105 protein-coding genes, 1 tRNA gene and 3 pseudogenes (1 of these 109 running past the window's edge) are annotated in these 115,343 nt (G+C 53.4%); 46 read left to right on the top strand and 63 right to left on the bottom strand.

The genetic code is table 11. The features are described 5' to 3' along the window. Window positions 1–880, bottom strand: partial view of an aldehyde dehydrogenase family protein gene (locus tag VF709_RS11270; RefSeq protein ID WP_062676737.1) — the 5' portion only. 536 nt of this gene lie to the left of the window's left edge; the window shows 880 of its 1,416 coding nt (coding positions 1–880); its start codon is at window positions 878–880; its stop codon lies off the left edge, out of view. 100 nt (window positions 881–980) lie between these two features. Between VF709_RS11270 and VF709_RS11275 the strand changes: the two genes are divergently transcribed. Continuing rightward, window positions 981–1,883 (top strand): LysR family transcriptional regulator, encoded by a 903-nt coding sequence (locus VF709_RS11275; RefSeq protein WP_023620661.1) that lies wholly within the window; start codon window positions 981–983, stop codon window positions 1,881–1,883. Here the strand turns inward: VF709_RS11275 and VF709_RS11280 are convergent. After that, on the bottom strand, window positions 1,870–2,349 hold the full coding sequence (locus tag VF709_RS11280) for a carboxymuconolactone decarboxylase family protein (RefSeq protein ID WP_013095424.1): 480 nt from the start codon (window positions 2,347–2,349) through the stop codon (window positions 1,870–1,872). The two genes, VF709_RS11275 and VF709_RS11280, sit on opposite strands and share 14 nt — an antisense overlap. A 102-nt stretch (window positions 2,350–2,451) precedes the next feature. Between VF709_RS11280 and pdxR the strand changes: the two genes are divergently transcribed. Next, window positions 2,452–3,840 (top strand): MocR-like pyridoxine biosynthesis transcription factor PdxR, encoded by a 1,389-nt coding sequence (gene pdxR, locus VF709_RS11285; RefSeq protein ID WP_187170854.1) that lies wholly within the window; start codon window positions 2,452–2,454, stop codon window positions 3,838–3,840. A gap of 86 nt (window positions 3,841–3,926) precedes the next feature. On the opposite strand, the gene VF709_RS11290 is transcribed toward pdxR, so the two are convergent. After that, window positions 3,927–4,088 (bottom strand): DUF1127 domain-containing protein, encoded by a 162-nt coding sequence (locus VF709_RS11290; protein ID WP_013095422.1) that lies wholly within the window; start codon window positions 4,086–4,088, stop codon window positions 3,927–3,929. Window positions 4,089–4,264: 176 nt separating this feature from the next. Here VF709_RS11290 and VF709_RS11295 point away from each other — a divergent pair, with 176 nt between their 5' ends. Continuing rightward, window positions 4,265–5,683 carry an aminotransferase-like domain-containing protein gene (locus tag VF709_RS11295; protein ID WP_187170855.1) on the top strand — a complete coding sequence of 473 codons (1,419 nt, stop codon included), beginning with the start codon at window positions 4,265–4,267 and terminating at the stop codon, window positions 5,681–5,683. A 100-nt stretch (window positions 5,684–5,783) separates the two neighbouring features. Here the strand turns inward: VF709_RS11295 and VF709_RS11300 are convergent, their stop codons facing one another. The 3 genes from VF709_RS11300 to VF709_RS11310 form a co-directional block, all read right to left on the bottom strand. Further along, complete coding sequence (locus tag VF709_RS11300; RefSeq protein ID WP_013095420.1) at window positions 5,784–6,905, bottom strand: ribosomal protein uL16 3-hydroxylase; 1,122 nt, start codon at window positions 6,903–6,905, stop codon at window positions 5,784–5,786. Window positions 6,906–7,041: 136 nt separating this feature from the next. Further along, window positions 7,042–7,638 (bottom strand): ATP-dependent Clp protease proteolytic subunit, encoded by a 597-nt coding sequence (locus tag VF709_RS11305; protein WP_013095419.1) that lies wholly within the window; start codon window positions 7,636–7,638, stop codon window positions 7,042–7,044. 63 nt (window positions 7,639–7,701) lie between these two features. Next, entirely contained in the window at window positions 7,702–8,472 is a 771-nt protein-coding gene (locus VF709_RS11310) for a DeoR/GlpR family DNA-binding transcription regulator (protein WP_013095418.1), read from the bottom strand. Window positions 8,473–8,553: 81 nt separating this feature from the next. Here VF709_RS11310 and VF709_RS11315 point away from each other — a divergent pair, with 81 nt between their 5' ends. Next, complete coding sequence (locus VF709_RS11315; RefSeq protein ID WP_029882203.1) at window positions 8,554–8,940, top strand: VOC family protein; 387 nt, start codon at window positions 8,554–8,556, stop codon at window positions 8,938–8,940. 179 nt (window positions 8,941–9,119) lie between these two features. Further along, on the top strand, window positions 9,120–9,737 hold the full coding sequence (locus VF709_RS11320; protein WP_023620669.1) for a response regulator transcription factor: 618 nt from the start codon (window positions 9,120–9,122) through the stop codon (window positions 9,735–9,737). A gap of 3 nt (window positions 9,738–9,740) precedes the next feature. Here VF709_RS11320 and VF709_RS11325 read toward each other — a convergent pair whose 3' ends face one another. The 5 genes from VF709_RS11325 to VF709_RS11345 are packed head-to-tail and all read right to left on the bottom strand — an operon-like array spanning window position 9,741 to window position 16,952. Continuing rightward, on the bottom strand, window positions 9,741–15,323 hold the full coding sequence (locus tag VF709_RS11325; protein WP_440231589.1) for a trifunctional serine/threonine-protein kinase/ATP-binding protein/sensor histidine kinase: 5,583 nt from the start codon (window positions 15,321–15,323) through the stop codon (window positions 9,741–9,743). Between the two features lie 9 nt (window positions 15,324–15,332). Beyond that, entirely contained in the window at window positions 15,333–15,713 is a 381-nt protein-coding gene (locus VF709_RS11330; protein WP_013095414.1) for a response regulator transcription factor, read from the bottom strand. A gap of 22 nt (window positions 15,714–15,735) precedes the next feature. Beyond that, entirely contained in the window at window positions 15,736–15,996 is a 261-nt protein-coding gene (locus VF709_RS11335) for a XapX domain-containing protein (protein WP_013095413.1), read from the bottom strand. Next, on the bottom strand, window positions 15,993–16,205 hold the full coding sequence (locus tag VF709_RS11340) for a DUF1427 family protein (RefSeq protein ID WP_013095412.1): 213 nt from the start codon (window positions 16,203–16,205) through the stop codon (window positions 15,993–15,995). The genes VF709_RS11335 and VF709_RS11340 overlap by 4 nt, the downstream gene beginning before the upstream one ends. 60 nt (window positions 16,206–16,265) lie before the next feature. After that, a complete protein-coding gene (locus VF709_RS11345; RefSeq protein ID WP_013095411.1) occupies window positions 16,266–16,952 on the bottom strand; it encodes a hydrolase in 687 nt (228 codons plus the stop codon). 217 nt (window positions 16,953–17,169) lie between these two features. Here VF709_RS11345 and VF709_RS11350 point away from each other — a divergent pair, with 217 nt between their 5' ends. The 6 genes and pseudogenes from VF709_RS11350 to VF709_RS11375 form a co-directional block, all read left to right on the top strand. Next, entirely contained in the window at window positions 17,170–19,041 is a 1,872-nt protein-coding gene (locus VF709_RS11350; protein WP_440231593.1) for an amidohydrolase, read from the top strand. Beyond that, window positions 19,041–19,448, top strand: coding sequence for a DoxX family protein (locus VF709_RS11355; protein ID WP_020687449.1), 408 nt, complete (start codon window positions 19,041–19,043; stop codon window positions 19,446–19,448). The genes VF709_RS11350 and VF709_RS11355 overlap by 1 nt, the downstream gene beginning before the upstream one ends. Then, window positions 19,445–21,064, top strand: a complete 1,620-nt coding sequence (locus VF709_RS11360) for an MFS transporter (RefSeq protein ID WP_114519178.1) — start codon at window positions 19,445–19,447, stop codon at window positions 21,062–21,064. Before VF709_RS11355 ends, VF709_RS11360 begins: the two co-directional genes overlap by 4 nt. Window positions 21,065–21,094: 30 nt before the next feature. Beyond that, entirely contained in the window at window positions 21,095–21,916 is an 822-nt protein-coding gene (locus VF709_RS11365; protein ID WP_023293378.1) for an alpha/beta fold hydrolase, read from the top strand. 125 nt (window positions 21,917–22,041) lie between these two features. Further along, on the top strand, window positions 22,042–23,283 hold the full coding sequence (locus tag VF709_RS11370) for a hypothetical protein (RefSeq protein ID WP_038418605.1): 1,242 nt from the start codon (window positions 22,042–22,044) through the stop codon (window positions 23,281–23,283). 75 nt (window positions 23,284–23,358) lie between these two features. After that, window positions 23,359–23,571: pseudogene (locus tag VF709_RS11375) on the top strand (alpha/beta fold hydrolase); the annotation flags it as partial. A gap of 39 nt (window positions 23,572–23,610) precedes the next feature. On the opposite strand, the gene VF709_RS11380 reads toward VF709_RS11375, so the two are convergent. After that, window positions 23,611–25,005 (bottom strand): MFS transporter, encoded by a 1,395-nt coding sequence (locus tag VF709_RS11380; RefSeq protein ID WP_038418603.1) that lies wholly within the window; start codon window positions 25,003–25,005, stop codon window positions 23,611–23,613. Between the two features lie 50 nt (window positions 25,006–25,055). Then, a complete protein-coding gene (locus VF709_RS11385; protein ID WP_440231595.1) occupies window positions 25,056–26,144 on the bottom strand; it encodes a cellulase family glycosylhydrolase in 1,089 nt (362 codons plus the stop codon). A 185-nt stretch (window positions 26,145–26,329) separates the two neighbouring features. On the opposite strand from VF709_RS11385, the gene VF709_RS11390 reads away from it, so the two are divergent. Then, window positions 26,330–27,337 carry a LacI family DNA-binding transcriptional regulator gene (locus tag VF709_RS11390; protein ID WP_149896522.1) on the top strand — a complete coding sequence of 336 codons (1,008 nt, stop codon included), beginning with the start codon at window positions 26,330–26,332 and terminating at the stop codon, window positions 27,335–27,337. Here VF709_RS11390 and fosA read toward each other — a convergent pair. Continuing rightward, entirely contained in the window at window positions 27,323–27,748 is a 426-nt protein-coding gene (gene fosA, locus VF709_RS11395; RefSeq protein WP_149896558.1) for a FosA/FosA2 family fosfomycin resistance glutathione transferase, read from the bottom strand. The two genes, VF709_RS11390 and fosA, sit on opposite strands and share 15 nt — an antisense overlap. A gap of 199 nt (window positions 27,749–27,947) precedes the next feature. Here fosA and trpS point away from each other — a divergent pair, with 199 nt between their 5' ends. Continuing rightward, window positions 27,948–28,949 carry a tryptophan--tRNA ligase gene (gene trpS, locus VF709_RS11400; protein WP_149896521.1) on the top strand — a complete coding sequence of 334 codons (1,002 nt, stop codon included), beginning with the start codon at window positions 27,948–27,950 and terminating at the stop codon, window positions 28,947–28,949. 43 nt (window positions 28,950–28,992) lie between these two features. Here trpS and VF709_RS11405 read toward each other — a convergent pair whose 3' ends face one another. Then, entirely contained in the window at window positions 28,993–29,448 is a 456-nt protein-coding gene (locus VF709_RS11405) for a SymE family type I addiction module toxin (protein ID WP_080292697.1), read from the bottom strand. Between the two features lie 300 nt (window positions 29,449–29,748). Between VF709_RS11405 and VF709_RS11410 the strand changes: the two are divergent. The 4 genes and pseudogenes from VF709_RS11410 to VF709_RS11425 all read left to right on the top strand — a co-directional run bounded on the left by VF709_RS11410 (window position 29,749) and on the right by VF709_RS11425 (window position 34,809). Continuing rightward, window positions 29,749–30,618: pseudogene (locus tag VF709_RS11410) on the top strand (phosphorothioated DNA-binding restriction endonuclease). Window positions 30,619–31,096: 478 nt separating this feature from the next. Further along, entirely contained in the window at window positions 31,097–33,109 is a 2,013-nt protein-coding gene (locus VF709_RS11415; protein WP_440231598.1) for a hypothetical protein, read from the top strand. Further along, entirely contained in the window at window positions 33,099–33,689 is a 591-nt protein-coding gene (locus VF709_RS11420) for a hypothetical protein (RefSeq protein ID WP_032734095.1), read from the top strand. The genes VF709_RS11415 and VF709_RS11420 overlap by 11 nt, the downstream gene beginning before the upstream one ends. A gap of 70 nt (window positions 33,690–33,759) precedes the next feature. Beyond that, window positions 33,760–34,809 (top strand): hypothetical protein, encoded by a 1,050-nt coding sequence (locus VF709_RS11425; protein ID WP_440231601.1) that lies wholly within the window; start codon window positions 33,760–33,762, stop codon window positions 34,807–34,809. Here VF709_RS11425 and VF709_RS11430 read toward each other — a convergent pair. Then, the gene (locus VF709_RS11430; protein WP_032734093.1) at window positions 34,806–36,098 is read right to left on the bottom strand and encodes a methyltransferase; all 1,293 of its coding nucleotides are present in this window, start codon (window positions 36,096–36,098) and stop codon (window positions 34,806–34,808) included. The genes VF709_RS11425 and VF709_RS11430 overlap by 4 nt on opposite strands. 191 nt (window positions 36,099–36,289) lie before the next feature. Beyond that, window positions 36,290–36,748 carry a hypothetical protein gene (locus VF709_RS11435; RefSeq protein ID WP_440231602.1) on the bottom strand — a complete coding sequence of 153 codons (459 nt, stop codon included), beginning with the start codon at window positions 36,746–36,748 and terminating at the stop codon, window positions 36,290–36,292. Between the two features lie 287 nt (window positions 36,749–37,035). Between VF709_RS11435 and VF709_RS11440 the strand changes: the two genes are divergently transcribed. After that, a complete protein-coding gene (locus VF709_RS11440; protein WP_440231603.1) occupies window positions 37,036–37,593 on the top strand; it encodes a hypothetical protein in 558 nt (185 codons plus the stop codon). A gap of 143 nt (window positions 37,594–37,736) precedes the next feature. On the opposite strand, the gene VF709_RS11445 is transcribed toward VF709_RS11440, so the two are convergent. From VF709_RS11445 to VF709_RS11455, 3 genes are read right to left on the bottom strand one after another with little or no spacing between them, the layout of a single operon-like run. Next, window positions 37,737–38,531, bottom strand: coding sequence for a hypothetical protein (locus VF709_RS11445; RefSeq protein WP_440231605.1), 795 nt, complete (start codon window positions 38,529–38,531; stop codon window positions 37,737–37,739). Next, window positions 38,528–39,784 carry an AAA family ATPase gene (locus tag VF709_RS11450; protein ID WP_440231607.1) on the bottom strand — a complete coding sequence of 419 codons (1,257 nt, stop codon included), beginning with the start codon at window positions 39,782–39,784 and terminating at the stop codon, window positions 38,528–38,530. The genes VF709_RS11445 and VF709_RS11450 overlap by 4 nt, the downstream gene beginning before the upstream one ends. Window position 39,785: 1 nt before the next feature. Further along, the gene (locus tag VF709_RS11455; protein ID WP_440231608.1) at window positions 39,786–40,880 is read right to left on the bottom strand and encodes a DUF262 domain-containing protein; all 1,095 of its coding nucleotides are present in this window, start codon (window positions 40,878–40,880) and stop codon (window positions 39,786–39,788) included. Window positions 40,881–41,148: 268 nt separating this feature from the next. On the opposite strand from VF709_RS11455, the gene VF709_RS11460 reads away from it, so the two are divergent. From VF709_RS11460 to VF709_RS11480, 5 genes are all read left to right on the top strand, one after another. Next, entirely contained in the window at window positions 41,149–41,562 is a 414-nt protein-coding gene (locus VF709_RS11460) for a hypothetical protein (RefSeq protein WP_440231610.1), read from the top strand. Then, window positions 41,531–42,715 (top strand): relaxase/mobilization nuclease domain-containing protein, encoded by a 1,185-nt coding sequence (locus VF709_RS11465; protein WP_440231612.1) that lies wholly within the window; start codon window positions 41,531–41,533, stop codon window positions 42,713–42,715. The genes VF709_RS11460 and VF709_RS11465 overlap by 32 nt, the downstream gene beginning before the upstream one ends. 224 nt (window positions 42,716–42,939) lie before the next feature. Next, window positions 42,940–43,212, top strand: coding sequence for a hypothetical protein (locus VF709_RS11470; RefSeq protein ID WP_039102438.1), 273 nt, complete (start codon window positions 42,940–42,942; stop codon window positions 43,210–43,212). A gap of 41 nt (window positions 43,213–43,253) precedes the next feature. Beyond that, window positions 43,254–43,640, top strand: a complete 387-nt coding sequence (locus VF709_RS11475) for a hypothetical protein (protein WP_039102439.1) — start codon at window positions 43,254–43,256, stop codon at window positions 43,638–43,640. 19 nt (window positions 43,641–43,659) lie between these two features. Next, window positions 43,660–43,974 (top strand): hypothetical protein, encoded by a 315-nt coding sequence (locus VF709_RS11480; RefSeq protein ID WP_000708681.1) that lies wholly within the window; start codon window positions 43,660–43,662, stop codon window positions 43,972–43,974. A 50-nt stretch (window positions 43,975–44,024) separates the two neighbouring features. Here the strand turns inward: VF709_RS11480 and VF709_RS11485 are convergent, their stop codons facing one another. From VF709_RS11485 to rraB, 13 genes are all read right to left on the bottom strand, one after another. Next, the gene (locus tag VF709_RS11485) at window positions 44,025–44,450 is read right to left on the bottom strand and encodes a hypothetical protein (RefSeq protein ID WP_440231615.1); all 426 of its coding nucleotides are present in this window, start codon (window positions 44,448–44,450) and stop codon (window positions 44,025–44,027) included. Window positions 44,451–44,546: 96 nt separating this feature from the next. Further along, on the bottom strand, window positions 44,547–44,933 hold the full coding sequence (locus VF709_RS11490; RefSeq protein WP_001062149.1) for a hypothetical protein: 387 nt from the start codon (window positions 44,931–44,933) through the stop codon (window positions 44,547–44,549). 14 nt (window positions 44,934–44,947) lie between these two features. Continuing rightward, complete coding sequence (locus tag VF709_RS11495) at window positions 44,948–46,822, bottom strand: DNA-binding protein (protein ID WP_440231618.1); 1,875 nt, start codon at window positions 46,820–46,822, stop codon at window positions 44,948–44,950. Then, window positions 46,819–48,129, bottom strand: a complete 1,311-nt coding sequence (locus VF709_RS11500) for a tyrosine-type recombinase/integrase (RefSeq protein ID WP_440231620.1) — start codon at window positions 48,127–48,129, stop codon at window positions 46,819–46,821. The genes VF709_RS11495 and VF709_RS11500 overlap by 4 nt, the downstream gene beginning before the upstream one ends. Beyond that, on the bottom strand, window positions 48,122–49,324 hold the full coding sequence (locus VF709_RS11505) for a tyrosine-type recombinase/integrase (RefSeq protein ID WP_440231621.1): 1,203 nt from the start codon (window positions 49,322–49,324) through the stop codon (window positions 48,122–48,124). Before VF709_RS11505 ends, VF709_RS11500 begins: the two co-directional genes overlap by 8 nt. A 282-nt stretch (window positions 49,325–49,606) precedes the next feature. After that, window positions 49,607–49,921 (bottom strand): hypothetical protein, encoded by a 315-nt coding sequence (locus tag VF709_RS11510; protein WP_181216111.1) that lies wholly within the window; start codon window positions 49,919–49,921, stop codon window positions 49,607–49,609. 20 nt (window positions 49,922–49,941) lie between these two features. Continuing rightward, window positions 49,942–50,148 carry a helix-turn-helix transcriptional regulator gene (locus VF709_RS11515; RefSeq protein ID WP_440231624.1) on the bottom strand — a complete coding sequence of 69 codons (207 nt, stop codon included), beginning with the start codon at window positions 50,146–50,148 and terminating at the stop codon, window positions 49,942–49,944. A 166-nt stretch (window positions 50,149–50,314) separates the two neighbouring features. Further along, window positions 50,315–51,124 carry a DUF6387 family protein gene (locus VF709_RS11520; RefSeq protein ID WP_440231626.1) on the bottom strand — a complete coding sequence of 270 codons (810 nt, stop codon included), beginning with the start codon at window positions 51,122–51,124 and terminating at the stop codon, window positions 50,315–50,317. Between the two features lie 111 nt (window positions 51,125–51,235). Further along, entirely contained in the window at window positions 51,236–52,486 is a 1,251-nt protein-coding gene (locus tag VF709_RS11525) for a tyrosine-type recombinase/integrase (RefSeq protein ID WP_440231628.1), read from the bottom strand. A 189-nt stretch (window positions 52,487–52,675) separates the two neighbouring features. Further along, window positions 52,676–52,760, bottom strand: a tRNA-Leu gene (locus VF709_RS11530). Window positions 52,761–52,866: 106 nt separating this feature from the next. Further along, the gene (locus VF709_RS11535) at window positions 52,867–53,589 is read right to left on the bottom strand and encodes a hypothetical protein (RefSeq protein ID WP_062934826.1); all 723 of its coding nucleotides are present in this window, start codon (window positions 53,587–53,589) and stop codon (window positions 52,867–52,869) included. A gap of 30 nt (window positions 53,590–53,619) precedes the next feature. Next, a complete protein-coding gene (gene miaE, locus VF709_RS11540) occupies window positions 53,620–54,378 on the bottom strand; it encodes a tRNA isopentenyl-2-thiomethyl-A-37 hydroxylase MiaE (protein WP_149896516.1) in 759 nt (252 codons plus the stop codon). Window positions 54,379–54,424: 46 nt separating this feature from the next. Beyond that, entirely contained in the window at window positions 54,425–54,841 is a 417-nt protein-coding gene (rraB, locus tag VF709_RS11545) for a ribonuclease E inhibitor RraB (protein WP_149896515.1), read from the bottom strand. A gap of 99 nt (window positions 54,842–54,940) precedes the next feature. On the opposite strand from rraB, the gene argL reads away from it, so the two are divergent. From argL to xynR, 3 genes are all read left to right on the top strand, one after another. After that, the gene (gene argL / locus VF709_RS11550) at window positions 54,941–55,036 is read left to right on the top strand and encodes a putative translational regulatory protein ArgL (protein WP_213014347.1); all 96 of its coding nucleotides are present in this window, start codon (window positions 54,941–54,943) and stop codon (window positions 55,034–55,036) included. Then, entirely contained in the window at window positions 55,006–56,010 is a 1,005-nt protein-coding gene (gene argF, locus VF709_RS11555; protein ID WP_014830469.1) for an ornithine carbamoyltransferase, read from the top strand. Before argL ends, argF (VF709_RS11555) begins: the two co-directional genes overlap by 31 nt. Window positions 56,011–56,180: 170 nt before the next feature. Next, the gene (xynR, locus tag VF709_RS11560; protein ID WP_040020432.1) at window positions 56,181–56,939 is read left to right on the top strand and encodes a DNA-binding transcriptional repressor XynR; all 759 of its coding nucleotides are present in this window, start codon (window positions 56,181–56,183) and stop codon (window positions 56,937–56,939) included. 4 nt (window positions 56,940–56,943) lie between these two features. Here the strand turns inward: xynR and VF709_RS11565 are convergent, their stop codons facing one another. The 5 genes from VF709_RS11565 to VF709_RS11585 all read right to left on the bottom strand — a co-directional run bounded on the left by VF709_RS11565 (window position 56,944) and on the right by VF709_RS11585 (window position 63,744). Continuing rightward, on the bottom strand, window positions 56,944–58,554 hold the full coding sequence (locus VF709_RS11565) for a glycoside hydrolase family 43 protein (protein ID WP_149896514.1): 1,611 nt from the start codon (window positions 58,552–58,554) through the stop codon (window positions 56,944–56,946). Between the two features lie 11 nt (window positions 58,555–58,565). Beyond that, complete coding sequence (locus VF709_RS11570) at window positions 58,566–59,948, bottom strand: MFS transporter (protein WP_149896557.1); 1,383 nt, start codon at window positions 59,946–59,948, stop codon at window positions 58,566–58,568. A 224-nt stretch (window positions 59,949–60,172) separates the two neighbouring features. Then, window positions 60,173–62,140 carry a xylonate dehydratase YagF gene (yagF, locus tag VF709_RS11575; protein WP_149896513.1) on the bottom strand — a complete coding sequence of 656 codons (1,968 nt, stop codon included), beginning with the start codon at window positions 62,138–62,140 and terminating at the stop codon, window positions 60,173–60,175. A gap of 14 nt (window positions 62,141–62,154) precedes the next feature. Continuing rightward, entirely contained in the window at window positions 62,155–63,063 is a 909-nt protein-coding gene (gene yagE / locus VF709_RS11580; RefSeq protein ID WP_038418567.1) for a 2-keto-3-deoxygluconate aldolase, read from the bottom strand. 228 nt (window positions 63,064–63,291) lie between these two features. Further along, entirely contained in the window at window positions 63,292–63,744 is a 453-nt protein-coding gene (locus tag VF709_RS11585) for a YhcH/YjgK/YiaL family protein (RefSeq protein WP_038420865.1), read from the bottom strand. Window positions 63,745–64,416: 672 nt separating this feature from the next. On the opposite strand from VF709_RS11585, the gene arcA reads away from it, so the two are divergent. The 10 genes from arcA (at window position 64,417) to gbpA (ending at window position 73,354) form a co-directional block, all read left to right on the top strand. Beyond that, window positions 64,417–65,637, top strand: a complete 1,221-nt coding sequence (gene arcA, locus VF709_RS11590) for an arginine deiminase (protein ID WP_013095371.1) — start codon at window positions 64,417–64,419, stop codon at window positions 65,635–65,637. 9 nt (window positions 65,638–65,646) lie between these two features. Further along, on the top strand, window positions 65,647–66,558 hold the full coding sequence (gene arcC / locus VF709_RS11595; RefSeq protein ID WP_440231634.1) for a carbamate kinase: 912 nt from the start codon (window positions 65,647–65,649) through the stop codon (window positions 66,556–66,558). A gap of 92 nt (window positions 66,559–66,650) precedes the next feature. Beyond that, entirely contained in the window at window positions 66,651–67,655 is a 1,005-nt protein-coding gene (gene argF / locus VF709_RS11600; protein WP_013095369.1) for an ornithine carbamoyltransferase, read from the top strand. A gap of 47 nt (window positions 67,656–67,702) precedes the next feature. After that, window positions 67,703–69,106 carry a YfcC family protein gene (locus VF709_RS11605; RefSeq protein ID WP_029883481.1) on the top strand — a complete coding sequence of 468 codons (1,404 nt, stop codon included), beginning with the start codon at window positions 67,703–67,705 and terminating at the stop codon, window positions 69,104–69,106. Window positions 69,107–69,181: 75 nt separating this feature from the next. Then, a complete protein-coding gene (locus tag VF709_RS11610) occupies window positions 69,182–69,661 on the top strand; it encodes an arginine repressor (protein WP_013095367.1) in 480 nt (159 codons plus the stop codon). Window positions 69,662–69,761: 100 nt separating this feature from the next. After that, window positions 69,762–69,866: a pyrBI operon leader peptide gene (locus tag VF709_RS11615; RefSeq protein WP_022646880.1), complete on the top strand. Its 105-nt coding sequence runs from the start codon at window positions 69,762–69,764 to the stop codon at window positions 69,864–69,866. Window positions 69,867–69,900: 34 nt separating this feature from the next. Then, a complete protein-coding gene (gene pyrB / locus VF709_RS11620; protein ID WP_014830458.1) occupies window positions 69,901–70,833 on the top strand; it encodes an aspartate carbamoyltransferase in 933 nt (310 codons plus the stop codon). A gap of 12 nt (window positions 70,834–70,845) precedes the next feature. Then, entirely contained in the window at window positions 70,846–71,307 is a 462-nt protein-coding gene (gene pyrI, locus VF709_RS11625) for an aspartate carbamoyltransferase regulatory subunit (RefSeq protein ID WP_013095364.1), read from the top strand. A 74-nt stretch (window positions 71,308–71,381) separates the two neighbouring features. Continuing rightward, window positions 71,382–71,768, top strand: coding sequence for a 2-iminobutanoate/2-iminopropanoate deaminase (ridA, locus tag VF709_RS11630; RefSeq protein ID WP_006810315.1), 387 nt, complete (start codon window positions 71,382–71,384; stop codon window positions 71,766–71,768). 131 nt (window positions 71,769–71,899) lie between these two features. Next, on the top strand, window positions 71,900–73,354 hold the full coding sequence (gbpA, locus tag VF709_RS11635; protein ID WP_149896511.1) for an N-acetylglucosamine-binding protein GbpA: 1,455 nt from the start codon (window positions 71,900–71,902) through the stop codon (window positions 73,352–73,354). A gap of 94 nt (window positions 73,355–73,448) precedes the next feature. Here gbpA and VF709_RS11640 read toward each other — a convergent pair whose 3' ends face one another. Further along, window positions 73,449–75,833 (bottom strand): beta-N-acetylhexosaminidase, encoded by a 2,385-nt coding sequence (locus VF709_RS11640; protein ID WP_440231637.1) that lies wholly within the window; start codon window positions 75,831–75,833, stop codon window positions 73,449–73,451. A 335-nt stretch (window positions 75,834–76,168) separates the two neighbouring features. Further along, window positions 76,169–78,877: a magnesium-translocating P-type ATPase gene (gene mgtA, locus VF709_RS11645; RefSeq protein ID WP_048971415.1), complete on the bottom strand. Its 2,709-nt coding sequence runs from the start codon at window positions 78,875–78,877 to the stop codon at window positions 76,169–76,171. 391 nt (window positions 78,878–79,268) lie between these two features. Between mgtA and treR the strand changes: the two genes are divergently transcribed. The 5 genes from treR to nrdG all read left to right on the top strand — a co-directional run bounded on the left by treR (window position 79,269) and on the right by nrdG (window position 86,556). Then, window positions 79,269–80,216, top strand: a complete 948-nt coding sequence (gene treR / locus VF709_RS11650; RefSeq protein WP_149896509.1) for a trehalose operon repressor TreR — start codon at window positions 79,269–79,271, stop codon at window positions 80,214–80,216. Window positions 80,217–80,343: 127 nt separating this feature from the next. Then, on the top strand, window positions 80,344–81,762 hold the full coding sequence (gene treB / locus VF709_RS11655; protein WP_038420863.1) for a PTS trehalose transporter subunit IIBC: 1,419 nt from the start codon (window positions 80,344–80,346) through the stop codon (window positions 81,760–81,762). A 51-nt stretch (window positions 81,763–81,813) separates the two neighbouring features. Next, window positions 81,814–83,457: an alpha,alpha-phosphotrehalase gene (gene treC, locus VF709_RS11660; protein WP_149896508.1), complete on the top strand. Its 1,644-nt coding sequence runs from the start codon at window positions 81,814–81,816 to the stop codon at window positions 83,455–83,457. 373 nt (window positions 83,458–83,830) lie between these two features. Next, complete coding sequence (nrdD, locus tag VF709_RS11665; RefSeq protein WP_013095357.1) at window positions 83,831–85,969, top strand: anaerobic ribonucleoside-triphosphate reductase; 2,139 nt, start codon at window positions 83,831–83,833, stop codon at window positions 85,967–85,969. A gap of 122 nt (window positions 85,970–86,091) precedes the next feature. After that, entirely contained in the window at window positions 86,092–86,556 is a 465-nt protein-coding gene (gene nrdG / locus VF709_RS11670) for an anaerobic ribonucleoside-triphosphate reductase-activating protein (protein WP_057071444.1), read from the top strand. A 3-nt stretch (window positions 86,557–86,559) separates the two neighbouring features. Here nrdG and VF709_RS11675 read toward each other — a convergent pair. From VF709_RS11675 to VF709_RS11730, 12 genes and pseudogenes are all read right to left on the bottom strand, one after another. Further along, window positions 86,560–86,845, bottom strand: a pseudogene (locus VF709_RS11675) (type II toxin-antitoxin system RelE family toxin). Beyond that, the gene (locus tag VF709_RS11680) at window positions 86,835–87,077 is read right to left on the bottom strand and encodes a type II toxin-antitoxin system RelB/DinJ family antitoxin (protein WP_008501400.1); all 243 of its coding nucleotides are present in this window, start codon (window positions 87,075–87,077) and stop codon (window positions 86,835–86,837) included. Before VF709_RS11680 ends, VF709_RS11675 begins: the two are co-directional and overlap by 11 nt. 77 nt (window positions 87,078–87,154) lie before the next feature. Next, window positions 87,155–89,065, bottom strand: coding sequence for a BglG family transcription antiterminator (locus VF709_RS11685; protein ID WP_149896506.1), 1,911 nt, complete (start codon window positions 89,063–89,065; stop codon window positions 87,155–87,157). Between the two features lie 19 nt (window positions 89,066–89,084). Then, window positions 89,085–90,221 carry a lactonase family protein gene (locus tag VF709_RS11690; RefSeq protein ID WP_149896505.1) on the bottom strand — a complete coding sequence of 379 codons (1,137 nt, stop codon included), beginning with the start codon at window positions 90,219–90,221 and terminating at the stop codon, window positions 89,085–89,087. 126 nt (window positions 90,222–90,347) lie between these two features. Further along, the gene (dagF, locus tag VF709_RS11695) at window positions 90,348–91,088 is read right to left on the bottom strand and encodes a 2-dehydro-3-deoxy-phosphogluconate aldolase (protein ID WP_047023171.1); all 741 of its coding nucleotides are present in this window, start codon (window positions 91,086–91,088) and stop codon (window positions 90,348–90,350) included. Next, on the bottom strand, window positions 91,085–92,203 hold the full coding sequence (locus VF709_RS11700; protein ID WP_013095352.1) for a DgaE family pyridoxal phosphate-dependent ammonia lyase: 1,119 nt from the start codon (window positions 92,201–92,203) through the stop codon (window positions 91,085–91,087). Before VF709_RS11700 ends, dagF begins: the two co-directional genes overlap by 4 nt. Continuing rightward, complete coding sequence (locus tag VF709_RS11705; RefSeq protein ID WP_149896503.1) at window positions 92,187–93,320, bottom strand: amidohydrolase/deacetylase family metallohydrolase; 1,134 nt, start codon at window positions 93,318–93,320, stop codon at window positions 92,187–92,189. The genes VF709_RS11700 and VF709_RS11705 overlap by 17 nt, the downstream gene beginning before the upstream one ends. A gap of 42 nt (window positions 93,321–93,362) precedes the next feature. Then, a complete protein-coding gene (locus tag VF709_RS11710) occupies window positions 93,363–94,004 on the bottom strand; it encodes a DUF4310 family protein (protein ID WP_013095350.1) in 642 nt (213 codons plus the stop codon). Between the two features lie 13 nt (window positions 94,005–94,017). After that, on the bottom strand, window positions 94,018–94,794 hold the full coding sequence (locus tag VF709_RS11715) for a DUF4311 domain-containing protein (RefSeq protein WP_006810337.1): 777 nt from the start codon (window positions 94,792–94,794) through the stop codon (window positions 94,018–94,020). Between the two features lie 22 nt (window positions 94,795–94,816). Continuing rightward, entirely contained in the window at window positions 94,817–95,116 is a 300-nt protein-coding gene (locus tag VF709_RS11720) for a DUF4312 family protein (RefSeq protein WP_006810338.1), read from the bottom strand. Between the two features lie 2 nt (window positions 95,117–95,118). Then, window positions 95,119–95,481, bottom strand: coding sequence for an SFCGS family glycine-rich protein (locus VF709_RS11725; protein ID WP_006179053.1), 363 nt, complete (start codon window positions 95,479–95,481; stop codon window positions 95,119–95,121). 10 nt (window positions 95,482–95,491) lie between these two features. After that, window positions 95,492–95,830 carry a glycine dehydrogenase gene (locus tag VF709_RS11730; RefSeq protein WP_028027887.1) on the bottom strand — a complete coding sequence of 113 codons (339 nt, stop codon included), beginning with the start codon at window positions 95,828–95,830 and terminating at the stop codon, window positions 95,492–95,494. Between the two features lie 450 nt (window positions 95,831–96,280). On the opposite strand from VF709_RS11730, the gene VF709_RS11735 reads away from it, so the two are divergent. Further along, the gene (locus VF709_RS11735; protein ID WP_440231654.1) at window positions 96,281–96,367 is read left to right on the top strand and encodes a Hok/Gef family protein; all 87 of its coding nucleotides are present in this window, start codon (window positions 96,281–96,283) and stop codon (window positions 96,365–96,367) included. 101 nt (window positions 96,368–96,468) lie between these two features. On the opposite strand, the gene cybC is transcribed toward VF709_RS11735, so the two are convergent. Both cybC and pmbA read right to left on the bottom strand, forming a co-directional pair. Further along, entirely contained in the window at window positions 96,469–96,855 is a 387-nt protein-coding gene (cybC, locus tag VF709_RS11740) for a cytochrome b562 (protein WP_013095348.1), read from the bottom strand. 40 nt (window positions 96,856–96,895) lie between these two features. Further along, entirely contained in the window at window positions 96,896–98,248 is a 1,353-nt protein-coding gene (gene pmbA, locus VF709_RS11745) for a metalloprotease PmbA (protein WP_032618803.1), read from the bottom strand. Window positions 98,249–98,343: 95 nt separating this feature from the next. On the opposite strand from pmbA, the gene yjgA reads away from it, so the two are divergent. Next, a complete protein-coding gene (yjgA, locus tag VF709_RS11750) occupies window positions 98,344–98,895 on the top strand; it encodes a ribosome biogenesis factor YjgA (protein WP_008501414.1) in 552 nt (183 codons plus the stop codon). A 102-nt stretch (window positions 98,896–98,997) separates the two neighbouring features. Here yjgA and mpl read toward each other — a convergent pair whose 3' ends face one another. Beyond that, complete coding sequence (mpl, locus tag VF709_RS11755; RefSeq protein WP_013095346.1) at window positions 98,998–100,371, bottom strand: UDP-N-acetylmuramate:L-alanyl-gamma-D-glutamyl-meso-diaminopimelate ligase; 1,374 nt, start codon at window positions 100,369–100,371, stop codon at window positions 98,998–99,000. A 197-nt stretch (window positions 100,372–100,568) separates the two neighbouring features. Here mpl and fbp point away from each other — a divergent pair, with 197 nt between their 5' ends. Together fbp and VF709_RS11765 are read left to right on the top strand one after the other, a co-directional pair. Continuing rightward, on the top strand, window positions 100,569–101,567 hold the full coding sequence (gene fbp, locus VF709_RS11760) for a class 1 fructose-bisphosphatase (protein ID WP_013095345.1): 999 nt from the start codon (window positions 100,569–100,571) through the stop codon (window positions 101,565–101,567). A gap of 145 nt (window positions 101,568–101,712) precedes the next feature. Next, entirely contained in the window at window positions 101,713–102,072 is a 360-nt protein-coding gene (locus VF709_RS11765) for a helix-turn-helix domain-containing protein (RefSeq protein ID WP_038418557.1), read from the top strand. Here VF709_RS11765 and VF709_RS11770 read toward each other — a convergent pair. From VF709_RS11770 to ytfQ, 5 genes are all read right to left on the bottom strand, one after another. Then, complete coding sequence (locus VF709_RS11770; protein ID WP_013095343.1) at window positions 102,044–103,615, bottom strand: methyl-accepting chemotaxis protein; 1,572 nt, start codon at window positions 103,613–103,615, stop codon at window positions 102,044–102,046. The two genes, VF709_RS11765 and VF709_RS11770, sit on opposite strands and share 29 nt — an antisense overlap. A 93-nt stretch (window positions 103,616–103,708) precedes the next feature. Then, a complete protein-coding gene (yjfF, locus tag VF709_RS11775) occupies window positions 103,709–104,710 on the bottom strand; it encodes a galactofuranose ABC transporter, permease protein YjfF (protein ID WP_014830436.1) in 1,002 nt (333 codons plus the stop codon). Continuing rightward, window positions 104,697–105,722, bottom strand: a complete 1,026-nt coding sequence (gene ytfT / locus VF709_RS11780) for a galactofuranose ABC transporter, ATP-binding protein YtfT (RefSeq protein WP_161799150.1) — start codon at window positions 105,720–105,722, stop codon at window positions 104,697–104,699. Before ytfT ends, yjfF begins: the two co-directional genes overlap by 14 nt. A 10-nt stretch (window positions 105,723–105,732) precedes the next feature. Beyond that, window positions 105,733–107,235 (bottom strand): galactofuranose ABC transporter, ATP-binding protein YtfR, encoded by a 1,503-nt coding sequence (ytfR, locus tag VF709_RS11785; protein ID WP_149896501.1) that lies wholly within the window; start codon window positions 107,233–107,235, stop codon window positions 105,733–105,735. Between the two features lie 131 nt (window positions 107,236–107,366). Continuing rightward, window positions 107,367–108,323, bottom strand: a complete 957-nt coding sequence (gene ytfQ / locus VF709_RS11790) for a galactofuranose ABC transporter substrate-binding protein YtfQ (protein ID WP_014882271.1) — start codon at window positions 108,321–108,323, stop codon at window positions 107,367–107,369. Window positions 108,324–108,632: 309 nt separating this feature from the next. Here ytfQ and ppa point away from each other — a divergent pair, with 309 nt between their 5' ends. Beyond that, entirely contained in the window at window positions 108,633–109,163 is a 531-nt protein-coding gene (ppa, locus tag VF709_RS11795; protein ID WP_008501423.1) for an inorganic diphosphatase, read from the top strand. A gap of 128 nt (window positions 109,164–109,291) precedes the next feature. On the opposite strand, the gene VF709_RS11800 is transcribed toward ppa, so the two are convergent. The 3 genes from VF709_RS11800 to tamA are packed head-to-tail and all read right to left on the bottom strand — an operon-like array spanning window position 109,292 to window position 115,145. Beyond that, window positions 109,292–109,636 carry a gamma-glutamylcyclotransferase family protein gene (locus VF709_RS11800; RefSeq protein ID WP_028027890.1) on the bottom strand — a complete coding sequence of 115 codons (345 nt, stop codon included), beginning with the start codon at window positions 109,634–109,636 and terminating at the stop codon, window positions 109,292–109,294. Window positions 109,637–109,638: 2 nt separating this feature from the next. Further along, window positions 109,639–113,415 (bottom strand): autotransporter assembly complex protein TamB, encoded by a 3,777-nt coding sequence (tamB, locus tag VF709_RS11805; RefSeq protein WP_038984261.1) that lies wholly within the window; start codon window positions 113,413–113,415, stop codon window positions 109,639–109,641. Next, window positions 113,412–115,145 carry an autotransporter assembly complex protein TamA gene (gene tamA / locus VF709_RS11810; RefSeq protein ID WP_013095333.1) on the bottom strand — a complete coding sequence of 578 codons (1,734 nt, stop codon included), beginning with the start codon at window positions 115,143–115,145 and terminating at the stop codon, window positions 113,412–113,414. The genes tamB and tamA overlap by 4 nt, the downstream gene beginning before the upstream one ends. Window positions 115,146–115,343 lie beyond the last annotated feature (198 nt).

Here is a 115,343-nt window from a genome sequence, read left to right on the forward strand (position 1 = left end):
TCTCGGCCTTGCGCGACTGCGGCACCAGAATACGCGTGCCGGCCACGCACGCCTGCCCGCTGTTCATAAACCCGGCCTGAATCACCAGCGGGATCGCCCGTGCAAGATCGACATCATCCAGCAAAATCGTCGGCGATTTACCGCCTAACTCCAGCGTGACGCGCTTAAAACCCTCCGCCGCGTTACGCAGGATCGCTTTGCCGGTATTCGTCGACCCCGTAAACGAGATTTTCGCCACGTCCGGGTGGCGGCTAATGGTCTCCCCCACCGTCTCGCCGCGCCCGGTGATGATATTAAACACGCCCGCTGGCAATGCGGCATCACGCAGCGCCTCGGTAATAATCTGCGTTTGCAGGGCGCTCATTTCGCTGGGTTTGATCACCGCCGTGCAACCCGCCGCGAGCGCCGCCGCCAGTTTGCCGCAGATAAACCCCGCATCGCTGTTCCACGGCGTGATCAGGCCCGCTACGCCTAGCGGCGTCATCTGCACCGATGCCGCCCCCGCTGAAAATGAAAATTCAAACGCCTCCAGGGCCTCCATCGCCTGGGCAATGACATCGGCCGGATAACTGGCCATCCACGCCGAGCGCGCAGCCGGTGCGCCGTACTCTTCGATTATCGCCTCGAGCAGCTGATCATGACGGGCGGCAACAGCGGCATGCATACGTGTTAACGCAGCAATCCGTTCCTGTTTTGCGGTTTGCGACCACGCCGGAAACGCCGCTTTGGCGGCCGCAATGGCGCGTTCAGCGTCTACCTCATCTGCCAGACGCACCTGCCCTATGACCTGTGCCGTCGCCGGGTTGTATAAATCAAAACGCTCGGTGCCGTGCGGGGTAACAAATTCGCCGTTGATAAAAATCTGTTCGATGTGGTGCATGTAAACCTCCTCAGGCTGTGTGGACACAGTCTGGCACGACTACTCCGTTGCGATAATCCACGCTATGCTGCAAGGGTTGTTTCGATTTTCAGGATAATCTATGCATCGTTCAGGTTTGACAGAGCTGGAAGTGGTGATGGCGGTGGTACGACGCGGCAGCTTTCGCGGTGCCGCCCAGGAGCTGGGCATGTCTGCCACGGCGGTGAGTAACGCCATCGCCGGGCTGGAGAGCCGCCTCGAGACGCGTCTTTTTAACCGCACTACCCGCAGCGTGGCGCTCACCGACGCCGGGCAGCGTTATGTGGCGCGCATCGGTCCGGCGCTGCAGGAAATTCGTCAGGCCGGGGAAGAGATCCACAGCGATACCGGTGAACCCGCAGGCACCCTGCGCCTGAACGTGCCGAACAATATTGGCTCCCTGTTTCTGGACCAGCTGCTGATCGACTTTATGATCCGCTACCCGAAAATGCGTGTTGAAACGGTGAGCGAGGCGCGGATGATCGATATCGTCGCCGAAGGCTACGACGCCGGGATCCGCCTTGAAGAGGCGGTGCCGCAGGATATGATCGCCGTACCGCTGACCGGAGAGATCCGCCAGCTCGTGACCGCCACACCGGACTATTTTGCCCGCCACGGTATACCGCAAACGCCGGAGGATCTGCTGTTGCATCAGGGGATCGGGATGCGCATGGCCCACGGTGGGATCTACCGCTGGGAGCTGGCCCGTCGGGGAGTCCAGTATGCGCTGGCCGTGCCGCCGCGTTTTGCGACATCCGATCTTTTTGCCTCGATCCGCGCGGTCAAAGCAGGGCTGGGGATTGGCTTTTTGCCGGAACTCTATATCCGTGACGAGCTGAAAAGCGGGGAACTGGTGAGCGTGTTAAACGACTGGACGCAGCCGTTTGCCGGGCTGCGTCTTTACTATCCAGGCCATCGCCACGTCCCGCCGGGGTTGCGGGCGCTGGTGGCGATGATCCGCGAGCGCGGGATTATTCCAGGTTAGCCTTGTTCAGTCCGTAAGCTGCGTCCAGCGAGCCGGGGGCCATGCGCGAGGTAATGCCTAAACGGTTCCAGGCGTTGATCGCCACGATGGCGAAGTTCAGCTCTGAAATTTCCACGTCAGAAAAGTGTTCCGCCACGCTGCGGTACAGCGCGTCGCTCACCCCGTGAACGCCAATCTGGGTCAACGCTTCGGCGAAGGCCAGCGCCGCTTTCTCGCGAGCGCTGAACAGCGGAGATTCGCGCCAGGCCGCCAGGTGGTAAAGGCGCAGTTCGCGCTCCCCGGCAATTTTGGCCTCTTTGGAGTGCATATCCAGACAGAAGGTACAGCCGTTCAGCTGGGAAACGCGAATGTCGATCAGGTGCTTCAGCGCCGGGTCGATGGAGGTTTTCGCCACTTCCATGCTCAGGGCGGACAGCGCGTTGGCAAGGGCTGGAGTGACTTTATGGTGGTTTACGCGAGTGCTCATTGTCTTTCCTCTTATTTACACGGTATGTGTCATGCGATGAGGACAATCTACGCGGGTCATGACATAGTAAAAAGATACAAAAACCATAAAATGAGGTAGGACATGAAGCCGGGCTATCACGACATTTACACCCGCTATCGCGACAACATTACGCGCGGCGTGCTGAAGCCTGGCGATAAGGTGCCCGCCATTCGCGTACTGGCCGAAGAGCTCAAGGTAGCGCGCAAAACCGTCGAAACGGCGTATGCCATTTTAATCGGCGAAGGGTACCTGGTGAGCCAGGGCGCGCGCGGCACGCGGGTCAATCCCGATCTCTTGCTACCCGCGACGCCGGCTCCAGCGGATCACACCACCGGTACGCTCCCGGCATCGCTTATCAACCAGCGTGAACGAGCGGGTTTTCTGCGCCCCGGCATTCCCTCCCTCGACAGCTTCCCCTATAAAAAATGGTTACTGCTGGCAGGCCAGGCGACGCGCTCCATGCGCCCGGAAGAGATGCTCAACCCGCCGGTGCTGGGCTGGTATCCCCTGCGCCAGGCCATCGCCCGCTATCTGAATATCTCCCGCGGGCTCTCGTGTACCGCCGAACAGGTGTTGATCACCAGCGGCTACAGCGGCAGCCTGCGCCTGATCCTCGATACGCTCGCCAGCCGCAGCGACAAAGTGGTGTTTGAAGATCCGGGCTATTTCATGGGCCAGCAGTTGCTTAAGCGGATTGTGCCACGTCTGCACACCGTGCCGGTCGATCGCTGCGGCATCGACACGGAGTATCTGTTGCATCATCACCGCGACGCCCGTTTTGCTATCGTGACGCCCTCTCACCAGAGCCCACTGGCGGTAACGCTCTCTCTGCCGCGTAAACAGCAGCTTCTCGACTGGGCGAGCCAGAACGGGGCGTGGATTATTGAAGATGATTACGACGGAGAATTTCACTATACCCGCAAGGTGCTGCCGTCGCTGAAAAGCCTCGATCGCCATGATCGGGTGATCTTTATGGGCACTTTCAGTAAAACCATTATGCCCTCCTTACGCATGGGCTACATCGTGATGCCCGCCAGCACGGTTGAGGCATTTACCGACTGTGCGGACATCGTCGCCAGCGGCCAGCCGGTGTTGACGCAAAAAATCCTCACCACCTTTCTCAACGAGGGCCATTTTTTCCGTCATCTTAAGAAGATGCGCGCGCTGTACCAGACCCGCCGGGAGTGGATGATTGCCGCCCTGCGTGAGGTATATGGCGATCTGTTTTTCACCGAGCAAAACGACGGCGGAATGCATATCGTGGCGTTTCTGGCGAAAGGCAGCAACGATCGGGAGGTGGCGTGCTGCTGGCAAGCGCAGCAGCTGCAGGTGAATGCCCTTTCAGAGTGGTATCGCGGGTCGGGCAAACGTTACGGGCTGGTGATGGGCTATAACAACGTGCGGTCATATCAGGAGGCGGTGGATTTGCTGGAAAGACCGAAGCGGCAGACACTTACGCTGTTGAGCTAAACATCGCCCGGTGGCGCTACGCTTACCGGGCCTACGGGATCGAGTAGGCCGGGTAAGGCGCAGCCGCCACCCGGCGGCGACGTGTCTCACACATCATACCGCGACAATCCAACGTCCTTGAGCTGCTCATCGCTCATCTGGCTCAGAATGCGGCGGGTACGGTTGATGCGATACCAGTTGCAGATCGTTTTGCCGATCCAGACGAAGACAATAAACGGACGTTTTGAACGATTCTCATAGAATTCCATGATGCTCTCCTCACCGTGTCAGTGGGGCTATGATCGTGGAAAACGGCTTTAGCAATACAGACTCAAAAACAACTTTTGTTTAACATACAGATCCGCTAAAACGGTATCTGCATGCCGTTTTTTGCGGCAATCTGTACTGGTTTTGTAATCTGTATGGTGACAACAAAGGATACAGCATGACGCGCTACCAACATCTGGCCAATCTACTGGCAGAACGCATTGAACAAGGGCTGTATCGCAGCGGTGAACGTCTGCCGTCGGTACGCGCGCTGAGCCAGGAGCATGGCGTGAGCATCAGCACCATACAGCAGGCCTATCAGATCCTCGAAAACCTGCAGCTCATCACTCCCCAGCCGCGTTCCGGCTATTTTGTGTCTAAGCGCAAGGCCCAGCCGCCGATGCCGGCCATGACGCGCCCGGTGCAGCGCCCGGTGGACGTCACCCAGTGGGATGAGGTGATGATGCTGCTGGATGCCCGCGCCGACAAAGAGATGATCTCCTTTGGCGGCGGTTCGCCAGACGTTAACCAGCCGAGCCTGAAGCCCCTGTGGCGTGAGATGAGCCGCATCGCACAGCACAACCCCGCCGAAATGCTGAGCTATGACGTACTCGACGGGCGCCTTGAGCTGCGCGAGCAGATCGCCCGGCTGATGCTCGACGGGGGCTCCACCGTGGCGGCGAACGAGATTGTGATCACCAACGGCTGCCACGGCGCGCTCTCCATCGCCCTGCTGTCGGTCTGTAAACCAGGAGACATTGTGGCGGTGGAGTCGCCGTCGTTCCACGGCACCATGCAGATGTTGCGCGGGTTTGACATCAAGGCGATAGAAATTCCGACCGATTCGCAAACCGGGATCAGCATTGAGGCATTAGAGCTGGCGCTGGAGCAGTGGCCCATCAAAGCAGTCATCCTGGTGCCTAACTGCAATAATCCGCTTGGGTTTATCATGCCGGAGTCGCATAAGAAGCAGGTGCTGGCCCTGGCCCAGCGGCACGATATCGTGATCGTCGAGGATGATATCTACGGCGAGCTGGCGGCGGAATACCCGCGCCCGCGGACCATTCACTCCATGGATATTGATGGCCGCGTGATCCTCTGCAGCTCGTTTACCAAAACCGTGGCGCCAGGGTTACGCGTCGGCTGGATTGTGCCGGGACGCTACTACGACCGGGTGATGCACATGAAATACGCCGCGGGCGGGTTTAACGTGCCGGGCACGCAGATGGCGGTGGCGGCGTTTATCCGCGACGGCCATTATCATCGCCACGTGCGCCGTATGCGCCAGTTTTATCAGCAGAATATGGAAACCTATACCTGCTGGGTACGGCAATATTTTCCGGCAGACATATGCGTGACGCGCCCGCAGGGCAGTTTTTTGCTGTGGGTGGAGCTACCGGAGAGGGTCGATATGGTGTGCGTCAGCAAGCAGCTGTGCCGCCTGAAGATCCAGGCCGCGGCCGGGTCGCTGTTTTCCGCCTCCGGAAAGTACCGCAACTGCCTGCGGATTAACGTGGCATTACCGCCGACGGATAAGCATCGCGAGGCATTGAAGAAGATGGGTGAAGCGATTGTGATTGCGATGGAGGAGGGCTAGTGCGGCCTGATGCCCTCACCCCGGCCCTCTCCCACAGGGAGAGGGAGAAAACCGCCGTTGTAGGCCCGGTAAGCGCAGCGCCACCGGGCAACAGGCCGCACTACTCGTCGAAGTACCAGTACCCCTGGTTAATCAGCCCGGTGAGCTCCTCGACAAACGCCGGGTTGTTCAGCGCATCGCCCAGCTCGGCCTGGCCCAGCTCAGTGTAGCGGCACAGCGCGTCCGCCGCCTTCGCGTCGACTGTCTCGAGCTGTTCGCTGTTGATGAAGAAACTGCCGTTGATATTCAGCACGCGCAGGCCGCTCAGGCGAGACAATCTCTCTCCGCCCTGCAACGCGTCCAGCACCTCCTCGGGCGCATACGGCGGCTCGGCGGCGGCGATATCCAGCTCGTGACGTGGCGTGGAGACAAAGCTGCCGAACCATTTTGTGAAATCATCCGGCTTACCGATCATGTCGATCATCATCTGGCGAATGCGATCGAGCTCGTACTGCTCAATGCGCCCAGGGTGTTCGCGACAGGTCAGATCCGGATCGCTGTAATGCTCCCCGCCCAGATCGTTTTCCAGCGCGTAATCGGCAAAGCTGCTGATCAGATCGCGGCCGTTTGGCCCCCGGAAACCCACAGAGTAGTTCAGCGCGGTTTCATGGGTGAAGCCGTCGTGCGGGAATCCTGGTGGAATGTAGAGAATATCGCCCGGCGCCAGATCTTCGTCGATGATCGGTTCAAACGGATCCACGTGCAGCAGCGCCGGATGTGGGCAGAACTGACGCATCGGCAGCTTGTCACCCACGCGCCAGCGACGGCTGCCCATCCCCTGAATGATGAACACATCGTACTGATCGATATGCGGGCCCACGCCGCCGCCCGGCACGGAGAAGGAGATCATGAGATCATCCAGACGCCAGTCCGGCAGCACGCGGAACGGGCGCACCAGCTCCGCCGCCGGCATGTGCCAGTGGTTCACCGCCTGCGCCAGCAGCGACCAGCCGGTTTCACCCAGGCCGTCAAAGTGCTCAAACGGACCATTGCTGGCCTGCCATTTGCCGTTGAAATGGCTCACCAGACGGCTATCGACCTCCGGCTCCATCGCCAGGCCTGCCAGTTCGTCCGGGGTAATCGGGTCGACAAAATTCGGGAAGGCATTTTTCAGCACAACGGGTTTTTTTTGCCAGTATTTCTCAAGAAATTCCGGCCAGTTCAGGTTCAGTTGATACGCCATGGATAGCACCAGTGAGAGGGGAAACAGGCGCGATTATAGGCAAGAAGGCAGAGGGGGAACTTGTCATGGGTCAAACCAGCACGCGTAGGTCGGGTAAGGCGTAGCCGCCACCCGACACGTACACGGCGTTAAAAACTTAATCCAGCTTCAGATCGTCATAATGGGTAATCAGTTTACCCACAATGCCGTAATCCAGCGCTTCGGCCGGAGACATCCAGAAGTTGCGGTCGGTGTCTTTTTTCACTTTTTCCAGCGGCTGGCCGGTGGCATCAGCGATCAGCTTGTTCACGCGGTCCAGCATGCGGATGATCTCGCGCGCTTCAATCTCAATATCCGTCGCCTGACCGCGCACGCCGCCCAGCGGCTGGTGGATCATAAAGCGGGTGTTTGGCAGCGAGTAGCGATGCTCTTTTTTCGCCGCCAGGAAGATGGTGATCCCGGCGCTCGCCACCCAGCCGGTACCGATCACGTGCACGTCCGGGCGGATGAACTTGATGAAGTCGTGAATGGTATCACCGGCTTCCACGTGACCGCCCTGGCTGTTGATGTACAGTTTGATCGGATCGTTGCTCACGCTTTGCAGCAGGATCAGCTGGGTGATGACTTTCTCTGCCAGCGCCTGGTTGATTTCACCGGAGATAACAATCGAGCGGGATTCCAGCAGCTTCTGCTGCAGTGCGCTCTGTGTCCCTTCCGCTTTATCCTTATCGCCGTCTTTCAGTGTGTAGTGCATTGTTATGTCCTCAGCATTTAGCGCTTAAAACCAGAGTGTAGCCTGTTTTACCCGTGAAAGTCCTCAGGCGCACACAATGCGAATGTCCTGGGCCGCAAACGCGTCGACAACGCCCTGTTCCAGCGCCTCTTCTACCACCAGCACATCAATGTCCTGACACGTCGCCACCACAAAGCGCGCCACGCCGGGAAGTTTGTCTGCCGTCAGAGCCACGATGGTCTGGTTGCTCTGGGCGATAACCGCCTTTTTGAATTCGCAGTCGGCAAAATCAAAGCCGGTGAGCCCCATCTGCGGATCCATCGCGCAGCCGCCAATAAAGGCCTGATCGAAGATAATGCCCTGGATCTGACCCGCGGCCGTGGCGCCCACCGACCCGCCGGATGCCCGCTGGATCTGCCCGCCGGTGATGATCACCTCGCACAGGGGATGGCGCAGCAGTTCCGTGGCGATGGCCGGGGAGTTGGTCACCACCGTGACGTTGAGATCCGCCGGGAGGGCTTTCGCCAGCGCCAGGTTTGTTGTCCCCGCGTCAATAAAAATGCACCCGCCCGCCTGAACCAGCGTTGCTGCTTTCTGCGCGATTGTGTGCTTTTCTGCACTTATTTTCTGCTCGCGGCTTAAAAAATTACCCGCATCCGGAAGCTGAAGCACCGCGCCGCCGTAGACCTTTTTGCAATAGCCCTCTTTGCTAAGTTCATGTAAATCACGGCGAATCGTGTGCTCGGATACGTTCATCTGGCTCGCCAGCTCGGTACAGACCACCCTTCCGCTCTTCTGAAGGATCTGGCGGATCCGCGCTTGTCGCTGTTCAGGAAAAGCTGCATAATCGAGCATTGAAAGTCCTTTAATAATTCTAATCGAGTATCAATGCGCATAATGTTGCATAACCGCGCAACACAAACAACGAGGGTTACAATGAATATTGCACATGTCGCACTCTGGACCCGCAGCCTTAACGCCCAGGTTCAGTTCTGGGAAACGGTGTTTAATGGCCGCAGCAACGCACGCTACGTCAGTAAAAATCGTCCGGGTTTTGAATCCCATTTTATTACCCTTGATGAGGGGCCGACGATTGAGCTGATGACCATTCCGGACCTGCCCGACGCGCCTGCCCACCCTGAATTTATCGGTTGGGCGCATATCGCCATCAACGTCGGCGGAAAAGCACAGGTGGACAGCATGGCGGCACAGGCCAGGGCAAACGGCACGCTGCTTAGCGCCCCGCGTATGACCGGGGACGGCTTCTATGAAGCGGTAATCGCGGACCCGGACGGTAATCGCATTGAGCTTGTCGGTGCATAAAAACAGCGTTTCGTTCCTTCACCGCCCCTGTTCCGGCTCGCTATACTTCATATGGTTATCATATTGTTAAATGATAATGATATTTAATGTGTTAAGATGAAAGTCAGCATAAACAGTCTCTTACGTAACCGAAGGGACGGTTTGCATCCTCGACATTTAAATCAGCACCGGGGCGGTGAATGGAACACATTGTGTATGTGGTTGATGACGATGACGCCGTCAGGCAGTCCGTGACCGGGCTACTGGAATCGGCAGACCTGAACGCTATCGGCTTTTCATCGGCAGAAGCATTTCTTCAGCACCGCTTCGAGGATCTGCCTTCGTGCGTGATCCTCGATATGCAAATGCCCACCATCTCCGGTTTTGAGGTGGCTGATGCCCTCAGGGACAGCGGGCGTGAGATCCCGATTATTTTCCTCACCGGCCACGGCACCATCCCGATGTCGGTTCGCGCCATCAAAGGCGGGGCCTATGAGTTTCTGACCAAACCGGTTGAATCCGCCGCGCTTATCGACGCCATTGAATCCGCGCTCCGGCTGGCGGAAAACAACGCCGTGCGTAATAAAGAGCACTACGCCCTGAAGCAGCGCCATATGTCTCTTACCCCGCGCGAACATGAAGTGCTCCAGCTGGCGATAAGCGGCCTGCTGAACAAGCAGATCGCCGCCGAGCTTGGGGTGAGCGAAATCACGGTGAAAGTCCATCGCCGCCGCGTGATGGAGAAGATGCAGGTGCGCTCCGTGGCAGAGCTGGTCAGGGTCGTGGAACGCCTGAGCAAAAGTCTGCCAACGGAATAGCCGTTACCCTTCCTGTGCCGCAAGCGGCAGCGCAAAAGCAAAGACGGTGCCGTGCGGCTCCCGGCGGCGCGCGCTCAGTTTCCCGCAGTGCCGCTCAATGATGCTGGCGCTGATGGTCAGCCCCATCCCCATGCCCTGCGCTTTGGTGGAATAGAACGAGTCAAAAATCTTCTCCAGCCGCTCAGGCTCTATGCCGCTGCCGGTATCGGCTATCTCCACCAGCACTCTCCCTTCTGCATTGCTGGTGCTGATGGTGATGGTGCAAGAGCGATCTTTCACCTCGGCCATCGCCTCTACCGCGTTCATCACCAGGTTGAGCAGCACCTGCTGGATCTGCACGCTGTCGCCGGTGATAAAGCTGTCCTGCGCCTGCAAAAGGTAATCGACGCTAATGTGTCGCTGCTCAAGCTCGCTGCGCGACAGCGCGATGATATGGTGGACCAGGTAGTGCAGATCGATGCGTGAGAAGGTCGGATCCTGCTTGCGCGTCAGGGACTGAATGCTGCGGATGATCTCCCCCGCCCGCGCCCCTTCAGCGGCGATCTCCTCCAGCCCTTCACGCACTTTATCCAGCCGGGCTGGCTCCCGGTTGAGCCAGCGCAGGCTCGCCCCGGCGTTGGAGACGATCGACATCAGCGGCTGGTTGATCTCATGAGCGATGGAAGAGGTCAATTGCCCGACGGTGGTCGCCCGGGAAACGCGCGCCAGATCCGCCTGCGCCACCCGCATCGCATCTTCCGCCGCCCGCTGGCTGGTAATGTCGGTGATGATGCCGTAATACTCGTTCACCTCGCTGCCCACGCCCACCGGATCGCCAATCCCGAGAATATAGCGGGTTGAGCCATCGGTACGGTTAATGCGGAACTCCGCCCGCATGGAGAGCCCTTCGCGTACGCTTTGGGTGACGATGGTACTGATCCGGGCGTAATCATCCTTATGCACAAAGGTCAAAAACTCCGCCATGGAGATCTTCTTTTGCTGTTCAGGCAGGCCGAGGATGCGGGCGTACTCCTCGGAGATAAACATCAGATCCTGCTCCAGCTCCCAGCGCCAGCTGCCGGTGTGGCTGATCTGCTCGCCCAGCATCAGCGAGGTCTGGCTGGATCGCAGCTCTTTCTCCACGCGGCGACGCTGGATGTTTTCCGCCAGCAGCTCGGCATACAGGCGCGCCGTCTCCAGCGAGACCGCCGCCTGCGCCCCCAGCAGGCTCACCACGCGGGAGTGCTCGGCGGTAAAGACCTCCGGCATCAGGCGATTTTCCAGGTAGAGCACGCCCACCAGCCGCGCCTGTTTGAACATCGGGACGCACATCACGGCCGCCCCCGAGGTCACGAGATAAGGATCCTGGCTAAAGGGGTGGAACTCTTCCGGCTTGCCGGTGCGGATCTCCTGTCCGGTGCGGATCACCGCCGCCAGCACCGACAGCGGCATATCGGTCGCCATCGGGACCTCTTTCAGGATCCGCACCCGCACGCCGTCAGTACTGGTCCACGCGCTGGCCTCGATCTCCGGGATATGGTTGTCGCTCACGCGCAGCAGCAGACCGCGCTGCGCCCCGGCCCGTTCAAGCAGCAGCGTCATCAGGTTTTCGATTAACCGCTCAAGGTTAATTTCTTCAGACAGCGCGCGTGACGCCTTGATCACGCTTTGCAGATCGCGAATCACTTCATTCTGCGCGAAAGCCACCGTGTCGTACGCGCTGGCCTGGGCGGAGCTCAGAAGATGCGGAAAATCCTGCTCAAGCTGGCGCACTTTTGCCTGTGCACCGGCGCGGCCCCAGGCGGCGATCGCCCCGCGGAAGTGGGCGTCCGAGGCGGTCGGATAGCCGCAGGCAAGGGCAAAGCGCCCTGCCAGCTCGTGGGCCAGCGCGTTCAGCGGATTAAAACCACCCTCCCGCGAGAGGCGCACCGCTTTCTCATACTGCTCAAGCGCAATGCTGTTCATCCCGTCCAGACGCACGATTTCGGCGTAAATCAGCGCCTCTTTGTCGGCAAACGTGCCCGGATTAATCCGTGCCCAGAGGGCGATTTTGTCGTAGTGGGCGTGAATGCTGCGACGGTGATTTGCCGAGAAGGTCTCCGGCGTCAGCTGTCTGGAAAGCGACAGGGCGCTGTAGAGATGGTAATCCAGCAGGTGAATGTGGCCGGGCGCAGACCATGCGAACCAGCCCGCCTGCTCCAGCTCCGCCTGCGCGGCGGCATACTCCCCGCAGGTAAAGTGCGCCATCCCACGGTACAGCCAGTACCAGAACAACATGGTCGAGGTCTGCTCCGGGGCCTGCTCAGGCGCCGCTGGCAGCATCGCTTCAGGGAGTACCTGCGCGGCGCTCCAGGTGCCGATGACCGGCGTACGCAGAAACTCAACGTAGCCGCGCTGGAGCATCAAAATCGTTTCGATGTCCTGGAAGTGGGTTTTACGGACAAAGGCCAGACCGCGATCGATGCTGGTCAGCACCCCGTCCAGATGATCGCCCCGCGAGAGGAAGTTGATCACCTGATGGCAGGCCGCAAAGCAGGCCACCGTCATATCACCGTGAGTGACGGCGGCGGTAAAGCAGGCTTTGGCGCACTCGATGGTGAATGACAGCGGCTGGGTCCAGACGCTGAGCTGATCGAGCGGCAGCAGGGTTTTGGCTTCAAAGGCATCGTAGCCGTGACGGTTTACCAGCTCGCGGGCCAGCGTGCCGTACTGGAAACCAAGGCGATACTCGGCGTAGCGTTGGCCAATCAATACGCCAAACCAGGCCATCGCCGTGGTGGAGGCGCCGGTGATACCGTGGTCGAGGGTCAGATGCATCATGCGACAAAGCAGCAAAAAGTGCAGGCGCGGACAGATAAAACTGGCGCAAATGCTGGCGCTATACAGCAGGTTCATCACCGCTTCGGTTTGCGGGTTGTCCATTTGCGAGAGCTGGACAAAATGCTGTTGCGGCGCGTCTCCCACGCGGTTGCAGAAGTGTTTCCAGGCTTCGTCGCACTCGACGTCTTCCGGGTAGTGGCTGATCTGGATACCAAAAATCCCCAGCCAGCACAGCGCCGCCTCCAGCGCCAGACGGCTGTCGGACTGGCGAATGTAGACTTCCACCAGCAGGTTAGCCGCCAGCGCTTTTTCAGTCAGCCCGCCGGGGCAGCCGAGGATCGCGTCACACAGCTCGCGGGTTCGCTCCAGGTGGCCGAGCGCAAATTCACAGCCCGCCTCTTCGATGTCGAGCATAAAGTCAGACACCGCCCCGGCATTGCCCAGCGCTCTGGCGGTCTGAATGTAGCTCAGGGCCGAATGATAATCGCCGGTGCGCTTCGCCCGCCGTGCGGCCAGCAGGCTGAGCTCGCGGAACATCTGGCGCTGCGGCGCAGGCTGAATGCTGTCCAGCGCGGCCGTCACGTGGTGCACGGCGCGGAACAGCAGTTCGTTCCCCGCCGCCTGACGCGCGGCCTCGGCCAGCAGGCTGGCGGTGGTCAGGTGCAGGTGGCTCCTCTCACGCTGATCCAGCAGTGCGAAAGCAGCCTCCTGCACCCTGTCGTGGGTAAAGGCATACGCTTTTTCCGTCAGCACAATCAGCTGCGCCATCACCGCCGGGTGCAGCGCATAACGGATTTCCGCCACCGACATCCCGACCACGCGGCACAGCATCTCCAGCTCGCCCGTGCCGCCAAGACAGGCAATGCTGCCCAGCAGACGACGCGTCTCGTCGGGCATCTCTTCGAGCTTTTCCAGCACCAGGGTGACGACGTTTTCAGTGTAATGCCGGGCGCGGATCGCCTGCAGATCGTACTGCCATTTGTCCTGATACTTGTTATGCACCACCAGCCCGTCATCAACAATGCGGCGGAAAAACTCATGCACGAACAGCGGGTTGCCGCCGGTTTTCTCGTGGATAAGCGTGGCGAGGTCGGTTGTTGTGGCGCTGCGCACGCGAAACAGCGTGCCCAGCCAGCGTGCTACCGCCTTCACCGTCAGCGGCTGCGGGATAATCTCGATGGCGTGCTGCGCCGACGCCGGCAGGCTCGCGAGCTGCTGCTGTAACGCGGGATCGGACAACGAGGCGATGTCCCGGTGCGCCACCACCAGCAATAGCGGAATGGCACCGCAGGTCGCCAGCAGGTGCTTCAACGTTTGCAGGCTGGCGGCGTCGCTCCACTGCAGATCGTCAAGCAGCAAGACCAGCGGACAGCCCTGCGAGGCAAAGGTTTTAACCAGCGCCAGCACCATATGGCTGAAGCGGGCCCGGGCATCAATGGAAAATGTATCTGCCGAGAAGCGAGGTTTACTCTCCAGCAGCAACCCCAGCTCGGGCACCAGGCTGACGGCCAGCTCTTCATATCCTTCCAGGGCGCGCGCGAGGCGGATTTTCCACTTCGCCACCTCTTCCGCAGGCAGCCCGAGCAGGTGCAGCGTCAGGGTGCGAAACGCCGAGCTTAATACGCCGTAGGGTAACGTCGGCGAAAACTGATCGACCTTGCCCACCGCCAGCAGCACCCTGCGCTGTTGCAACGTTTTTAACGCCGTGGCGATAATCGAGGATTTACCGATCCCCGACGGCCCGCCGATCGTCACCAGCTCCGGCACAATGTTTTGCCCCACCCGCTCAAACGCGGCGATGACGTCGTTTGCCTGCGGATGCGTCGCAAACAGGGAGTCCGCCAGATGGATCGCCGGCGTCCGGTCCTGCTGGCCGGGCGTGAAGGCGACGATCTCGCCTTCGGAGGTTAACGTCGCCTGGCAGCGTCGAAGATCGGCAATCAGCCCGTCGACGGTCTGGTAGCGGTTATCGGGTTGCTTCTCCAGCAGCTTGAGGATGATGGTCGACAGCATGTCGGGCACATCCGGGCGCAACACGGCGGGAGAAAGCGGCTCAGAGGCAATGTGGTAATGCGCCCAGTTGGTCTGCTCGTTCTCGCCCAGCTCAAACGGCAGGCGTCCGGTCAGGAGCTCATAAAGCACAATGCCGAGGCTGTAGAGATCGCTGCGGCAATCGACGGCCCGCTGTGTGCGGGTGGTGTGCTCCGGGGACATATAGGCGGGCGTACCGCCAGAGACGGCTAACCGGGTCTGGGAAAAGGCCCCCGAGATACTGCATGACAGGCCAAAGCTGCCCAGACGGCAGGTTGAATCGTGATGAACAAAGATATTGCCGGGCTTGATATCGCCGTGGATCAGGTTCTGCAGATGCATCTGGCGCAGCGGCGTGCAGATCTGGATCGCCAGCTCGATAAACCCGGCGATCCCCGAGATCGCCCTGCCCGCGCGTCGCGCCAGCAGCTCAAACGAAAACGGCGCATACACCAGTGCAAAACGCCCCCGGTACTGAGTGGAGGCCACGGCGCGAATGGCCCAGCTGCCCTGCAGGTGATCGCGCAACGCAAACTCATTTTTGAGCAGCCGGGTGGCCCGCTCTTCCTCTTCGTCGCTGACCGCGGTGGCAATGATAAAGGAGCCGCCAGAATGGGGATGTCGGGCGTTCATCCAGGAGATCCCGCCCTCCTGCGCCAGCACGGTAAAAATGACATCCTCTTTAAGGACAAAAACCCGCCCATCATGGAGATTTCCCTGGGCGGGCCAGAATGCAGGCAGCTCGTTTTCGTTCATCCGCGATCCTTATTGTCGGCGGGCCAGCTCCCGCTGAATATGATCCAGCAGAATATCGATGTTAATAGGCTTACGCAAAAATGCAGCGGCGCCCAAATCAAGAGCGTACCGCTGCATATTTTCATCAGCATGACCGGAGATAAAGAGTACGGGGGGAGGCGGGGCGGCCAGCAGCCGCAGCTTTTCAAACAGCTCCAGGCCGTTCATGCCCCGCAGCTTGATATCGGTGATCACCAGCGCCGCGCCGGACAGGGCGAACGGGTGGCTCAGAAACACCTCTGCCGAATCAAACGTGTCGGTCGCATACCCTTCCGACTCCAGGAGGTTACTCAGCCCGCTGCGGACAGAACGTTCGTCATCAATGATGGCAATGCGCCACGGCAGCGTCATGCTGTTATTCCTCAAAAAATCATTAAACGTCGCGGTTTTCCTTCACGGGCGCGGGAGGCGCCGTGCCGCTGATTTTCGGCACACACTCGTGACGAAACCAGGCCAGAGTCAGCGGTTCGCGATTCAGTATGCGACGTCCCACCGGGATCAGCTGTTCGCCCACCAGCATACCAAACAGGCCAAGCAGGGCGACAACCGGCGGTGCCGGAGAGTGGACGTTGAGCAGAGCGTAAATTACCCCAGCCAGCACGCCGCACACCAGCGAAATTATCCAGGCCTTCATGATGACTCTCCTGCCGGATGGTGAACCACTGCCGGAACGCTCACCACGCTGTCGCGGGCTAACAGATGGCGCGTCGCCTGCTCCCCGGCCAGCATCCCCAGCAGGCCAATCAGCGCCAGCGCGGGCGGCGCGGGGGAGCGTACCTTCAGCGCGGCATACATCAGGCCGATCAACACGCCTGCCGCAAGGGATATCAACCCTGTACTCATAGAGAACTCCAGAAAGCAGTCAGTGGCAGGCCGGATGAGGGACCAGCCTGCCGCCTGGACTTAGCGGGCCGGGACCGGCGCTAAGGTACGGTGCTCGCTCTTCTGGCGAGACGGCGCTTTGTGCACCATGGTGTAAGCGTAATCCACACCCATGCCGTACGCGCCGGAGTGCTCGCGCACGATATCCATCACCGCGGTGTAGGTCTCTTTACGCGCCCAGTCGCGCTGCCACTCCAGCATCACCTGCTGCCAGGTCACCGGGATCACGCCCGCCTGGATCATGCGCTGCATGGCAAAGTCGTGGGCTTCTTTGGTGGTACCGCCAGACGCGTCCGCCACCATATAAATTTCGTAGTCGCCTTCCAGCATTGCGCACAGGGCAAAGCTGTTGTTGCACACTTCGGTCCACAGACCGGCAACCACCACCTTCTTCTTGCCGTTGGCTTTCAGCGCGTCGCGCACCTTCTGGTCGTCCCAGGAGTTCATGGAGGTACGCTCCAGAATGTCCTGGCCCGGGAACACGTCCAGCAGCTCCGGGTAGGTGTTACCGGAGAAGCTTTCAGTCTCTACGGTGGTGATGATGGTCGGGATGTTGAACACTTTGGCCGCTTTCGCCAGCGCCACGGTGTTGTTTTTCAGCACCTGGCGGTCAATAGACTGCACGCCAAACGCCATCTGTGGCTGGTGGTCGATGAAAATAATCTGACAGTTCGCAGGGGTTAATACTTCGAGCTTTGAAGAGGTCATAGCATTTTCCAGTGGTTAAGGGTGAAATCGCCGTGAGTGCCACGCCGATAAAGTCGCCCCCATCCTGCGGCCTTCTGCGCCTGTGCGTAATTATCTCTTCGTATAGTTAACCTTAGGTATAGTTATACTTTGGTATACCTATCCTATTGTATAACTGGATCTTTGCCGAAACCGGTTCCCATAATCCTGACCATTCCCCTCTCAGTCAGGAGCAGTTATGGTTACCCTTGGAAAAGCCGATCTCATTCTGGTTAACGGCCAGTTTCACACCGTCGATCGCGAGAATCCTGTGGCGGAAGCCGTCGCCGTGCGCGACGGAAAATTTCTGGAAGTGGGTACCGTCGCCGAGGTGATGCAACACCACTGCGACGGCACTAAAGTGGTGGATTTAAAAGGCCACACCGCCATCCCCGGCCTGAACGACTCCCACCTGCACCTCATTCGTGGCGGGCTGAACTACAACCTCGAGCTGCGCTGGGAAGGCGTGCCGTCTCTGGCCGATGCCCTGCGGATGCTGAAAGAACAAGCCCTGCGCACGCCATCGCCCCAGTGGGTGCGCGTGGTGGGCGGCTGGAGCGAGTTCCAGTTTGCCGAACGCCGCATGCCAACCCTGGACGAAATTAACGACGCCGCGCCGGATACCCCGGTCTTTATCCTGCACCTCTACGACCGCGCCCTGCTCAACCGCGCCGCGCTGAAGGTGGTTGGCTACACCAAAGACACGCCAAACCCGCCGGGCGGCGAGATCCAGCGCGACGCCAACGGCAACCCGACCGGGATGCTGATCGCCCGTCCGAACGCCATGATCCTCTACGCCACGCTGGCCAAAGGGCCGAAGCTGCCGCTGGAGCAGCAGGTTAACTCCACCCGCCAGTTTATGCGCGAGCTGAACCGTCTGGGACTGACCAGCGCCATCGACGCGGGCGGCGGCTTCCAGAACTACCCGGAAGATTACGAGGTGATTGCCGAGTTGCACGAGAAGAAGCAGATGACCGTCCGCATCGCCTACAACCTCTTTACCCAGCGTCCGGGCCACGAGCTGGAAGACTTTGAGAAATGGACCGACATGCTCACGCCGGGCCAGGGCAGCGACTTCTTCCGCCATAACGGCGCGGGCGAGATGCTGGTCTTCTCCGCCGCCGATTTTGAAGATTTCCTCGAACCACGCCCTGACCTCGCGCCGGGCATGGAGGATGAGCTGGAGCGCGTGGTGCGCCATCTGGTAGAGCACCGCTGGCCGTTCCGCCTGCACGCCACCTACAACGAGTCCATCAGCCGCATGCTGGACGTGTTCGAAAAAGTTAACCGCGATATTCCGTTCAACGGCCTGCACTGGTTCTTCGACCATGCGGAGACTGTCACCCAGGCCAACATCGACCGCATCAAAGTGCTCGGCGGCGGCATTGCCGTGCAGCACCGCATGGCCTTCCAGGGCGAATACTTTGCCGAGCGTTACGGCATTGAAGCCACCCGCCATACGCCACCGGTGGCAAAAATGCTGGAGACCGGCGTACCGGTGGGCTTAGGCACCGATGCCACCCGCGTGGCGAGCTACAACCCGTGGACCGCCCTCTACTGGCTGGTCTCTGGCCGTACCGTCGGCGGGATGCAGATGTACGATCACAGCGCCCGTCTGGATCGCGACACCGCCCTGATGCTCTGGACCCAGGGCAGCGCATGGTTCTCCAGCGAACAAAACCAGAAGGGGCAGATTAAGGTCGGCCAGCTCGCCGACCTGGCGGTGCTGAGCAAAGACTACTTCCGCGTGCCGGAAGAGGAGATCAAGGGCATCGAATCCGTCCTGACGGTGGTCAACGGCGATATCGTCTACGCCGCAGGCAGCTTTGGCCCGCTGGCCCCGCCTGCCATTCCGGTTCTTCCCGAGTGGTCCCCGGTGGTGAAGGTGCCGGGCCACTACCGCAGCGCGCCGCCGCAGGCCACACGCGTGGGTATGAATGCCGTCCACCACTGCAGCGGCCCGTGCGGGGTGCACAGCCACCAGCATGATTTTGCGCGCACGTCAGAGATACCGGTGTCGGACGATAACGCATTCTGGGGGGCGCTGGGCTGCAGCTGCTTTGCATTCTGATGAAAAACACCTTTGCTCCGCCCCGGGTCGACCTGGGGCTGTTTTTCCTGCGTCTCACCGGCAGCCTGCTGTTGCTGTACGTACACGGCCTGCCGAAGGTGCTGCACTTCAGCGAAGAGCTGACACGCATTGAAGATCCGTTCGGCTTCGGGCCCTGGGCGAGCCTGATCCCGGCGATTGTCGCCGAGGTGATCTGCCCGCTGTTTATCATTGCGGGCGTCTACACCCGCCTGGCGTGCCTGCCGATTATTGCCGTGCTGCTGGTGGCGATGCTGGCGGTACACCCGAACTGGTCGATTGCCGAAGGGCAGTTTGGCTGGCTGCTGCTGATTATCTTCACCACCCTTGCCCTGACCGGGCCGGGCCAGTGGCGGCTGCAGCGTAAGGTAACGGAGAAATTTGCATGACCCAGGTTAACGACGTTCGTGACGCCCACGTCGAGACGACGCCCGCACCGACGGTTTCGCCCTGGCAGCCGCTGAGCCAGCCGGTATTCCGCATGCTGTGGATCGCCACGGTGGTCTCTAACGTCGGCTCATGGATGAGCGACGTCGGTATTAACTGGAGCATGCTGAGCCTGAGCGCCGATCCGCTGGATATCGCGCTGGTACAGGCGGCCAGCAGCCTGCCAATGTTCCTCTTCGCCCTGCCGTCCGGGGTGATGGCGGACATCGTCGACCGACGTAAATACCTGCTCTTCTCCCAGCTGTGGGTGTTCATCGCCGCCGCCGGGCTGGCGGTGCTCTCCTTCACCGGCCACGTCACGCCTGCGGTTCTGCTGGTGACGACGTTTCTGCTGAGCGTGGGCGCGGCGATGAGCTCGCCGCCGTTCCAGGCGGTGGTGCCCGACCTGGTGAGCAAGCCGGAGCTGGGTGCCGCCGTGGCGCTGAACTCGCTCGGGGTGAACATCAGCCGGGCGATTGGCCCTGCGCTGGGCGGTTTTCTGCTGTCGCTGGCCGGGCCGTGGATGGTGTTTGCCCTGAACGCGCTCTCCGTGGTCGGCGTGGCGTGGGTGCTGTGGCGCTGGCGTCCCGCATCGACAGTGCAGCGTCTGCCGCCGGAGCACTTCTTCTCGGCGGTGCGCTCTGGCATCCGTTACGTGCACGCCGCGCCGGTGCTGCGCAACGTGCTGGTGCGCACGGTGGCCTTCTTCGTTTTCGGCAGCGCGGGCTGGGCCCTGCTGCCGCTGGTGGCGCGCCGCGAGCTGGGCTTAGGCCCGGCGGGCTACGGCGTGATGCTGGCGTGCATTGGCCTGGGGGCGATCGCCGGGGCGATCCTGCTGCCGCGACTGCGCCAGCGGCTGAACGCCGACCGCCTGATGGTGGCCGCCAGCCTGACATTTGCCCTCACCATGCTGGCGCTGGCGTTCGTACGCCACTTCTGGCTGCTGAACCTGTTTGAGTTTTTCACCGGCTTCGCGTGGATTGCGGTGCTTTCCACCCTCAATCTCGGCGCGCAGCGCAGCGCGGCACGCTGGGTGAAAGCCCGTGCGCTGGCGGTTTATCTGACGGTGTTCTTCGGCTCGATGACCGCCGGCAGCGCCCTCTGGGGACAGATCGCTTCGCAGTTTGGCACCCCGACTTCGCTGGTGGTCGCCACGCTGGGAATGGTGCTGGCGAGCGCGACGGTGTTCCGCTGGAAGCTGGAGAAAGATCCTGATTTAAATCTCGACCTCAGCGGCCAGCCGCTGGACGGCATCGAGATCGACCTGCCGAACGAGCGCGGCCCGGTGCTGGTGTCGCACGAGTACATCATCGACCCGCACAACGCGAAAGCGTTTTTGCAGGCAGTGCACGAGCTGCGCCGGGTGCGCCGCCGCGCCGGAGCGATGAGCTGGGCGGTGTACGAGGATATCGAACGCCCCGGACTGTTTATCGAGACCTTCCTGATGGGCTCCTGGATTGAGCATCTGCGCCAGCAGGAGCGCCACACCATGAATGACCTCCTGCTGCAGAGCCGCGTTCTGGCTTTTCATCAGGGCACAACATCACCGGCTATTCGCTACCTGGTCGCGCCGGTATAACCATAACCATCACCTGTACAGGAACACACTATGGCAACGTTTAAGGCAAAAGACGGCACGCAGATTTACTACAAAGATTGCGGCGCGGGTAAACCGGTTCTCTTCAGCCACGGCTGGCCGCTGGACGGCGACATGTGGGACAGCCAGCTGAACTATCTGGCCGAACGCGGCTTCCGCGCCATCGCCTTTGACCGTCGCGGTTTTGGCCGCTCGGATCAGCCGTGGAACGGCTACGACTACGATACCTTTGCGTCCGATATCAACGACCTGATTACCACCCTGGACCTTCAGGACGTGACGCTGGTGGGCTTCTCCATGGGCGGCGGCGATGTGACCCGCTACATCAATAACTACGGCAGCGCACGCGTGGCCGGTCTGGCGCTGCTGGGCGCGGTCACGCCGATCTTCGGCAAATCGGACTCCTTCCCGCAGGGTGTGGATCAGAGCGTGTTCGACGGTATTCGCGACGGCCTGCGTAAAGATCGCGCCCAGTTCATCAGCGACTTCGCCACCCCGTTCTACGGCATCAATGCCGGGCAGACCGTCTCTGCCGGTGCCCTGACCCAGACGCTTAACATCGCCCTGCTGGCGTCACTGAAGGGCACCATCGACTGCGTGACCGCGTTCGGCGAAACCGACTTCCGCCCGGATATGGCGAAAATCGATGTGCCGACGCTGGTGATCCACGGCAGTAACGACCAGATCGTGCCGTTTGAAAGCACCGGCAAGCTGGCGGCAGAGATGATCAAAAACGCCACGCTGAAGGTGTACGACAACGCGCCGCACGGCTTCGCGCTGACCCACCAGGACCAGCTCAACGAAGATCTGCTGGCGTTTGTGAAGTCGCTGTAAGTTCCCGGGGCTGACGCCAGAAGGCGTCAGCCTGAAGATGCACTTCCGGACATACCAAATTTGAGCGTAGAACTCCCTCTCCCTTGTGACTAGTATTCCTTCATTTCGAAGGGAGACTACATAAGATGAATATCCAGTTTCATAAGCGGCTAACTCGAAAGTTTATCATCGCTATTTTAACATCCTCTTCATTTGTCACAGCCTGTATATTTAGCGTTATATGGTTCTATCTTGCGAATATTGACCGGCTTGATATTTTATATGATGCGTTGAGCGTGAGTAGCGCAGTAGGAATAATATTTGGGTTTACCCTTGTCTCGCTACTTGGCTTCAGCCTTGTCATTTTTATCTCATCTTTCCTTGCTTACTTAATTTACACTGCACATGAGAAAGAGTTTGTTAAATACGAAGGTTTGACACATAGCTTTACCTCAGTCTGTTTTGGTAATAGCGTTGTGATGTGCGTTGTGCTTATCGGAGCGTTCTGCTTACAATTTTTTCTGCATGTAAATGGTTTTATCGTTCTTGCCTTAGCGATAGCAATAATACTGGCCGCATCGTATGGCTTATGCTACAAGCTTATGTTCAACGTTCAGTCATATAAGGATGTTGATGATACGCTTGATGTAAAATATTTGCAGAAAAACGTCGTCAGGAACTGGCTGCCTCTGTTATTGATTGCCCCTGCTTTTACACAAATCTTCCCACTCATTTTTATCGCGGGTCAGCTAGATTTTAACGAAGAAAGTAATACCTTCTTACAGGTTATCATTTTCCTTGCACTCTCGGTCGCGATGATTATTGTGGGTATCTTCCCAGGAATGATCCTGATAAACGAAAAGAAAAATAAAAATTTATTGCAAATAATCATTTATACATTAATCATTATTCCTGTCAGCATGCTTGTCCTGACAATGATTTTCCGCCCCACCCCCAATATGATCATTAACATGACCATGAACCTTTCCGGCATTAGCGACTGGCGCACACATCAATATTACATAGATACTCAAACTCACCCGCCAGCGATGTTTGATGGTTTAACATGGAACACACGTTACTATAAAGATATCCCTTCGAGATTCTTTATCACCGGCGTAAACATTTTCTCGCTTGGAAACATTCAGCTTATTTGCCCTACGCAAATCAATCATGCCAGATCGCTGAGCCTGAAAACTACGCCAGACAACTTTGACGAATATGACCTTCGCATAAAACGGTTAAAAAACACCGCTATGAAATGTATCCCGTTTAAGAAGGATGAGATACACCAATGGGATTCGCCTATAGCTGAACCTGTTTATTTTCAGAAAATTAAATCAACCGGTGATAGCCTTTTATTAAAGTTGCTTCATGATATCAAGTAGCTTTTTAAGAAACGCCCGCAGCGCGGGCGCTACTTAATCAATTCACCGTAAGCGGAGGATCATGCTTCTGCCCGGGCTCACCGCGTTATGGCCAAATTCGACGTGCCGACGCTGGTGCTCCACGGCAGCAACGACCAGATCGTGCCGTTTGAAAGCACCGGCAAGCTGGCGGCAGAGATGATCAAAAACGCCACGCTGAAGGTGTACGACAACGCGCCGCACGGCTTCGCACTGACCCACCAGGACCAGCTCAACGAAGATCTGCTGGTGTTTGTGAAGTCGCTGTAAGTCATTACGCGAAGCCTGATGGCGCTTCGCTTATCAGGCCTACAAGGGCTGGTCCTGTAGGCCGGGTAAGGCGCAGCCGCCACCCGGCGCTTTCGCAGACGCGTTCCGCTCCGCCAGCAGCCGACAAATCTCCGCATGCTTCTCCTCGGTAAAGGTAAAGCGCGACATAAAGCCCATGCGGATCAACGAGCCAATCGCCGGTAACAAACAAATCCCGAAGAACAGCCCCGACAGCACGCCTTGGCTCTGAAGTTGCGCCTGCGGCACGTAACCGATCATCGTCAGAAACACGCCGATGAGCCCACCGCCCACCGCCACCGACATCTTGCCGGTAAAGGTCTGCCCGGAGAAGGTGATCGCCGCGCAGCGCTTGTGGGTGTGGTACTCCGCGTACTCGATGGTGTCGGCAATCATCGACGAGGTGAGGATGTTGGTCATCATCACGAACAGCGTGCTCAGGCCGAGCAGAATGAACAGCATCGTCACCTGCTGATAGCCGATGAACCACATCACCACGCGCACCGCCACATCCAGCCCGCAGAGGATCATAAACAGCTTCCGCTTCTGCATCCGGCGCGTCAGCATCGGGGCGACCAGGCACAGCACCGCCGCCACAATACCCATCACGCCAATCGCCATCTGCAGGCTGCCGTCGCCCAGATTATTGATAAAGAAGTAGATATACAGCCCGCCCGCCACGTTGTGGAACACGCAGAAAAAGAACGACAGCAGGACAATAAACAGCGGCTTGTTCTGGCGCAGGTTGTGGAAGGTGTCGCGGATGGTCACCTTTTCCGGGCTCGGCGGCACGCGCTCCTTGATCTGCATAAAGCCGTTAAGCATCAGCGGCAGGCCCACCAGCATCATCACCAGCGCCGCCATAAAGTAGCCTTTATCGTTGCTGTACTGGGCGAAAAACGCCGCCAGCTTCGGGAAGAAGATGTTGGCGCAGGCGATCCCCGCGTTCACCCCGAGCATCGCCGCCGTTACCGCGCGGGTGCGCTGGGCGGAGTCGTTGGTCATCACCGACGACATCGACCAGAACGGGATATCGGAGATGGCATACAGCGTCCCCCACAGGATATACGTCACCCCGGCGTAGAGGATTTTGGTGGTCATGTCTGCTTCGATTTTATAGAACGACAGCAGCGTGACGCCGGTGATCAGCAAAGGCGCAATCAGCAAAAAGTGGCGAAACTTGCCGAACCGGCTGTTAATGGTATCCATAATGCTGGCAAACAGCGGATCGTGAACTGCGTCCCACGCGCGGGCAATCAGGAAAATGGTACTGGCCGCCAGTGCCGAGATCCCCAGCACGTCGGTGTAAAAATAGTTAATAAACGAACCCACTAAACCAAAGCTAAAACACTGACCTAAACCATAGCCAAAATAAGACCACAACTCGCGAGACGGTATTTTCATTGTCATTGCCATTGTTATATGCCTGCCTGGTTGCCCGGCGGTCGGCCGCCGGGTCGATATTATTAGCCCTGGACTTTCGGGGCGATCTTGCGCAATTGCTGCATTAATGCGATTTCACGGCGTGAGAACGGAATGCCGTTCTCCTCGAACACGTCGTGGAACCAGAGGCGGCAGTAGTCCGTGGACTCCTTCATCACCACCGGCCACGGCAGCCACGTCTGGGTTTTGCCGCGCACCAGCCCCCACTGGTACGGCGCGACCTTCGCCGCGTACATCAGCGGAAGCTGCTCCTCAATGGTGCTGCCCACGTGGCGCGCCAGCCATTCGGTGCAGAACAGCGGCCGACCAAGCTGTTGCAGTTGCTGAATAATCGCCGTCATACGGCCAGTGTGGGTGTAGGCGTGGAAGCTCACCACGTCCGAGAGTGCCAGTGCGGTCTGGTCCAGCGGATGCTGGAAGAACGTCTCGCCCTCCTCTTCCGGCGGCAGACGCCACGCGCAGACGGTGAGCGGCTGGGTCGGGTCTTCTTCACGCACCCACTGGAACGCCAGCTTCATCAACTCGTGCGCGCAGGTCTCCAGCTTCGCGTCGTACTGCACCTCCTGCGTGCCCGTCGCGAAAATGCCGCGGTTGCCCGGCTCGTTATAGAGATCCCACAGCAGCACGCGCTTATCGTCGCGGAACTGGCGGACAACGTCGCGGATATAACGTTCAATGTTTGCCCAGCAGTCCGGATCGCACACCTTGTCGCGCCCCGGGCTCGCCGCCGCCTGGCTGTTGTGCTTGCCCGGTACCGGCGGCTTTTGCGGGCCGAGGTACGGCTCGTCGCCGGAGAAACCGCAGTCGTCCATCAGGGTCAGCATGGTGCTGAAGCCGCGACCGTCGGCAATCGTCAAAAAGCGGTCGATGCGCGCCATCAGCCCGTCGCGGTCGTGCTCCCAGACGATAAACGGCAGATTAATGCGCAGGGTGTTATAACCCGCCTCCGCCGCCCAGCCCAGCTCGCGCTCGATGGTGGCGGCATCGAAGGTCTCTTCCTGCCAGATATCGGTCCAGTTCACCGCCGTCGACGGCAGGTAGTTAAACCCGCACAGCCAGCCTTTTTGCTGATACCACGCCTGTGCCTGCTCCCTGCACCACTGCTCTTTCATTACGCATCCTCTTACTGATAATATTTAGCTAATAAATATTAGCTGCGGGATAAATGCGCAAATCACGGCGTTTAGAAAAGCGACGGCCCTCACAAAGTTCACGCTTCGATGAATGAGAAACGTGATCGACGGCGCTAAAGCGTGCGGTTAGGGTATGATGCGAAATCGCGAAAGGGAGAGGACGGATGAAGCGAAAAACGAAAGTGACGATGAACGATATTGCGCGGGCGGCAGGGGTATCGCAGGCGACGGTATCGCTGGTGCTTAACCAGTCCCGCAACATCAAGCTCAGCGACGACACCCGCCATCGGGTGATTAATGTGGCCACCGAGCTCGGCTACGACCGCCTCCCCGCCGTTCACGCCCCGCGCAACCAGGAAGAGATCGCCCTGCTGGTGAGCTCCATGCAGAGCTTCGACCCGTTTATCGACGCCATCAGTCAGGCACGGGAAGCGGCGTGGCGCAACGAGACGTTGCTCACCGTCTACGACTACGGCGACGACATCGAGCTGGCGCTGAACATCATCCGCCAGCTGGAGAAACGCAACTGCATCGGGATTATCCTCGCCTCCCCGGTCACCACGCTGGTGGACATGACGGCATTCCAGGACTGCACCCGCATCCCGCTGGTGCTGCTTAACCAGCGCGACCCCGGCTCGCCGCTGCTGCCGTCGTTTATCCCGGACGACTACGCCAACGCCTTCCAGGTGACGAAACATCTCATCGCCTGCGGGGCCACGCGCATCGCCCACATCACCGGCGAGAGCTGGATGGAGGCCTCCCGCCAGCGTCTGGCAGGCTACCAGGCGGCGCTGCAGCAGGCCGGACTCGCGTGCGACGACAGCCTGGTGCGCCAGACCAACTGGCAGTTCAGCGAATCCTTTACCGCGACAGCTTCCCTGCTGGAACTGGCCGAGCGCCCGGACGCCATCTTCTGCGCCAGCGACTGGCTGGCGATTGGCTGCTATCAGGCTCTGGCGGTGAACGGCGTGCGCATCCCGCAGGACATGCTGCTGGCGGGCTACGACGACCAGAAGATCTCCGAGCAGCTCACACCGCCGCTGACCAGTATCCAGCTGCCCTACAGCGAGCTGGGACGGCTGGCGGTGGAGTACCTGTGCAATCAGGAAGATGCCGCCACGCACGTGACGCTGGCGGGCAGGCTGAAGGCGCGCGCCTCAAGCCTCGTCTGAGGTAAACACCATGCCCGCATAGGGCTTCTCGCGACACGCCGCCAGCCGCGCGGCGAGGCTGCCCACATGCAGCTCCAGCTTGTGCCCGTCCGGGTCGAGAAAATAGAACGACGCCCCCTCGCTTTTGTTCTGCTTCCAGACGGTGACGCCCGCCTGCTCGAGCCTGTGCGAGAACGGTTCAAAATCTTCTTCCGCGACGGTAAACGCGTAGTGGGTGTAGTCGCTCTCCTGCGGCGGCACGTTCCTGCGCGCCTCGTCGTACGACAGGCAGACCCACAGGTCGCCGCAGGTGAGGTAGGCCCCGGTATTCCAGCGGGCATGCAGCTCAAGCCCCAGCAGCTCGTGCCAGAAGGTGACGCTTTTTTGCAGGTCGCTGACCGCGAGGGTCAGGTGGTTGAGTGATTGCAGCATGACGTGCCCTTTTGTTTTTTGCGCCGGACGTGATACGGTAAAAGCATGAACATAAACCACGCCGTGCTCACCGTAAACCGCTGGTGGCTGCCTTCGTAAAGGCGGCACGGAGTAGTTTTCCCCATTTTCAGATAGCCGCCGAAAGGCGGCTTTCTCACATCTAAGACCCCTTTCGGCAATTGCACATTAAGGAGTCTTTATGAACGCACCAACCATCCTCACCGGAGACCGTCCAACCGGCCCGCTGCACCTTGGCCACTTCGTCGGATCGCTGCGCCAGCGCGTGGCGCTGCAGCAGACACACAACCAGTTTGTGCTGATTGCCGACCTGCAGGGGCTGACCGACAACGGCAGCAACCCGCAGAAGATCCGCGACAACATCCCCGAAGTGCTGGCCGACTACCTCGCCGCCGGCATCGACCCGAACCTGACCACCATCTGCCTGCAGTCCGCCCTGCCCGCCCTCGCCGAGCTGACGATGCTGTATATGAACATCGTCACCGTCGCCCGCGTGGAGCGTAACCCGACGGTGAAAAACGAGATTGCGCAGAAGGGCTTCGCCCGCTCGCTGCCGGTCGGGTTTATGGCCTACCCCATCAGCCAGGCGGCAGACATCACCGCGTTCAAGGCCGAGTGCGTGCCCGTCGGCGACGACCAGCTGCCGATGATTGAGCAGACCAACGAGATTGTACACAAGATGAACAGCCTGCTGCCCGTTCCGGTGCTGCGCCACTGTAAGGCGATGCTGAGCGACACCAGCCGCCTGCCCGGCATCGACGGCAGCGCCAAGATGTCGAAGTCGCTGGGCAACACGCTGCACCTTTCTGCCAGCGAAGAGACCATCCATCGCGCGGTAAGCGCCATGTACACCGACCCGAACCACCTGAAGGTGAGCGACCCGGGGCAGATTGAGGGGAACGTGGTGTTTACGTACCTCGACGCGTTTCATCCGGACAAGGAGAAAGTGGCGGCGATGAAGGCGCATTACCAGGCGGGCGGGCTGGGTGACCGGGTGTGCAAGAACGAGCTGGAGGCTTGTTTGCAGGAGTTGATTGCGCCGATGCGGGAGCGCAGGGCGATGTATATGCAGGACAAGGGAGAGTTGATGGCGATGCTGAAGCGCGGGACCGAGCGGGCGCAGGGGGTGACGCTGGCTACGTTGAGGGAGGTGAAGGTTGGGTTGGGGGTGCCGGTGTTTTGAAAGCGGCTTAAATAATAATCCCGGCGCAGGGCCGGGATATTTATCAGGCGTTGCGCTTAATTACCGGAATATCGCCCGTGTCATTTAAAGCGCCCGGAAACGTTTTTAACCACTGCGCGACTTTCTGCTTATTTATATTCACTACGCTCATCCCTTCCAGGCATCCCCATAATTCTCTTGTATGCTGTGGCGTAATCACAATGCAGTCTTTCATGGCGCGGATTTTTACCGGCATACCGTTGATAAAGCCTGCACGGGCTAACCAGTCACCACCCAGCAGAAGATATTTCATGTCTATGCGAGCATACAGCTCGCAGCAGGCGGCACTGTCCTGCGGCGTTTCCGCGCGGGGATGGACGGGCGCCGCGTTGGGCGGGTTGCCGTGAAGACGGCGGACGCTGTTTTTGCGTACCAGCTCGCGGTTTTCAATCATGCCTGTGAAAGCGTCTGATTCTGTTTTGCAAACAGTAAACTCTGGCTTAAAATTCGTCGCAGCCATTTTCAACTCCATCTTAGTTGTTTGTGGTTAGCGGTATGGGGGTGTTGCAGCACCTTCATATCGCGAATTCCTCGTTAAATATTCCCTGATACTTCCTTTGCCGTTCGGCGTTATTTATGGTGCTCATTATACAGGGCTGAATATAAATACAGCGGTTTTGGGTGGGGTAAATTTGGAATTTGCGAGGGGGATTCAGGAAATAGGGTTCTGTGGGGTAAGCTCATGTTTTTGTTGATTGTGGGTTGATTGGTCTGGGTTTTGCGAGCATCATCGCAATTATTTACCCTCTTCCGTAACGCGATGGCTTCCAGCAAAACTCTCGAACAGGCAATTGCCGACATCACTATCTGGCGCAAAGGCGAACAGCGTGCGCCGCATAAGCCTTTATTGCTTCTGTACGTGCTGGCGAACTATCAGCAGGGGCATGCGCGACTGTTTGATTACGGAACCGAGCTCCACGAAAAGCTGCTTAGTCTGGTAGAACGCTTAGGTCCACAGATAAAGGCTCATTACCCGAATATGCCTTTCTGGCGGCTCAAAGGGGATAGATTTTGGGATCTGAAGAATACTGAGTTCTGTTCGACCAATGGCAGTAAGCAACCGCCCGTTAAAGAACTTGTGGAACATAACGTCGCAGGCGGGTTTGATGAAGAACACTTTGCGCTACTGGGTAAGAACAAAAACCTGATCGGCTCGCTGGCGCAGCAGATCCTTGAAGCGCACTTTCCTGAAAGCATTCAGGAAGAGCTCGCGGATGAGATGGGTTTTGATATCCAGCAGATCCGTAAGGTTCGCGATCCGCTGTTCCGCCAGCAGGTGCTGCGAGCTTATAACTATGAGTGTGCAATCTGCGGGTTTAACATGCGACATGATAACGCCTCTGTTGGACTTGAAGCCGCGCATATCAAGTGGAAGCAGTTTGGCGGACCATGTGAGATCCCGAACGGACTGGCGTTGTGTGCAATTCATCATAAGGCGTTTGATAAGGGATCAATGTGACTGGATGAGAGTATGCGGGTGCTCGTGTCTGAGGCGGTGAATGGGAATGGGATTGTTGGGCGGTTGTTCTGGGATTTTGCAGGAAAGCAAATTGCGCTGCCGGTGGTGAAAGGGAACTACCCAAAGGAGGGATATGTGGAGTGGCATCGTAGGGAGGTGTTTAGAGGATGAATGCGAAGGCCGGACTCGAACATCGCAACTATCCTTATGATCTTAAGAGATTAAAATTTACCACATTAGACATGATACCATCATCCATACCATCAGTCCCTATTGGTAATAATCGAACATGGTACGGAGAACAAATTACCAATGCAGCAATATGTGTGTGTTAGCAAATTTTCTCCTCGTACTGATACTTATCATGCTTGTAATTTTGCTAAGTGTGAATATGCCTACCCAAAAAAATGTAAAGAAATAGTTCAAAAGTAACTGATTAATTTTTAATGCTTTTATAATTTTTTTTGTTATAATTCTTGACAAAACACTTTTGGCTGAACGGGATCAGATGTATTGAAACCGAGCGGTAGCCTTGCTGAAATGTTGACAAAAAACAAAATAACCCATAAAAATCAAATAGTTACAAAGATAAACGAACGCATTTTTTTAATGTGGGCCTATAAATAAACATTTTTATCGAGTTGGAAATATGAGAAAAATATATCTTCCTGAACTAATAAATCTTAAAATTAACAACTTCACTTTGTATCCTAATGGGATGAATTTTAGTTATGACTTTATAAAAGGAGTGAACCTCGTTCTTGGTGGCAACGGAATGGGAAAAACAACTTTTGTTAATATTATTAAATATTCTATTATAGGCCACTATAAAAAGCAATTTAATCATACCCGAACTTACAAAGATAGAAGTATCGAAAAGCGAATATTATATCCAATGGATTATTTCCTCAACCGAATGGATGATACGGTTTTAACTGATGGAGATCCTACGGTAGAAATTACATTCGCTCTGAACGGTACCATATTTACAGTAACCCGTAGATTGGATGTTATACAAATTATCAATATAACAGTTGATAAAAAAACAATAAATGGATTAATTATACCTCAAAATAAATTTGAAGAACTCCAAGAAGAAAGCAAGACTGAATATTTGCAATTCAAGTACGAACAACTCATAGAAAAATATTCTGGATTAAATTTTGATGATCTAATATTTTTTGTGAATGAAGTTTTATTTTTTGGAGAGAATCATAATACCATTCTTTGGAATGATGGCGAAAAACCTGACAATGTACAAAATGAATTGTTCAATAAATATTTTAACAGCCCTGAATTAGATAGAGAGCGACAAGAGTCTCAAAGGCAAGCAAAATATTATGATAGTATATCCAGGCATCGTTCTGAAGATATAAGAGCGATAAAAAAAGTTTTAGATCGGGTAGAAAAAAACAAAATCACACCAAACAGCAAAGAAGATCCTTTCAAACAAATAATAGTTTGTAAAGACGAATTAGAAAAGACAGAGTTTAAAATCAAAAGCCTTAAAGAAATAACATTAAATAATTCGTCTAAAGCATCCATAAGTCAGAACAGAATAAATACATTAAGTATAAAAGTCAGTGACTTAGAGCAAGAAATAAATAAAGCTGAAGCAAAATTAAAAAGTAAAATATGGGAAAAACTACACCCAGATTATGACTTATTCATTGAAAACATAAGAAATAACCATCTCTGTCCCATGTGTAACACGGAGGATGAAAAATTATACGAGCGGGTTATTAATGATTCCGTACACTGTTTTTCCTGTGGTTCACAGTTTGATAAAAATGAGGATGAGTCACTAAACTCTAATCATAAAAATTTAGTTGATGACTATAAATCCATTTCAAACCAAATACAAGAACAACAAAAAAGTCTAAAATTAATTGATATTGAAAACGATAGTCATGATAAAGAAATCAGAACGTTAGAGTCGAAAAAACGAAACTTAATTCAGAAAATAAGAACACTAGAATTACAAATTTCTAATAAGAATGAAAACAATAACAATAAGGATTTACAAGCATTCTATGAAGAAATAAAGGGTTTAGAATCCGACAAACTGAAGTATCAAGAGTTAAGCCGATTAGCTCTTAATAAAGCAGAGTCAATTTCCAGAGAAATTGAACAACAGATAATATCAAATACTAGTAAGTTTTCAGCATTATTTTCAGAATATGCAGAAAATTTTTTAGGGGTGAAATGCTCATTAACTTTTGATAAACTAACAAGCGGAAACAGAAGATTTTATCCTGTTATTGATGGTAAGACTCGAATTTACGAAGAAGAGCTATCAGAGTCTCAGCGTTTTTTTATCGACCATTCATTTCGAATGAGTATATTGTCCTTCTTTTATAGTACCCCAACATTCTATATTGTCGAAACTCCTGATAGTAGTTTAGACATTTCTTATGAAGAAAATGCGGCTAATGTTTTTATTCGATTCCTTCAAAGCCCAAACTCATTGATCATAACGTCAAATCTTAATAATAGTTCCTTCGTCAATCATATAATTGACAATAATAAAGATGTTTCAGTATCATTAGTAAGACTACTTGATATAGCAAAAAAATCGACCATCCAGAATACAAACACGACTCTTATTGAGATGTATAATTCAATTAAGCATAAAGTTAGTGAAAAAAAAGATGAACAATAAATTTCTATATGATGCCAACGGCGATATCCTATTTATAGCCCATAATGTAAAACATATAGGTTGGGTTACTATCAAAGAACAATCTATTCAAAGGATAATATATCTGTCAAAAGTATTATATTCATTCACCCATAATGATGAAAACATTTTTGACTATTATCATTTTTCTAAAACCCTCCATGGTCCTTATGCTGTAATAATTCGTGACAGTATTAGCTTCCTAAAAAGTAATAAATTTTTAAATCTTACAGAGGGCAGTATTGAGGCTGTAAAAGATAGCCCAATCTCACTTGATCCAACAAAAAGTAATTGGTTACAAGCAATTATCTTAATTTTAGGCAAATATGGTGAAAACAGAATATTTGGATTTACCATTAATGACCCCCTTTATAAAGAAGCTGTTGATACAAACTCTCAAAAGGAATTGGATACATCGTCACCTGAAAACACAACGATTCAGGTACTTAACGATTTCAAAACAGCATTCGAAGAGACACTAAATACAACTGCACAAATAAGCAAAGAAGAGTATTTAGATCTTTATTTTGAATATGTGTTCAGCCAAATTATTAGTAATTAAAACTATGGACTTCAATTTCAAAAGAAACTCAGCTTTTAAAGACCTAATAAAAGCAAAAGAAAATGAAATTATGAAAAGAACTTTTAATAGTTTCCAAGAAACTAATGAGTTCAAAGTATTTCATAACGCACTTCTTACATATTTAAACAGTAGAGAACGGCAAGATATTAAAGCATTATTAATTACTAAAGAACACGTAAAAAATATAATACCCGATTTTTACCCAAAACTACAATCTGCATTAGACTCTGATATTGGAATTCAGTATAACTCATTAATATTAGATTCAAATATGGACATAGTTGAACATGAAATGATTTCCCAAAAAAGTGACTCTAATGAAGCCCGAAAATTATATGCAGAATTATCTAAAGATTACCTAGTCTTTCTATTGCTTCCCAAAAAAGTAATAAAATACTTTATTGATGGTGATGATTTCGGTGATAGCATCTTTTTCACCATTGATGATTATATTTCTTATGATGAGAAAATGCCAATACAAAGAATAAATGAACTATTCATTGAATATAGGCAACACTTGACTATGAGAAATACATATTGCAAGTTTTTTATTTCTAAATCTCATCTTAAATCTCTACGTGCTGATATGAAAGATAACCTTGATGAGAAAAAGTTTATCGAAAAATATAAGCACTTACTTCAAAATAAACCTGAAGATATATTTAGAGAGGATCTTCGATTATTTTTGAGTGGGAAACTAAAGGCTAATTTTCTAGCAAAAGAATTAATTCTTGAAAATTTTAAGCGATTAGATATCGTTATGCTGGATGAGTCTGGAAATGACTTTTATCTTATTGAAGTGAAATGGGTGGGAACAAGCATACATGGTGATGGAAAAAAAATAGGAACTTCATACGATGAATTGGATATTACCCCCGCAGCTATTAAACAATCAGTCTCATATATAAATCAACTTTCTGCTGAACGTAAAAACATAAAAATAGCTTATTTAGCTGTTTTCGATGCAAGGGAAGATCAAAGCCAACGAGACACGGGATTTGATATAAATGAAGATATATTGGACGCGAAAGACAGGAAGTTTTTCAATCAATTTCGTAAAATTGATGATTTTAAAGTGAAAAACTCCCATCCTAATTAAGACTTAAGTACAATAACACTTTCTCTTAAGCTTTTTATTTGCTTCGACTGTTGAGAGCTCGTTTTTAAGTCACGAGCTTTCCTTATTTCAATAGTAGAAAAACCGTGTTTTTCTGCAATTTCACAAATAATTTCATCAACCAAGATTTCGACACCGTAGTATGCAGAGTTTGCAACATTTACATAAGCCATTTTTCCGCTTTTCATTATTCTTTTGAATTGAGAGAAAAGGTAATCCATATCAATAAAATAACCTTTAATCATATTGATTAAACCGTTATTCCACAACTCCCCTGCATTTTCTTCTATTTTTTGCACAACTTCTTCTAACTTCTTTATTTCTAATAATTCTAAATTAGCGTATTTAACTTGTACATGTGAGCGAATTGTTTGCTTTCTTAAAGCTCTAAGTTCATCATAGCTGTTCATCAAGCCAAGCATTTTCAACTCAAGCATATATATATCAGTATAATCACGAGAATTCAGATATGGCGGTGATGTAATGATCAAATCAATTGATTCATCACTTACTTTCGTTATATTTTCCCGTACATCACCTTTATAGCAGAGTTCATAATTATTGATATTTGCTTTAACTTCGGTTAAATTTTTAATATCTTCGTTAAAAATTGTTTTTAATTTATCTATAAATAATTTATGAACATCCTTTCGTTTAAACTTTACCTTGTTTAACCAATCTTTTTTATAGGACAGACACTTACCATTTCTAAAAACGTTACTTACATCTAAAAGAATAGATGCCAATGCTATATTGAACAGTTGTTGATATTTTTTGTCATCAACTCTAGAAATAGCATTCTTAATATCCAGTAAGGCATTCATAACTGGATCGTTGAAGTTCCATTTCTTCACTTTATCATTTTTTACAACAGTATCACCAAATGGTAGAGGTTCAATTTTTCGAATATTACGCTTGGGCTCATTCAGGCTTGACTCAATTTCATAAACAAAATTTAAAAAATCATTATCATTATAATCCCTTCTCAATTTAACAGTTGAGAGAAGATGCATGAATGGGCTTACTTCGAAAGAAATACATTTAATTCCTTTATCTTGCATTTCAACCGGCGTAGTGCCACTACCCGAAAAAGGCTCCAGGACACATTCAGGAGTGTAGTCTAATTCATCAAGGATACCTTGTATAAACTCTTTTGAATACCCTTCTACAAAAGGATACCATCGATGGATTGGGATATTTTTATTTTTGTTAAATTGCATAATTGATTTATAACGTTCCGTGTAATCAATTATTTTGAAAGTTTGTTTCATAAAAACCCAATTCAAATTGTAATTTCAGCATCCTTTATTGTATCACATTTCGTATGCTTTTTCACTAACTTTATCCACATCAACTTTATAAACTATCTATTATGGTCCTTTGGACTTCTGCACTTGTGATAAAAAATAAATCTTAATTAGTATAATACTTAATCTAATACTGCTTGAGACATATAGCACTGTTAATTAATTTTTGATTCAATCTCAATCTCAGTTAAAGAGAAAAGATATCTCACAGCATTGCTGATGTATCGAAAGTTATTCAAGTTACTGAAACCAATTTCCTTATCTAATTTAAGAATATATTTATATAAAACATTGTCTATCTCACATAAACTAAGCATCCGATTATATCTAATGTATTGTAAAAAATATAATGCTGTTTTAGGTTCATACAATGATAAAAAATCAACTAATCTAGTATGTTCAAATCTCGCGGACTTTACTATTTTGGATATACTTTTATTTGCGAATGAATTTATTTCAGATAGGTTAAAGTAGTCTTCATTAATTTGACAAGATTGAGGGACATCAAAAAAAACAACAAAATCGTTTTTAATCTCAAAATAAACATCATCAATGCCATTGGACTTCATTAGTTTTATTACTGAAAGAATAAAACCAGCATCACCAACACTCATAAAACAGTTATGACGCTTTATAACATCAATAGACCTGCCAATTAACTTCATGTTATTTAAATATATTTTGCGCCTTTCGCAGATATAAATCTTATTATAATTATGATCGAATGATATATTCTTTACTAAACGATTTAATTCCTCTCGCATTTTTATTCCCGCCTTATGTCTTAATTTATTTTAGTTATATAGCTTCCTATTACATTGTCAATCACCAACAAAAACATTTTGATTGTTATTTAAAAAAGATTTAGACTAACTATTACGATATAAAAAGGAGTATACCCATGGTTTCAAAAAGATTTTATGTCATCAGAGTATGTGTTCCTGATTTTTATTTTCCTTTTTTACCAAGTATTAGAAAGCAATTTATTCTAGAAAGTTTATGCGAAAAAGGTTTTGTTTCAGTGTATGTTGTTTCTGATAAATGCAGAAAAGTAAAACCCATCTTATACTATAATTACAAATCTGCACTGGAAAAATGTAAATATAATAATTTAAATAAAAAAACTATAGATATTCCAGATAAATATAAAACTCCCCAGAGAATTAGTATTTCTATAATCTCAAATGAGAAAGTGACCGGTGAATCATCTGAAGAAACACAAATCAACTATTCAGAACTCAATAATCTATACCTTGAAGACTTTTCAATAAATACAGAGAGTTATAATCCGAACGATACGGACCCAGTAGATTTGAATTTAGAAAAAAACTTACTTAATGATATATTACAAAGTACTTTCGAACACAGAAAAAGCATTATTGCTGACATTGAATCACTAATAATTACAAGTTTTCTTACAAAGAAGGAAAATTTAAAATCGAAATCTAATCCAAGCTAATGCATTTATTGCATAAAGCAAGGGCTAACTAAGGGAAGCGATGCTTCCCTTAGTCCCTTGCTTTTTCTTCTATGCTATCGAAAAAGATTACAGAAAAACTTTATTGTAGAATATAAAATTCTAATAGCTTCAAAACTAGATATTCAAACATAGCCATAAAATATTTGACCACGGGGTTCATAATTTACTCGACTAAGTATTTCATCAACTAAACTATGAACAGCATCATTTTGTTTTAAATTTATTTTATAGCCGTGAAAAACAGATTCCTCATGATAAGGGAAACAATACCATGTGTCTTTATACTTACTGATTACTTTCTTACTAACAAAAACGCCATTTGTAAGTGCATTTTGAGCTTCGTTAATATCTAAATCCATTTCACTAACAACGAATTTTCCTAAATCTAGAGGTAGCTTTTTATGTTTTGGGTTAGGTTCATAAATCCAATTGACATTTAATGAATCGGAATATCTCGTCAAGTTAATAATTTTTCTTCTTCCGGAGATGCTGCTTTGAACTTCAATATCATAATCATTATATTTATCTGAGTTTTGAGCAGATACAACGATTGCACCACATTTTGAAATTGAAGCTGAATCAAAACATGTACCACTCAGATCATTGCCATCAAGATCTCGTATGGTCTCACCATCAACATGTTTATTTTTACTATAATGTGGACTTCTACAAAAAACCTCTAATATAGCCCTTTTTTTATCTTTCTCATAATTTTTCATGTCATGCAAAATCTCTAATATGGTAATTTCATCCCATATTTTTGCATTTTTCACTTCTGGATGGATTGAGCTTTTCTTAGCACAGCAAAAGGTTTTGCAGTGATAAAATATTTTTACTACCTCCATCAGAATATCTACAGCTTCTTCCCTGCTTTTCGCTTGACCATTAAAAGAGCAATCATTCACATATAATTTCATTCAAATAACCTCATCAAATCCTTTTCTGCCTGATCAAAGAATCCATCATCGTAATCAGAAAGGCTACCATTTTTAGAAACTCTAATTGCAGTAACGATTTTTTTATCGTGCTCAGATCTAATGTTATTTATTACTACTTGGTCCTCGTTCAAATTACAATCTTTTGCAAATAAACGAATTCCATTGATTATATGATCACTATGGGTTTCAATAATAACTTGTACACCTGTTTGTGAAGTATGGGCTAGAAAATTAGCCAACTGCGATTGAGCGGCTGGATGGAGATGGACCTCAGGGTTCTCTACAATCAATATCCCCCCAGGTGGAGTACACAATGCAGCAACTACAATAGGTAAAACATAGCTTATACCAAAACCAGTATTCACTGGTCTAACTGCTCTTTTTGCTTCTATGGAACCGTAACTATGTGAAACTTTATCTAAGGAATTATGGGGCTCTAATTTAATATCAAAACCTTTAGAAATCCTCTTCATTGTTTCTTTTACAGCGACTTCTAAGCCATATACTTTTTGATCGGAAGAATTACTTTCAGATTTAATTATATTCTCGTTATTTTTTTTACCATTGATGAATGAATCTATTGATGTTTCGTCAATGATTTCATCGAAATTCAAAAAATCATTATTTTTATCAGAGTCTTCAAAAGACTCTTTAGCTACTTCACTTATATTTGTCCCCAATAGTTTTTGTGTAAGTAAGACTGTTTTTCTGGCTAAATCTTGATTTAATGCTGGTTCCAATCTTAAACGTTCTAGTTCGGCAACGGCATATTGACCATATATTCCAAAATCTATTTTGTCTGAATCAAAGTTGACATCATAACTATTCTGTGGCGAAAGCCTATAAGCATTCAAATAGTGGAAAGCGTTATTAAGAAAAGGATGGATACCGATGTTTTCTGATTTCAATGGTAAAAGATAAGAATTTTGATCAATATTCTTTAACAATTGTGATTCATATACGGAATCATCAACCTTGATGCTAATCGTATCACTGATAGCTTGTTGAGCAACTAAATCCTGAACATGTCCAACAGAGAATAAGGGACCTGATAAGTTTAATTTTTTTTCTTCAAAGCTATGTATATCAAAACTTTGCTTTAATAGCAGCAAGCATTGAATAGCAGTTGACTTTCCTGCAGAGTTGGCCCCGCAAAATACGGTTAAGGGAGCAAACTCAAATGTAACATCCTGAAAACACTTAATATTTTTTAAGTTAATTTTTTTTATCATGTCAAATCTCTTCGAATGTATCAATAAATGATGCTTTCACATCTAAATAGTTTGGTGTTTTAGAACTATTTTTCAGCCTAATTAGTGTTCGTTTGCTAATATCTTCATTTAATAAATAGTTATAGAAAATATGTATAAATGAATTTGCATTTAAAATATAATCAGAGTCGTCTAATAGAGTATGTTTATAATTTTTGTTTAACGATGAATACGATGATAAAGATGAAGAGTCCATATCCAAAGCTATATTTTTATATTCGATGAGTTGGAACATATCTCGTATTTTACGATACACATACCCTTCCACTCCTCTTGCTTGCCTATTATTTTCATAATAATTTGCAGAAATATCTAAAACTTCACTGATAGTTAAATCTTGGTCATGGATATTTATTAACTTAAACTGCAAAAATGCAAGCATAAATAAAAACAAGAAAAGTTGATCTATTTCTGCCCTCTGCTTGATTCGTAAATTATTACGTCTAATCCCTTTATGTTCATCATAAAATGAAATAATATCATAAGTTCTTTCCCTCAAAGATCGTATAGCAGACTTCATTTCAGGATATGCATAGTTTCGCGCATTTTGTATTGGGAAGTTATTATTATTTGAGTTGACACGCTTGCAAAACTCATATTTAAGCAAATTATCACTATCATAGTTGATTATAATCATATTTATTAAATATCTATCCATTAGTAAATTATAATCGCGATAATCTAAATCAAATATCTTTTTCCCGTTTAGCTCTTTTCGAATGCTTAACCCTTTAAGTGCAAACTGTCCTCGATGGAATCTATATAAAGAGTTTATAATTTGAGTTCCATCTAAAAGTAATAGATTGCCGTACTGATTTTCTTCACAGTAGATATTCTGAAGAGGAAAGCCGACTAGAACGGATTCGATTAACTTACTCGATTTAAGAACGGTCCAATCATTTGTATGTTTAATTGCTAATTGTAAGTCCAATCGGTCATGGTTAATCTGCTCAATAATTCCAGAAACAGACATAGAAATATTTTTCGTTTGAAAACCTCTCTCAGAGGAAACCATCCCAAAATAATCATTATTATTGCTATTGTAAAGATTGTTCATAGAACCCTCCGTCTTCTAACCACATTATAACACCTACACTCGAACTTTGTATATACCTTTCTTTTGTAGAGTTAATTATAATAGTTCTATAATTTAAATTTAATCATAGCTTGTGTTCCTTAAAAACCATATGATTCGTAATAAATTCACTTGTTATATTGTTGAGAGATGTAATATATAAATGAATTATTGATGACTAAAATTTGACGCTATATCTAAACCATGCAATATATATATGTGTGTAATTTTTTAGCCTAAGGAAGGGGAAATGAAACAACATTATAAACACGAGGCCGTATCTTGCTACAACATACTAAAGCCTGAAAATTTATCTAAAAGAATATATTGCATCAGTGTTAGGTTAAATAATAAGGAATTAGAGATTCTCAATGTGAATCGAGGAAGTTACAAAAAAGGCGAATGGCTCCGCATGGCTTTCCTACATAAAGTGCCCTCCATTATTCCTGAGATCAACATCGAAGCATGGAGAGCTTTATCTGACATATTACAAAAGTTGAATCGTATTGCCGCTCATATAGATGGTAAAAGCAAAGACAGTCAGCTTACTCAGACTGAATTGTTTGCAGTGAAGCGACAACTGGAAGAGCTTCGCCAGCACCTGCTAAATGCTGACATATGGAGCAAATCCTATGAAGGGTATGCAGAAGATCAAAAGGGGTAAGAGCTTCACAGGTGTTGTTCAATATGCATTGAAGCCGGGAGCACATCATAAAAGTGATCCAATCGTAATCGGGGGCAATATGCTGGGTGACACGGTCCATGAACTGATTGCTGAATTTGATGGCACCAAGCAGCTTCGGCCAGATGTCCAGAAACCAGTATGGCACAACTCGCTTCGCTTACCTGATGGTGAATCATTATCGAATGACCAATGGGCAAAGATAGCTGACGACTATATGAAGAAGATGGGGTTCAATGAGACCCATCTCCGCTGCTATGTTCTACATGACGATTCTGCCGGCCAGCACATACATATCATTGCAAGCAGGATAGACCTCTATGCTGATAAGCTATACCTTGGCAGAAACGAAAACCTCATCAGTACCCGGATCATTAGTGAACTCGAAATCGCTCACGGTCTGACAGTGACTAAGACAGCACCTTCCATTACACCAAAGCAACAGAAGCGAAAAAGAATCTCTCGTAACGAACAAATGCTATCGGAACGAACTGGGGTGCTTTCACCAAGAGAAGCTCTGCAGCAGATACTTGATAAAAGTTTATCTGATAAGCCGGACCTTCTAACTTTTATCAAGAGGCTGGAAGAAGCTGAAGTATCCTGGAAGGCCAATATTGCCTCTACCGGTAAAATGAACGGCTTCTCTTTCGAATACACAGGCATAGCTTTCAAAGCTTCGCAATTGGGCAAGAGCTACTCCTGGGCAAATCTCAGTAATCGGCTTAACTACAACCTCGACCACTTAGAAGCTCTGCGAAGCGACATATCGATAAAAGACCAACCTGCTGCTCCTGCTCCTGCTCCTGCTCCTGCTCCTGCTCCTGCTCCTGCTCCTGCTCCTGCAAAAGATGTTTCAACAACGGATATTTCAAAGGAAAGCATAAGTGAAAAAATTGCTGAACTCGAACTACGACTCAAAGAAGACAGAAGAAACGAAATCGTAGAAAAGATTCTTCAAAAAAACTCAGTACAACAGCAAAAGCATCTCAGGCTTATCGGCTGGATTCCTTTTCTCAGAAGGCTCGCAGAGCTTCTCAGAAGCTATGGGAAGTCCATTCTTCACAAAACCCACACACACTTCTCAAAAATTCATGTAATCCAACCTTTAAACAAGGCGAGAAAAATTCGTTTATAGACAGCTAGTTGTAAACATCTATCGTAACCACACTCTATTCTCTAGTAATAGATTTGTGTTTAGTCAAGAAAATATTGATCGTTATTACAGATCGATAATCTAGTTATGATAGACAATAACTATCAAGTAACAATCATCGATCGGTACAAGCAATTTTACTAAAGCGAGTCGGTCATCGAGAATCTCTGTAAACGCACCATTTAATCTGCAACCCTGGGGTTGATATGAAAGACGAAACAATAAAGTGCCCGTTCTGCTTTACACAAAGTCCTCATGGCGTGCGGATTTGTAAAGGCTGTCATGCAAAGGTCGCTTACGGTGAAAGCCCGCTCAGTGTGGCATTCCTGTTTCAATTCGTGGCATTTGGTCTCGCGTGGTTAGTATTCTCGTGGACCGGCAGCACTCTTGTATCAGTCATTACGTTTTTCGTAAGCATCATTATTCTTATCTATAAAATTAAAAAGATGTATGCAGACAGAGTTGTTTTTATACGGTGAAATTAATTTCACACCACCGCTAACATAAAATGAGAAAGCAAATGAACCGATTTATAACGGCCTCTTTTTTTATTATTGTCTTCCTGCTTTCTGGCTGTTCAACATCAGGGAACCAGAACCTTAAAAACGAAACACCACAAAGCCTCCAGTCAAAGATCATTAAAAACAAAACAACTAAGACGGAATTACTCACTAAGTTAGGTGAGCCTGATACAAGAACCACACTCGATGACGGAAATGAGCAGTGGAAATATTTCATGTCTAACAATCAGTTCAATGCAACGACTTTCATTCCAGTTGTGGGGCTGTTTACTGGCGGTTCCCAAACTCAGTCTAAAACTCTTGAAATCGACTTCAAGGGAGAGACTGTAAGTAAATGGACTTTTTCCTCTGACAATAACAACACCAAAACTGGCATTCTTAATTAATTGTTTTTTGGATAAGAAAATGAAAATATACTCAATTATCACAGTTATCATTACCACCTTCCTTCTAACCGCATGTAACAATGAACCATCGCAAGACGATATATACAATGTTTTCAAAAGTGTTGTAGATAGAACAAATACAAGTATGAAAGCTCTTGATTCAAGAGTTACAGAAAAAGATCTTTTAAGAATCGATTACGTGAAGAAAGTTAGTTGCACAGAAGAAGCAAACAATGTTTATAACTGCATTGTCGATGCCTCTATTAGTAATATGAAACAAACAAAACCAGTAAAACTAATCAAATCTGATGGTGTCTGGAAAGAAGTTCAGTAGTAGCCTATATCAAGAAGTCTTTTAGCCCCTGCATAGGGGCTTTTTATTGCCTATAACCTGGCGGTTCTTACGCGAACTTCATAGGTTAACTCTTTCTCAATTACTTTCATTTCATATTGTGCTTTGACAGTAGCAGAGATTTCTTCTGCTTTTTCTTGATTATTATCGATGTAATTAACAAGCGAGTTTAGCTCCCTGATAACAGCTTCCTTATTGTTTAATCTTTGTAGTAGATTGCTTGTAAGACTTTTGTATACCGAGCTAAACATAGTCATTATGTTATCAATATTACGATTGGATTTGGAATAAATCCTTTCAGGGTAGAAATACTTCAAATGGTATCCCACAAAAATTAAGTAAAGCTGGTATGAGAAACTTTTATCACCTGGCTGGTATCGTTTTGAAATATATTTATCAACGATAATGATAAGTTGCTCTTCCAGAGTAAACTCTGGATAGATAATGTTTTTGTCCATAAAATGCATCCTTGCATTAGTTAAATAGTCTTCCTGACCATATATTTATATTTATCGCATTTATTAAACTTGTCAATAGGTGTAACCTATCAAATATTATTTTTTATTAAATGGCCTATTCAACTGTTCCATAGTAAGACCGTGTCTATAAGCATTATACTGCCAATAGCTAAATTGCTCTTTGTATCTATTGTTCTGTTTTTTCAACATTTCGTTTTCGGCTTTAAGGTTTATTATTTGTTGTGCCGCAATAGTTAAGTTAGCTGGTTTCTTTAGACCAGATTTTTTCAAATTGGACAAACTTTTCTTTATTCTATATGCTTCAACAACTTCATCATGAGCACTTAAAGATTGCCTTGTGATAGTTCTGTTTAGATTCTTATACACTGATTCACATAAATCACTCCATGTGATTTTACCGTCCCAAGTCAGTATAATGTGTTTAATTGCTTTTATTTCACTCCTGTTCAAATGTTTTGCCATAAGTATCTCCTATTTTAATTATTCAAAAGCTTATTAATTCTTTCCAGATTTTTTTCATGGTGTTGCAGCCATTTGTCTGCACCATAATCACCATTTTCATAAGCGGTCTGCGTTATACTCTTCAGTTTTGTTACTTTTTCTCGGATAGATTCAAGTCTAATTCTATCTATTGATTTCATTTCCAGGGTTTCATTATTATATTCTATAAATTCATTGATTTTAGTACAAGGACGAACTAAATAGTTATGCACACAGTAGCCAAATTCGGTTAAGTGAATTGCTCCTTGATTCAGGTTATCAAAATCAACTGTCAATTCATTTGTGGGTATGGACTTCCTTTGACAATAATTTTTCATGCTCAATTTAATAGTTTTGATTTTATCTAACATATCTTCTTCTGACACGTGATTATAAACTCTGTTCTGATTCACATTGACACGACCAGACCATTTAGCTATATCCAGTTCAGACATTTCACCATAATGGGCTATTGTGTTTAAAAGATGTCTTGGTTGGTGTGAGCGAATAAGTAGTGGTTTTCCTTCAATATAATAATATCCGTATCGGGCGAAAATATTTTTAAATCCAGACTCATTACTTGTTTTATCTTGTATGTCTTTAAAAAAGAATCCTTTAGTAGGTTTATAAAATGAATAGATATCGCTCATTTGGGATAAGGAAAATTGGCGAGGATTCAATAAACATAATGCATTACTAAATCTTATAGATTTTTCTTCATCATACCAAGGAAAGTCTTTACTAAAACCAGAGATAATCATTTCCCATAAATCATTCAATGAATAGTTATAATCATTGGGGTTTAAGAAACTTTTCCTACCATCCAGACTTGTCTTTTTGATTTTTAGAACGCAAGATTTGTGATCATGTAAAGGGTAGCCAAGTGCATGACAAACCTGTATAACTGTCAACTTTGATTTTTCATCAACTTTTGGGCAAAGTTCATGTTGGTAAAATTTATCAGGATATTTTTCGCACCATTGAGCAAACGCCCTTGCATTTTGTGATAAGGAAAGCAATCTTCTAATCGCTTTCTTCGCAACTGGTATCATAACCTGTGGAATCCACTTGATATTAGGGCCATACCCCTTAACCGAATAGAATCTCAGACCATATCTTTCGACACCCTTCTCATCTTTTTGTGTAATCTCACAATCAGCAGGTAAGGCTAAAATCTCAGAAATTCTGCTCGGACAACAAAGCAGAAGTGCAAATACTGAACTGGTGAATTTATCCCTTGGACTCAGTAGCTCATCATTTTTAGAAAAAATATCAGCAATAGCAAGTAATGCTGATTCATCTGGTAACTTATCGTTTCTGTGATAGTCCTCGATCTCAGGAAGATAGTTGTTTTTGACCTTCTGCTTCACATGGTTTTTCCAGGATATGTATCCTGATTTCACCAGGTTATGTTCAGATAGAAATTTTGATAATTTTTCAAGTTGTATCCCACATTGAGCGAGAACATTACCTTCAAAATATTTACTTCCGATTTGCATTGCCTCATCAAAAACAACGGCTGTAACATTATAAATGAGACCACTGTTCAGAACCTGCAAAAGAGCCTGTTCGAGACATCTCAAAGCCATCATTGTAGCCCCATAGTTTTTCAAGGGTTTCAATGAGTGTTGATATCTGATATATGCTTTTGCAAAATCGAGAAAATCTTCATGCATTGCATCTTTGGAGTTAAATGCTTTATGTCCAACCCCTATCTTTCTAAAAGTTATATACCCTTTCCAGACATATTGTTCCCAATCATGAGTTTGGGTGAGTCCTGATAGTTGATAGCGGCAAAAACTTATGAAGTCATTATAATTGTTTTCAGCCGTAATTTCTTTTTTAGATTTAAACAAAATAATATTGTTCATCGTGGATTTACCTCGTCAATATCAACTGGCATAAAGAAAGCACATTCATTACAAGAAAAATTTACATTTAAATTCTGAATTTGGCATTTTCTAGAAGAGCAAAACTTGAAATTCGTTATCTCTTTTGACCTTATTCCATTCATAAAAATTTCAGCGACAAATGACAATTGTTCTGAAACAGCGGAATCAATCCTTTCAACACTCTCAGCAAGATTTTTAATATAAATTCCAGTGCTTGAAGTAGAAGAATGATCCAACAATTCAGCTATAGTATTGGCATTATGACCATCCTTAGCCAGCATAGTTGCTATTGTATAACGAAGCCTGCGAGGAGTAACATTGAGTAGAGAACCTGTACGATTTGAAATTAAGTTCCCAGTATTAACAATATTCTTTAATGCTCGATTAGCAATTGTTGGTTTTGCATATATTTTATTAGATTCCAGGAAGTTAAAATCTATTACGGCTAAATCAAGCAGTTTTTCCTCGTTCAAGAAAACTGGAACCTTGCCTTTAGCATGATCATCAAGGGTTTTGCCAAGGTTTTGCTCAACAAGCCTCACGGAATGATTAGCTTGAAGTTGAACAATTGATGCAACCTCTGAGATTATTGGTAGTTCTCGATATTGTAGTTGTTTACCCCTTTGTTTAACCCGTGGTACTGAAATTAAATATTCTACTTTACCATTATCTAAGTTCTTTTGAAGAAGGTCTTTATATTTCAACATAACTAACTGCTGAGGTCTTCTGCCGGTAAGACTTATTAATAGCGATATCGCATAATCTGACAGTGACAGTTCACCTATGCTATATGCGTGACTCATAGCCTTGATCAAGGAAGTGTGTTCCTCTTTAGTCAGTGGACCCACAGTTGGATCATCTTGTAATATAGGTTGACCAGTTTTTTTTATTTTTAGGTCAAAATGCTTTGCTATTTCAACAGCACTTTCATCTATTCCGGGGTATCCTAATTCAAACCATTTAGTAAAAAATGGCCGTAAACCTCGCAAATATGATGGTTTATTTGCTGATTGCATATTTTGATATTGGATTATTACTTTATCATCAATGTAATTAGGAGAAACATTGTTAATAAACTTCTTCATATTTTTAACTATTGTTTTTACATACAAATGGCTTTTACTACAAAAATAATACTGTAATGTATTCACAAATCCACAAACCAAACTTTTGTTCATAACACATATCAAGTCTCTAATATTGATTCCATGGCTCTCAATCAAAGTGACGATTTTTTGTTCATGAATTGACATTTTATCAGAGCTTTGTTTAATTAAATTATTCATCAAATCCTCCTTTGAATAGCTGCTCTTGCTGCTCAAGTGCAGTTTTTTTCGATAGCTCAAAAATATGCCTGCGATTATAGATTATTGATGTGTCTGAACCTGGTATCCATCCCATTAGATAAGAACGGATTTGTTTCTCTTTTTCGTCGGATATGTCCTTGGCCTTATCTATTGTTTTCGAGAACTCATAATTCCATGTGTGTCGTAATTTATGGCCTGTTAATCCACTTAGAAGCGAGGATGATTGACGAACAACACTCACTATCTTATGGTATGAAGAAAATGACAGCGGTTGCCCTTGAGTCTTCCCTTCCTTATAGGTAATAAATAGAAAGTCATGCTTATTAGCATTTTGGACTTTCCTACGATCATTCAAGATATAATCTGAAATTTCATATATAAGGTTCGCATCAGCAATTAACTTCCTCTCACAAGTCTTCACTAATGGCTGATAAACTCGTGGATCTGTTTTATCATTTGCTCTCCTCCTTATTGCTATTGTTGATTCTGCAAAATCTATGTCACCAATTCGCAGATTCAAAAGTTCACCGGCTCTCATGCCAAAGCAATGTAATAACAGGAATATTAGGTTATTTCTTTTTTGTACTATTTCCGTAAACGGGTTCAAGTTACTTCCTGGCGAAAGAATGCTAAACAAAGTATCCAGTTGAGCTTTATCTAAGCTCTTTTCGATATCCATAACATATTTGTCATTGTTTCTTGGTTTTTTTCTTTTTATGTTGTCAATGAAAACAAGTATCTCTTTGATTGTATCTTTCTGACCTGTATGAGAAAGAAGTATTTTACATAACCATTCCAGATAGTTAGCTATTGTTGTAATCCGAAAATACTTAGTTGGTTTTTTGACATTTGAAACGCAAAAATCATTATCTACACCACCTTTAAAATTGAATGAAGTAAACTCAATCAAATCATCAATTTCATGAGGAGCCAGAAATATCCTTTTCTGAATTCTTTCATCAATATTGATATCTTTCCTCGTAAAGAATCGATATAACAATGAAATGCTACCAGCAATAACTTTCATTGTTGATATAGACTCTGACCGATTTCTGACTTGTGTTGTTATATACAAATTTGGATAATACAATGGCTCACCAGTTTTTTTATTTACTACATGACAATACCTCTCACCATTTTCCAACATAAACGAATCTACACAAATACTGCACATATTTTCCTCCTAAACCTTACAAAAAGTATAATTCCAATATATTAATAATAAGCATTTCGTAGATTTACAAATTTATTTGAATCGTTAGAATCATTTATTTAAATTAAAACAGTGAGATAGACGATTATTCCTGTCAAATTATCATCTGGTAGATCTAGATAGCATTATGTACACCTAATACTTCGAAAACTATCTCACTGCCTTGCTAATAAACGGCAACCAAAATAATGTAAATTATTTTGTAAGGTTTTAAGCAAAAATATGGTGCCAAACTTTACATTTTTACAAAAGAGTTTTCAGCCCAATCTGGTATTGAATTATTCGCTTTGAAAGATTTCTCATTTCAACGGGACATTTAATTAGCGAGAACCATGTCTCGTAAACATAAAACTGCTCGAAAATATTAAGCTCAGAGATCGAGTCTAAGGGCTCTCTCAAGTTTCCTACAAGGTACTGACTGAGCCAGTAAATGATTTCTTTATTAAATTCGTTATTGGGTAAATCATAAATTGCTCCGGGTTCGAAGATCTTGTAAAAAAGATCATCGCCTAAATTGCACATATGGTTATCTTCACTCACAAATTCTTCGATATTCATAACATATCTCCCCAAATTAACTAAGCAACATTATTTCGACTTGTTTCGATAACTGATTGAATCCACTCGTCAACTTCACTCTCGACAAAAGCAACGGCACGAACACCGATCTTCACTGGTGCCGGAAACCGACCTTCACTGATCAGACGATAGATCCAGGCTTTGCCGAAACCAGTTCGTTTCAATACTTCTGGTAAACGAATTAAGCTTTGACTGATTGTATTCATTTGGCTGTCTCCTCCGTTTCCGTTACGGAGATATTAGCCACACAGATTTGTATCTATGAAGGGAATGCTGATAACTGAAAAGTTAGATGAGGGAAGAATGGAAGGAAATTCTGGGGAAGAAAAATATTTACGCCCTCCCCTTGACAATTAACATGATGATTTACAACTAGAAAGAGCCGAGTTCAGAAATCGGTATGTTGAGGAGATGGCTGTTTTTGCTGATAAAGTATTCGAGACTACGGGTTGTTTCTCCATTCAATGTCTTCTCTGCAACAGGCCTGTCTGTATCTTTAATGTGATCTTCTCCTCTGATCTCACTTGTAAAGTCGGGATACAAGACACGAGACAAGACCATATTTGAGATTTTTACTTTTTTAAATTTTGCCCAAATCAATAGATCCATCATTGGGATAATATTGTAATCGACGAGTTTTCTTATTTTTGCCAGTCCAATTTTTTCTGTTTTTACTGGCTCAATTTCATATTCCTTCCTAAGAATGGGTAGCATCGTTTGTAAGGCTGTTATAATTTCTTCATCGCTGGACATTCCTAAATCAAATGAAACATACATCTTGCTGCTATTTTGGTTAAGAAAAAAGTCTCTCATAGTTTTTGTTATTGGTTTCTTTTTCAACTCTTTTTTGAAATCGCCATTTTCTTCAAAAAAATCCATGCTAAACATTATTAACTTATTCTCTAATTTTTTTATATCACCAAAGCTGACCTGTGCAACATGTCTTTGGCCCTTGCCAAAATGACCATGATTATTATCTTGTCTGCTTAAAATAGGATTACCTTCAAGGATAGACCTTAAATTTTGATTATCATCTTCCCATCCAAAATTTACACTGTCGAAAATCGCTTCTCTAAAGGCAAGCTCAGTATGCAGTTCTTTGATTGTAAGTAATTTTAACTGCTCATAGTTTTCAAGACTAAACCAGCTTTTTAATTCTTCATAAGGGCTTACTACTTTCATTAATCCCTCCACAGTATTCAAAGCTTGAATGAGTTAGCACTGCTTATTTGAATTAATTCTCCCTTAACAAGGTTGATAAGGGAGAACGATTAATTAACTAATTATTCATAGTTAAATATTTTTAAAATCAAATGGTGAAACTTGTCGTATTCTAAGGAGGTCAAGGTAATCGGCCCACCACTGCAACATAAGCTTTCTCTCATCAAGGTGCTCTGCTTTATGTATGTAGGCAGCACGAACTGAGTTCCGCTCCTGATGGCTCATTTGCCGTTCAACAGCATCTTTCGACCACAAACCAGATTCAATTAAAGCACTACAAGCCATAGCCCTGAATCCATGTCCACAGACCTCCACGGTTGTGTCATAGCCCATAGACCTCAAAGCCTTGTTTACCGTATTTTCACTCATAGGCTTTCTGAAATCATGGTCGCCAATGAACACAAGTTCATGATCACCGCTGATCTCTTTAATTTCCGTCAGCACAGCCAATGCCTGACAGCTTAAAGGAACAAGGTGTGGAGTTCGCATTTTCGAACCACGGTGCGAATGTTTCACTCCGGGTAATGGTTCTCGTTCAGCGGGAATAGTCCACATAGCATTCTCGAAATCGATTTCCGACCATCTTGCGAATCTGAGTTCACTGGAACGAATGAAAATGAGCAATGTCAGCTTTACGGCTAACTTCGTGAGTTTCCTACCTTTGAAGTTATCAATTCGCTCTAAGAGTTCTGAAAATCGTTCGAATGGCAAAGCTGGCCTGTGGGTTCTTTTAGCTACCGCAATAGCTCCTGCCATCTCCTGAGCAGGGTTGTAATCTATCAGCCCGTTCTGGACAGCATATCGCATTATTGCTGTGGTTCGTTGTTGCAAACGAGCAGCTACTTCTAGTCGTCCAGAAGTCTCAACAATTTTGACTGGAACGAGAAGATCCTTGGTTTTAAGCTCGGCTATTTTTCTCTTTCCTATGGAAGAGAAAAGGTTATCTTCAAGGCTCTTTAAAACCCTTTCACTATGAGATTCTGACCATTTCCTTTTACAGGCAGTATGCCAATCCCTTGCAACAGCTTCGAATGTCAGGGCTTCGCTCTGCTCGATTTTGTCTGCTTTTTTCTTCTCGGAAGGATCGATACCATCAGATACCAACTTTTTGGCTTTATCTCGCTTCCTGCGAGCTTCACCAAGAGAGACCATTGGATAAACACCCAATGCTAAAACTTTCTGTTTGCCATCGAAACGGTATTGGAGTCGCCAGTATTTTGAACCATTGGGATTGATTAGCAGGTGCATACCCTGCCCATCGGTGAGTTTGAAGGGTTTGTCGGAGGGCTTGGTAGTCCTAACTTTGATATCGGTGAGAGCCATCAGTTGATACCTCCAGTGTTGGTACCAAAATCAATCGAACCGGGAATACCATCAGTTATACCATCATCAGTTGGTATATGTTCAAGGAATTGAGTAGACGTGGACAGACTAAGAAAAGCCAGAAACCTGCTTAACTTACTGTTTTTATGGACTAAAATAGACGTTGATAGACTTGAAAAAAGCTTTGTATGGTGCCGAAGGCCGGACTCGAACCGGCACGTATTTCTACGGTTGATTTTGAATCAACTGCGTCTACCGATTTCGCCACTTCGGCACTGAAGGGGATGCGGAAACGTTGTGGATTATACCTGTCGCGCGCCGCCATGCAAGCGACGACGCGCTAAACCTGCGCTAAGTGCCCAAAAAACCAGCGCCCTTCGTCAGTCCAGCTCAGACACCGCCAGCCGAATCACCCTCGCCGCCTTCTGCTCCGGCAGCGCCAGCACCTTCGCCCACATCTCCTGCACCATATCGCAGGAGAGCTTCTCTTTGCCCACCGCCTTCTCCGGCGTCTGCAGCAGCTGGATGTCCTCGCCGTATTTGTCGGCAAGTTGCTTCATAATCGGTCTCACATCCTCGACGGCCGCCTCACGTTCGGAGGGGGTCACGGTGTGGCGGTTTTTGCCGTAGGCTGCGCGCATCATGTCGGCGTCGGCCTGCATGCGACGCGCCATCAGGTCTTTACCCAGCATGCGCATCGGGTTGATGCCGCCCTTCACCATCGGGTAGAGGAAGCGGAAGCAGGCGTCGTCGCTCACCTTCTGGATGGCGGCGGTCTGCTCCATATTGATGGTCATGTAGTTCACCACGTTGGCGTCCGGGGCGTTTTGCAGGCGCGTCATCTGCAAATGCAGGATCTGCGGCTGGATGGTGTCGATAATCTGCTGCTCCGGCTCACCCGCTTTTTGCAGGGCGGCCATCTGGTCGAGGATGCGCTGATGCAGCGCGGGCTCCTGCTCCTTAATCACCTGCCAGGCGGGCATCGCGTTGAGGGCGTTATCCATCTGCCGTTCCGGGGCGCGCTGCCTGTCGAAAAACACCCAGAACGCCACGGCGGCAGCCGCAATGACGACAATCACAATACGGGTCCACGTTTTATTCATCTCGCATCCTTATCCTTGAGTTATGCCGGTTTACACCGGCACGCCGCTGTGGAAGCGAAACTCGTTGTCCGGTGTCGAGATAAGTGTGGCTTCAATTTCGCCAAAAAGCTTTATGCGCGGTGAGATATCGTCGTCGCTCACCTGCCGGGCCAGCGTCAGGTAGTCCTGATAATGGCGCGCTTCCGAGCGCAGCAGCGAGAGATAGAACTTCTGCAGGTCGTCGTCGAGGAACGGGGCCAGCGCGGCGAAGCGTTCGCAGGAGCGGGCTTCGATGTAGGCGCCGCAGATGAGCTTGTCGATCAGCGTCAGCGGCTCGTGGGTGCGCACGTCCTTCAGCATCCCTTTGGCGTAGCGGCTGGCGGTGATTTTGACGTACGGAATGTCGCGGGCCAGCATCGCCTCGCGCACCTGCCAGAAGTGGTGCAGCTCCTCTTTAATCAACAGTACCATGCTGTCGATGAGCGCCTGGCCCCACGGGTCGTCGGTTTTGGGCATCACGCTTTTGCCAATCTGCCTGTGCAGGGCGATGAAGTCCGGCTCCGGGCCGTCGCGGAAGGTGAACATTTCGTAGGGTTTGAGCCAGTCGAGCAGCGCGTCAGCACCGCTTTCGTCGGCGACGTATTTACGCACGAGTAATAGCGCGGTCTGGGCGGCCTTGAGCTCGCACACCATGTGGTCGGTGAGCAGCAGCGGCAGGTTCGCCGGGTCGCGGGCTTTATCAATCCATGCTTGCGGGGTCGGGCACTGGAGGAAGTTAAGTACAGGGGCGAGTATCTGCGGGTAATCCATGGTTCTGCCTTGAAAAAGCGGTGGCGCGTGCCACCGCCTGAAACGCTTAGTGACGCACGCCGTCGTCGTCTTCATCGACGTAATCTTCGTCTTCGCCGTCTTCACCGTTCGGATCTTCGAAGTAGGTTCCCCAGCCGTCGTACTCCACGCCAAACTTCTCGGCCAGGTTCATCAGCTGTTCTACCTGCGCGTCGATCAGCTCCGCCTTCAGCGCGCCTTCGCTCAGGATGTCGCAGCAGATGACGGTATCGCCCTCTTCCACTTCCAGCTCTTCCGGCTCGGTCACTTCGTAACCCAGTTTAAAAGCTTCCACCGCCATTTTTTCCAGCGCGTCGAAATCATCCGCAGAGAAATGGTGCTCGATGGTGTACAGCGCGTCCGGATCGCTACCGTCTTCCAGCAGCTCTTCAATAATCAGACGCGTCTCTTCGCGTTGTTCTTCCAGGTGTTCCGGGTTTGCCATGGGTCATTCCTCTTTAAAGTGCGGCAGATACTTCTATTTTCACACACGGACGTGTTTGCCTCCACCTTTGTGAGAAAGATTTGTTAAACGGGGTTGCAAATGAATAATTACACATATAAAGTGAATTTTAATTCAATAAGTGGCGTTCGCCATGTGAGGATAAAATGTCTGATCTGTACAAGAAACACTTTCTGAAATTGCTCGACTTTACCCCTGCACAGTTCACTTCTCTGCTGACTCTTGCCGCACAGCTCAAAGCCGATAAAAAAAATGGCAAGGAAGTACAAAAGCTTACTGGCAAAAACATCGCGCTCATCTTCGAAAAAGACTCAACCCGTACACGATGCTCTTTCGAAGTTGCCGCATTTGACCAAGGCGCGCGCGTCACGTATTTAGGGCCGAGCGGCAGCCAGATTGGGCATAAAGAGTCAATTAAGGACACCGCGCGCGTGCTCGGGCGGATGTACGACGGCATTCAGTATCGCGGTCACGGCCAGGAAGTGGTCGAGACGCTGGCACAGTACGCGGGCGTGCCGGTGTGGAACGGGCTGACCAACGAGTTCCACCCAACGCAGCTGCTGGCAGACCTGCTGACCATGCAGGAGCATCTGCCGGGTAAGGCGTTTAACGAGATGACGCTGGTCTACGCGGGCGACGCGCGCAACAACATGGGCAACTCAATGCTGGAAGCGGCAGCGCTGACCGGACTGGATCTGCGTCTGGTAGCCCCGAAGGCCTGCTGGCCGGAAGAGAGCCTGGTGGCGGAGTGCAGCGCGCTGGCAGAGAAGCACGGCGGCAAAATCACCCTGACGGAAGACGTGGCGGCGGGCGTGAAGGGTGCGGACTTTATCTATACCGATGTGTGGGTGTCGATGGGCGAAGCCAAAGAGAAGTGGGCGGAGCGGATTGCGCTGCTGCGCGGGTATCAGGTGAACGCGCAGATGATGGCGCTGACCGGCAACCCGAACGTGAAGTTCCTGCACTGTCTGCCGGCGTTCCATGATGACCAGACCACGCTCGGCAAGCAGATGGCGAAGGAGTTCGATCTGCACGGCGGGATGGAAGTGACGGACGAGGTGTTTGAGTCGGCGGCCAGCATCGTGTTTGACCAGGCGGAAAACCGGATGCATACGATTAAGGCGGTGATGGTGGCGACGCTTGGGGGTTGATTCCTCTGTGGTCTGGTGCCCTCACCCCGGCCCTCTCCCACAGGGAGAGGGGGAAAACACTAAAAAACGACAACAGGGTTGTCGTTTTTGCTTTTACCTCCCCTTCATTGATTTTTCACCCCGAAAAAGGTACGTTTTCGCCTTAATTCCAGCGTGGACATACCAGCATTATGCCGATTATTCAGTCTGTTGAACGTGCGTTGCAGATCCTCGACCTGTTCAACGAGCAGGCCACCGAGCTTAAGATCACCGACATCAGCAAACTGATGGGGCTGAGCAAGAGTACCCTCCACTCGCTGCTGAAAACCCTGCAGCTTCATGGCTATATCGATCAGAACCCGGAGAACGGTAAATATCGCCTCGGCATGAAGCTGGTCGAGCGCGGTCATTTCGTCGTGGGCTCCATCGATATTCGGCAGAAGGCGAAAGGCTGGCTGACGGAGCTGTCCCAACGGACCGGGCAGACCACCCATCTGGGGATCCTGGACGGGCGTGAAGGGGTTTATATCGAGAAGATTGAAGGCAAGCTGGCCGCAATCGCCTATTCGCGCATTGGCCGCCGCCTGCCGGTTCACGCCACCGCCATCGGCAAGGTGTTGATTGCCTGGCTGGGCGAGACCGAGCTGAACGCCCTGCTTGAGGGTTATCAGTACACCACCTATACCCCTTCCACCCTCGCCTCTCGCGAAGCATTGATGGCCGCTCTGGCGCAGACCCGCGAGCAGGGCTATGCCCTGGATAGCGAAGAGAACGAGCAGGGCGTGCGCTGCGTAGCGGTGCCGGTGTGGAACCATGAATCCCGCGTGATTGCCGCCCTGAGCCTGTCGACGTTGACCTCGCGCGTGGACGATGCCGGGCTGGCTGATTTCCGCGAGCAGCTTCAGCAGGCCGGGCTCCAGCTTTCACGCGCGCTGGGCTACCCGGCCTGAGCCGTTAAACCGGCTCGTAGGTGAAGTAGTCGAAGTCCGCGTGGCAGCCGTCGCCGCTGATGTCCTCGCAGTGCAGCCCCACAAACGCGCCGGTAAAGAAGCCGCGCCCGCCGATGTAGTCGTCCGACAGCTTCCACGCCTCATACGTTACCGGCACGGTGTGCCACGTCTCGCCGTCAAACGAGTAGCTGTAGCGGTAGACCAGCGTATCCACATCCACCCGCAGCCAGACGCTCTCCGCACTCTCCGGCACCGGAATCGGCTGCTCATGCAGCGGCCATGACGGCACATTGTGGTCGAGTTGAATAACCTTGATGGTTCTCCCCTGCCCCTCCTCGTAGTCCACAAAGCAGTAGCTCCAGTTTTTGCTGTTGTAGTAGCAGGTCAGTCCGGCGCTTTGCTGGAAGTGAACCGGCGAGAACTGCATCCGCGTCTCCGCCCGGAAGGCGAAGTGCTGCCAGCGGCGTGCCACGGTCGACTGGGTAAAGGTCGAGTTGAGCGAGTCGTTGCCGTAGAGCCGTAAATAGCCGGGGCGCGCGGTGAGTGAGCCGAGGGTGTCGTCGAACGGGATGCGCAGGGTCTGCAGTTCCGGGTCAAGCGTGCTGCCGTCGAAATCCTCCCGCCAGCTGCCCGTAACGGATGCAGGCTGTTCCGCCATCTGCGGGCCTTTCACGGTCAGCTGCGCGTGCTTGCCGCCTTCCACGTACGGCCAGCCGTCGCGCCATTCAATGCGGGCGATACCGGTCTCGCGCCCCAGCGGACAGTAGCCGCGTCCGCCGGTGGCCAGCAGCGGCACGCCGGGCAGGCGCAGCGGGCGGCTGGTGAGATAGGCCATGTACCACTCCCCGGTGTGGGTCTGCAGCAGCGAGCCGTGGCCGCTCTTCTGCAGCGGGTTCTCCGGCAGGTGCCAGCTGGTCATCATCGTCACCTCCGGGTGCAGCTCGTACGGCCCGTCGATGGTTTTTGAACGCAGCACCACAACCGCGTGCTCGTAGCTAGTGCCGCCTTCGGCGACCATCAGGTAGTACCATCCCGCGTGGCGATACAGGTGCGCGCCTTCGGTGTAGCAGAGCGGCGTGCCGGTAAACAGCGTTTTGCGCTCGGGCGAGAGGGTGCCGGTCTGCGGGTCAAACTCCTGCATCACGATGGTGTTGTGCGGGTTGCTGTGGTGGCGCGGCCCCCACGGACGGTAGATATAGTACTTGCGGCCATCGTCGTCGTGGAACAGGGACGGGTCAAACCCGCCGTTGCCCATCGGGATCGGCTCGCTCCACGGCCCCTCGATGGACGGCGCGGTGACCAGGAAGTTGCGGCCATTTTTCCACGGCGAATCGACAATCTTTACGTCGGTGTAGAGCAGCCAGAATTTGCCGTCGGCATAGCTCAGGCACGGCGCCCAGATGCCGCCGGAGTCCGGGTTGCCCTTCATGTCCAGCATCGACACGCGGTCCAGCGGGGTGCTGACCAGCGACCAGTTTTTCAGGTCACGGGAGTGATAGATGCGCACGCCCGGGAACCACTCGAAGGTCGAAGTGGCGATGTAGTAGTCCTCGCCCTGACGACATAAAGACGGATCCGGGTTGAAGCCGGTGAGTATTGGGTTGGTGATTTCCATATTGCCTCCGGTTAATGGGATGCGGCTGTCGCTGCGTCGGGAACGGCCTCGCCCTGCGCCGCGCGGTGCTTGATCAGCTGCTGGCTGATGGCCTCCACGCGGGCATCGGTGAGCTTATAGAACGACAGCATGATGAACATGCCCACGTAGAGCACCACCGGCACCACGCAGAACAGAATTTTGATGGTGGTCAGCACCTCAACCGGCTGCACGCTGCTGCTGGCGGAGTAGTTGACATACGCCAGGATCCAGCCCACCACCGCCCCGCCAATCGCCAGGCCAATCTTCAGGCTGAACAGATAGGTGGAGAACACCAGCCCGTCGAGGCGTCGCCCGCTGCGGCTCTCCTCGTAATCCACCACGTCAGAGGCCATCAGCCACTGCAGCGGCGTGGTGGTGTTAAAGACGAACAGGAACAGGATGTTGAGGGCGAAAATCAGGGCGATATGCTCCGCCGGGGTGACGAAAATCAGCAGGCTGATCAGCGAGTAGGCGACGATGATCCACTTGAACGCTTTTACCCGGTCGAAGCGGCCCAGCAGACGGGAGGAGCAGAGCGAGCCAAACATGGTGGCGAGGCTGCCGTAGAGTAAAAACTGGGTCGCCATCTCCGGGTGATCCATCACGTATTTGACGAAGTAGAGCGTCGCCCCGCCGCGTACCACGTTAGAGCAGGTCGCCATCATCTTGAACGCGCACATGATCCGCCATTGTCCGTTGCCCAGCAGCAGCTTAAGGTCTTTCGCCACCGACGAGCCCGTCTGCACCTCAAAGGTGTAGCGCTCTTTGGTGGTAAAGAAGCAGACGTAGAGCAGCACCACGCCGGTCAACCCCAGCACACACATGGCGCCGAAATAGCCCACCTGCTCGTCCCCTTTGCCGATGATGCTCACCAGCGGCAGCGCGATGCCGCTAATGGCAAGCGAGCCCGCCGCCGCCAGGAAGAAACGCCACGACTGCAGGGCGTGACGCTCTTTCGGGTCGGCGGTAATCACGCCCGGCATGGCGCAGTACGGCACGTTAACGAAGGTGTAGACCAGGGTCAGCAGAATGTAGGTTACGCAGGCGTAGATGATTTTGCCCTGCGCGGAGAAATCCGGCGTGTAGAAGGTCAGCATGCAGACGATGCCAAACGGGATCGCCCCCCACAGCAGGAAAGGGCGGAACTGGCCGTAGCGCGTGCGGGTGCGGTCCACCAGCAGCCCCATCAGCGGGTCGGTCACGGCGTCGAGCACGCGGGAGACCAAAAACAGCGTGCCCATAATGCCCGCCGACAGGCCAAACACGTCGGTATAAAAGTAGGCCAGCAGGAACATGGTGGCCTGCCAGACAAAGCCGCAGGCGGTGTCACCCAGCCCGTAGCCAATTTTATCTTTCATGGTTAATTGCATCATCATCGCACCTTTATTTTCGTATGCTGATTTCACAACATCGTGTTAATGGAGTGTAATGAGCTGTTCAATTAACCAGCAATGGTCATATCTTATTTCCGAATTACGATATTTTGCTTTTGTGACGCCACCGATATATCACAACGCATTGTTTAAATTGATAAATTTAAGATACGCTAAAACCGTCCACGGGATATTTCCCGTAGACGGTATCGCTCAGAAAATAATTAAAGTCCGAGTGCTTTTTTACCGGCGTTAATTACCTCGATAATTTTATCGGTGTCATAAATACAGCCTTTCCAGGTGCCGCCGCTCACCGACTGTAATGCCGCCCACAGGCGGGTATCGTCCGGCAAAAAATCATGAGGGTGCAGGTCCGGGTGCGTCTGTCTTACTGCCAGCTCGCGCGCGCCCTCTTCCGGCGTCAGCGGGTTTTCTGCGGTACCGATAAAGTTGACGCTGCCCGTCAGGGTCAGGCGATCCACGGCAATCTCAATGATGTCGTTGTCGCGCAGCTTGCCAATCGGCCCGCCCGCCAGCGCTTCCGGCGACACGTGGCCGAAGCAGGCGCCCGTCGACACGCCCGAGAAGCGCGCATCGGTGATTAACGACACCGTCTTGCCCCACGAGATATGCTTCAGCGCAGAGGTGAGCTGGTAGGTCTCTTCCATGCCGGTACCGGACGGCCCACCGCCGATCACCACCATGATATCGCCCTGTTTAATCTCTTCCTGCTTGATGGCTTTAATCGCCTGTGCTTCCGAGACAAACACCCTTGCCCGGCCCGTATGACGGTAAACGCCATCGTCACCCACCACCGACGGGTCAATGGCCGTGGCCTTGATCACCGAGCCTTCCGGCGCGATGTTGCCCGTCGGGAAGCAGACCGTCGAGGTCAGCCCTCTCGCTTTTGCCTTCTCCGGCGGGAGGATCACATCATCCGGATCCACGCCGTCCTGCTCGCGCAGGCACTGGCGGAAGCGTTTACGGCGCTCGGACGCCTGCCACCAGTCGAGGTTCTCGCCCACCGTCTGGCCGGTGACGGTCATGGCATCCAGATGCAGCAGGCCGAGATCGCGCAGGTGGAGCATCACCTCCGGCACGCCACCCGCGAGGAAGGCGCGCACGGTCGGGTGATAGTCCGGGCCGTTGGGCAGCACGCTGACCAGGCGCGGCACCCTGCGGTTGACGCGTGTCCAGTGTTCTACGTCCGGGATCGTGCAGCCCGCCGCGTGGGCGATGGCCGGGATGTGCAGCAGTAAATTGGTGGAGCCGCCGAACGCCGCGTGGATCACCATGGCGTTTTCGATGGCTTTATCGGTGAGGATATCGCGCGTGGTGATGCCGCGGTTATCCAGCTCGCTCACCGCCCGCGCCGACTGGCGGGCAATTTCCAGCCACACCGCCTGTCCGGACGGCGCCAGCGCGGAGTGCGGCAGCGCCAGACCCAGCGCTTCGGCCACCACCTGCGAGGTGCCCGCCGTGCCGAGGAACTGGCACCCGCCGCCCGGCGACGCACAGGCGCGACAGCCCAGTTCGGCGGCCTCCTGCAGGGAGAGTTCATGGTTGGCGAAGCGCGCGCCGATGGTCTGCACCTTGCCCGCGTCTTCCCCCACGGTCGGCGGCAGCGTCGCTCCGCCCGGCACCAGAATGGTCGGCAGGTCGTGCATCGCGGCCAGCGCAATCATGGTGGCAGGCAGCCCTTTATCGCAGGTCGCCACGCCAATGACCGCCCGGCGCGTCGGCAGGGAGCGAATCAGACGACGAAACACAATCGCCGCATCGTTGCGGTACGGCAGGGAGTCGAACATCCCGTGTGTGCCCTGCGAGCGCCCGTCGCACGGATCGCTGACGAAGGCCGCAAACGGGATCCCGCCGTTGCGGGTGATCTCCTTCGCCGCGGCCTGCATCTGCATGCCGATCTCCCAGTGCCCGGTGTGGTAGCCCAGCGCAACCGGCCGTCCGTCACCGGCGCGGATGCCGCCCTGAGTGCCAATAATCAGCACCTCTTTGCCGGTCAGCTTGTTGGCGTCCCAGCCCATCCCGGCGTTCTGGGTCATGCCGAACAGGTTGCCGCTGGGGGATTCCATCAACATCTGCGGAGTCAGCGGCAGCGCGCCCTGCGGCCCCGCCGCATGGGTGATGACGGCATAAAACGCATCATCCTGCGGGGTGAAAATTTTCTCGATGGTCATGGTTATCGTCCGGCTCAGCAGAGCTTGAGCTGTTGCAGCAGGGTTTTCAGCTGCGCCTTACGCGGCTCGTCCAGCGCAGAGGCGGGCGGCAGCACGTGGGTAGAAATCGGGCGGCCGCAGAGCACAATCGCCTCTTTAATGACGTTCACAAACGGCGTATCCAGCTGATACATCTGCGGTATTTGCAGTAAGGTCTGATGATACTCAGCCGCTTTCGCCACGTCTTTATCCCGCCAGGCTTTCAGAAGATTCACCGACACCTGCGGAGCAAAGTTGCCGCTGGCCGAGATCGCCCCATCGCCGCCGAGCAGCAGGGTATTAAACAGATGATCGTCGTAGCCGCACAGCACGGTGAAGTGCGGATGGGCGGTTTTGACGGTGTGGATCATGCTGCGCAGATGGGCCACGGAGTCGATGGTGTCTTTAATGCCGACGATGTTGCTGCGCGAGTCGGCCAGGGTTTTCACCAGCGCCGGCGTCAGATCCTGCCCGGTCAGCGCCGGGAAGTTATAGAGGATCACCGGCAGCGTGACGCTGTCGGCCACCTGCTCGAAATAGCGGATCAGGTTCGCTTCAGACACCTTCCAGTAGTAGGGGTTGATCACCACGATACCGTCCGCCCCCGCCTGCTGGGCATGCTGGCTCAGTTCAATGGTTTCCCGGGCGTTGGTGCCGCCGGTGCCGATCAGCACCGGCACACGACGATCGACGTGATCGATAGCAAAGCGGGCAATGGTTTTACGCTCTTCGGCGCTGAGCTGGGAGAACTCACCGCCGCTGCCCAGGAAGAACAGGCCGTCAACGCCTGCCGCGATCAGATCGTCGATCAGCGCGGCGGTGCCCTGCTTATCAAGCTGGCCATCGGCGGTAAAAATGGTGGAGACAGGGGGAATGATTCCCGTGAACAACGCGGACTGCGGCATGAGATCTCCTTGCTGAATCATTTTGTTCTACATTATAGAACAGCGTTCATTAATTTAACGATCATACTATGACGCAGAAAAAGCGCAGGTAAATGAGAGATGAGGAGGGAGTGCGGGAAATTTAAGCTGGATCACATTATGCGTGGGTGCGGTCTGGTGCCCTCACCCACGGGGGAGAGGGTGTAAAAGTTCCCTCTCCCTGTGGGAGAGGGTTAGGGTGAGGGCAAATTACCCCACCAACATCTTAACAACCACTTTTCTGACCTTAGCAGGCGCTCCCACCGCGCACAGCGGCTTATGCATTTCACCCGGCCAGAACACCACGAAATCCCCATCGCTCAGCACCACGGTTTTCTCCTGCTCGCCTTCCGGCAGGAACGCGATGTCTTTATCCGCCAGCCAGTCGGTGTCCGGCGTGCCGTGTGGCAACGTACTGAACGTCATCCCTTCCTGCCCTTTGAGCACAATCTGAATGTCCAGATAGCGCGCATGGTACTCCGCGCGGCGCTCGGCAAACGGCTGGGTCATGTCTTCGGAGACCAGATAAAACAGGTTGTTGCCGTTGATGTCGTGTTTGCCCGACGGGGTGGCGTCGGTGACATGGGCCTTAACGTGCTCGATGGCCTGACGCAGGGGTTCCGGTAGCCAGGCTTGCAGATGGTGGATGTTGCCGATAATCATAATTAAACCCTCATAATAAAACACCGTTTCATTTTTATCTTTTATACGAGAATTCAAACTGCCATACCAGCCCTTTTTCGCGGAGAGTTGCGCGAACGCATGTTTATCGGGAAAGGTGTTAATCTGCTGTTAATCCCTCACAGGCATTTATGCAGTTGTTATGCATAACCTCAGCGCGTCGTGACGGTGCCGTGACTCTAACTCACTGATTATACTGCCTTCATCATAAAACTCGCACCAGCTTCACACTTTATCATTTTGATTATTTGCTATTAAATTCCATAATTATTTATTGATTTTTCTTAAGTCAAAAATAGTTAATTGGCTATTCTGCATAGCCATTCCGCACAGGAAATAAAATCATTTAAAATCAATAGTATAACCAAATATGTCAAAACATTAAATTCTACAAAATAATAACAACCTCAAATAATGCCAACGGATCCTGCTTAGCTATTCACCGGCTAATAATATCAAATTAATCATTATCTGATGCGAATCATGCAAATGAAAACAAACTACTCAATACCTAATTTCACGTGAGCAACATCACAATACGGTTTATTTAAGCGCCTACTATTGACCACGAAATCAATTGAGCTTAGCCGCCATATCATTACACGAATATGGCGCATGCCCTTTTTATTCTGAAAAACAGTTAAAGGAATAATTATGGAAAAGCATTATGTCGGTTCTGAAATTGGTCAATTGCGTAGCGTGATGCTGCACCGCCCTAATTTAAGTCTTAAACGCTTAACGCCATCAAACTGTCAGGAGCTGTTATTTGATGATGTGCTCTCGGTTGAGCGGGCGGGTGAGGAGCATGACATTTTCGCAAACACGCTGCGCGAGCAGGGTGTGGAAGTCCTGCTGTTGACCGACCTTCTCACTCAAACGCTTGATATTGCAGAGGCGAAAGCCTGGCTGCTGGAGACGCAAATCTCCGACTACCGTCTCGGCCCCACCTTTGCCAGCGATGTCCGCGGCTGGCTGGCGGATATGCCGCACCGGGAACTGGCGCGCAGACTGAGCGGCGGATTAACCTACGGTGAAATTCCGGCGGCGATTAAAAATATGGTGGTGGATACCCACACGGCGAATGATTTTATTATGAAGCCGCTGCCAAACCATTTATTTACCCGCGATACCTCGTGCTGGATTTATAACGGCGTCTCCATTAACCCGATGGCCAAACCGGCCCGCCAGCGTGAAACCAATAACCTGCGAGCCATATATCGCTGGCATCCGGCATTCGCCGATGGCGAATTTATTAAGTATTTCGGCGACGAGAATATTAATTATGACCACGCCACCCTGGAGGGCGGCGACGTATTAGTGATTGGCCGCGGTGCGGTATTAATTGGCATGTCTGAACGCACCACCCCGCAGGGCGTGGAGTTCCTCGCTAATAGCCTGTTTAAACATCGCCAGGCCGAGCGCGTGATTGCCGTTGAGCTGCCAAAACACCGCTCCTGCATGCACCTCGACACCGTCATGACCCACATCGACGTGGACACCTTCTCCGTCTACCCGGAAGTGGTGCGTAAAGACGCCCAGTGCTGGACGCTCACCCCGGACGGACGCGGCGGCCTGCTGCGCACCCAGGAAACCGACCTGCTGCACGCCATCGAGAAAGCGCTCGGCATTAATCAGGTACGCCTGATCACCACTGGCGGCGACGCCTTTGAAGCCGAGCGCGAGCAGTGGAACGACGCCAACAACGTGCTCACCATCCGCCCGGGCGTGGTGATCGGCTACGAGCGCAACGTCTGGACCAACGAGAAATACGACAAAGCGGGGATCACCGTGCTGCCTATCCCGGGCGACGAGCTGGGACGCGGTCGCGGCGGCGCGCGCTGCATGAGCTGCCCACTGGAACGCGACGGAATTTAAGGAGCCACTATGGAACGAAAACCCACTCTGGTTGTGGCCCTGGGCGGCAACGCATTGCTCAAACGCGGCGAACCGCTAGAAGCCGAGATCCAGCGTAAAAACATCGATCTCGCGGCCCGTACCATCGCCGGGCTGACGGAGCAGTGGCGCGTGGTGCTGGTGCACGGCAACGGGCCGCAGGTCGGGCTGCTGGCGTTGCAGAACAGCGCCTACGACAAAGTCGCCCCCTACCCGCTGGACGTTCTCGGCGCCGAAAGCCAGGGGATGATCGGCTACATGCTCCAGCAGGCGCTAAAAAACAGCCTGCCCCAGCGCGAGGTGAGCGTGCTGCTCACCCAGGTGGAGGTGGACGCCGCCGACCCGGCCTTCAGCAACCCGACCAAGTACATCGGCCCGGTCTACAGCGAAGCCCAGGCAATAACGCTGCAGGCGGAGAAAGACTGGGTGTTCAAGGCCGACGGTAACTACTTCCGCCGCGTGGTGCCCTCTCCGCAGCCGAAACACATCGTTGAGAGCGACGCCATCGCGGCGCTGATCCAGCGCGACCACCTGGTGATCTGCAACGGCGGTGGCGGCGTACCGGTGGTGGAAAACGCCAATGGCTATCACGGCATTGAGGCGGTGATCGACAAAGACCTCTCCGCCGCCCTGCTGGCGCGCCAGATTGAGGCGGATGCCCTGCTGATCCTCACCGATGCCGACGCGGTGTACCTCGACTGGGGCAAACCAACCCAGCGTCCGCTGGCACAGGTGACGCCGGAACTGCTCAAGGGCATGGCGTTCGACGCCGGTTCAATGGGGCCGAAAGTGGCCGCCTGCCGCGAGTTTGTTGAGGCCTGCAACGGGATTGCCGGGATCGGCGCGCTGGCCGACGGCGCGGAGATCCTCGCGGGCGAGAAAGGCACGTTGATTCGTAACTGAATAACTTCCCCCTCACCCGACTCTCCCTCTCCCCGTGGGAGAGGGCCGGGGTGAGGGCACCAGACAGCTAACGATTTAAAAAGGATTTACACATGACCATCAACCTGAAAAACCGCAACTTCCTCAAACTGCTGGACTATACCCCGGCGGAGATCCAGTACTTGATCGACCTCGCCATCGAACTGAAGGCCGCCAAAAAAGCCGGACGTGAGAAGCAAACCCTGGTCGGGAAAAACATCGCCCTGATTTTTGAAAAAACCTCCACCCGTACCCGCTGCGCCTTTGAAGTGGGCGCATTTGACCAGGGCGCGCAGGTCACCTACCTCGGCCCAAGCGGCTCGCAGATTGGCCATAAAGAGTCGATGAAAGACACCGCCCGCGTGCTGGGCCGCATGTATGACGGCATCGAGTATCGCGGCTACGGCCAGGCCATCGTCGAAGAGCTGGGCGAGTACGCGGGCGTGCCGGTATGGAACGGCCTGACTGACGAGTTCCACCCCACTCAAATCCTCGCCGATCTGATGACCATGCTGGAGCACTCGCCGGGCAAAACCCTGCCGGAGCTGAGCTTTGCCTATCTGGGCGACGCGCGCAACAACATGGGCAACTCGCTGATGGTCGGTGCGGCCAAGATGGGAATGGATATCCGCCTGGTGGCACCAAAGTCCTTCTGGCCGGAAGCGGGGCTGGTTGAGCAGTGCCGCGCCATCGCAAAAGAAACGGGCGCACGCATCACCCTTACCGACGACGTAGAAGAAGGTGTGCAGGGAGCCGATTTCCTCTACACCGACGTGTGGGTCTCCATGGGCGAGCCGAAGGAAGCCTGGGCCGAGCGCGTCAGCCTGATGAAGCCGTATCAAATCAATGCGCAGGTGATGAAGGCCACCGGCAACCCGAACGTCAAGTTTATGCACTGCCTGCCGGCGTTCCACAACGAACACACCAAAGTGGGCCGCGAAATTGAGATGGCTTACGGACTGAAAGGGCTGGAGGTGACGGAAGAGGTCTTTGAATCACCAAACTCTATTGTCTTCGACGAAGCAGAAAACCGTATGCACACCATAAAAGCCGTCATGGTGGCGACACTCGGCGACTAATCACCGCCCGGCGCGCCACGGGGTGCGCCGGGGTTCAGGAGAACATCATGGGCAAGTTTAAGTTTCCCTCCGCTTACACCATTCTCTTTTTTCTGATTGCCGTCGTGGCCGTGCTGACGTGGATTATTCCGGCCGGACAGTACCATATGGCAATGAACGAGGCGCTCGGCAAGGACGTGCCGGTTGCCGGGACCTACGCGCACGTGGCGGCCCACCCGCAGGGGCTGGTTTCCGTACTGATGGCTCCCATTGCCGGGCTGTACGATCCGGAGTCCGGCCAGGCCGGGGCGATCGACGTAGCGCTGTTTATCCTGATCATCGGGGGATTTCTCGGGATCGTCACCAAAACCGGGGCGATCGACGCCGGGATCGAGCGCGTCACCACGCGATTACGCGGGCGTGAAGAGTGGATGATCCCGATCCTGATGGCGCTGTTCGCCGCAGGCGGCACCATCTACGGCATGGCCGAAGAGTCACTGCCGTTCTACACCCTGCTGGTGCCGGTGATGCTGGCCGCCCGTTTTGATCCGGTTGTTGCGGCCTCCACCGTGTTGCTCGGCGCGGGGATCGGCACGCTCGGCTCTACCATCAACCCCTTCGCCACGGTGATCGCCGCCAACGCCGCCGGGATCCCCTTCACCAACGGGATCGCCCTGCGCGTGGCGCTGCTGGTCATCGGCTGGATCATCTGCGTGGCATGGGTAATGCGTTACGCCCGTAAGGTGCGCCAGGATCCGTCTCTTTCCATCGTTGCAGACAAACAGGAAGAGAACCGCGCCCATTTCCTCGGTAACAAGGACGCACAGACGCTGGAATTTACCCCGGTACGCAAAATCATCCTGGTCATTTTCGCCCTCGCCTTCGCGGTGATGATTTACGGCGTGGCGGTGCTGGGCTGGTGGATGGCGGAGATCTCGGCGGTGTTTCTCGCCAGCGCCATTATCGTGGGGCTTATCGCCCGCATGAGCGAAGAGGAGCTGACCTCAACGTTTATCAACGGCGCACGAGATTTGCTGGGCGTCGCGCTGATTATCGGCATCGCCCGCGGTATCGTAGTCATCATGGATAAGGGCATGATTACCCACACCATTTTGCACAGCGCGGAAGGGCTGGTCAGCGGGTTATCCACGGTGGCGTTTATCAACGTGATGTACTGGCTGGAGGTGGTGCTGTCGTTTCTTGTGCCTTCTTCATCCGGCCTGGCCGTTCTGACGATGCCGATCATGGCACCGCTTGCCGATTTCGCTAACGTCAACCGCGACCTGGTAGTCACGGCTTACCAGTCAGCCTCCGGTATCGTTAACCTGGTGACGCCCACCTCCGCGGTGGTTATGGGCGGGCTGGCTATCGCCCGCGTGCCCTATGTGCGCTACCTGAAATGGGTGGCGCCGCTGCTGGGGATACTCACGGTGGTGATCATGGTGGCGTTAAGCCTGGGGGCAGTATTGTGATGTTTTGACGTTGTAGGCCCGGTAAGCGTAGCGCCACCGGGCGTTTTGTTTCAGCCACTTACATGGGAAATAGTTATGACGGAATATGGTGATTACTCTCCAAAAGAACAGCTACAGCTGACGGTCTGTCAGCGCCTGATCGCAGAAAAAAGCTATCTCTCCCAGGAAGAGATTCGCCGCGATTTGCAGGAGCGTGGTTTTGAGACCATCAGCCAGTCCACCGTTTCACGTCTGCTCAAGTTGCTTGGTGTCATAAAAATTCGAAATGCCAAAGGGCTAAAGATTTATTCGTTGAATCCTCTTCTGCGCCCTGCCCCCGACGCCGCGCGTACCGTTTCCGAAATGGTGGTCAGCGTGGAGCATAATAGCGAATTTATCCTTATTCATACCGTGGCCGGATATGGCCGCGCGGTGGCGCGCATTCTGGATTATCACCAGTTACCGGAAATTTTAGGCGTGGTTGCCGGAAGCAGTATTGTCTGGGTCGCCCCCCGGGTGGTGAAGCGTACCGCGCTGGTGCATAAGCAAATTAATTATTTACTCAGAACGCATTAATATTCATAAAGAACCGTTTGCATTGAGTAAAGCGTGCATTAAATTGCTTGATCCGGACATCGGGGTGCGTATAATGCCCGACAATTTGCCGGGAGGAAGCATGGTCAAGCGTGTTCGACATAACGTCTTACCGCGTCTGAAATCAGACGCTGGCCTGCCGTTTTTCTTCCCGTTGCTAAACCTATTCCCAGAGCCCCTCATTTGAGGGGCTTTTTTTTGCCCGGCGTCAGGAGATAAACATGAATCCGCTTTATCAAAAACACATCATTTCCATAAACGACCTCAGCCGCGAAGAGCTGGAACTGGTTCTGGAAACCGCGGCAAAACTGAAGGCCAATCCGCAACCGGAGCTGCTGAAGCACAAGGTGATTGCGAGCTGCTTCTTTGAAGCCTCGACCCGCACGCGCCTCTCCTTTGAAACCTCCATGCACCGCCTGGGCGCGAGCGTGGTGGGCTTCTCAGACAGCAGTAACACGTCGCTGGGTAAAAAAGGCGAAACCCTGGCGGATACGATTTCAGTGATCAGCACCTACGTTGACGCGATTGTAATGCGTCACCCGCAGGAGGGCGCGGCCCGTCTGGCGACCGAGTTCTCCGGCGGTATTCCGGTGCTGAACGCCGGTGACGGTGCCAACCAGCACCCGACGCAAACCCTGCTGGATCTGTTCACCATTCAGGAGACCCAGGGCCGTCTGGAAAACCTGAACATCGCCATGGTGGGTGACCTGAAATATGGCCGCACGGTTCACTCCCTGACCCAGGCGCTGGCGAAATTCAACGGCAACCGCTTCTTCTTCATCGCCCCGGACGCGCTGGCGATGCCGCAGTACATTCTCGACATGCTGGATGAAAAAGGCATTCCGTGGAGCCTTCACGCCAGCATCGAAGAGGTGATGGGCAACGTGGATATTCTGTATATGACCCGCGTGCAGAAAGAGCGTCTGGATCCGTCCGAGTACGCCAACGTGAAGGCGCAGTTTGTGCTGCGCGCCAGCGACCTCGAGGGTGCGCGCGACAACATGAAGGTGCTGCACCCGCTGCCGCGCATCGATGAGATCACCACAGACGTGGATAAAACGCCGCACGCCTGGTACTTCCAGCAGGCCGGAAACGGCATCTTCGCCCGCCAGGCGTTACTGGCACTGGTTCTGAATCGCGAATTGGCTCTGTAAGGGGAAACGACAATGACACACGATAACAAACTCCAGGTTGAAGCCATCAAACGTGGCACCGTGATTGACCACATCCCTGCGCAGGTCGGCTTTAAGCTGCTGACGCTGTTTAAACTGACCGAAACCGACCAGCGCATCACCATCGGCCTGAACCTGCCGTCAGGCGAAATGGGCCGCAAGGACCTGATCAAGATCGAGAATACTTTCCTGACCGACGAGCAGGTTAACCAGCTGTCGCTGTACGCGCCGGACGCCACCGTTAACCGCATCGACAATTACGACGTGGTGGGCAAATCACGCCCAAGCCTGCCGGAGCGGATTGAGAGCGTGCTGGTTTGCCCGAACAGCAACTGCATCAGCCACGCGGAGCCGGTCTCCTCCAGCTTCGCAGTGAAAAAACGCGCCGATGACATCGCACTCAAATGCAAATACTGCGAAAAAGAGTTTTCTCATTATGTGGTGCTGGCCAACTAATTGAGGTTGGTAAAGGATCCCGGCCTCCCTATAATGGCCGGGACTCTTAAATCAGCTGTTATTCTGGAGAAATCATGACCAAAGTACTCGCGACGGAAAATGCACCAGCGGCTATCGGCCCATACGTTCAGGGCGTTGATCTGGGTAGCATGATTATTACCTCTGGCCAGATCCCGGTGAACCCGAAGACCGGTGAAGTGCCAGCCGACGTAGCGGCGCAGGCGCGTCAGTCGCTGGAAAACGTGCAGGCGATTGTGGAATCCGCAGGCCTGAAAGTGGGCGACATCGTGAAAACCACCGTTTTCGTGAAAGATCTGAACGATTTCGCCACCGTTAACGCTACTTATGAAGCGTTCTTCACCGAGCATAACGCCTCTTTCCCGGCGCGCTCCTGCGTGGAAGTGGCTCGTCTGCCAAAAGACGTGAAAATAGAAATCGAAGCGATTGCCGTACGTCGCTGATTGATAGCAGCAGAGAATGGGCGGCTTCGGCTGTCCATTTTTTTTGGTTATTTTTCCTCTCACCACAGCATGACCTTCCCCACCCGCCATTAATAACATCACCCTGCGTATTTATTATTAATGGACTAACAATGAAATTATCAAAAATTGCCCTTGCGATGGCGACCCTGACCGTTGCCTCATCCGCTTTAGCGCACGGATATATTGAGTCTCCTGCCAGCCGCGCTTATATGTGCAAGCTCGGTCAAAACATTGACTGTGGCTCTGTTCAGTATGAACCGCAGAGCGTGGAGAAAACCTCCGGCTTCCCGGGCGGTGCGATGCCGCCAGACGGCCAGCTTGCCAGCGCGGGGATTGCGAATTACTCCCAGCTGGATAAACAGAGCCTGAACGCGTGGACGAAAAGCCCCATGACCGCCGGCCCGCATGAGTTTGTCTGGTATCACACCGCGCCGCACAAAACCACCAACTGGCGTTACTACATCACCAAACAAAACTGGGATCCGAATAAACCCCTGACCCGCGATCAGTTTGAATTAACCCCGTTCTGTACCGTGAATGGAAATGGCCAGGCCCCCGCGATGCGCAAAGCCATGACCTGTAATGTACCTGCGCGAACGGGTTACCAGGTGATTTATGGCGTCTGGGAAATAGCGGATACCTCGAACAGTTTCTACCAGGCCATTGACGTTGATTTTGGTAACGGCGGCAATGTTACCCCGGATGACGGTGCCGGCATCGAATCAGAGTGGAGCAAAGTCCTCAGCGGCCAGATTGCAGGAAATAACCTGAACGTCGGCGATAAGGTCATTGCCCGCTTCTTCGATGCGCACGGTGAAGTAACCTCCCTGCGCACAGAAATAACGATCGCCACGGCCGCGCAGGGGGATGCCAACCAGTGGTCGTACGATCTGGCGCAGAAAATTAACACCGCGCACCAGGACATTCGCGTCGGCGTGAAGGATGAGGGCGGCGAGATTAGCCCGGTCCATGGCGCGAACAGCGTCTTCGTCAAAGAGGGCAGCGCCCTGCAGTCCGTTGCGATTTCGTACGAAGAGCAGAAGGCAGAGGTCAATGAAACCATCGCCGTCAGCAATTTGCACTACAGCAAAATCGAGAACGGCAATGCGACCGTCACCTTCCATGTGAATACTCACGGTAACGTCGATTTCGAAGCCCACGTCATGAACCATCACGGGGCGGAAAAAGGGTACCTGAAGCAGGAGATGAATAACGTGAATCAGGACGTCACCCTGACGCTGACCGGCGTTGAGGCGGGTCACCACATGCTGAAGTACTACGCCACCAATAAAGACGGCACGCTGTTTGCGCAGGATGTGCTGAACCTGATGCTGGAAGAGGAAGCCGCGGCGGACAACAGCACCAGTCAGCATGATTACATCTTCCCGGATAACATCGCGTCGTACAAAGCAGGCACCGTGGTGTTGCAGCCAAAAGACGGTAAGACCTACCAGTGTAAGCCTTTCCCGTACAGCGGTTACTGCGTGCAGTGGAGCAAGTATGCGACCCAGTTTGAGCCGGGCACCGGTTCACACTGGAAAGAGGCGTGGGTGCTTAAGCACTGAGTCCCCTCACCCTAACCCTCTCCCCAAAGGGGAGAGGGAACCGATCGAGCCCCTCGCCCCTTTGGGGAGAGGGGTTGGGGTGAGGGGGTTTTTCCTACTGATTCCGCGTCGCGCGCAGCAGCGTCTCCAGCGGGTACACCGCCGCAATCACCACTTCGTCCTGAACCTTCGCCGCGTTATCCAGCTCGCTCTGAATTGAGGCGATCTCTTTATCGTCCAGCGTACCCTGACGCGCCACCAGATCGGTGAGCCTCAGGCCAATCGAGGCCAGCTTATCCACCTCCTGAATCACCGGCTTGATCGCCTTCAGCTGATAGCTGTTTTCACTCAGTGCCAGCGCGTCGCTGGTATTGCTCTGCCAGCGGTTAAACACATGGCGCAGCGCGTCGGCACTTTCGGTATCCTCGGCGTCGCTCACCAGACGGTCGGCCCATTTGTTCATCTGGCGCACGGTGGCGCTTTCGGCGTTCAGCGCATCCGCGAAGCGGTTGAGCGGCTCAAACTGATGGTAGTTTCCGGCCTGGAATTTGAGATGCTGACGAGTGTAATACTGCGCAGGCTCCACCGCCTGGGCGAGGATTTGCAGCGGCAGCGTATCGGCATTCCCGGCAAGGCGCGTGAACTGCACCTGCTGCTGGGTGTGCTGCTGCAGCCCGACCGAGACCGTCGACCAGCTGTCCATCGCCTGCAGGCGGGTGTACATGTTGTCGACATCGGTAACATCCTGCGCGGACCATAACCGCTCCGCCACCGCAAAGGTACGCGGCCACAGACGGATATCCAGCACCGGCGCCACCACGTTTTCCGCCCACAGCGCGGCTTCTCCGCCAAGCAGATTAACCTGATGCGCGATATCCGGCACCACCGGCGGAGTGCCTTTAGGGACCTCATCCAGACGCGTGCCGCTGATCGGGTAGCGGACATTCCCCACCAGGAAATAACCCGTGAGCTTATCGTTATCAACCGACACCACCGGGCGCGTTTCGCCCATCCAGGTATCAACGGTAAACGTCACCTGATTGTCATCGCGCCACGCAATGTTGTCCACCGCGCGGCGGGACTTGCCGGCAAAATCAATAATTCCGCGCCAGCTGGACTCCCCTTTCACCAGCGTAAAGCTGCCTTCGACCGGCTTGCCTTTCAGACTCGGCATGGAGAAGGCCCAGCTCTGGGCGCTGTCGGTGTCGGCCATCACGTCCACGCCGTTTAAAGCCTGCGGAACGATCTCATTGCGGTAGTGGTAAGCGGTGGACTGCGGCTGATCGAGATAGAAGCCCGTCGAGAGGATCCCTTTGTAGCCGTTCTGCGCCACCAGTCCCAGCGCATCCTGCCCCTGCCAGGACTGGATCAGAATGCTTTTGGGCAGATCGGGATGGTAGATCTCATCCCAGCCCACCATCTGCCGGTGGTGTTTTTCAAGGATCGTTTCCAGCTTGCGGTTGAAATACGCCTGCAGCGCGTGGCTGTCCGCCAGCTTGTGGTCGCGCATAAACTGCTGAATGGCCGGATTCGCTTTCCACTGGCTGTCGTCCACCTCATCGCCACCGATATGAAGATAAGGATCGGGGAAGATCGCCGCCAGTTCGCTGACCATCGCGTCAGCAAACGCGTAAGTGGCCTCTTTGGTCGGATCCAGCACCGGCTTTAAGACTCCCCAGTGGCGCTCCATTTCGTACGGCCCCGGCGCGCTCATCAGCGCCGGGTAGGCCACGGCAATGGCCGAGGCGTGGCCTGGCATATCGATCTCCGGTACGACGCGGACACCGCGCTCGGCAGCATAGCGGACAATCTCGCGCATCTGCTCTGGCGTGTAGAACAGCCCGTCGCTGGCAAGCTGGGTCAGCTTAGGATAGCGCTTTGAGCTGAAACGCCAGCCCTGATCGTCGGTTAAATGCCAGTGCAGCACGTTGAGTTTTGCCGCGGCCATACCGTCGATCTGGCGTTTGATATCCGCCAGCGGGATAAAGTGGCGCGCCGAGTCCAGCAGCAGCCCGCGCCACGGGAAGCGCGGGGAATCTTCAATGGTCACCCACGGTACAGAGGTGTTTTCCGCGCCGTTTTGTACCAGCTGGAGCAGCGTTTCCATGGCACGCAGCGCGCCGAAGCGGGTGTTGGCGGAGATATCCACCCCGTTGGCATCCACCGTCAGCCTGTAGCTTTCGTCGCTGTCCGGCAGCGGCTGCGGCTTCACTTTTTTGGCAATGGCAATGCGGATGGTCGGTTTTTCGGGTTTGTCGGCCTGCGCCTGCAGCGTCCAGCCGGTTTGCAGGGCAATGCGCTGGCGCAGGCGGTTAACGGCGTCACCGAGATCGTCTCCGCTGACGCTTACGGAGAGTTGATTATTAAGCACCAGCGCGCCCTGAGTGGTCGGGCGTTCAACCTTCGCAGGCCAGGGCATCAGGGGAAGATCGCCTGCCGGGGCGGCAAACGCTGACGCGCCGAGCAGCAGCCCGGCGGTTAAGAGGCTGTACCGTAACATGAATGTTCCTTATCTGACGGGCCAAATATCCCCGTCATACTTCAAGTTGCCTTTGCGTTGGCTGCACTCGTTCACCCCGGTCACTTACTTATGTAAGCTCCCGGGGATTCACTCCCTTGCCGCCTTCATGCAACTCGAATTATTTAGGGTATAAAGGCAAAACATTCTGGTAACATGCGCTCAATTTGTCGTCAAGCGAATGCGCCGACGGAGATCACAGGTTGTTGAATTTGAGAGGAAAGCCAGTCCCCTCACCCCGGCCCTCTCCCTGGAAGGGAGAGGGTGTAATCATCCCCTCTCCCTTCCAGGGAGAGGGTTAGGGTGAGGGTATGTTTTTACTGCCAACCATACCGACGCGCGTAAAACCCTTTCACCATCTGTGTCAGCACCATATAGCCCGCGAGGATCGCCACCAGCCACGGGAAGTAGCTCAGCGGCAGCGCCTGCAGCTGCAGGTAGCTGGCCAACGGTGAGAACGGCAGCGCGATGCCAAGCGCCATCACAATCCCCGTCATCACAATCAGCGGCCAGGCGGCTCGGCTCTGGATGAACGGAATACGACGTGTGCGGATCATATGCACAATCAGCGTTTGCGACAGCAGCCCCACCACGAACCAGCCGGACTGGAACAGGGTCTGATGTTCCGGCGTATTGGCGTGGAACACAAACCACATCAGGCAGAAAGTCAGGATGTCAAAGATGGAGCTGATCGGGCCAAAGAAGAGCATAAAACGCCCCAGATCCGCCGGGTTCCAGCGCTGCGGCTTCTGGATCTGCTCGTCATCGACGTTATCAAACGGGATCGCCACCTGAGAGACATCGTACATCAGGTTCTGGATCAGCAGATGCAGCGGCAGCATCGGCAGGAACGGCAGAAACGCGCTCGCTACCAGCACGCTGAAGACGTTACCGAAGTTGGAGCTGGCGGTCATTTTGATGTATTTCAGCATGTTGGCAAAAGTCCGACGCCCTTCGATCACGCCCTCTTCCAGCACCATCAGGCTCTTTTCCAGCAGGATGATGTCTGCCGCTTCGCGGGCGATGTCCACCGCCCCGTCCACGGAGATACCGATATCCGCCGCACGCAGCGCGGGCGCGTCGTTGATACCGTCGCCCATAAAGCCCACCACGTGCCCTTCCCGACGCAGCAGGGTGACGATGCGCTCTTTATGCATCGGCGTCAGGCGGGCAAACAGCGTGGTGTGCCGGGCAAGCTGAGCCAGCTCGTCGTCACTGAGGTGTTCGATATCGCTGCCTACCACCACGTCACCCGCGTCCAACCCCACTTCGTGGCACACTTTGGCGGCCACCAGCTCGCTGTCGCCGGTAAGGATTTTCACGGTGATCCCGCTGGCCTTCAGCGCTTTCAGCGCCGGAGCGGTGGTCTCTTTCGGCGGATCGAGGAATGCGATATAACCCTCGAGGATCAGATCGGATTCGTCGATACGCTGATAGTCCCCCTCGCGCGCAGGCAGGAATTTGCTCGCCACCGCCACCACCCGCAGCCCCTGACGGTTCAGGTTATCCGTGACGCGTTTGATGCGGCGCAGCATGGTGTCGTCCAGCGGCACGATGTCGCCGTTGTAGCGCACCTGGGTGGAAACATTGAGGATCTCCTGCAACGCGCCTTTGCAGATCAGCTGGTGCACATCCGGCTGCTCGCTGACCACCACCGACATCCGGCGGCGCTCAAAATCGAACGGGATCTCATCCACCTTCTGCCAGCGGCCAGAGAGTGAGCGGGCAGACTCTTCATCCACCCCTTCCAGCACCGCAACATCGAGCAGATTTTTCAGCCCGGTCTGGTAGTGGCTGTTCAGCCAGGCGCTGTGCAGCACGCGTTCGCTGGTTTTACCGGCGATATCGGTGTGGTTCTCCAGCACGATTTTATCCTGCGTCAGCGTGCCGGTTTTGTCGGTGCAGAGAATGTCCATCGCGCCAAAGTTCTGAATGGCGTCGAGGTGTTTGACGATTACCTTCTGTTTTGACAACTTCACCGCCCCGCGCGCCAGGGTGGAGGTGACAATCATCGGCAGCATTTCCGGCGTTAAGCCAACCGCCACGGAGAGCGCAAACAGCGCGGCTTCCCACCAGTCGCCTTTGGTGTAGCCGTTGATCAGCAGCACAATCGGCGTCATCACCATCATAAAGCGGATCAGCAGCATGCTGACGCGGCCAATCCCTTTCTGGAACGCGTTCGGCTCGCTCTCCTGCTCTGTCACACGTCCGGCAAGCTGGCCAAACCAGGTATTGCCGCCGGTGGCGGTGACAATCGCCTGCGCCGTGCCGCTGACCACCGTGGTGCCCATAAAGCACAGGGTGTCGCACTCAAGCGGGTTCATCTGCTGCGGATCGCGAGTTCGCGCCACCTTTTCCACCGGCAGGGACTCCCCGGTGAGCGAGGCCTGGGCCACGAACAGATCGCGCGCCTGGATGATGCGTAAATCCGCCGGGATCATATCCCCGGCGGCGAGCTTCACCAGATCGCCCGGCACCAGCTGGTCGATGGGCAGTTCGACCCAGGCGTTTTCACCCAGATCGTTGATGACTCGCGACACGGTCGCGGTGTTGCTGACCATCGCCTTCAGGGCATCCGCCGCTTTGGTGGAGCGCGCTTCCTGGATAAAGTTCAGCAGCGTGGAGATCCCCACCATCAGGGCGATAACGCCTGCGGCAAACAGATCTTCAGTGGCATAAGAGATAATGCCCAGCACCGTCAGTAGCAGGTTGAAGGGGTTGCGGTAGCAGATCCACAGATGCACCCACCACGGTGCCGGTTTTTGCGCCGGGATAAGGTTATCGCCATGCACGGCCCGGATTTTTTGCACTTCAGCCGCATTCAGCCCTTCCGGATGTCCGTTAAAGGCGCGCCAGACTTCGTTCTCATCCATCGCCGCCACGTTAAGGCAACGCTCGGTCAGGCTGGCGGGAATAGTGGCGCCGGAGAAATTTTTGCCGTTTGGCAGCGGATCGCGCTGAACCAGACGGTGTGGCAGGTGGCGGCTCAGCAGCGCCTGCAGCTGCCGGGTGATATTTTTAAACATAGTCATTCCCCCGCATCCGCCAGGGCGGACGCAGTCATTCCTGCAGGCGTGGCAAAGCCGTACCTGACAGGCACTTAAATTTTCAAGCAGGAACGTTCAGAACGTTGCTGCCTCACATCACCGGTGAGACAGCACAAGGCTGGCTTACCGGAAAGAAGGGGTTCTCCTGGTCAGGAGAGGTGTGGGATCGGGATCCATGTCGCCTCCGGTAAGTAAAAATAAGGGGTACGCCGCGCAGTATAAGGATTTAACCGTACCCTAAGCGGCGCGTCGGGCGGTATTATACCCACCCTCAAATAAACCGAACGTAAACCAGACTTTGCCCATAGCGAATTAGCGCTATAGCATTAGGCTCATTTGACACCGTTATCGTTGTTACAGGGAATACAGCATGCAAAACCGCCTTACGATTAAAGACATTGCGCGTTTAAGCGGCGTGGGGAAATCCACCGTGTCGCGCGTGCTGAACAACGAGAGCGGTGTCAGCGAACGCACGCGCGAGCGCGTCGAGGCGGTGATGAATCAGCACGGGTTTTCCCCTTCCCGTTCCGCACGGGCCATGCGCGGACAGAGCGATAAAGTGGTCGCCATTATTGTCTCGCGTCTGGATTCCCTCTCTGAAAACCTCGCCGTACAGACCATGCTGCCCGCCTTCTATGAGCAGGGTTACGATCCAATCATGATGGAGAGTCAGTTCTCGCCACAGCTGGTGGAAGAGCATCTGGGGATGCTGGCGCGACGCAACATCGACGGGGTGGTCCTGTTTGGCTTTACCGGCATTAAAGAGGAGATGCTCAAACCCTGGCAACCCTCGCTGGTCTTGCTGGCACGCGATGCCCACGGATTTGCGTCCGTCTGCTATGACGATGAAGGGGCGATTATTACCCTGATGCAGCGCCTGTACGAAAAAGGCCATCGTCATATCAGCTATCTTGGCGTACCGCACGCGGACGTCACCACCGGCAAACGCCGTCACGAAGCCTATCTGGCGTTTTGCAAAAAGCACAACCTCTCTGCCGTAGCTTCCCTGCCCGGGCTTGGCATGAAGCAGGGCTATGAGCAGGTCGCCAGCGTGCTGACCCCGCAGACCAGCGCGCTGGTGTGCGCGACCGATACCCTGGCGCTGGGTGCGAGCAAATATTTACAGGAACAGCGCATCGACGACCTGCAGGTTGCCAGCGTAGGCAGTACCCCGCTGATGAAGTTCCTGCACCCGGAGATCATCACCGTCGATCCGGGCTACGCCGAGTCCGGCCGTCAGGCGGCCGCACAGCTGATTGAGCAGATCAACGGGCGCGCAGAACCCCGCCAAATCGTCATTCCCGTCCATCTTTCATAACCACCATAAATCGGTTTATTGTGATCTTCGCCCGATTTCGGGAACGTTCCCATTTTCGCCGTCCCGCTGAAGGAGTAGGCTTGCGCTCAGGTCATTACACCCCTCCCATCTGTCATGAGGTTTCATGATGAGTAAAGTCAAACAAGCAGATATCGATCAGCTGATCGTCCTGGTGGGCGGTCGCGAAAACATCGCGACGGTCAGCCATTGTATTACCCGCCTGCGCTTCGTGCTGAACGATCCGGCCAAAGCCAATCCGAAAGCGATTGAAGCGCTTTCGATGGTGAAAGGCTGCTTCACCAACGCCGGGCAGTTCCAGGTGGTTATTGGTACCGAAGTGGGCGATTACTATCAGGCTCTGCTCGCCACTACCGGGCACAACGCGGCAGATAAAGAGCAGGCCAAAAAGGCCGCGCGCCAGAATATGAAATGGCACGAGCAGCTTATCTCCCACTTCGCAGAGATCTTCTTCCCGCTGCTGCCAGCGCTGATCAGCGGGGGCTTAATTTTAGGCTTCCGTAACGTCATCGGTGATGTGCCGATGAGCGACGGCAAAACCCTGGCGCAGATGTACCCGGCGCTGAAAACCATTTACGACTTCCTGTGGCTGATTGGCGAAGCGATCTTCTTCTATCTGCCGGTGGGGATTTGCTGGTCCGCCGTGCGTAAAATGGGCGGTACCCCGATTCTGGGTATCGTGCTCGGCGTAACGCTGGTCTCTCCGCAGTTAATGAACGCTTACTTACTTGGTCAGCAGGCGCCGGAAGTGTGGAACTTTGGCCTGTTCACCATCGCCAAAGTGGGTTATCAGGCGCAGGTTATCCCGGCACTGTTGGCGGGTCTGGCGCTGGGCTTTATTGAAACGCGCCTGAAACGCATCGTGCCAGATTACCTCTATCTGGTGGTGGTGCCGGTCTGCTCGCTGATCCTGGCGGTGTTCCTGGCGCACGCCTTTATCGGTCCGTTTGGCCGCATGATCGGCGACGGTGTGGCCTTTGCCGTCCGTCACCTGATGACCGGCAGCTTCGCGCCGATTGGTGCCGCGCTGTTCGGCTTCCTGTACGCCCCGCTGGTGATCACCGGCGTACACCAGACCACGCTGGCGATTGATATGCAGATGATCCAGAGCCTTGGCGGCACGCCGGTCTGGCCGATTATCGCGCTGTCTAACATCGCTCAGGCATCTGCCGTAACGGGCATTATTCTGGTCAGCCGTAAGCATAACGAGCGTGAAATTTCCGTTCCGGCCGCCATCTCCGCGTATCTCGGGGTCACCGAACCGGCGATGTACGGTATCAACCTGAAATACCGCTTCCCGATGCTCTGCGCCATGATCGGCTCGGGTCTGGCGGGTCTGGTGTGTGGTCTCAACGGCGTGATGGCAAACGGCATCGGCGTTGGTGGCCTGCCGGGTATTCTCTCCATTCAGCCCGCCTTCTGGCAGGTGTTTGCCCTGGCGATGGCCATCGCGATCATCGTCCCTATGGCGCTCACCACCGTGGTTTACCAGCGTAAGTTCCGTCAGGGCGCGCTGCAGATTGTTTAACTTCATCTTTCGGGGCGCAGTTGCGCCCCTTCGCATTTGCAGGAACGCACTATGAATACCCTTCCTCACTGGTGGCAGAACGGAGTCATCTATCAGATTTACCCAAAAAGTTTTCAGGACACGACCGGCAGCGGCACCGGCGATTTGCGCGGCGTGACGCAGCGGCTGGACTACCTGAAAACCCTCGGTATTGACGCCATCTGGCTGACGCCGTTTTACATCTCCCCGCAGGTGGATAACGGCTACGACGTGGCGAATTACACTGCCATCGACCCGGCGTACGGCACGCTGGATGACTTTGACGAGCTGGTCGCCCAGGCGCATGAACGCGGCATTCGCATCGTGCTGGATATGGTGTTTAACCACACGTCAACCCAGCACGCCTGGTTCCGTGAATCACTGAATAAAGCCAGCCCGTACCGCCAGTTTTATATCTGGCGCGACGGCACGCCGGAGCAGCTTCCCAACAACTGGCGCTCCAAATTCGGCGGCAGCGCCTGGCGCTGGCACGCCGAGAGCGAGCAGTATTATCTGCACCTCTTCGCCCCGGAGCAGGCGGATCTCAACTGGGAGAATCCGGCCGTGCGCGCTGAACTGAAAAAGGTGTGCGAGTTCTGGGCCGATCGCGGCGTGGACGGCCTGCGTCTGGATGTGATTAACCTGATTTCGAAAGACCAGGCTTTCCCGAATGACGATATTGGCGACGGTCGCCGCTTCTACACCGATGGGCCGCGCATTCATGAATATCTCCGGGAGATGAGCCGCGACGTCTTTACGCCGCGTAATCTGATGACGGTGGGCGAGATGTCCTCCACCTCTCTGGAGAACTGCCAGCAGTATGCGTCTCTCGACGGGCGCGAGCTGTCGATGACCTTTAACTTCCATCATCTGAAGGTGGATTACCCCGGCGGCGAAAAATGGACGCTGGCAAAACCGGATTTCGTGGCGCTGAAAACCCTCTTCAACCACTGGCAGCAGGGGATGCATAACAAAGCGTGGAACGCGCTGTTCTGGTGTAACCACGATCAGCCGCGTATTGTGTCGCGCTTTGGCGATGAAGGCGAATACCGCGTACCGGCGGCGAAGATGCTGGGCATGGTGCTGCACGGGATGCAGGGCACGCCGTATATCTATCAGGGTGAAGAGCTTGGCATGACCAACCCGCACTTCAGCCGTATCACCGATTACCGCGACGTGGAAAGCCTGAACATGTTCGCCGAACTGCGGGCTAACGGCCGCGATCCGAACGAACTCCTGGCGATTCTGGCGAGTAAGTCGCGCGATAACGGGCGCACACCGATGCAGTGGGATGCCTCGCACAATGCGGGCTTTACCGAAGGTGAGCCGTGGATTGGCGTCTGCGACAACTACGAGACGGTCAACGCCCGCGCGGCGCTGGACGATCCCGATTCGGTGTTTTATACCTACCAGTCGCTGATTCGCCTGCGCAAAACCCTGCCGGTGCTGACGTGGGGCGATTATCAGGATCTGCTGCCGGAACATCCGTTCCTGTGGTGTTATCGCCGCCAGTGGCAGGGGAAAACCCTGGTGGTGGTGGCTAACCTCAACCATCAGTCTCATGAATGGGAATCTGATGTTCTCAGCGGTGAGTGGCAGGCCGTCATGAGTAACTACCCGGCCCCACACACCGCCACGCTACGTCCGTTTGAAGCCGTCTGGTGGCTACAGGCGTAATCTCCCGCCGGGCGTAATAGCAGCGCCCGGCTTACTTTACTGTTTTTGTTGAATAATTAATCAGATTTTTCCTTTGCGGATTTACATTCGCTCCAGCGCCCGCCGTTTGTACTCTCGTCTTTTTACTTTGTTCTGAATCAAAAAAATCGCAAACATGTTTGATGCAAATCACTATATGTAGCACTTAAAATGCTGGCCGACCCAACATCTTGTATTTATCGTCTACTATTCCAACAACAACACGGCGACTCCGCTCTCCGGGATTGTGGATAACAAGGGTCGGGAACGCGGGAAGTCATTGGGCTGGCTGATAATCCACCCGGTGCATACTTCCCCACCTCTGTGGATAACCTGTTTTTAAAATGGAGTGATCATGACACCGCATGTGATGAAACGTGATGGCTGTAAAGTGCCGTTTAAATCAGAGCGCATTCAGGAAGCCATTCTGCGTGCAGCTAAAGCAGCGGGAGTCGATGACGCAGATTACTGCGCCACCGTCGCAGACGTCGTTAGCCGCCAGATGAACGAACGCAGCCAGGTGGATATCAGCGAGATCCAGACTGCGGTTGAGAACCAGCTGATGTCTGGTCCTTACAAGCAGTTAGCGCGCGCTTATATTGAGTACCGCCACGACCGCGACGTCCAGCGTGAGAAGCGCGGTCGTCTGAATCAGGAAATCCGGGGTCTGGTCGAGCAGACCAACTCCGCCCTGCTCAATGAAAACGCCAATAAAGACAGCAAGGTGATCCCGACCCAGCGCGACCTGCTGGCCGGTATCGTGGCTAAACACTACGCCCGTCAGCATCTATTGCCGCGCGACGTGGTATCGGCGCACGAGCGCGGTGAGATCCACTACCACGATCTCGACTACTCGCCGTTCTTCCCGATGTTTAACTGCATGCTGATCGATCTGAAAGGCATGCTGACCCACGGTTTTAAAATGGGTAACGCCGAGATTGAGCCGCCGAAGTCCATCTCCACAGCGACGGCCGTCACGGCGCAGATTATCGCCCAGGTCGCGAGCCACATTTACGGCGGCACCACCATTAACCGCATTGATGAAGTGCTGGCCCCGTTTGTCACCGCCAGCTTTAAGAAGCACCGTAAAACGGCGGAAGAGTGGCAGATCCCCGATGCCGACGGCTACGCCCATTCCCGCACCGAGAAAGAGTGCTATGACGCGTTCCAGTCGCTGGAGTACGAGGTGAACACGCTGCATACCGCGAATGGTCAGACGCCGTTTGTCACGTTCGGCTTTGGTCTGGGAACCAGCTGGGAATCGCGTCTGATTCAGCAGTCCATTCTGCGTAACCGTATCTCCGGTCTTGGCAAAAACCGCAAAACGGCGGTGTTCCCGAAACTGGTATTCGCCATCCGCGACGGTCTGAACCATAAGTTTGGTGACCCGAACTACGACATTAAACAGCTGGCGCTGGAGTGCGCGAGCAAGCGCATGTATCCGGACATTCTGAACTACGACCAGGTGGTGAAAGTCACCGGTTCGTTTAAAACCCCGATGGGCTGTCGCAGCTTCCTCGGCGTGTATGAGGACGAAAATGGTGAGCAGGTGCATGACGGCCGCAACAACCTGGGCGTGATCAGCCTGAACCTGCCGCGCATCGCGCTGGAAGCCAAAGGTAATGAAGACGCCTTCTGGGCGCTGCTGGATGAGCGTTTACAGCTGGCACGTAAAGCGCTGATGACCCGCATCGCCCGTCTGGAAGGGGTGAAAGCCCGTGTCGCGCCAATCCTCTATATGGAAGGGGCCTGCGGCGTGCGTCTGAAAGCGGACGACGACGTGTCTGAGATCTTCAAAAACGGTCGTGCGTCGATCTCGCTGGGCTATATCGGTATTCACGAAACCATCAACGCCCTGTTTGGCAACACGCATATGTATGACAGCGACGCGCTGCGCGAGAAAGGCATCGCCATTGTTCAGCGCCTGCGCGATGCCGTTGACCAGTGGAAAGAAGAGACCGGCTACGGCTTTAGCCTGTACAGTACGCCGAGCGAAAACCTGTGTGACCGTTTCTGCCGTCTGGACACCGCCGAGTTCGGTATTGTGGAAGGGGTGACTGATAAAGGTTACTACACCAACAGCTTCCACCTGGACGTGGAGAAAAAGGTTAACCCGTACGACAAAATTGACTTTGAAGCGGCTTATCCCCCTATCGCCAGCGGCGGCTTTATCTGCTACGGCGAATACCCGAACATCCAGCACAACCTTAAAGCGCTGGAAGACGTGTGGGATTACAGCTATCAGCACGTGCCGTATTACGGCACCAACACGCCTATCGACGAGTGCTACGAGTGCGGCTTTACCGGCGAGTTTGAGTGTACCAGTAAAGGCTTTACCTGCCCGAAATGCGGCAACCACGATGCGGCCCGCGTATCGGTAACCCGCCGCGTGTGCGGCTATCTTGGCAGCCCGGATGCGCGTCCGTTCAACGCCGGTAAGCAGGAAGAGGTGAAACGCCGCGTGAAGCATTTAGGGAATGGGCAGATCGGGTAAGTTCCGTGTTCTCCCCCTCACCCTAGCCCTCTCCCTCAAGGGAGAGGGAACTCTTCCCCCTCTCCCCGTGGGAGAGGGCCGGGGTGAGGGCATCAGCGCGCATACATTCTCTGGACATTTCTATGCGATATCACCAGTACTACCCCGTCGACATCGTTAACGGCCCCGGCACCCGCTGCACTCTTTTTGTCTCAGGTTGCGTGCACGAATGCCCTGGCTGCTACAACAAAAGCACCTGGCGGCTCAATTCCGGCATGCCGTTTACCGCCGGGATGGAAGACCGGATCATTAACGACCTCAACGACACCCGCATCAAACGCCAGGGGATTTCGCTCTCCGGCGGCGATCCGCTGCACCCGCAAAACGTGCCGGAGATCCTGAAGCTGGTGAAACGCATTCGCCGCGAGTGTGCAGGAAAAGATATCTGGGTCTGGACGGGCTATAAGCTGGACGAGCTGAACGCGCAGCAAAGGGAAGTGGTGGATCTGATTAACGTGCTGGTCGACGGCAAATTTGTACAGGATTTAAAAGACCCGGCGCTTATCTGGCGCGGCAGCAGTAACCAGGTTGTGCATCATTTGCGCTGAACGCTATAGCCGTTTGTTAGCATCGTGATACACGGTTAATTTCTCTCTTTTCCCAATAGCGATGACAACTACCGTTACCACGTTGTCCTGAACCTGATAGACCAAACGGTAACCCTGGGATCTGAGTTTTATTTTGTAGCAATCAGTCAGATTATGCAGACGGGCCGATTCGATCCGGGGGTTTACCAACACCCCGGCAAGTTTCTTCCTGAACTGCTTTTTTTATAGTCTCCCCCAGCTTGCTCCACTCTTTTAACGCCCTCGGGTCAAATTCCAGTTCATAAGTCATCCAGACTAACCTTAATTCCCTTTTGCGGATTAGCCAGTCGCTCCCGGACTGTCTGTATCAGCGCATCTTCGCTGTCGCTAATCGTGACCGTTTTCACCGGCATGCGCCCCGTCTCCGCAACGTACTGAAACAGGAGTCGCACGGCTTCTGTTGGGGTGATATTGAGTTTTTCCAGCACGGCATAAGCCTCGTTTTTGAGTTTGTCATCCAGACGGACGTTAAGCGTAGCCATTATGCCTCCAGGCGAATCGAATGTGTAATGCAGTTTAGCATTACATTCGCATTACATCGAATTCTGGATAACGCCTCTCAAAACCGGCTCAAACTCTCCATCGCCACCGCCTTAAACTCGGCAAAATTTCCGCAGCTACAGAGTCGTGACATCGCACGTTCGCGCAGGAAGGTGACGAAAATATCGTAGATCGCCATCGCCTCTTCGTATTCGCTTTTGCTGATGGCGAGCAGGAAGATGACGTGGGCGGTTTCGTCGCCCCACTGGACGCCGTGCGGGGCGAGCACGGTGTAGACCACCGTTTTCTGTGCCAGCAGGCCAAGGGAGTGCGGCAGCGCGATGCCGTCGCCGAGCATGGTGCTGACGATGGCTTCACGCTCAACGACCGAGTCGAGGAACTCAGCCCCCACAAAGCCCTCCTCTTCAAGCTGGACGCAGAGCTCGCGGAACAGCGTTTGCTGGTCCACAGGGGCGTTGAGAATACGGAAATGCGCAGCGTCGAAGTATTTATCCAGCATCCAAGGACGGGTTCTGTCAACCAGCACCAGCTTGCCAATCTGCTCCAGCTGGTAGTCCGTCGGGAACGGGGCGATCATCACCACCGGCTTAGACTTTTCACTGACGCGGGCAGTCGAGATCACAAAGTCTTCGCTAATGGATTCCGTCTGCTCGTACTCGCGAAGCGTAAGCGTGTGTGTGACCTCAATCTGCGGGTATTTGCGCTGCAGCACCGCCTCAATCATGCGCACCATGGCATTACCGGCATCGCACACCAGCAGCACGCGCGGCTGGCGCTGGTAGCCAATGTTGTAGTGGCGCTCCAGCCCGACGCCAATATGCAGCACCAGGAAGCCAATCTCGTTTTCGCTGATCACATACGGCGTGTATTTGCCCCAGCTTGAGACTGCCGCCAGCGTCATATCCCACGCCATCGGATAGTGCTGCTTGATGTTATCCAGCAGCGGATTCGGGATCATGATTTGATACCGCACGCGGGTGATCATGGTTTTAATATGGGTAAGCAGATCCGCATGCAGCTGCTCGTCGCTGAGCAGGTTGTAGTTATAGTGGGTGTTGATATAGCGCAGGATGTAGTTGACCAGCGCTTCGTCGTCATCCGCATTGATGGCACTCGGCGCGATATCCTGGATCTGCCGCGCGGCGATATGCACGCACAGCCAGCTCTCTTCCGAAGGGGAAAGCGCTTTGCCCGCCAGTTGCTGAATGGTCACCGCGATATCTTTCGCCGCGTCACGCACGTTCTCTTCCACATCTTCGGCGTGGAATTCCGGCAGCGGGTACCCCTCGCTGATGCGGCGCACCGACACCGCGCAGTAGAGTCGCAGGAACAGCTCGCCTTCGTCGGTCAGGCGGATGTGATGCCGCGTCAGTGCCTCGTGCAGTACGGGCACCATCTGCTCTGCTACTCCGGCATTGAGCGCCACGTCGGTCACCAGCGGATTCAGGCTGTCCTGCTGGGCCAGCTCCCAGAGCAGATCGGTCAGACAGGCGCGGGTCGCCATCTCACTGCCAAACAGCTTCATGCCATGGCGTGGACGCGTTTCCAGCGTCAGGTTGTAGCGGTGGAACCACTCCCGCACCTCCACCATGTCGCTCTGCAGCGTGGCGCGGCTGACGAACCACTCATCGGCCAGGTCTTCCAGCTTGAGTGAAAACGCCGAGGTGAGAAAACGCACCACCAGATAATGCACGCGCTCCGGCCCGGTACGGGGAATGCGCAGCGCGCGCGGATGGGAAGCCTGTAGCTGCTGATAACGTACCGCATCGTCAATTTTGAGCTGGTAGCCATTGCCGCGGCTGAGAATAAACTGCGCGCCGTGGCTTGCCAGCAGCGCGTTCAGGGCGGAAATATCCGCCCGGACGGTTCGCGTGGAGACCGACAGCCGCTGCGCCAGCTCGTCCTGCGGCAGCGTCTCGTTTTGCAACAGATCGAAAAGTTGCGCTAAACGTTGGTTCGGAAATCGCACGTCGTTGTCCTCTTACTGCTCAGGGTGAAATGACCATCTGGGATGGGCTGCCGACCGGGGTGTAGTCTGACTCAAAGCTTAGCTTGCCGTCCTGACCGACGCGGAAACGGGTAATGTTGTCGCTGCGCTGGTTCATGACGTACAGCCAGCGCCCCTGTTTATCGAGCGTCAGGGTGCGCGGGTAGTCGCCACGCGTCCAGACATCGTCGTGATGCGTCAGCGTGCCCTCCGCTGTTACGGTAAAGTGCCCGATGCTGTTATGCAAACGGTTAGCCACGTACAGCTGTTTACCATCTGCACTCAGCGCCAGTCCGGCCGCAAAACTGGTGCCTTTGTAACCTTCTGGCAGCGCGGAGAGCGTTTTGCCCTCTTTCAGCCTGCCGTTGCTGTCCAGCGTATAATGGGTGAGCGTAGACGCCTCTTCGTTAATCAGCCACAGTGCATCCCCCTTCGGCGTAAAGACAAAGTGCCGCGGCCCGGCCCCTTTTGAGGAAGCGCTGATAAACGGCGGATCGTTCGGCGTCAGCTTGCCGGCTCGATCGTCAAAGCGGTACTGATAGATGCGATCCAACCCCAGATCGGTGGAAAACACATATTTCCCGCTCGGATCGGCGGCGATCATGTGCGCATGGGGGCCATTATGATCGCTGATGGCAAAACTGCCTTCTGCTGCCGCCTCCGGTTTCGCAGCGCCTGGCTCACCCTGATCCTGATGCCGATCCGTGGCGTCACCCAGGCTGCCATCGGCTTTGATCGGCAGCACTGCGATCGATCCACTTACATAGTTCGCCACCAGCAGATGCTGACCGTTCGGCGTGAGCGAAAGATACACCGGCCCCGCACCGCCGGAGGAGACCTGATTCAGCTCGCTCAGCTCGCCGTTATCATCTATCCGCAGCGCCTGCACCACGCCCTGCTCCACTTCGCTTGCCAGATACAGCGTTTTGCCATCGTGCGAGACGGCCAGCTGCGCGGCGTTCGGCAGCTGACTCACCAGCGTTTTATCGCCGAGCGCACCGGTGTTCGGGTCGACGGTAAAGCGGTACAGCCCTTCCCCGTTGGGGTTATAGGTGCCGACCCAGGCGTACTGCGGCTGGGCGATAGCGGCGTTAGCCAGTAAAGAGAGTGAAGCGACAAGCAGGGTACGGGTGTGCATGGTGGCTCCTTCAGGTTTGTGCGGTGTGTTCCCCCCTCACCCTAACCCTCTCCCCTTTGGGGAGAGGGGACGATTACACCCTCTCCCCTTTGGGGAGAGGGCTGGGGTGAGGGGTAAGGTTTTGTTTTACTTCACCAGCTTCTTCGTCATCGCAAGCAGCGTACGCACATCTTCCGGACGCGTATCGCCGCTGGCTTTGTCGATAATCGAACTATAAATATGCGGAATGATTTTGCTCACGCCCGCGTCCAGGGCGATCTGCAGGATCGCCTCGTAGTTTTCCAGATCGATACCCCCGGTCGGCTCCAGCCAGAAGTCGTGACGGGCGCAGGCTTCCGCCACGGCCTGGTATTCGTCACGGCACTTCAGGCCGCCCATCGGGAAGTATTTGACTGAACTGCCGCCAAAGTCTTTCAGCAGGGCGATCGCCGTTTCAACCGGCACAATGCCGTCCGGTGCCGCGCTGCTCAGCGGGCCGGTGGAGATTTTTACCATCCCGACGGTGCCGGTCGGGGAGACCAGACCGTTGACCACCGATTCATTCTGCCCCAGCAGCGCACGGCTGGTGGCTACACCGGTGAAAACCTGGTTAACGTGCTGCGGCTGCACCTGACGGGAGATTTCGCTCACCATCGCCGACTGGTTCGGGTCACCCGCCCCCAGGCCTACCGAGAGCGCGTTATCAATCAGCGCCGCGTACTCGCGCATATCAGCAACCGCGCTGGGCACGTCCGGGTAATTTTTGGAGAGCACGCCCACCAGCACATGACCTTCCGCCGCCTCGTAAATGGCGCTGGCGTTCGCTTTTGAGCCTGCCAGCACGTTCAGGCAGACGCGGTCACGGTAAAAATTGGGGGTCAGTTTCATGCTTTTTTCTCCTGTCCTAACACTTCGCTTATGCGGCGGTACACAATGTTCAGCTGGTCAGCGTTCACGCTGCGCACGTCCGCTTCGATAATCCCTTCGTTGGCCTTGTAGCCGCGGAAATAAATGGCGTATTCGCCCTGCTTCAGGGCATTCACCAGCTCGCCGGTGCCGATGCCGGTTACGGCTTCGTCAAACTTAATCTCGGTACGCGCGATATCGCGACCGGCGCTGTCCCAGACCACGCGCGCGGTAACGCCGTTCAGGGTGTTGAGCGCGTCGATAAACGGCGTCATCTTCGCCACCATCTCCGCCCCGCTCTCTTTAGTCGCCGTCAGGTAGTGTTCGATGGCGCAGGTCAGGCCGAGGATCCCCTCTTTACCCACCTTCATGGCGCGGCCAATGCCCGCCGTCTGGCGCTTCACCCACTCGACGTACTGGGTCTTGCCGATCACCAGGCCGCTGGTGGGCCCTTCGATCGCTTTCGCGCCGCTGTAGATCACCAGGTCGGCGCCGGAGCGGTAATAGGTATGCAGATCTTCTTCCGCTGCGGCATCGACGATCAGGGGCAGATCGTGTTTGCGCGCCACAACCGCCGCCTGCTCAACGCTGAGCATGCTTTTCTGCACGCAGTGGTGCGATTTGATGTAAAGGATCGCCGCGGTGCGCGGGGTGATGGCCGCCGCCAGCTGATCGGCTGAGCATTCGTTGGCATAGCCCGCTTCCACCAGCTTGCCGCCGCCCAGCGCCACCATGGTGCCCACCGGCGCGCCAAAGTTAACGTTGTGGCCTTTCGGCAGCACGATTTCGTTGTTCTCAATTGGGGTAACGTGCAGGTTTTCCAGCAGCCAGTCGCTGTCTTTCACCAGCACCGCCGCCACGGACTGGGCGATGCCCGCGGATGCGCAGGAGACCACCGTCGCGCCCTCCACATCCAGCAGCTTCGCGATGTATTCCCCGGTTTTATTGACCAGATCTTTCATCTCGAAATAGTGATTCATGCCGTCCATCGCCGCCTGCACCACCTCCGGGCGCGGCGTGGAGACACCCAGCGCCGTCATGCGGCCAGAGGTGTTGATGACTTGCTTTAAGTGGTACTTCTCATAAATCGAAGGCATGTTCCGTGCTCCCTTGTTCGGTCATGTAGCCCTTGCCCGCGCGGATCGCGGCAAGCGGCACCAGAATGTGTTCAGCCTGCAGGCTGTCGTTTTCAGCATCCGTCAGCACCGTCGGCTGACGTTTAAGGGTGAACAGCGTCAGGTCGGCGTCGAGGCCGGGTTCGATACGCCCTTTGCGCGTCAGGCGCAGGCCGTCGGCGGCGTTGGCGGTGACGCAGTCAATCACCTGCGGCAATGACATGCCGATGGCGAGGAATTTCGACATCACGCTCGAAAGCGAGCCCACCGGGCCGTTGATGCGGTTGCGGCAGTAGATATCCGAGCTGATGGTGTGCGGCAGAATGCCCATCGCGATGGCGCGTTTCGCCACTTCAAAGCTGAAGCTCGCCGTACCGTGGCCTACGTCCAGCCGCACACCGCGTTTCAGGGCAGAGGTAATGGAGGCGCGCAGCTCGCCGGAGGGCGTCAGAATGCGGTTTGGTTTGCCGTTGTAGCAGTGGGTAATGATGTCGCCCGAACTCAGCAGCTCGGCAATTTCGTCGAGGTTAGGCGGGTTATTGCCGATGTGCACCATCAGCGGCAGGTCGCCGTTCTCTTTCTGAATGGCTTTCGCACGCTCCAGCGGCGTAATACCGTTTTCACCCACCACGCTGCTGCTCATGCGCGCTTTCAGCCCGACGATAAAGTCAGGATGGCGTTTCACCGCCTGCTTCACGGCATCGGCATCAATATTCGCCATATTGGCCAGCTCGTTCTGGGCAATCAGCCCCACGCGGGAGATATTCAGCAGGGCAAAGACCTCGGTTGAGGCTTTGCGGGTGATTTCGTAGAAATCGTCCACGTCGTCGGCACCGGTACTGCCCGCATCCACCACGGTGGTGACGCCGGTAGCGATACCCACGCTGTCCGGTTCGTCGTGGTAAATGGGGGAGTTCGGGTAGCAGTGGACGTGGGAGTCGATCCAGCCTGCGCTGACGAATACGTCATCGTTCAGCTCCACCGTTTTGCGGGCGGGAGCGTCTATGTCGCCTGTTGCGGCAATTTTCCCGTCCAGAATGGCGATATCGGTCAGGGTATCGTCGCTAAGGCGCGCACGGCGCAGGAGTAAATCAAACATGGGGTTCTCCTGATAAGGCGGGCGCCAGCGCGCCCGCAGGTATTAAAGGGCGACCGGGAACAACCAGCCTAAAATCATGGCGCCAAGGATGGCACCGCCGGTGATCGGCTTCTGCCAGATGTAGAACAGCAGCGCGCCCAGCAGGGAACCGACGCCAATCGGAATAGAAGCGGTCATGGCGCTGAGGATAATCAACGGCCCCAGAAAACGACCGGAGGCATTGCCCGCGCCCATCATCACGTCCGCCCCGTAGGTGGAGTTGCTCTGGTTGATGGTGAACTTACGCGCCAGGATGATGACGTAGCCGATCGCCAGACCAATCACCAGGCCGGTAATCAGCGAGGCAATGAAGTTGGTCACCGGGAACATGATCCCCGCGCCCAGCAGCAGTGCTGGCACACCCAGACCCACGCCGGTCTGGATAGCCCCGCCGATGTCGAGGATCCCTACCAGCGATCCTTCGATAATACGGGCGAACAGGAAGCTTGCGCCGAACGCCGCCACTGCGCCGTATACACCGGTATCAATTCCCGCCTTCAGCATCGCCACGAAGGCCACTTCGTTAAACGCGCCGATGCCGTAAAGGTAGTACATGTGCGTCCCGGCAAACACGCCGGAGGAGAGCAGGCCAACGAAGATCGGGAACGACCAGTCGGCATACCAAAAACCTTTATTCTGTTCCATGTAGAGGCTCCTGTTATTTACCGCTGAGCGAGTTGTGGATCATGTCGAGCCAGTTCGGCACGGTCAGATGGAAGGATTCAATCATCTTCATGTCGAAGCCGCGGAAGAAGCCGCTCAGCACGAAGAGCAGAACGATGGCCGCCATCATCACTTTGGTGACGTGGTTCCAGCCGCTCTCTTCCACACCTTTACCGATCAGGATCCCCAGTACCAGGCCCGGTACGGCGTTACCCATAATCAGCTGCGCCGCGCCGCCGAAGATGGTCGCCCAGAAGCCGGATTTTTTACCCGCGTCGATGGCCGCCAGCCAGAAGATCACCGGCATCACGGTGTTCACCAGCAGGTTTGCCGCCGGTACCAGCACCTTCACGGCGGTGACCTGCAGTGCGGCCGGAACAGACGAGGCAGTCAGGTTAAGGAAGGTGACAACAATCATGCCGATGATGCCGCAGGCAATCGCCATTTTGCGGGGATCGTGCAGCGTTTCGCCGACGTTACGGTTTTTGATCATCAAGGCTGCAGCACCCCAGTTTGGGATGATGCGGTGGTCTACGTCCTGTGTGAAGGCACCTGCGGCCACGGAAGAGGCCCAGGCGTTAAAGAAGAAGCCTAACCCAAAGGAGAAGTGAGAAGCCGGATCCCCTTCGCAGGAGTTCAGTTCCCCCAACGTACGAAACGCGCCCATACCCTGAGTGGTAGGCGCATGAAACATGCGTGCAGCCCCGGCTCCAACACCGACGCCTACCAGGCCGCCAATGATGAGCGATTTTATTAATATAATTAAGAACATCAGTCTGCCCTTTTATGAATAATCAGCGTTGCGTGACGAAATCCACCTGGTCGAGATTGATGGCGGTCACGTTGACGGTCACATCCAGCTCCACGCTGTAGGTGCGTCTTTCCCGGCGCAAAAAGAAGAACAGAAACGCTTCTTTACGCACCGCTTCTTGCGCCTGAACGACCTGCACATCCTGTGGCTCAATACGCAGTAAGATATGCGGTGAGGCTTTCATCACCGCGGCCTGAACGTGGTTGAGTGCGTCGGCAAAGGCGCGCGCTTTGGCGTCGCCCTTCCCCTTCACTCTCACCGTGGTTGTGAACTGTTCTTTCATGCTTATGCGCCGTGCTTCTTCTGCCACGCCTGTACCAGACGCTCGCCCAGCTCTTCTTTATCCATAAAGCCAAAGCCCAGCACGTTGCAGCCTTCGTTGATGGCGGTCACCCCCTCATCCACGGAGCGCATGCCGTATTTCGCTTTGTAGCCATATTTGGTTTGCGCCGTGATGGCACCCGCGCCGCCGCTGCCGCAGAAGGAGATGCCGAAGGTGGCGTTTTCCGCTTTCATGACGTCGCCGAGTTTCATATCTGCCGCCATACCCGGCACGACAACCGCACGTCCACCCGCTTTTTCCACACCGGCAGCCACTTTCTGGCCTTTACCCAGGCGATCGCCAATCACGACTGTAATCTGTTCCATGTGTTGCTCCTTAAAGGTTGTCTTTCGCGACTTCAAAGTGAACGGAGAGCAGCCAGGCTTCTTCATCAGGAAGGTTGCCAAACTGCGCTACCACTTCACGGGCGAGCCGCATTGAATCCGGTGAAATTTCGTCGAACAGCTCTGCCTCCACTTCCGGCAGCGGCTCGCCGGTCACGGACCGGTGCGCCATCGCGCGGACATGGGAGGTGAGCATCTGTTCCTGTACTGCATTGGGGATGATGTTGTGCCGGGCCAGCAGGGCATAAACCTGCTGCAGCATGGTGTTCGCGAGCTTTTCTGTTTGCTCCGCCTGATCCCCAACGTCGTTCATTACCGCTCCGTTACTCACTGGTCTTACCCCGTTAATGGCTCTGGAATAAAACTAACGTTGGCGATGGCGGGTTTGTAGCGAGTTGTTTTCCACTTCGAAGTGGAAAGGCGAGCCGCAGCAGTGATCTGTGCCACATAAATAGGCTGAATCTGGATAAATCGCTGTATTTACGTGATGAATATCACGTTATCTGACGGCAAATACAGGGAGAGCGAAGCGGAAAAGATTACGAGCCGACTCGTAGAAATGTGACGTGGATAAGGTTTTCTTATGGGGATTCGCTAGAGTGGCGGCGGGTGCTTGAGACTGACCGTCTCAGGCATGGGACGGAAAGTGGAAAGCCCCGCCTGATAAAAAATCAGGGCAGGGGCTCGAAACGACACGTCACGACCGTGGAGTTCGCTACCTCGCCCGCTTTAAAGCAAGGAGGCATCCATGAAACGCCAATCCCCAATTATCCGGGTTTTGATGATTATTGCTTTGACAATAATCATCTTAACGCTGGTGACGAGGAAAACACTGTGCGCCGTTTTCGAAACGGCTCGCTTGAAGTGACAGCGCGGATGGAGTGTCGCTCCGGCCAGTAGGGAGCAAAGATGCGGGGGCGCTAACTGCGCCCCCGCATACGGGAAAGGACGTACAGCTCAGGCACCCAATTAACGATACTTTTTGTGATACGTGTTACGCGTCGCGACAAACTGGTCGGCTGCCGCCTGGGCTTCCTTCACTTTGCCTTCGTTAGCGAGCTTCAGCGCGCCGTCAATCTGACCGACCAGCACGTCAAAGCCGTGGCGATAGTCCTTCATCTCTGCGCTGTCTGCCGCTTTGCTTTCCAGCTTTGGCGGCGTCGCTTTTTGCGCGTCTAGCGCCGCTTCACGCATTTTGGTCAATGCGCTTTTCATTTCTGCCGCATTGTCCGTTTTCTGCACGACCTTCAGGTTTTGACTGAGGATGTCCATGTTGTCTTCGAGATCGGCAGCAAACGCAGAAGAGCCAAGAACCAGCGTTGAAGCCGCGACGATCGCTAACAGGTGTTTACGCATTGCTCACTTCCTTTTTTATTATTAAAACGCTTTTCGGGTATTACTGGCCGGCAATTTTCATTTCCGGCAGTAATACAGAACCACACTGTATATTGCTACGTGTTTCAATATCGTTACCGACCGTAACGATATTGCGCCACATGTCCTTCAGGTTACCGGCGATGGTAATTTCGCTCACCGGATACTGAATCTCGCCGTTTTCGACCCAGAAGCCTGCCGCACCGCGAGAGTAGTCTCCGGTAATGCCGCTCACGCCCTGGCCCATCAGTTCTGTCACCACCAGGCCGGTGCCCATCTCTTTCAGCATCTGCTCGAAGTTCAGGCCCTGTCCGGCAATGCGCCAGTTATGGATGCCCCCCGCATGTCCGGTGCTTTTCAGCCCCAGCTTGCGCGCGGAGTAGTTGGTCAGCAGCCACTGGGTCAGAATGCCGTCTTTAACGATATCGCGGCGTTCCGTGCGCACGCCTTCGCTGTCGAACGGCGTAGAGGCCAGCCCTTTCAGCAGGTGCGGGTGCTCTTCAATAGTCAGCCATTCCGGCAGGATCTGTTTGCCCAGTGAGTCGAGCAGGAAGGTCGATTTACGGTAAACTGAGCCGCCCGCGATAGCGCCCACCAGATGGCCAAACAGGCCGGTCGCCACTTCATTGGCAAAAATAACCGGGGCTTTCATGGTGGAGAGCTTACGCGGTGACAGGCGAGACAGCGTGCGTTCAGCACACGCTTTGCCCACCCACTCAGGGGACTGTAAATCCCCCAGCGCGCGGCCGATGGTGTAAGCATAATCCCGCTCCATATCGCCGTTCTCTTCGGCGATCACGCAGCTGGAAAGCGAGTGACGGGTTGAGCAATAGCCCTGCAGCATACCATGCGAGTTACCGAAGACTTTGATGCCGTAGTGGCTGTTGAAGCTGCCGCCTTCGGTATTGGTGATGCGTTTATCCGCCTGCAAAGACGCCTGTTCGGCACGTGCGGCCAGCTCAATGGCTTCGTCCGGGGTAACTTCCGCCGGGTGGAAAAGATCGAGATCCGGGGCATCAAACGCCAGCAGATCTTTATCCGCAACGCCAGCATAAGGATCCGGTGAGGTGTAACGCGCAATATCCAGCGCCGCCTGCACGGTACGGGCAATGGCATCGGGGCTGAGATCGGTAGACGACGCGCTGCCTTTGCGGTTCTGGTGATACACCGTGATCCCCAGTGCGCCATCGCTGTTGAATTCTACATTCTCCACTTCGCCATAGCGGGTGCTCACGCTAATGCCGGTGGTTTTGCTGACCGCCACTTCGGCGCCATCTGATTTACCTGAAGCGAGCGTCAGCGCGGTGGAGACGGCTTCTTCCAGAATCTTACGCTGCGCTTCAACTTGTGAGGTTACTTTCATCGCAAATGCCATACTGTAAGAGAGAGTTAACTGAAGTCTAACAGAGAACCGTTTTTCAGTGCGCGTCTTAACTGGTAACATTAGCCTCTTTTTTTAAGGAGCCTGACATGACTAAGCAGCCCGAAGACTGGCTCGACGACGTTCCCGGTGATGACATCGAAGACGAAGATGATGAGATCATCTGGGTCAGTAAAAGTGAAATTAAACGCGACGCCGAAGAGTTAAAACAGCTTGGCGCAGAAATGGTGGAACTGGGTAAAAACGCGCTGGATAAGATCCCGCTCGACCAGGATCTGCGTGATGCCATTGAACTGGCACAGAAAATCAAAAAAGAAGGCCGTCGTCGCCAGCTTCAGCTTATCGGTAAAATGCTGCGTCAGCGCGACGTCGATCCGATCCGCCAGGCGCTGGATAAACTGAAAAACCGCCACAACCAGCAGGTTGCGCTGTTCCACAAGCTGGAGCAGATCCGCGACCGTCTGATTGAACAGGGTGATGATGCGGTACCGGAAGTATTGAACCTGTGGCCGGATGCCGACCGCCAGCAGCTGCGTTCACTGATCCGCAACGCGAAGAAAGAGAAAGAAGGGAATAAGCCGCCGAAGTCCGCGCGTCTGATTTTCCAGTATCTGCGCGAGCTGTCTGAGAACGAAGAGTAATATCGAACCGCCTGTTCCCCCCTCACCCCAGCCCTCTCCCCATAGGGAAGAGGGAGAAGAGTAATGTAGGCCCGGTAAGCGCTAGCGCCACCGGGCTTTTTTTTACTCTGCGGCCTCAGCCTTTTTCGCCAGACCGTCCAGCAGCTTCTGATGGATCCCACCAAAACCGCCGTTACTCATCACCAGAATATGGTCACCCGGCTGAGCGGCTTTCACCACCATATCCGCCAGAGCATCAACATCCGCACTCCAGTGCGCAGGCTGAATGCAGGCATCGGCCACTTCAGCTACCTGCCACGGAATATGCTGTGGCTGCAGCAGGAAGACTTCGTCGGCACGCCCTAAGGATGGCGCGAGATCGTCTTTGCAGATGCCCATTTTCATGGTGTTAGAGCGTGGCTCCAGCACCGCCAGAATGCGCGCGGTACCGCCGACCTTGCCGCGTAACGCTGCAAGCGTCGCCAGAATAGCAGTTGGGTGGTGCGCGAAATCGTCATACACGGTTACGCCGTGGGCTTCACCGCGCAGCTCCAGACGGCGACGGGCATTGATAAATGAACCCAGCGCATTCGCCGCGTCCGCAGGCTGAACACCCACATGGCGTGCGGCAGCGATTGCCATCAGGCCGTTATGCATGTTGTGTTCGCCAACCAGGCCCCACTTCACCTCACCCACTTTCTCGCCGTCGAGCCACACTTCCCACTCCGAGGCATCCACGTTGAGTTTTTTCGCCTGCCAGTGGCCCTGCTCACCCACCAGCTCCTGCTCGCTCCAGCAGCCCATCGCCATGGTCTGCTTAAGATTGATGTCGTTCTCCGGCAGGATGATACGGCCCTGACCCGGAACGATGCGCACCAGGTGGTGGAACTGTTTCTGAATGGCTTTCAGATCGTCAAAGATATCCGCATGATCGAACTCAAGGTTGTTGAGGATCAGCGTGCGCGGGCAGTAGTGTACAAACTTGGAGCGCTTGTCGAAGAACGCACAGTCGTACTCATCGGCTTCGATCACAAAGAACGGGCTCTCCCCCAGACGCGCAGACACGTCGAAATTGCCCGGAACGCCGCCAATGACAAAGCCAGGCTTGTAACCACAGGCTTCAAGGATCCAGGTCGCCATACCGGCGGTGGTGGTTTTACCGTGCGTACCGGCCACGGCAACAACCCAACGGTCGCGCAGGACGAAATCATGCAGCCACTGTGGGCCAGACATGAACGGAATATTGCGTTCCAGTACCGCCTCAACGCACGGATTACCTCGCGTCATGGCGTTGCCAATGATCACCAGATCCGGCGCGGGATCCAGCTGGCTGGCATCATAACCCTGAATCAGAGAGATGCCCTGTTTCTCCAGGAGCGTGCTCATCGGCGGATACACATTGGCGTCCGAACCTGTCACTTCATGGCCCAGCGAGCGCGCCAGCATTGCCAGTCCGCCCATGAAAGTGCCACAAATCCCCAATATATGAATGCGCATACGTCACTATCCTTCTTCAATGTGGCGCACATTTTACTCACATGTTAGCGGGTGTGAAACGCATTTCAGGTAAATCCGTATATTGCTGGCGCGATTCACCTCTGCGCTACTATTTGAATATTTGTTAAGATTGTTGGGCATTAGTCGTTTTAGTGAACATACAATCGCTCTACTCACAAAGATGCAGGGAAAGTGTTATGAAAACGTTAGGTGAATTTATTGTCGAAAAGCAGCACGAGTTCTCTCATGCTACCGGTGAACTCACTGCTTTGCTGTCGGCAATAAAGCTGGGCGCTAAGATCATCCACCGTGATATCAACAAGGCCGGTCTGGTCGATATCCTGGGTGCCAGCGGTGCCGAGAACGTTCAGGGCGAGGTTCAGCAGAAACTCGATCTGTTCGCAAATGAAAAACTGAAAGCTGCACTGCGCGCGCGCGACATCGTTGCGGGTATCGCCTCTGAAGAAGAAGATGAAATTGTCGTATTCGAAGGGTGTGAACACGCGAAATACGTTGTTCTGATGGATCCGCTGGACGGCTCCTCCAACATCGACGTTAACGTTTCTGTCGGTACCATTTTCTCCATCTACCGCCGCGTCACGCCTGTTGGCACGCCGGTGACAGAAGAAGATTTCCTGCAGCCTGGCAGTCAGCAGGTTGCTGCCGGTTATGTCGTGTATGGCTCCTCCACCATGCTGGTCTACACCACCGGCTGTGGCGTGCATGCCTTTACTTACGATCCGTCGCTGGGCGTGTTCTGCCTGTGTCAGGAACGTATGCGCTTCCCGGAGAAGGGCAACACCTACTCCATCAACGAAGGTAACTACATCAAGTTCCCGACTGGCGTGAAGAAGTACATCAAATTCTGCCAGGAAGAAGATAAAGCGACGCAGCGCCCTTACACCTCCCGCTATATCGGTTCCCTGGTTGCGGATTTCCACCGTAACCTGCTGAAAGGCGGCATTTACCTCTACCCAAGCACCGCCAGCCACCCGGACGGGAAACTGCGTCTGCTGTATGAATGCAACCCGATGGCGTTCCTGGCGGAACAGGCGGGCGGCAAGGCGAGCGATGGTAAAGAGCGTATTCTGGACATCGTGCCAGAAAGTCTGCACCAGCGTCGTTCCTTCTTCGTCGGCAACAACCATATGGTTGAAGACGTTGAACGTTTTATCCGTGAGTATCCGGACGCGTAATCCCTCTCCCGGGGAGCCGCTCTGGCTCCCCAATACATTTATATAATTTACCGTATAAGTGTTTATAAAAAACGCGCTTTAATATTCAGATTCGCTCCTGCATTATTTCCATAACAGTTTGACAGATATTTCCTGGAGCGTACCCGTGACGAAAAATTATTCCCGTGCCAATACCGGCATCGATTTAAATCTTATTCCTGTCTTTATTGAAGTGGTCCGCTGCGGCAGCATGGCGAAGGCCTCTGTCCGGCTGGAGATGTCACGCCCGGCCGTGAGCCTGGCGTTGAAGCGCTTTAGCCAGCTTTTTGCTGAACCGCTATTTATCCGTAAAGGGTTATATCTTGAGCCGACGGAAAAAGCGTTAACCTTAACCCACCAGCTGGAAATATTACTCGGTAATATTCACGATAATATTAGCGCGATTAATTCGTCCGAGAATAATACCCTGGTACAGAATGTACCAGGGTCGGGGAATATTATGCGACACTCTGCGTCGTCAGTTTAAATGATGACATGGCTTCCATCAGCTGGCGTGACTGCTCTTCCAGCGAGCGCGTCGCGGCAGAGGATTGCTGTACCAGCGCCGCATTCTGCTGCGCGGTTTCATCCATCTGATTTACCGCAATATTCACCTGTTCAATGCCGCGGCTCTGTTCCTGAGACGCGGTGGCAATTTCGCGCATCAGTTTGGTCATGCGCAGCACTTCGGTTGCGATCTCATCCATCGTTTCGCCCGCCTGCTGCGCCAGCTCGCTGCCCTCATTAACGTGGGTCTGCGAGTCGCTGATAAGTGAACGGATCTCTTTTGCCGCATCGGCGCTGCGGCTGGCAAGATTGCGTACCTCGCCCGCAACGACGGCAAAACCGCGCCCCTGCTCGCCCGCACGCGCCGCTTCCACGGAGGCGTTCAGCGCCAGAATATTGGTCTGGAAGGCAATACCGTCAATAACGCTCAGAATGTCGGCAATCCGCGCCGAACTGCCGGAGATATCGCGCATTTTCTCAATTACATAGCAGACCATTTCGCTGCCGTGATCGGCAGTATCCGAGACAGATTTCGCCAGCTGGTGCGCCTGCTCGGCGTTATCCGCGTTGAGTTTCACCGTGGCGGTGATCTCTTCCATGCTGGCGGCGGTCTGCTCCAGCGAGGTCGCGGTGGACTCCGTGCGCTCGGCAAGATCCCTGTTTCCCGCCGTCAGCTCGCGGCTGCCGGTATCAATTTGCGAGCTGGCATCGCGGACCCGCAGCACCGAGTGCATCAGCGACTGGCGCATGCCCTCGATGGCAGCGTTCAGACGGTTGAACTCCTGGCTCGCCGGGGCATTCAGCGTGTGGGTTAAATCCCCCGCGGCGACGTTTTCCAGCTGCGCAATCGACGCCGAGAGCGGCTTGAGCAGCATGTGGCGCAGCACCAGCCAGGCCAGCACAATGATGCCTGCCGTCAGCAGCGCCGCGACAACGATCAGGACCAGAACCCGCGTTTTGCTCGACTGCACGGCGCTGACTTCCGCTTTCCCGCGCGCGTCGCTCCACATCTGGAACGCCTGCATATCGTTATCAAACTGCTTTGCTACCGGAATGAGCTTACTCTCCAGCAGATCGTAATAGCTGTCTGCGCTCTGTTCGTTCAGCGCTTTCAACATTGGGTTGATCCCCTGCTGGTTATAGGCCGCCAGACTGGCCGCCACCTTATCCAGCAACTGCTGTCCCTGGGGATCGGCCACGCCTGCGTCGATCACGCCTTTCAGCGTTTTTTGCGCCAGGGCGATCTCCTGATTAATGCTTTTCACCGATTTCGCGGCATCGTCCAGCAGACCAATTTCCATCATTCTGACAGCCTGGCCCGCCTCGTTGCGCGCACGAAGGATCAGCGTATAGCCAGAATTGAGCTGCACCATCTGCTCACCCTGAAGGTGGTTAATGCGCTGAAGTGACGAAGAACTCTGTGTGAGGGCATAAATGCCAATGCCGCTGACAATCAGCAGCAGAAGGGTCATAACGGCCAGTAAAGAGAGCAAGCCGGTACGAATCGATAGCGTTTTAAGCATGATGTTATTTCCGGTAGCGAGATATTTCTGGGCATAAAAAAAGAGTATCGGCCGCTACCGGAAAATGTTTAGACTTTAAGCAAATTCAGCATGTTATCGCTCTGTTACTGATGTGTTCACGCGGGTAACAGGCGAGCTCTGGCGATTCTCCCAGAGCACCGTCAGACCGCGCTGCAGGGCAATAAAAATAAACAGTAAAATGCCGATGGCGATTTTCGTCCACCAGGAGCTGAGCGTGCCGTCAAAGTTGATATAGGTCTGGATCAGCCCCTGGATTGCCACGCCAAACAGTGTTCCCAGCACCGTCCCCACCCCGCCGCTGAGCAGCGTGCCGCCAATCACCACAGAGGCAATCGCATCCAGTTCAACGCCAACCCCGGCCAGCGCGTAACCCGCCTGGGTGTAAATGGAGAAGACAATCCCCGCCAGCGTCGCCAGCCCGGTGGAGAGCATATAGATGCGGATGGTGGTGCTACGGGTGGAGATCCCCATCAGGTTGGCCGAGGTCGCGTTGCCGCCAATAGCGTAGACCTGATTACCAAACCGGGTGCGATGAGCAAGGAAGATACCAATGACCACCACGCCCAGCATCAGCAGCCCCATCGCGCTCAGGCGGCCCCCGCCGGGGATTTTCCACGCCAGGCTGGAGAGCGTGTCGTACACCGGATGGTTGATCGGGATCGACTCCTCAGACACCAGATAACTCACGCCGCGCAGGAAGAACATCCCAGCAAGCGTAATGATAAAGGCCGGGATCTTGAGCGCGTCAATCAGAAGCCCCATAAAGGCACCAAACGCACAGCCCATCACCAGCACCAACGGAAACGCCACCAGCGGCGAGATGCCCCAGAAACCGATCGCTTTGGCAAGAAACACGCCGGTAAAGGCGATCACCGAACCGACGGAGAGATCAATCCCCCCGGAGAGGATCACAAAGGTCATGCCGACCGCGATAATGCCTAAAAAGGCGTTGTCCGTCAGTATGTTACAAATCACACGCGTCGAGGCGAACCCCGGGAACTGGGTCAGGCAGTAGAGATAGCCCAGCACAAACACGCCCAGCGTGATCATTAACGGTAAATTACGTTTTATCATGGCCACGGATCCCCTTAATGATGCTGACAAAGCGCGGTGACTGGACGATCAGCACGCAGAGTACGACCACCGCTTTCACCACCTGGTTGAGTTCCGGCTGGAACCCGGAAAGCAGGATCCCGGTGTTCATCCCCTGAATAATCAGCGCGCCAATTACCGAGAGCAGCAGGTTAAAGCGCCCGCCCATCAGCGATCCGCCGCCAATGACCACCGCCAGGATCGCATCCAGCTCTAGCCATAACCCGGCGTTGTTGGCATCAGCCCCACGAATATCTGCCGCGACGATCACCCCGGCGATGGCGGCACACACGCCGCTCAATACGTACGTGAGCATCACCATCAGCCGCGTATTGACCCCCGCGTTGCGCGCCGCACGGATGTTGATCCCGACCGCTTCAATGAACATGCCCAGCGCCGTTTTGCGGGTAAAGATCCAGAACACCACCAGCGTCACCAGCGCAATGATCACCGGCGTGGGGAAGAAGAGCAGCTTGCCGCTCCCGAGCCACGCCAGGTTCGGCGAGTTGAAGGTAACAATCTGCCCCGAGGTAATGAGCTGCGCGACACCGCGCCCGGCCACCATCAATATCAGCGTGGCAACAAACGGCTGGATTTTGAGCACCGCCACCAGAATGCCGTTCCACAGTCCGGCCAGCACGCCAGTGCCCAACGCCGCCAGCAGCACCACTGGCAGGCTGTGCCCGGCCACGGTCATTGATGCTGCCGTCGCCCCGGCAATGGCCATCACCGCGCCAACAGAAAGGTCGATCCCGCCGGTGGCGATCACCAGCGTCATACCAATGGCGAGCAGCGCCACCGGCGCGGCGCGGTTTAAAATATCGATCGGGCTGCCGAACAGGCGGCCATCCTGCACGATTATCTGGAAGAAATGCGGTGCGACCAGGCTATCGACCAGCAACACCACCAGCAGCGCGGCGATTTGCGGCGTGCCGGTCGGCCAGTTGAAGCGGCGTTTTGTTTCGCCAGTTTGCGAAAGCGAACGAGACATCACGATTCACTCCTTACGCCGCGATGGCATTCATGATTGCCGGAACGGACAGTTTATCCAGCGGGATCTCTGCCACCTGCTTGCGATCGCGCATGATGATGACGCGATCGGCATAGCCCACCAGCTCCTCCAGTTCAGACGAGATGACCAGCAGCGCTAGCCCGTCCGCGCACAGGGTTTCAATAAGGCGGATAATTTCGGCGTGCGCCCCCACGTCAATGCCGCGGGTCGGTTCATCGAGGATCAGGAACTGAGGTTTGGTCAGCAGCCAGCGGGAAAGCAGTACCTTCTGCTGATTGCCCCCGGAGAGGAACTCTATCGGCTGTTCTGCGCTCGGGGTACGGATACCGAGCTGGCGAATAAAGCGCTCGGCAATGGCGTTTTGCTCTTTCCGTGGGATCGGCCGCAGCCAGCCGCGCTGCGCCTGTAAGGCCAGAATGATATTTTCCCGCACCGAGGCGGCGGCAATAATGCCATCCGTTTTTCTGTCTTCCGGGCAGAAGCCCACACCCAGACAGGAGGCCTGATGCGGCGAGCGCAGGGTTTGCGGTTTACCTTTGATCAGCGCGGTGCCACTGTCTGCAGGCTTGATCCCGAAGATCACCTCGGCGGTTTCGGTACGGCCCGAGCCTAACAGGCCCGCCAGACCGACAATTTCACCGGGGCGCACCTCCAGGTTAAACGGCGAGATGACCCCTTTCTTGCCGAAATCACTGAACGCGGCGACCGGTTTCTCACTCAGCAGCGTACGGCCGGCACGCTGGAGCGCATTGGACTCCAGCTCGCGGCCGAGCATCATTTTGACCAGTTCAATCTGCGGCAGCTCGCGGGTGTCGCGGCAGCCGACAAAACTGCCGTTGCGCAGCACCGTAATGCGATCGCTCACCTCATACACCTGATCGAGGAAATGGGTGACGAAGATCAGGCTCACGCCCTGATTGCGCAGCTGGCGCATCAGGGTAAAGAGCATCTCCACTTCCTGGGTATCGAGGCTGGCGGTGGGCTCATCAAGGATCAGCACTTTTGCCGAGAGGTCGATAGCGCGACAAATGGCGACAATCTGCTGCATGGCGACGGAAAAACGGTTCAGCGGCTCGCGTACGTCGAGAGAGAAGCCGTAAGACGCCATCAGTTTTGTCGCCCGCGCTTCCATCTCCTTGCGGCGCAGCAGGCCAAAGCGTCGTGGCTCCCGGCCAATAAACAGGTTATCCGCGACCGACATGTTCGGCAGCAGGTTTACCTCCTGGTACACCGTCCCGATCCCCAGCTGCTGCGCATGGGCGGTATTTTTGGGTAAAATGGCGTTACCTTCCAGCCAGATGGTGCCGCGATCGGCGTGATAAACCCCGGTCAGGGCTTTAATCAGCGTCGATTTCCCCGCACCGTTCTCGCCCAGCAACGCCATGATCTCGCCGCGTCGCAGGCTAAAATCAACGTTATCCAGCGCTTTTACGCCGGGGAAGAATTTACTCAAGCCCTCTGTGCGGAGGATTTCCTGGTGTTGTTCAGTGGTCATGGTTTTCCCCCTCACCCTGACCCTCTCCCCGGAGGGGAGAGGGGACTATTCGTGCCAGTCTTTAATTTTCTGCCCAAACTGCCCTTTTCCCTCTCCCCTCCGGGGAGAGGGCTAGGGTGAGGGGGCCGAGCTTAGTAGCCCATATTTTTCTTCTTCTCTAACTCTTCTTTCGCGGTATCCGGCAGGTAGAGGGTGGATTTGGTGACCGTCACCTTCTCAGGCATCGTGCCGTCCTTCTTGAATTTCTCCAGCGCATCGAATGCCGGACCGGCCATGTTTGGCGTGAGCTCCACGCTGGCGTTGGCTTCGCCGTCGATCATCGCTTTGTAGATGTCCGGCACGCCGTCGATAGAGCCGGTGAGGATATCTTTGCCCGGTTTCAGGCCCGCTTCTTTAATGGCCTGAATCGCCCCGATCACCATGTCATCGTTGTGGGCGTAAACCATGCAGATGTTCTTGCCGTTGTTTTCAGCTTTGATAAAGCTCTCCATGACCTCTTTACCTTTACTGCGGGTAAAGTCGCCGGACTGAGAACGGATAATTTTAATGTTTGGCGCTTTGGCGATGGCCTCAGCAAACCCCTTCTTACGGTCGATGGCCACGCTCGCGCCGACCGTACCCTGCAGCTCAACGACGTTACACGGCTTGCCATCCACCTGTTTCACCAGCCAGTCACCAATTAATTGCCCTTCAAGAACGTTGTTGGCGGTCACGGTGGTCATATAGAGAGATTTGTCTTTTACATCGATGGAACGATCGAGCAGGAAGACCGGGATCTCAGCGTCTTTCGCTTCCTTCAGGACCGGCTCCCAGCCGGTGGCCACAACGGGCGCAATAAAGATGGCATCCACACCCTGCGCAATAAACGAACGCACGGCTTTAATCTGGTTTTCCTGTTTTTGCTGGCCATCGGCGATCTTCAGCGTGATGCCGCGTTTCTGGGCCTCGCTTTTCGCCACGTTGGTTTCTGCCGCACGCCAGCCTGATTCAGAGCCGACCTGCGAAAATCCTACGGTTAAAGGTGCGGCCATCGCCATAGACGACATGGCTGCCGAAACTGCTGTGACAAGAAGTAAGCGCTTCCACATATGAACGTCCTCGTAGGGTGAGTTATTGTTGGTTAAAAGATGTTCTGCGAAATGACTATAGCCAATGAAATATGTAACGAATTGCGTTACATCACACTTCAGAAAAGTGAATAAAACGTTAATCACAAGTTTGTAATCGCTTTCATTTCTCCATGAAAAATGCGGCTGAGTTTATGGATTTTTCTGTCATGGAATCGGTCTGAAAAGTGAAACGAACGCGGTGAGAAGACGAAAACAGGCGGAGACATTCAGCGCCAGTTGGCTATAATACCTGCCACTTGTTTACCATCCATTTTAAAGGACACAGACATGAGCTTACTCAACGTCCCTGCGGGTAAAGAACTGCCAGAAGACATCTACGTTGTTATCGAAATCCCGGCTAACGCAGATCCTATCAAATACGAAGTGGACAAAGAGAGCGGTGCGCTGTTTGTAGACCGTTTCATGTCTACCGCGATGTTCTATCCATGCAACTACGGTTACATCAACCACACCCTGTCTCTGGACGGTGACCCGGTTGACGTGCTGGTTCCAACGCCATACCCACTGCAGCCAGGCGCAGTCATTCGCTGCCGCCCAGTTGGCGTGCTGAAAATGACCGACGAATCCGGCGAAGATGCGAAACTGGTTGCGGTACCGCACACCAAGCTGAGCAAAGAGTACGATCACATCAAAGATGTGAACGACCTGCCAGAACTGCTGAAAGCGCAGATCACTCACTTCTTCGAGCACTACAAAGACCTCGAAAAAGGCAAGTGGGTTAAAGTTGACGGCTGGGACAACGCAGAAGCGGCGAAAGCAGAAATCATCGCCTCTTTCGAACGCGCTGCTAAGAAGTAATTCTTACCGCACATCGATAAAGCCCCGCTGGTCGGGGCTTTTTTGTGGCTGGAGAGTTTCTCCCGGGTGCGCTACGCCCCCGACAAGAGGCACAAAAAACAACGCCACCTCACGGTGGCGTTGTTTTTTCAGTACTGGTCTCTGTCTAACCAGTTACCGCTTACAATCCGCGTTAACCCTTCGACCGGACGCTGGTAGACGTACATCCACGCACTTCCGTACGGCGTCTGGATCAACTGGCGCGCGTATTCACCGCCCCTGGTGCGCAAGGCATCAAGTTCGGCAAGTGTCGCGTTATCAATACGATAAACTTCACCGTGTACTGTTCCTTCGCCGGGAACCGCGCCTGGATAGTGGCCCAGGCTGTACAACTGGTAGTTTTCGATATTGTAATTCCCAAGCAACAGGGCATTGGTCATCCAGTGACTGTTGCCTTGCTTGGTTCGTAAACTGCCGTAGACAAATATTCGCATTGCTAAAACTCAAACTGATAGAGCAGATCAAGTGCCTGGTCTACGCCGGACACTGCTTCCAGATATAGCTTAGGCATCAGGCGATAGCGTAACGTGAGAGTTGCCAGCGAGTCAAAGATCCCCACGCCATATTTTACCTGCAGACCCGGCAATACATAGCCGCTGACCACCACCTGCGAGGAGTCACCCACGCCCTGGGTGTCCAGCGCCAGATTGCTTACGCCGAACGTCTCACCGATTTTACCCACAACCTGACCACTTTGTGCAACCCCCAGACCCACTAACATTGAGGTCATCGCTGCACTGTCGCTTTGGCCGCTATCCAGGCCCTGACCACGCAGCAGGTAAGAGAGTGCTTCCTGCTGGGACATCGCCGGGTCGGAGAAGATCTCCGCCTTCGGTTCGTCGGCCGAACCGGTGACGCGCACGCCCGCAATCACGTCGTTTTCTGTCGCTTCCGGGTTACGAATCGCTTCAATGTTGAGCAGCGGCTGATCCGGCGGACCGGAGAACAGCAGTTCACCTTTACGCACAATCAAATCCTGACCATAAGCATGGAAGCGCCCTTCAGGAATGTTGATCTGCCCGTTCAGGCCAAGCCCCTGTCTGTCTTGCGCCACTTTCAGGTCACCCGTCAGGCGTGCCTTCAGCCCAAACGCGTTCAGACGAACGTTATTCCCCACATGCACGGTAAGATTGCTGTTGATCGGAATGCCCGCGCTTTGCTGATTAATCGGCTTGAGGTTATCGTCGAGCATCACTTCATCACTGGAGACGCCCACCGCGCTTTCCGGCACCTCGTGAACCACGATGCGCGCCCACGGCACGTCCACGTTCCCGTCGAGGGTAAAGAGGCTCGGCGTTGCTTCAAAGACGATATCCGGCGAGACATCCAGGCGTACCATCGGCGGTACGGTGATCCTCACCTTGCTGCCTTTCGCGGCGATACGGGCGCGCCAGTTATCAAGCTGGCTCCAGTCGGCGTCACCGCTGAGGTTGATTTGCCCCTGCTGGGTCAGCACCGAGCCGTTCAGCGTTGAGCTCATCCCGTTGAAGTTCATCGTAATCTGGCTTGGCTGCATATCGAACGGCATAAAGTTGCCGTCGATATCCACACCGTTTAGCTGCATCTGACCGAACAGCTGCGGGCTTTGCGCGTTGCCCGCCAGCCGCAGGTTCGCGTTGAGCATCCCCGCCGCTTTTTCACCGCGCGAGAAAATCGGGTTAACCATCGCCAGGTTGAAGTTGCGAATAGAGACGTTCCCGCCCAGATTACGTCGCCCTTGTGGGTCGGTAATCTGCACCTTACCGTCGAACTGGCCATTATTGGTCAGGCGGATAAGCCACCCCAGCTCGGCCCGGTTGTTGTGCAGATCGGCGCTCAGGTTCAGGGTATCAAACGCCACCGGCAGCGGCGCGTTGTTGACATCCTGTGTCACCTTCACGTTGCGGCCAGAAAGCGTCACGCTGCCCTGTGGCAGCCCCTCTTTGGTGGTGTCCCAGGCCACATCGGCCTTCCCGCTAAAGACGCCGCTCGCCTGAGTGGTATCCGGCATGAACGGTTTTAACATCGCCAGATCAAAACGATTGAGGGTGATCTGCGCGCGCCCTTCCGCTCCCGCGTCGATGGTCTGCGGCACGCACAGCTCCGCATTCGGGTTGGTCCAGCAGTGTGGCCCGATGCTGATCTTTTGTTCGGCATTGCGGTAGTCCAGGGCAATAGCGCGTGACAGCACCAGTGGCCCTACCGGGGTGTTGAAACGGGTGTTGTCGAGCGTCCCTTTCCAGCGCTCCGCCTTGCGGTCGAAGCTCCCCGTCAGGTGAAGCTGCCCGGAAACCGGCTCACCCTGCACGCGCAGCTGGAGGTCGTGCTGCTTCTCGTTGCCTTTGGCGTCCAGGGTCACCAGATTAATGTTCACGTCCGGCTGAGAAATGCGCTCCACGCGCAGGTTCAGGTTACCGCCGATCTGATCGGTGGATTTCACATCCCCGTCAACGCGAACGCGGGCGATGGACAGCTCCTGCCAGCGCAGGTTACTGGCCGTGATATCCGCCAGCAACTGCGGTGCATCCACCGTGCCGCGCACCTTAAGCAGCCCCTTCGCCGTGCCGCCAAGCCCCGGAAGGGCGTTATCCAGATTCGGCGCATCGATAGTGGCGTCGAGGTTCAGATCTTTCACCCCCAGCTCGCCTTTGATATCCGCCGTGTTGCGCCCCAGCGCCACGTGCAGCCCCGGGATCACCCACTGCAGGTAGCTGTTGCCTTTGAGCGAACCTTCCACGTTAACCTTGTTCTGCTTCACGTTACCGGTGAGCTTGATTTCCGGGACATCCATCTGCCACGTGCCGCCGTACAGGCTGCCGCGAGTTTTGATAAGACCGTCCAGTTTTGACGGCCAGTCCGGCACCTCTTTCGCCGTGTTAATCCCCGAGAGCTTCAGCTCACCGCGCCAGCTGATCGCCTGCTGCCAGTCGAGCAGCGCGATCAGCTCGGTTTTGCCTTCCAGCGCCGCAACGGTCAGTTTGTCGAGATTAACCTGCTGTTCATTCCCTTTTGCATCCAGCGTGATCGTGGCGGGTGGCACGTCCTGGCCCTTCACGGCGGTACGGAACGACAGCGTGTAATCGGTCATCTTGCCGCTCAGCTTCAGCTTCAGGTCATCGGCCTGGAACTGTTTTTCGCCGGTGAACGGCCAGTACAGCTGCTTGCTGACCACCTCAAGGTTAAGTGGCAGTCCGGCTTCCGCCAGCTGGGTTTGCGCGCGCAGGACCATGTCCACCGGGCCGGAGAGATTCACCCCGACATCCAGCTTGTCGCGTAGCGCGCCGCCCACCTTGACCTTCACTTTTTCGCCTTTCAGCGGATCGATGTTGAGCGCGCTGTTCAGGGTAATATCCACCGGCCAGTTGTCACGCAGCAGGGCATGACCCGAGGCATTGACAGAGCCCTGGTTGGTGTCGATATCCAGCGCGTCGAGCTTCATGTTGCCGTCGATGCTGCTGACCTTCAGCAACATGTTATAGACCGTGAGATCGGTGTCGCCAGTCAGACGCAACTGCTCGCCCTTGAACGCTTCGATATTCAGGTTCAGCGGCAGGTGCACGTCCGTCATCTCCGGCAGGACGGGCTTCGAGAACAGATCTTTCAGCGTTTCACCCAGCGGTTTCTCTTCCGGCTGTGGGTTCTGGATCTTCGGCTCGACGATCTCCTCTTGCGCCACGTCCGCCACCTTCGGCAGCGCGATCAGCAATCCCTGCAGGGTGGTTGGCGTCAGGGTGAGGTTTTTCTCCTGCCAGCGCAGGCCGGAGGTGAAATCCATCACCGATACGGTGGTGTCATCGATTTTGACATTGACGTTGTCCAGCGCCACCCGATAAAGCGCAATCGGGTACGGCGTCGAGAGATTCAGCGGGCCGCTGTCCTCTTCTTCAACCGGCGCTGATTTCGGCATTTTCTCCGAATCAATCGCCACGTTCACATCTTTTAGCGACAGGTCGTTGACGCAGAGCTTACTGTCCCGCAGGCAACCCAGCCTGACGGCAAGGTGAAACTCGCCCGCGTTGACCGCAACGCCAGGCTGCTCGTAGCGAATATTCTTCAGACGTAGATCGCGCCAGCCGCCCGTCACCTGGCCGATTTCCAGCCCGGGTACCCAGCGGTTCGCCGCGTTAAACAGCAGATGCAGGCCGGTTGTCGTGCCCACCAGAAACGCCACCGTACCGAGCAGCAGCACGATAAAAATCAGTACTCCGAGGCTTATCTTCTTCCATAAACTCATAATTCAGGCCCCAGACCGATGTAAAACTGTAAACCGTGTTCTTCTTTGTCACCCACCGGTACGGCGAAGTCGAGCTTGATGGGCCCGACGGGCGACTGCCAGCGCACGCCCACGCCCGCGCCGGTTTTGAAATCACTGCGGCGGATATCGCTCACCGCTTCGCCGCCGTCCACAAACATGGCGCCCCACCATTTTCCGCTGACGTTGTACTGGTACTCCAGCGAGCCGGTCGCCAGCTTGGAGGCCCCGATCAGCTTGCCGTCATCATCTTTAGGCGCGATGGATTTGTATTTGTAGCCGCGGATACTGCGGTCGCCCCCGGCGAAGAAGCGCAGGTCAGGCGGGACTTTGTCGAAGTCGCCGGTTTCAATCCAGCCGAGGTTACCGCGCATCACAAAGCGGTGTTTGTCATACAGCGTGCGGATCCAGACGTTTTGCGCCTGAATTACCGAGAAATCCACATCGGAACCCCACATGGTGTTGGAGTAATCGATAGAGTAACGCTGGGAATCGCCCCAGGTCGGCATCAGGCCGCCGCGTGAGCGGGTACGGCTGATCATTACCCCCGGATAGAGCAGCATGGTGGTGTTGGTGACGTTGGCCTGGGTAAAGTGGTCAAGACTCCAGCGCAGGTTAATGGCGCGCTGCCAGCCGCTGGAGAGATCCCAGAATCGGGATACGGCAAGCGTGGTGGAATCCGACTCGGTATCGTTCAGATCGGTACGCTTAAAGCCCCCCTGGACCAGGTAATACTGCTCAAGCGGGTTCTTCAGCAGCGGAATTTTGTAGCTGAAGTCGAGCTGTTGCTCCGGGGCTGAGATACTGGCACTGGTGGTCAGGCTATGGCCGTACGAGTTCATCCACGGCTTTTTCCAGGTCGCCCTCACGCGCGGCCCCACGTCCGTTGAATAGCCAGCCCCGGTCTCAATGGTGTTTTCGGTGCGTGGCGACACCACACCGTGCAGCGGTAATACCTTGGTTTTGCGGGCCTTTTCAAACTCCGGCGCAACGACCACCGAATTAAACCACCCGGTTGCCGACAGGCGGCGGTTCAGCTCGGCCAGATCGCGTGAATGGTAGTAGTCACCCTTTTTGAACGGCACGAGGTTTTGCAGGTACTCTTCACGAATTTGCGAGCCTTCGAACGTCACGTCGCCAAAGCGGTAGCGTTCGCCGCTGTCATAGTCGATATCCCAGAAAGCCTGGCGTCTGCCCAGCGCAATGCCCAGCTGGCTTTTATTGAACTGGCTGTCGAAGTAGCCCTTGCGTAAGGAGACGCTCGTCAGCGATTTTTTGAAACTGTCGTAATCACCGTGATTCAGTACGGTACCGATTTTAGGCCGCGTACTGAGCAGATCCAGATAATCGCGATCGGTACGCGCGCCGCCGCGTAACACCACATTGGTGCCGCCTATCAGCACCGGCTCACCCGGCGAGACGCGGGCAATAAGCACCTGCCGCCCCTTTTTTGGCGGTGGGCGGAGATCGAAATCGATGGTGGGTTCGTAATATCCCAGGGCTTTTAGCCCTTCGCGTATCGCGTCATCCACGCGTGCACGAAAACGCCGGTCCGGCGTCACTTCGTCACTTTCAATCGTCGACAGCTGTGCACGCACGTTTTTTTCCAGCGCCCCGGATAACCCCTCAACCTGCAAACGGACATTCGCCGCGCTGGCAACCCCGCTTGTCAGCAAGACACTGACCAAACATAACTGGCGGATTTTTGTCACGTTCTCTCCTGAATATCCCTGTTTCCACCCTGGAAGCAAATGAAGTGCCGCTCCGCGGCAAAATACGGCCTGTTAGCCAAAAAACCCAATTCTCGGGTTGAAAAAGGGTGTAACACCCAAATATTTCTTATGATTAAATCTAGACTCATTCAGCGCATTTATTGTGTTCAATTAAACGCTTCGTGACAACCTTAACCG

The organism is Enterobacter sp. Lyrl_3, assembly GCF_051948675.1.
In the GTDB taxonomy this organism is placed as follows: domain Bacteria; phylum Pseudomonadota; class Gammaproteobacteria; order Enterobacterales; family Enterobacteriaceae; genus Enterobacter; species Enterobacter cloacae.

Excerpts from the sequence above, each read along its gene's own strand:
- VF709_RS11680 (WP_008501400.1), bottom strand. The coding sequence starts at position 87,077 with ATGGCTACGCTTAACGTCCGTCTGGATGACAAACTCAAAAACGAGGCT.
- pmbA (WP_032618803.1), bottom strand. The coding sequence starts at position 98,248 with ATGGCATTTGCGATGAAAGTAACCTCACAAGTTGAAGCGCAGCGTAAG.
- VF709_RS11640 (WP_440231637.1), bottom strand. The coding sequence starts at position 75,833 with ATGTTACGGTACAGCCTCTTAACCGCCGGGCTGCTGCTCGGCGCGTCA.
- pyrB (WP_014830458.1), top strand. The coding sequence starts at position 69,901 with ATGAATCCGCTTTATCAAAAACACATCATTTCCATAAACGACCTCAGC.
- ytfR (WP_149896501.1), bottom strand. The coding sequence starts at position 107,235 with ATGACCACTGAACAACACCAGGAAATCCTCCGCACAGAGGGCTTGAGT.
- VF709_RS11485 (WP_440231615.1), bottom strand. The coding sequence starts at position 44,450 with ATGGACAAAAACATTATCTATCCAGAGTTTACTCTGGAAGAGCAACTT.
- VF709_RS11495 (WP_440231618.1), bottom strand. The coding sequence starts at position 46,822 with ATGAACAATATTATTTTGTTTAAATCTAAAAAAGAAATTACGGCTGAA.
- VF709_RS11500 (WP_440231620.1), bottom strand. The coding sequence starts at position 48,129 with ATGAATAATTTAATTAAACAAAGCTCTGATAAAATGTCAATTCATGAA.
- VF709_RS11420 (WP_032734095.1), top strand. The coding sequence starts at position 33,099 with ATGAACAATAAATTTCTATATGATGCCAACGGCGATATCCTATTTATA.
- VF709_RS11465 (WP_440231612.1), top strand. The coding sequence starts at position 41,531 with ATGAAGGGTATGCAGAAGATCAAAAGGGGTAAGAGCTTCACAGGTGTT.
- ppa (WP_008501423.1), top strand. The coding sequence starts at position 108,633 with ATGAGCTTACTCAACGTCCCTGCGGGTAAAGAACTGCCAGAAGACATC.
- VF709_RS11505 (WP_440231621.1), bottom strand. The coding sequence starts at position 49,324 with ATGTGCAGTATTTGTGTAGATTCGTTTATGTTGGAAAATGGTGAGAGG.
- yagE (WP_038418567.1), bottom strand. The coding sequence starts at position 63,063 with ATGCCGCAGTCCGCGTTGTTCACGGGAATCATTCCCCCTGTCTCCACC.
- VF709_RS11770 (WP_013095343.1), bottom strand. The coding sequence starts at position 103,615 with ATGCTTAAAACGCTATCGATTCGTACCGGCTTGCTCTCTTTACTGGCC.
- VF709_RS11455 (WP_440231608.1), bottom strand. The coding sequence starts at position 40,880 with ATGAACAATCTTTACAATAGCAATAATAATGATTATTTTGGGATGGTT.
- VF709_RS11700 (WP_013095352.1), bottom strand. The coding sequence starts at position 92,203 with ATGCCTTCGATTTATGAGAAGTACCACTTAAAGCAAGTCATCAACACC.
- yjgA (WP_008501414.1), top strand. The coding sequence starts at position 98,344 with ATGACTAAGCAGCCCGAAGACTGGCTCGACGACGTTCCCGGTGATGAC.
- VF709_RS11385 (WP_440231595.1), bottom strand. The coding sequence starts at position 26,144 with ATGAAAGAGCAGTGGTGCAGGGAGCAGGCACAGGCGTGGTATCAGCAA.
- pdxR (WP_187170854.1), top strand. The coding sequence starts at position 2,452 with ATGAAGCCGGGCTATCACGACATTTACACCCGCTATCGCGACAACATT.
- xynR (WP_040020432.1), top strand. The coding sequence starts at position 56,181 with ATGCCGATTATTCAGTCTGTTGAACGTGCGTTGCAGATCCTCGACCTG.
- trpS (WP_149896521.1), top strand. The coding sequence starts at position 27,948 with ATGAACGCACCAACCATCCTCACCGGAGACCGTCCAACCGGCCCGCTG.
- VF709_RS11570 (WP_149896557.1), bottom strand. The coding sequence starts at position 59,948 with ATGATGCAATTAACCATGAAAGATAAAATTGGCTACGGGCTGGGTGAC.
- VF709_RS11720 (WP_006810338.1), bottom strand. The coding sequence starts at position 95,116 with ATGAAAGAACAGTTCACAACCACGGTGAGAGTGAAGGGGAAGGGCGAC.
- nrdG (WP_057071444.1), top strand. The coding sequence starts at position 86,092 with ATGCGATATCACCAGTACTACCCCGTCGACATCGTTAACGGCCCCGGC.
- VF709_RS11800 (WP_028027890.1), bottom strand. The coding sequence starts at position 109,636 with ATGCGAATATTTGTCTACGGCAGTTTACGAACCAAGCAAGGCAACAGT.
- VF709_RS11365 (WP_023293378.1), top strand. The coding sequence starts at position 21,095 with ATGGCAACGTTTAAGGCAAAAGACGGCACGCAGATTTACTACAAAGAT.
- nrdD (WP_013095357.1), top strand. The coding sequence starts at position 83,831 with ATGACACCGCATGTGATGAAACGTGATGGCTGTAAAGTGCCGTTTAAA.
- VF709_RS11690 (WP_149896505.1), bottom strand. The coding sequence starts at position 90,221 with ATGCACACCCGTACCCTGCTTGTCGCTTCACTCTCTTTACTGGCTAAC.
- VF709_RS11305 (WP_013095419.1), bottom strand. The coding sequence starts at position 7,638 with ATGCACTACACACTGAAAGACGGCGATAAGGATAAAGCGGAAGGGACA.
- rraB (WP_149896515.1), bottom strand. The coding sequence starts at position 54,841 with ATGGCAAACCCGGAACACCTGGAAGAACAACGCGAAGAGACGCGTCTG.
- yagF (WP_149896513.1), bottom strand. The coding sequence starts at position 62,140 with ATGACCATCGAGAAAATTTTCACCCCGCAGGATGATGCGTTTTATGCC.
- VF709_RS11300 (WP_013095420.1), bottom strand. The coding sequence starts at position 6,905 with ATGGCGTATCAACTGAACCTGAACTGGCCGGAATTTCTTGAGAAATAC.
- treB (WP_038420863.1), top strand. The coding sequence starts at position 80,344 with ATGAGTAAAGTCAAACAAGCAGATATCGATCAGCTGATCGTCCTGGTG.
- gbpA (WP_149896511.1), top strand. The coding sequence starts at position 71,900 with ATGAAATTATCAAAAATTGCCCTTGCGATGGCGACCCTGACCGTTGCC.
- VF709_RS11605 (WP_029883481.1), top strand. The coding sequence starts at position 67,703 with ATGGGCAAGTTTAAGTTTCCCTCCGCTTACACCATTCTCTTTTTTCTG.
- VF709_RS11445 (WP_440231605.1), bottom strand. The coding sequence starts at position 38,531 with ATGAAATTATATGTGAATGATTGCTCTTTTAATGGTCAAGCGAAAAGC.
- VF709_RS11425 (WP_440231601.1), top strand. The coding sequence starts at position 33,760 with ATGAAAAGAACTTTTAATAGTTTCCAAGAAACTAATGAGTTCAAAGTA.
- VF709_RS11610 (WP_013095367.1), top strand. The coding sequence starts at position 69,182 with ATGACGGAATATGGTGATTACTCTCCAAAAGAACAGCTACAGCTGACG.
- VF709_RS11370 (WP_038418605.1), top strand. The coding sequence starts at position 22,042 with ATGAATATCCAGTTTCATAAGCGGCTAACTCGAAAGTTTATCATCGCT.
- pyrI (WP_013095364.1), top strand. The coding sequence starts at position 70,846 with ATGACACACGATAACAAACTCCAGGTTGAAGCCATCAAACGTGGCACC.
- mpl (WP_013095346.1), bottom strand. The coding sequence starts at position 100,371 with ATGCGCATTCATATATTGGGGATTTGTGGCACTTTCATGGGCGGACTG.
- argL (WP_213014347.1), top strand. The coding sequence starts at position 54,941 with ATGAATAATTACACATATAAAGTGAATTTTAATTCAATAAGTGGCGTT.
- VF709_RS11440 (WP_440231603.1), top strand. The coding sequence starts at position 37,036 with ATGGTTTCAAAAAGATTTTATGTCATCAGAGTATGTGTTCCTGATTTT.
- VF709_RS11535 (WP_062934826.1), bottom strand. The coding sequence starts at position 53,589 with ATGAATAAAACGTGGACCCGTATTGTGATTGTCGTCATTGCGGCTGCC.
- ridA (WP_006810315.1), top strand. The coding sequence starts at position 71,382 with ATGACCAAAGTACTCGCGACGGAAAATGCACCAGCGGCTATCGGCCCA.
- VF709_RS11360 (WP_114519178.1), top strand. The coding sequence starts at position 19,445 with ATGACCCAGGTTAACGACGTTCGTGACGCCCACGTCGAGACGACGCCC.
- VF709_RS11325 (WP_440231589.1), bottom strand. The coding sequence starts at position 15,323 with ATGAACGAAAACGAGCTGCCTGCATTCTGGCCCGCCCAGGGAAATCTC.
- yjfF (WP_014830436.1), bottom strand. The coding sequence starts at position 104,710 with ATGATAAAACGTAATTTACCGTTAATGATCACGCTGGGCGTGTTTGTG.
- arcA (WP_013095371.1), top strand. The coding sequence starts at position 64,417 with ATGGAAAAGCATTATGTCGGTTCTGAAATTGGTCAATTGCGTAGCGTG.
- fbp (WP_013095345.1), top strand. The coding sequence starts at position 100,569 with ATGAAAACGTTAGGTGAATTTATTGTCGAAAAGCAGCACGAGTTCTCT.
- VF709_RS11275 (WP_023620661.1), top strand. The coding sequence starts at position 981 with ATGCATCGTTCAGGTTTGACAGAGCTGGAAGTGGTGATGGCGGTGGTA.
- VF709_RS11340 (WP_013095412.1), bottom strand. The coding sequence starts at position 16,205 with ATGAGTACAGGGTTGATATCCCTTGCGGCAGGCGTGTTGATCGGCCTG.
- VF709_RS11315 (WP_029882203.1), top strand. The coding sequence starts at position 8,554 with ATGAATATTGCACATGTCGCACTCTGGACCCGCAGCCTTAACGCCCAG.
- VF709_RS11335 (WP_013095413.1), bottom strand. The coding sequence starts at position 15,996 with ATGAAGGCCTGGATAATTTCGCTGGTGTGCGGCGTGCTGGCTGGGGTA.
- VF709_RS11430 (WP_032734093.1), bottom strand. The coding sequence starts at position 36,098 with ATGAAACAAACTTTCAAAATAATTGATTACACGGAACGTTATAAATCA.
- VF709_RS11725 (WP_006179053.1), bottom strand. The coding sequence starts at position 95,481 with ATGGAACAGATTACAGTCGTGATTGGCGATCGCCTGGGTAAAGGCCAG.
- VF709_RS11295 (WP_187170855.1), top strand. The coding sequence starts at position 4,265 with ATGACGCGCTACCAACATCTGGCCAATCTACTGGCAGAACGCATTGAA.
- VF709_RS11715 (WP_006810337.1), bottom strand. The coding sequence starts at position 94,794 with ATGTTCTTAATTATATTAATAAAATCGCTCATCATTGGCGGCCTGGTA.
- VF709_RS11615 (WP_022646880.1), top strand. The coding sequence starts at position 69,762 with ATGGTCAAGCGTGTTCGACATAACGTCTTACCGCGTCTGAAATCAGAC.
- cybC (WP_013095348.1), bottom strand. The coding sequence starts at position 96,855 with ATGCGTAAACACCTGTTAGCGATCGTCGCGGCTTCAACGCTGGTTCTT.
- tamB (WP_038984261.1), bottom strand. The coding sequence starts at position 113,415 with ATGAGTTTATGGAAGAAGATAAGCCTCGGAGTACTGATTTTTATCGTG.
- VF709_RS11490 (WP_001062149.1), bottom strand. The coding sequence starts at position 44,933 with ATGGCAAAACATTTGAACAGGAGTGAAATAAAAGCAATTAAACACATT.
- VF709_RS11450 (WP_440231607.1), bottom strand. The coding sequence starts at position 39,784 with ATGATAAAAAAAATTAACTTAAAAAATATTAAGTGTTTTCAGGATGTT.
- argF (WP_013095369.1), top strand. The coding sequence starts at position 66,651 with ATGACCATCAACCTGAAAAACCGCAACTTCCTCAAACTGCTGGACTAT.
- VF709_RS11405 (WP_080292697.1), bottom strand. The coding sequence starts at position 29,448 with ATGGCTGCGACGAATTTTAAGCCAGAGTTTACTGTTTGCAAAACAGAA.
- VF709_RS11330 (WP_013095414.1), bottom strand. The coding sequence starts at position 15,713 with ATGACGCTGCCGTGGCGCATTGCCATCATTGATGACGAACGTTCTGTC.
- fosA (WP_149896558.1), bottom strand. The coding sequence starts at position 27,748 with ATGCTGCAATCACTCAACCACCTGACCCTCGCGGTCAGCGACCTGCAA.
- VF709_RS11280 (WP_013095424.1), bottom strand. The coding sequence starts at position 2,349 with ATGAGCACTCGCGTAAACCACCATAAAGTCACTCCAGCCCTTGCCAAC.
- treR (WP_149896509.1), top strand. The coding sequence starts at position 79,269 with ATGCAAAACCGCCTTACGATTAAAGACATTGCGCGTTTAAGCGGCGTG.
- VF709_RS11520 (WP_440231626.1), bottom strand. The coding sequence starts at position 51,124 with ATGAAAGTAGTAAGCCCTTATGAAGAATTAAAAAGCTGGTTTAGTCTT.
- VF709_RS11470 (WP_039102438.1), top strand. The coding sequence starts at position 42,940 with ATGAAAGACGAAACAATAAAGTGCCCGTTCTGCTTTACACAAAGTCCT.
- argF (WP_014830469.1), top strand. The coding sequence starts at position 55,006 with ATGTCTGATCTGTACAAGAAACACTTTCTGAAATTGCTCGACTTTACC.
- VF709_RS11290 (WP_013095422.1), bottom strand. The coding sequence starts at position 4,088 with ATGGAATTCTATGAGAATCGTTCAAAACGTCCGTTTATTGTCTTCGTC.
- VF709_RS11415 (WP_440231598.1), top strand. The coding sequence starts at position 31,097 with ATGAGAAAAATATATCTTCCTGAACTAATAAATCTTAAAATTAACAAC.
- miaE (WP_149896516.1), bottom strand. The coding sequence starts at position 54,378 with ATGGATTACCCGCAGATACTCGCCCCTGTACTTAACTTCCTCCAGTGC.
- arcC (WP_440231634.1), top strand. The coding sequence starts at position 65,647 with ATGGAACGAAAACCCACTCTGGTTGTGGCCCTGGGCGGCAACGCATTG.
- VF709_RS11345 (WP_013095411.1), bottom strand. The coding sequence starts at position 16,952 with ATGACCTCTTCAAAGCTCGAAGTATTAACCCCTGCGAACTGTCAGATT.
- VF709_RS11585 (WP_038420865.1), bottom strand. The coding sequence starts at position 63,744 with ATGATTATCGGCAACATCCACCATCTGCAAGCCTGGCTACCGGAACCC.
- VF709_RS11735 (WP_440231654.1), top strand. The coding sequence starts at position 96,281 with ATGATTATTGCTTTGACAATAATCATCTTAACGCTGGTGACGAGGAAA.
- VF709_RS11515 (WP_440231624.1), bottom strand. The coding sequence starts at position 50,148 with ATGAATACAATCAGTCAAAGCTTAATTCGTTTACCAGAAGTATTGAAA.
- VF709_RS11435 (WP_440231602.1), bottom strand. The coding sequence starts at position 36,748 with ATGAGTGTTGGTGATGCTGGTTTTATTCTTTCAGTAATAAAACTAATG.
- VF709_RS11320 (WP_023620669.1), top strand. The coding sequence starts at position 9,120 with ATGGAACACATTGTGTATGTGGTTGATGACGATGACGCCGTCAGGCAG.
- dagF (WP_047023171.1), bottom strand. The coding sequence starts at position 91,088 with ATGAAACTGACCCCCAATTTTTACCGTGACCGCGTCTGCCTGAACGTG.
- VF709_RS11510 (WP_181216111.1), bottom strand. The coding sequence starts at position 49,921 with ATGAATATCGAAGAATTTGTGAGTGAAGATAACCATATGTGCAATTTA.
- VF709_RS11475 (WP_039102439.1), top strand. The coding sequence starts at position 43,254 with ATGAACCGATTTATAACGGCCTCTTTTTTTATTATTGTCTTCCTGCTT.
- VF709_RS11480 (WP_000708681.1), top strand. The coding sequence starts at position 43,660 with ATGAAAATATACTCAATTATCACAGTTATCATTACCACCTTCCTTCTA.
- VF709_RS11350 (WP_440231593.1), top strand. The coding sequence starts at position 17,170 with ATGGTTACCCTTGGAAAAGCCGATCTCATTCTGGTTAACGGCCAGTTT.
- VF709_RS11380 (WP_038418603.1), bottom strand. The coding sequence starts at position 25,005 with ATGGCAATGACAATGAAAATACCGTCTCGCGAGTTGTGGTCTTATTTT.
- mgtA (WP_048971415.1), bottom strand. The coding sequence starts at position 78,877 with ATGTTTAAAAATATCACCCGGCAGCTGCAGGCGCTGCTGAGCCGCCAC.
- VF709_RS11705 (WP_149896503.1), bottom strand. The coding sequence starts at position 93,320 with ATGTTTGATTTACTCCTGCGCCGTGCGCGCCTTAGCGACGATACCCTG.
- VF709_RS11390 (WP_149896522.1), top strand. The coding sequence starts at position 26,330 with ATGAAGCGAAAAACGAAAGTGACGATGAACGATATTGCGCGGGCGGCA.
- VF709_RS11710 (WP_013095350.1), bottom strand. The coding sequence starts at position 94,004 with ATGGAACAGAATAAAGGTTTTTGGTATGCCGACTGGTCGTTCCCGATC.
- VF709_RS11565 (WP_149896514.1), bottom strand. The coding sequence starts at position 58,554 with ATGGAAATCACCAACCCAATACTCACCGGCTTCAACCCGGATCCGTCT.
- VF709_RS11525 (WP_440231628.1), bottom strand. The coding sequence starts at position 52,486 with ATGGCTCTCACCGATATCAAAGTTAGGACTACCAAGCCCTCCGACAAA.
- VF709_RS11310 (WP_013095418.1), bottom strand. The coding sequence starts at position 8,472 with ATGCTCGATTATGCAGCTTTTCCTGAACAGCGACAAGCGCGGATCCGC.
- ytfQ (WP_014882271.1), bottom strand. The coding sequence starts at position 108,323 with ATGTGGAAGCGCTTACTTCTTGTCACAGCAGTTTCGGCAGCCATGTCG.
- VF709_RS11460 (WP_440231610.1), top strand. The coding sequence starts at position 41,149 with ATGAAACAACATTATAAACACGAGGCCGTATCTTGCTACAACATACTA.
- treC (WP_149896508.1), top strand. The coding sequence starts at position 81,814 with ATGAATACCCTTCCTCACTGGTGGCAGAACGGAGTCATCTATCAGATT.
- VF709_RS11355 (WP_020687449.1), top strand. The coding sequence starts at position 19,041 with ATGAAAAACACCTTTGCTCCGCCCCGGGTCGACCTGGGGCTGTTTTTC.